This window comes from Xanthomonas sp. NCPPB 2864 (assembly GCF_056675615.1).
Window position 1 is genome coordinate 799,895 of the sequence record NZ_JBWWVS010000001.1, and the last position, 115,343, is coordinate 915,237.

A 115,343-nucleotide genomic window follows, 5' to 3' on the forward strand; every position below is an offset into this window, starting at 1 on the left:
AACCTGCCGTCGCGGCCGCTGTACAACCTCACCGCACTGACGTTGCACGAGTCCTCGCCTGGCCACGCGCTGCAAATGCCGCTGGCGGCAGAGGCACAGGGGCTGCCGGAGTTTCGCCGCTACGCCTACATTTCTGCCTATGGCGAAGGCTGGGCCCTGTATTCGGAGTACCTGGGCCAGGAAATGGGCATGTACGACACGCCCTATGACCGCTTCGGCTATCTCACCTACCAGATGTGGCGCGCCTGCCGCCTGGTGATCGACACCGGCATCCACCACAAGGGCTGGACGCGTGCGCAGGCGCAGGCCTACCTGCGCGACAACACCGCCTTGAGCGAGCACGAAGTCACCACCGAGGTGGACCGCTACATCGCCTGGCCGGGGCAGGCGTTGTCGTATTACCTGGGCGAGCTGAAGATCCTGGAGCTGCGGCGCAAGGCCGAAGCCGCCCTGGGCGAAAAATTCGACCTGCGCCATTTCCACGATGCGGTGCTGCAGACCGGCTCGGTGCCATTGCCGGTGCTGGAGGCGCGCATCGACCGCTTCATCGCCGACGGTGGTGTCTCGCCGTATGCCGCCGAAGATGCTGCCGGGTCGGCGGCAGCAGCGGCCAAGGCCGCTGCCAGCGACTGATCCGGGACATCACCCGCCGACGTTCTTCGCTACACCAACCGCGTATCCACGCTTCGGGGCGACCAATGACCACACACGGTGCGACCACGCAAGGCAAGTTCCACAAGCGACTCAGCCTGACCGACCTGACCTTTATCGGGCTGGGTTCGATCTTCGGCTCGGGCTGGTTGTTCTCGGCCAGCCATGTCTCTTCCATTGCCGGGCCGGCCGGCATCCTGTCGTGGATCCTTGGCGGCATCGCGGTGTTGCTGCTCGGCTTGGTGTATTGCGAACTCGGTGCCGCGCTGCCGCGCGCCGGTGGCGTGGTGCGCTACCCGGAGTATTCGCATGGCGCCTTGCTCGGCTCGTTGACCGGCTTCATCACCCTGATCGCGTTTTCCAGCCTGATCGCGATCGAGGTGGAGGCAGCGCGGCAGTACGCGGCGGCGTGGTTTCCGCTGCTCAACCAACCCGGCGGCAGCCATCCCAGCGTGTGGGGCTGGTTGGTGCAACTGGCCTTGCTGGTGCTGTTCTTCCTGCTCAACTATTTCAGCGTCAAGACCTTTGCGTTGGCCAACAACATCGTCAGCATCTTCAAGTTCCTGGTGCCGATCCTGGTGATCGTGCTGCTGATGAAGCACTTCAATCCGGGCAACCTGAGCGTGCACGGGTTTGCGCCCTCGGGCATGGCCGGGGTGGAAGCGGCGATTTCTGCCGGCGGCATCATCTTTGCCTACCTGGGCCTGACCCCGATCGTGTCGGTGGCCAGCGAGGTGCGCGACCCGCAGCGCAATATTCCGATCGCCCTGATCCTGTCGGTGGCCTTGTCCACGGTGATCTACGTGCTGCTGCAGCTGGCATTCCTTGGCAGCATTCCGGCCGCGCAACTGGCACCGGGCTGGAGCGGCATCGACAAGGTGTTTGCGCTGCCGTATCACGACATCGCGCTGGCGTTGGGGATGGCGTGGCTGGCTGCGCTGGTGATCTGCGATGCGATGGTCTCGCCCAGCGGCACCGGCAACATCTACATGAATGCCACCCCGCGCGTGGTGTACGGCTGGGCGCGCAGCGGCGGGTTCTTGCCGGTGCTGACGCGGGTGGATCCGCAATCGGGCATTCCGCGTCCGGCATTGTGGTTGAGCCTGGGCTTGTCGATCTTCTGGACGCTGCCGTTCCCCTCGTGGGAGACCCTGATCGGCGTGGTGTCGGCGGCCCTGGTGCTGAGCTACGCGGTGGCGCCGGTGACGGTGGCGGCGTTGCGCCGCAGTGCGCCGGACTTGCCGCGGCCGTTTCGCGTCCGTGGCCTTGCCGTGCTGGGGCCGCTGTCGTTCATCGTCGCCGCCTTGATCGTCTACTGGTCGACCTGGCCCACCTTGTCGTGGTTGCTGGGCCTGCAGGTGGTCGCGTTCGTGCTGTATGTGCTGTATCGCCTGCCATCGCGCCAGGGCAGGGCACGCCTGCTGCGCCAGGTGCGCGCATCGCTGTGGTTGATCGTGTTCTTCGTGCTGGTGATGGCAGTGTCCTGGGCCGGCACGTTCGGCGGTCACGGCTGGATCGCGCATCCGTTCGACACCTTGAGCGTGGCGGTAATTGCATTCTTCATCTATCACTGGGGCGCGCGTAGCGGCTTGCGCAGCGATGAGCTGGCGTTGGAGGAGGACGATGGCGAGTGAGCTGCGCCGCAGCGCGGGTGCATCGCGCTGGTTGCGTGGCTGCTTGAACGGGGTGGCTGCGTGCATCGTGTTGCTGTCGACGGCGGCACAGGCCGCGCCCAGTGTGGCCGACTACCATCGCGCGCTGGGCTTGCGCGCGCACTGGAGCACGCTGACCGAGAACGTGGCCTGGCCGGCGCAATGGCAGGACAACGGCACGTTCTATTACCGCAAGACGGTGCCGGGCGGATTCGCCTTCGTCCGTATGGATGTCGCCACGCTGCAGAAAACGCCGGCGTTCGATCAGCTGCGCGTGGCGCAGGCATTGAGTGCAGCGACCGGCACACCCTACACCGCGTTGCAGTTGCCGTTCGAGCGCTTTGCCTATGCGCCGGACGGCGAGCGCAGCGACGGGGCGATTCGCTTCGCGCTTGGCGAAGCGCCCTGGCGTTGCAGCCTGACGGACGACCGCTGCGCCCGCGATGACGCCGCCACGCAGCAGCGTCCACGCGGCTTCGGTGTGGTGCGCGACCCTGCGGTGCCAGCCGACACCACGCCGCGCCGTTCGCCGGATGGCCGCTGGGAAGCGCTCGCCGATGGCTGGAACCTGCTGCTGCGTCGCGTTGCCGATGGCCAGCTGACCCGGCTCAGCGACGATGGCCGCGCAGACGATTATTTCGATCCGGAAAGCATCGCCTGGTCGCCGGACTCGCAGCGGCTGGCGGTGTATCGCGTGCGCCCCGGGTTGGCCCGCCGCGTCACCCGCGTGGAAGCAGCGCCCGCAGGCGGCGGCCAGCCGCGCGTGCATACCCAGTTATATCCCAAGCCCGGCGATGCGGTGGATGTGGAGCGGCCGGTGCTGTTCGCCGTGGACGGCACACGCCGCGAGGTGGACACCGCCCTGTTCGCCAATCCGTATGCGTTGTCGCCGCTGCAGTGGCGTAGCGATGGCCACAGCGTGAGCTTCGACTACGTGCAACGCGGCTTTCAGCGCATGCGGGTGATCGCGGTGGATGCGCAGAGCGGTCGCGCGCACGTGGCGGTCGGCGAGGATGCGCGCACCTTCGTCTACGCCGACCGCAGTTTCCGCCATGACGTGGATGGGCGCGGCGATGATTTGCTGTGGATTTCCGAGCGCGACGGCTGGCGGCACCTGTACCTGGTCGATGGCCGCAGCGGCAGGTTCAAGCGACAGCTCACGCGCGGGCCGTGGATCGTGCGCGATGTGCTGCGCGTGGACGACGCGCAGCGGCGCATCTGGTTCACCGCCAGCGGCATGGATGCGGGCAAGGACCCGTACTACCGGCAGCTGTACAGCGTGGATTTCGACGGCCGCCGGTTGACCCGGCTAACCCACAGCGATGCCGATCATGACGTGGCGATCGCAGACGACGGCCGGCATTACGTCGATGTCTACTCGCGCCCGGATCTGCCGCCGGTGATGGAGCTGCACAGTATCGATGGCCGGCTGCTGCAGCAGGTGGAGCAGGGCAAGATCGACAGGTTGCTGGCCGCCGGCTGGCGCGCGCCGGAGACCTTCGTGGCCAAGGGCCGCGATGGCCGCACCGACATCTGGGGCATGGTGGTGCGCCCACGCGATTACGACCCGCACAAGAAGTATCCGGTGATCGAGAACATCTACGCCGGCCCGCACGACTCCTTCGTGCCGAAGACGTTCTGGCCGTTTGGCTATCACTCCGGTGGCGACAAGCAGATCGGCATGCAGGCGCAGGCGGACCTGGGCTTTATCGTGGTGATGATCGACGGCATGGGTACCGCCAACCGCTCCAAGGCCTTCCATGATGTGGCGTGGAAGAACCTGGGCGATTCCGGCTTTGCCGATCGCATCGCCTGGCACCGTGCGTTGGCGGCCAGGGACCCTTCCTACGACATCGGTCGGGTCGGCATCTATGGCGCCTCGGCCGGCGGGCAGAGCACGCTGGGCGCGCTCGAACGCCATCCGGACTTCTACAAGGTGGGCGTGGCGTTCGCCGGTTGCTACGACAACCGCATGGACAAGATCAGCTGGAACGAGCAGTGGATGGGCTGGCCGGTGGATGCCGGTTATGCGCAGGCCTCGGGCGTGGTCAATGCGGCCAAGTTGCAGGGCGACCTGCTGCTGATCGTCGGCGAGCAGGACAGCAATGTAGACCCGGCCTCCACCGCGCAGGTGGTCGATGCGCTGATCAAGGCCGGCAAGGACTTCGAGCTGCTCAACGTGCCTGGTGGCGAGCATTCGGTAGGCCGCTCCAGCGGGCCGATCGACTATGTGCAGCGTCGCCAGTACGACTTCTTCGTGCGCCATCTGCGCGACGAACCCACGCCGCATTGGAATTCACTACCGTCGGAGGCGCGATGATGCGTTTGCTTGCCCTGAAGATGCCGCGGCCGCGCGGCCGCATCGCAGCCCTGCTGTGGTCGCTGGCGATGTTGGCCGGTTGCGTGCCATCGCTGGCCAGCGCGGAAGAACTGCCGCGCTTCGTTACCCAGAATGGCCGCCATGCGCTGTTCGTCGATGGCGCGCCATACACCGTGCTGGCCGCGCAGCTGCACAATTCCAGCGCCTGGCCGGCGGTGCTGCCCAAGGCGCTGGACGAGGTGGTCGCGCTGCACGCCAACACGGTGGAAGCGCCGGTGTACTGGGAGCAGTTCGAGCCGGCGCCCGGGCGCTTCGATAGCACCAACGTGGATGCCTTGATTGCCGGCGCGCGCAAGCGTGGCCTGCGCGTGGCCCTGCTGTGGTTCGGCAGCTGGAAGAACGGCCAGATGCATTACGTGCCAGAGTGGATCAAGCGCGACGACGCCACCTACCCGCGCATGCGCGATGCCAATGGCGAACCGGTGGATGTGCTGTCGCCGCATGTGGCCGCCAACGTGCAGGCCGATGTGCGTGCGTTCACCGCATTGATGCAGCACCTGCGCAAGGTCGATGGCGACCGCCACACGGTGATCCTGGTACAGGTGGAAAACGAGCCCGGCGCGATCGGCACGGTGCGCGACCATGGCCCGGCCGGCGAGGCGGCGTTCGCGCAACCGGTGCCCGCTGCGATCGCGCAAAAACTGGGCAAGCCGCAAGGCAGCTGGCAGCAGCTATTCGGTGCCGAAGCCGCCGAAGCCTTCAATGCGCATGCGACGGCGGCGTACATCGAACAGGTGGCCGCAGCCGGCAAGCACGTTTATCCGCTGCCGCTCTACGTCAACACCTGGCTGCGCTACAAGGGCAAGCGTTACCCGGGCATGGATTATCCGTCCGGCGGTGCGACAGTGAATGTGTTCGCGCTGTGGCGCGCGGCCACGCCGTCGATCGATTTCATCGGCACCGATATCTACACCAGCGACTACAACGAGTACACCAAGGTCATCGGCCAGTACGCACGGCCGGACAACCCGGCCTGGGTCTCGGAGACCGGCTTCGAGGCGGCCACCGCGCCGTATCTGTTCCATGTGCTGGGGCAGGGCGGGATCGGCTTTTCGGTGTTCGGCATGGATGGCAACCAGGACAGCCAGGCCAACCGCGACGCGATCGCTGCACACGCCGCCAACTTCAAGCTGCTGGCCCCGCTGCAGCGCGTGATCGCCCAGGCCGCCTTCGACGGCCGGCTGCAGGCGGTGGCCGAACAGCCCGGCGCGCCGCAACGCACGCTGCGCTTCGGCGATTGGCAGGCCAAGGTGTCGTTCGGTGCGCCGATGTGGGGCGATGCGCCGGCGATCCTGCCCGGCAACGACGACCACGCCGGCCGGCTGCTGGTGGCGCAGTTGGGGCCGGAGGAGTTCCTGGTCACCGGCATGGCCGCGCGGATTGAATTTTTCCGCGAGGCGGCCGATACCCGTCATGGACAACTGTTGCGGGTGGAGCAGGGGCGGTACGTGGACGGGCGCTGGCAGGTCGAAAGACAACTCAACGGCGACCAGACCGACTACGGCCTCAACTTCGGTCGTGTGGATGCGGCGGGTGAAGTGCCGGTGGTGTTGCGTGTGCGGGTAGGCACCTATTGAGCCTGCGTGAGGCGGCTGGGCAGCCGTGAGGTGGGCGTGATCGGAATCGGTGGGTGGGACACGTCATTGCGGTTCCTGTCAGCTGATTCCACCTCGTGAGACACGCTCGCCACGCGCCTCGGTGGGCGTAGGAAAGACAGCAGTGCGGCGCGACTGCCGGCAACGATTGTGTTGATTGGTTGGCAAACAAACGTCATTGGTTATTTCTCAGTTTCTGCACCGGAGCCATCATGAGCATCAGCAGTATCGCCAGTTCCGGAATGCAGGTCGCCGCACTGCGCCAGCAGGTGGCCGCCAGCAATGTCGCGCGTCAGCCGGTGGACGGCAGTCCGCGTCAGGCCGTTGCAGCCAGCACGCAGCTCAATGGTGGAGTGGCAGCCAGCGTGGTCGACGCCAACGCCGATCCATCGGCACCGGCCACCGATCTGGTCGAAGGCCTCTCGGCACGCAACGATTTTCAGGCCAACGCCACTGCGCTACGGCGCTCCGACGAGATGCTGGGCAGCTTGCTGGATGTGCTGAGCTGAGAGCCTGGATTGACGAAGGCCGGTTGTCGATCTAGTGCATTAGGTGCGCGGCCTTCGCCTTGATGCCGCATCTGGCTGCACCTGAAACCGGATTTGCGTTCTGCATTTCGTGGAGTCAGCGAATTGATGGCTTCTGCTTATGCCGGTATCGATAGACGACTCGATAGTGCGCTTGTCTTGGCTGCGGGCTTTTAGGGCAGTGCGGATAGAGCGCAAGCGTGGAGCAGCTGGTCTGATAGCTGGCCGCAGGGCCGTTGCCCGCCCACCATCGCAGGACACGCCGCAAGTACGTCCGTGTAGGCTCTTACGCGGCATCCATGCCGCGTAAGGTCCCGCGACGGTGGGCAGCCAACGGCCAGTCGAGAGTGTCGGTTTGCAGTGTGCAAGCAATGCATGACGCGCTTCTGATTCGCTAACGTTCATGTGGTTGCGGCCCAAATCAGCAAGCCGATGGAATCCGCGAGATGGGTCGCTTTTCACAACGCTAGCGTAGCCCCGGGTGCGATGTCCTTGCCGATTGCGGGACCGTGCGGCGGCATCAATGCAGCCACCGAGCCCCCACGGGCGGGTTCACAGCGTGTCCGGCGAGCGGCGAGGGCACCGCGCCTTCGACTGACTCGCGTTTGGCCTGGAGCGTCATGCTGACGGCGTTGTACTCACGGCCCGTCACTGCCCAGCACCTGCGCCGCATCCACGATATCCACGCCCTGCAGCTGCCCCAACCAGTTGTCGAACCAGGGCTTGTGCATGGCACCGACCACTGCCAGCACCTTCGCACCGGGTTGTTCGGCAAAGCTGGCACGTACATTGGACACCATGCGCAGGTTGCGGATCTCCCAGCCGGACACGTAGCGATAGCCGTAGCGCTGCGGCGAACCCTCGCTCAGTGCGGCGCGAAAATCCACCGCGATGGCCAGCTGCTGGCTGGCCGGCAGGTTGATCGCGCGATAGAGCTCCAGCAACCTGCCTTGACTTGCCAGCTGGTCCTCGCGCTCACGCATGACGCGCGCCCGCGGTGCGGCCTTGTCCCAGGCGGCCTGGATCGCCTTGCCGTACGCCGCCGGGTCGCCCAGGTCAACGTTGTCGCCGGTGTGATCGTCGGCCGGATGGACGCGCTGCAGGCCAAGGCGTGCCGCCAACCGTGCGGCGATCTGGTAACTCTCGTTGGGGCGCTGTTCCATGCTGCGCAGTCGCGCGACCAGTGCCGCATCCAGGCCATCGCCGCTGCGCTGTTCGGCTGGCGCAAGCTGCAGCCACTGCACCAGCGCAGATGGTGGCTCGCCCGAGGCCAGAAACAGCGCAGCCAGGTGCCGACGCTGTGCCGGTGTGGGCGCACTGGGCAAGCTGCGGAGTGCTGCACGGACCTGGCCGAGAGCGGTGGGAACGTCCAGCCCGGTGGCACGCGCCGCCTCGCTGGTGTCGGGGCAATAGGTCGTGGTGTCCTCGGGCAGATACACCGCCGGATGGCGCCGCATCAGGTCGCAGGTTTCGCCCGCCAGGTCCTCTGTGGTGATGATGGTGGGCGCGTACGCGGCCAGCCGGTCCATCAATGGTTGCAGGCGTGCTGCACCGATATCGCTGCCCTTGGGCAACTGCGACAGATGCACGCTGCCAAGCACCAGCACCTGGGTGCGTGGGGCGGCCATCTCGGCATCCACCTGCGATAGATCCACCTGCGCCTGCGCGATGCAGGGCACGATCAAGGCCAGCAACAGCCAGCGATGCGCCGGACGTTTCAGCCGCCTGGCAGACGCGCTGCCGGCATCGAAAAACCACGCTGCGGCGCGGGCACTGTGCGCAATGCGCGATGGGGATGGCTGCATGACGGTCCTTGTGGGTGGGCTTGGGTTGCGTTGCGGTCTGGCGACGGTGCCGCCTGCGTCTGTGCAGCCAGTGTGGCCGCCACCGCAGATACCGGCGTGGCCAGAAAGTCACGTGGCTAAATGGCAGGGGGGCGGCAACTGGGCGCTGCGCCGTTGCTGCGATGGCAGCGCAGCAACAGCTGCTTGTGTGCGGATTTCCGCATACGTGCCAGACAGCTGCCACAAGACGCAAGCCGCGCTGTCGCGCAGGATGTGGATGAGATCAACCGAGGGCGCGACGATGGACCGCAGAAGCTTTTTGCGTCAGGGCATGGCGGCAACCGCGGCGGTAGGCGCAGGTGCCGCGCTCGCGCTGCCGGGCACGTCGCACACCCCGGCGCCGTTGCCGCCACCGGCGCTGCCGCGTCTTGAGGCGCTGCCGTCGGCCGCGCATGTGGGCAGCAAGCTGTGCAGTTTTGAACACCTGCAGCAGCAGTGGACCGTCTACGAGCACCTCGACAACCCGCAGGGCCAGCTGACGCTGTGGACCGACAGTGGCATGCTGCGCCTGGACAAACGCACCGAGCCGGCCTATCCCGCCGAGGGCAAGCCGTACTTCGGGATGTCGCTGGCCGAGGTGGCGATGGCCGAGGCGGATCTGCTCGCCGACCGCCTGCTGCGCGATGGCGACCCGGACGAGGCGCAGGTGCGCGATGTCGCGCCGCCGCCGGCCTCGCTGCTCGACCCCAAGGACAATGGTGGCCGCTGGCCGTGGACCACCTTCGTCGGCACGCGCGAAAGCCTGGATACCATGCCGATCCTGCCCAACGGCCGCAGCCGCACCTCGCGGCCGGAACACGCCTTCGCCGAGTTGGGCGAAGAGGCGTTGATCAAACGGCGCGAGGAAGGCCTGCTGGGTGGCTGGATGCCGGCGGTACGCAAGGTGATGCGGCGCGAAGGCGGGGCCGATAGCTGGTACGACGTGCTGGTGTTCGCCGATGTGCGTGCCAGCGATCGCTTCGTGGTGCAGACCTGGCATCGCACGATGCAGGTGCGCGGCGGCGAGATCGTCGGCGTGCACTACACCCACAGCTATCCCGCGTTTGCACCGTCGCGCAAGCCGGCCACCGCCGAGCAGTTCTACGCGGGGTTGATCGATTTCGCCGCGTATTGGCAGCAGGCCCTGGACGGCACGGTGCAGGCGCAGCTGCCCGATGCCAGCTGGAACGACATGGCGCAGTTCGCCTTCGCACGCGAGCTGGTGGTGCGCCCCGGTGGCGATTATCCGAAGTACGGCGCGGTGGAGCGCGACTACTACGGCAACGAGTACGACGGTTTCCAGGACACTTTCACCAGCTCGTTCTACGCCAATCTGGAATGGGGTCGCTTTGCGCAGGCCGCTGCGGTACTGGACAACTACTTCGACGACTTCGTGCAGGACGATGGCCTGCCGAACATGCGCGGGCCGGAGGTCGGGCAGTTCGGGCTGACCCTGTCGCTGCTGGCGCGCTATCTGCGCTATACCGGCGATGCGGCGCGGCTGCGCCGCCTGCTGCCCAAGATCGCCGCCACCGCGCAGCTGCTGTGCGAGCTGCACGACCAGGCGCTGGCATTGCCGCGCAGCACGCATGGCCATGGCCTGCTGCACGGCTGGAACGAATCCGATGCCTGCCTGTTTCCGGATCCGTCGCTGTGGTGGAAACCGTATTACGCCAATAGCGCGCTGACGATACGCGGCTGGGAAGACATCGCCCAGGTCTGGAGCACGCTCGGCGGCGATGCCGGTCTGGCCACGCAATGGCAGCATCGCGCCAGGCAGTTGCGCGCGAGGCTGGAGGCCAGCCTGCGTGCCAACGTGCGCCGCGATCTGTCGCCGCCGTATATCGGCCCGTTGCCGGGCACAAAACTCACGTTTCGCCAATCGCTGCTGCAGGAAAAGCCCAGCGAGCAGCAATGGCCGCACCGCGCGTATGCGGAATTGCTGCAGGCCGATGTGCTGCCCGACGACCTGGCCAACCTGGTGATCGATTGCCTGCGCGGCCATGGCGGTACCAGCATCGGCGTGGTGGCCAACATCGCACCACCGGAGCCGGGCAGCCGCGATTTGCTCGGTTTCATTTCCTACGGCTATGCGCAACAGCTGCTGCGGTTGGATCGCATCGAAGAGTATCTGTTGTTCGTCTATGCGCACCGCTACCAGGTGCATACCCGCGGCAGCTGGACCGCCGGCGAGGTCAGCGGCATCACCGGTGGCATGCCGCTGTTCTGCATCCCCGCGCAGATGACCATCCCGTTGCTGCTGCGCTGGATGCTGGTCAGCGACGACAGCGCAGGCGAGCAGTTGTTCCTTGCGCGTGCGCTGCCGCGCGCATGGCTGGGTAGTGGCGCTGCGATCGGCATCACCGCAGCGCCCACACGCTGGGGCAAGCTCACGCTGACCTTGCGCACCGACGTGGCGGCACGCCGCATCGATGCCGAGGTGCAACTGCCGGAACGGCCCCCCAGGCACACCTGGCTGAGCTTGCGCGTGCCCAAGGGTAAGAAGCTCACCCGCGTGCTCGTCGACGGCAAGTCGGCGCGTGCGCAGGGCCCGCATGCCGATCGCGTGGCATTGCCCGGCAGCACAGCGGCGGTGAAGGTGCAGGCCTGGTACGGGTGATGGCCCATTGGCGCGATGACCGTGCCGACCACGACCACACCATCTCCGCGGATAAACGCATGAAGCCACTGCTGCATCACACCCAGACCTCCAGGCGGCATAGCGTCGCAGCATGCTGCCTGAGCATCGCACTCTGGACGCTCTCGGCAAGCGCAGCGGCTGCATCCGTTGCACCCGTAGCAACCACGCCCGTGCCCACGCCCACACCGGCGCAGTACGCGCAGGCGATCGGTCTGGCCGATCACTATGCGTCGCTGGTCGACAGGCAGCCGACGGCGCCGGTATGGATCGATGCAGGGCATTTCGTGTATCGGCGTGGCGTGGCACGTGCCGATCAGGCGCCGGCCATCGAGTACCGCCTGGTGGATGCGGCCAGCGGCCGCAACACGCTGGCCTTCGATCATGCGCGGCTGGCGGCGGCCCTGACCCAGGCCGGTGCGCAAGCCATCGACGCCACGCAACTGCAGCTGGAGGAACTCACCCTGGACCGGCAGCGCCTGGGCTTCCAGCTGGCGAAGCTGGGCTGGCAGTGCGATCTGGCCCGCTATCGCTGCGCGCATGTGCCCGAACGCGACGTGCAGGCCGAGTCGATGGACATGCGCCTGCCGCTCAAGCAGGGCGAGCGGCAGGCCAAGCTATCGCCGGATGGCCGCTGGCGCGCCTGGGTGGAGCAGGCCAATCTGGTGATCGCGCCGGTCGATGGTGGCGAGCGCAGCGTGCTCAGCCGCGATGGCAGTGCCGATGATTACTACGCACTCGACAGCGTGGTGTGGTCGCCGGACTCGCAGCATCTGGCTGCGTATCGGGTCAAGGCGCCGCCGCCGCGCATGGTCTATTACATCGAGTCGGCGCCGGCCGATCAGCTGCAGCCGAAGTTGCACCAGCAGGTCTATCCCAAGCCCGGCGATGTCTTGCCGGTGATGCAGCCGGTGCTGTTCGACATCGCCACGCGCGCCGCGCATCCGGTGGCGATGACGCTGTTGCCCAATGCCTTCAGCCTGAGCGAGATGGTCTGGTGGAAGGACAGCCGCGGGCTCACCTTCGAATACAACGCGCGCGGGCACCAGCTGTATCGGGTCATCGAAGTGGACGCACGCACGGCTGTCGCGCGCACCCTGATCGAAGAGACCTCGCCCACCTTCATCGAATACTCCGAACTCAGCGGAACGCACGAGGACGGCGGCAAGCATGCGCGGCGTGATCTGGCCGACGGCGCGCAGATCCTGTGGGCCTCCGAGCGCGATGGCTGGGAGCACGTGTATCTGTACGACGGCCACAGCGGTACGGTGATCCGCCAGGTCACGCAGGGCGACTGGGTGGTGCGCAAGCTCGACTACCTCGACGAGGGCGCAGGCCAGCTGTATTTCACCGCCTCCGGCATGCAGCCCGGTGAGGACCCGTATTACCGCCATGCCTATCGCATCGGTCTGGACGGCACCGGGCTCACTGCATTGACGCCGGCAGCCGCCGATCACCAGGTGAGTTATTCGCCGGACGGCAAATGGTATCTGGACCTGTACTCGCGCGTGGACCTGGGCCCGGTGCTGGAGCTGCGGCGCAGTGCCGACGGCAGCCTGGCACGCACGGTGGAGCGCACCGACCTGAGCCGTCTGCAGGCTGCCGGCTGGCAGCCACCGTTGCCGTTCCACACCACCGGCCGCGACGGCAAGACCGAGATCTGGGGCGTGATCCAGCGCCCCACGCAAATGCGGCCACAGCAGCGTTACCGCGTGATCGAATACATCTACGCCGGGCCGCAAGGGTCCTTCGTGCCCAAGACGTTCACCACCCGCACATCAGCGCTGACTGCGCTGGGATTTGCGGTCGCGCAGATCGACGGCATGGGCACCAACAATCGCTCGCGCGCCTTCCACGATGTGGCCTGGCGCAACCTCAAGGATGCGGGCCTGCCGGATCGCATCGCCTGGCACAAGGCCGCTGCCGCACAGTACCCGTGGTACGCCATCGACGGCGGCGTCGGTGTATACGGCACCTCGGCCGGTGGCCAGAACGCATTGGGTGCGCTGCTGTTCCATCCGGAATTCTATGTGGCAGGCGTGGCCAATTCCGGTTGCCACGACAACCGCATGGACAAGATCTGGTGGAACGAGCAATGGATGGGCTGGCCGGTCGGGCCGTGGTATGCCGAATCGTCGAACGTGGAAAACGCCGCGCGCCTGCAAGGGCATCTGCTGTTGGTCACTGGCGACATGGACATGAATGTCGATCCGGCCAGCACCTTGCAGGTGGCCGATCGGCTGATCAAGGCAGGCAAGGATTTCGACCTGCTGGTGGTGCCCGGCGGCGATCACGGCGCCGGTGGCGACTACGGCAAGCGCCGCCTGCTGGATTTCTTCCTGCGCTGGATGCAGCAAGTGCCAACGCCGGACTGGAACCACGACCAGCCTGCGACGACGCAGGCGCCGTGATCCGTGAGGCCGGTCTGCCGGCCGACCGTTTGACTGCAGTGCCTAGACCACAGCCGCTGAAACAGGGCGGGCAGGGCAGTGCACGCTGATTGCCGTCACCGCGCTGCTGCATGCATGCGCAGTGCTCGATTTCTAGATCGACTGTCATCGCACATGGTTGCAGGCGATACATCGCCTCGGGTGTCCCGTCCATCGCTTTAGGCTTGGTGCCCAGCTGCAGACGTTGCTGCAGAGTGCAACGTCAAGGCAGGCTGGTTCATTTGCGAACCATGCAGTTTTCCGCACGCGCTGTCGCCAAATGCGACAAGACGTAGCGCGTGCGCACAGGCACATTGTGACCAGCTGATGAAACTGGAGCGCATGGGCGCCTCCGGTGCGGAACCAACACCCTTTTTGACAACACGCGCTGCTGCGTGACCCTGCGTGGTCATGCGCGTCGCAGGTTGTCTGCATGTCTGCAGCACAGCGCTGGCGAGAAGTTTCGCTGCGTGCGCGTCTGCCATCCATCTTGCCCTGCGCTGGTGTCCGCCGGCACGGGTGTGTGTTGCCCATCGTTTGTCTGCCATACGAATCAGGAGCCTTGCATGCCGATGCCGCTGTTGCCTTTCTCCCGGACCTCCGGCACGCCCACGCGCCCGGTGCCGAGCATGCTCAGCGCCGCATTGCTGCTGGCGCTGTCTGCAGGCGTCAGCGCACCGGTGTCTGCGCAGCAGGCCGGCGGCAGTAGTGACGCGCCGCAAACGCTGGACAGCGTGGTCGTCACCGGCTCGCGTCTGCGCCGCGTGGATACCGAAACCGCCAACCCGGTGGTCACGGTCAGCCAGGAACAGATCGCCGCGACCGGCAAGGCCACGGTCGGCGATCTGCTGCAGGAGCTGCCGTCGATCGCCGGCAACGCCACCAATCCGTATACCAACAACGGCGGCGGCACCGGCGCGTCGGCCATTTCGCTGCGTGGTCTGGGCGACAAGCGCACCTTGGTGCTGGTCAACGGTATTCGTCTGGCCTACAACGACGTCAACGCGATTCCGTCCAGCATGATCGAGCGCATCGAAGTGCTCAGCGACGGTGCCTCTGCGGTGTATGGCTCCGACGCTATCGGCGGCGTGGTCAATTTCATCCTGCGCAGCCAGTTCGATGGCGTGCAGTTCAGCAGCGACTTCGGCACCAGCAGCGAAGGCGACGGCAACCGGCGCAACTTCACCCTGACCACCGGCAAGACCTGGGAGCGTGGCAGCCTGATCGGCGGCCTGTCGTACCACAACATCGATCCGGTCTCGGCAGCGGCGCGCGACTATTCCAGGGACGCGCTTGCGTTGACCAACGGGCAACCGGTGAAGCAGGGCTCGTCCGCAACGCCCACCGGCACCGTGAATTTCAACGATGGCTCGGATCAGTCCACGCAGCTTGCGCAAGCCAACGGCTGCGGGCGTGTCACCCTCAACAGCGGCGTGAGCGGTCGCGCCGGCCCGGGCGATTTCCACTGTTACAACGCCAGCGCCGACTCCTACAACTACCAGCCGTTCAACCTGTTGCAGACCCCGCAGAAGCGCACCAATGCGTTTTTGCTGGGCACCTATCGCTTCACCGACAACGTCGAGGGCTACGTCAACACCTGGTTCAGTAAAACCGAATCCGCCTCGATCATTGCGCCGATCCCGATCTTCGCCAACGGCGACAACATCCTGGTGTCGTCGCAGAGTTACTACAACCCGTTCGGCGTGAACTTCGGCACCGATCGCAGCACCGGCACCTCGTACAACGACCTCAACACGCGCGCCACCGTGCTGGGCAATCGCAGCTATCAATACAACACCTACAACTTCCAGATCAGCCCCGGTTTGCGCGGCCGCTTCGGCGACAGTTCCTGGCAGTGGGATGCCACCTTCAACTACGGCAAGGTCAAACAGAAGTCGATCAACAACGGCTTTCTGGACTATGCCGCGTTCAATCAGGCCATTGGCCCCTCGTTCCTGGACAGCGATGGCGTGGTCAAGTGCGGCAGCGCGGGCGCGGCGATCGCCGGCTGCACACCGCTGAACTTCTTCAACCTCAATGACAGCGCCAACCTGTCCGCGCTGCAGGGCATGGTGGTCAACCCCATCGTGACCAGCGTCTACACGGTCAAGCAATTCGAGGCCAATGCCAACGGTTCGCTGTTCGAACTGCCGGCCGGCACGGTCAGCCTGGCGACCGGCGTCTCCTATCGCAAGGAGCGTTCGACCACCGCCTCCGACCCGCTATGGACCGGCGATGAAGACGGCCTGTGCGGAGTGATCGAATTCTGTTCGTCCACCCTGGCCGGCAGTTTCGACGTCAAGGAGGCCTATGCCGAAGCGTTGTTTCCGCTGCTGAAGGATCTGCCCGGCATCAACGCCTTGAACATCACGCTGGGCACGCGCTTTTCCGACTTCAGCTCGGTCGGCAGCAAGACCAACAGCAAGATCTCGCTGGAATATCGCCCGATCGAGAACCTGCTGATCCGCGGCACGGTGTCGGAGGTGTTCCGCGCGCCCAACATCAACGAGCTGTATGCCGGCGTGGCCGGCGATGCGGCCACCGTCAACGACCCATGCAATGGCTACACCGGTGGCAATAGCGTGGCCTGCGCCAATGTGCCCACCGACGGCAGCTACCAGCAATCCGATGGCCAGGTGTCGGGCAAGGTGTCCGGCGCAGCAGTGGCCGGGTACCAGCTCAAGCCGGAAACCGGCAAGTCCTACGACGTGGGGCTGGTGTACGACCCGCAGTGGATCGATGGGCTGTCGCTGAGCGCGGACTGGTGGCGCATCGATCTGGAAGACACCATCACCACGGTGTCGGCGCAGACCGTGCTCAATCAATGCTTCGCCAACCCGGCCAGCTCCTTCTGCGCGTTGATCCATCGCAACGGCAACGGCACCATCAATTACATCGCCGAACCCACCGTCAACCTGGGCAAGCTGTGGGCCAAGGGCATGGACTTCAACCTGACCTACCGCGCGCCGCCCACCGCATGGGGCAATCTCAGCGCCGGGCTCAACGGCACCTATCTCACCCGTTACGACGTGCTGCCCGATACCACCGACCCCAGCTCGGTCACCATCCACAACGTCGGCCGCTACACCCAGGCCTACGGCAATTTCCCGCGCTGGCGTGCGCTGGGCACGGTGAACTGGGCATTGGACGACTGGAGCGCCACCTGGCGCATCCGTTATGTGGGGCACACCGCCATCGGCAATTCGGATCCGGACCAGAGCCTGTCCGCCGATTCCAGCGAGCCGATGGTGGTGCGCAAGATCGGCGCCTACGTCTACAACAACCTGCAGCTGGGCTACAACGTCGAACCGTGGCACACGCGCTTCGAAGTGGGCGTGGACAATATCGCCAACAAACAGCCGCCGTTGTATTACTCCAACAACGTCGGTAACGCCGTTACCGATGTGGCCACCTACGATCTGCTGGGTCGGTTCTACTGGGCGCGTGCCACGGTGAAGTTCTGATCGGGCCGCTGTATCGCGCTGGCGTGCGGCCAGATGCCATCGGTCGCGGGCGTCATGCGTATGCACGCGCGTGTTGGTGCGACTGCGCAGGCGGTTGTTGCAATGGCGCGCGCGGTCTGTGCGCGCCGACAGGAGCTAAGCTGAGCCCATGACCGAGACGTATTCGAGCGAGTTGCCCAACGACCAGGCGCCGAGCCTGTCGCGGCGGCGCTTTCTGGCCTGGAGCAGCCTGGCGGTTGCGGCGGGTTTGCTGCGCTTTCCGGCCCAGGCCAGTGCCGCACGACCCGGCAGCGTGCGCGCCGTGCCGCTGGCGCAGGTGCGGCTCACGCCGTCGTTGTTCCTGGACGCGCTGCACACCAACCGTCGTTACCTGATGCGGCTGGAGCCGGACCGGCTGTTGCACAACTTCGTACTGTACGCCGGCCTCGATCCCAAGGCGCCTGCATACGGCGGCTGGGAGGCGGACACCATCGCCGGGCATACGCTCGGTCACTATCTCAGCGCATTGGCACTGATGCATGCGCAGACCGGCGATGCGCAATGCCGCACGCGCGCCGGGTACCTGGTCGCAGCGCTGGCACGCTGCCAGGCGCATGCAGGCGATGGCTACGTCGCCGGATTCACCCGCAAGAACGCCGTAGGGAAGATCGAAAGCGGGCGCGTGGTGTTCGATGAACTCAGGCGCGGCAAGATCGACCCGGCGCCGTTCTACCTCAACGGCAGCTGGGCACCGCTCTACACCTGGCACAAGTTGTTTGCCGGCCTGCTCGACGTGCATGCGCATTGCGACAACGCGCAGGCGCTGCAGGTGGCGGTAAGCCTGGCCGGCTATCTGCAAGGCATCTTCGCCGCACTCGACGACGCGCAGCTGCAGAAGGTGCTGTCGTGCGAATTCGGTGGCCTCAACGAATCCTTCGTCGAGCTGCATGTGCGGACCGGCGATGCGCAATGGCTGGCACTGGCGCAGCGCCTGCACCATCACGCCGTGCTGGATCCGCTTATCGCCCAACGCGACGAGCTGGTGCACCAGCATTCCAATACCAACATCCCCAAGCTGATCGGCCTGGCACGCGAGTACGAAGTCACTGGCGATGCCGCGTCGGGCGCGGCCGCGCGCTTCTTCTGGCACACCGTCACCGACCACCACACCTACGTGATCGGCGGCAACGGTGACCGCGAGTATTTCCAGCAGCCGGACAGCATCTCGAAGTTTGTCACCGAGCAGACCTGCGAGCACTGCGCCAGCTACAACATGCTCAAGCTCACCCGGCACCTGTACCAATGGGGCCCGCAGGCCGAGTTCTTCGATTACTACGAGCGCACGCTGCTCAACCACGTGTTGGCGCAGCAGCATCCGCGCACCGGCATGTTCACCTACATGACACCGATGCTGGCCGGCGAAGCGCGCGCCTGGTCGTCGCCGTTCGACGATTTCTGGTGCTGCGTCGGCAGCGGCATGGAGGCACATGCCCAGTTCGGCGATTCCATCTACTGGCACGACGGGCAGGGCGTTTACGTCAATCTGTATGTGCCCTCCAGCGTGCGCGATGCTGCCGGGCTGGACATGACCCTGCACAGCACGATGCCGGAGCAGGGCAGCGCCTCGCTACGCATCGACGCCGCGCCGGCCGAGCAACGCACGCTCGCACTGCGCGTGCCTGGTTGGGCGCAGTCGCCGAGGCTGCAGCTTAACGGCCAGCCGGTCGATGCCACAGTCAACGAGGGCTACCTGCGCATCGCCCGCGTCTGGCGCGCCGGCGACACGCTCACGCTGTCGTTCGAGATGCCGCTGCGCCTGGAAGCCACGCCGGACGACCCGGCCTGGGTCTCGGTGCTGCGCGGGCCGCTGGTGCTGGCGGCCGACCTGGGTGCTGCGGCAAAACCCTGGTCGGGCAAGACCCCGGCGTTGATCGGCGGCGATGAGGTCTTGCAGCGCCTGCAGCCGGTGGTGGGCCAGACCGCGTTCGACTACAGCGACGGCAGCCAGCACTGGCGCTTCTCGCCGTTCTACGCGCAGTTCGATCGCCGCAGCGCGCCCTACCTGGAGCATCGCGACGCCGCTGCATGGCAGCAGCATCAAGCCGAGCAGGCCGCAGCAGACGCGAAACAACAGGCATTGGACACGCGCGCACTGGACCGCATTGCCCTGGGCGATGAAGCCTCTGAAAAAGCCCACGGCCTGCACAGCGAAAGCTCCTACGCACTGAGCTACCGCCGCCGTGCCGGCCGCGACGCCCGCACCGGCGGCTTCATCGCCTTCACCCTGCGCAACACCACCCAGGCCAGGATCCTGCGCCTGCGCTACTGGGGCGACGAAACCCGCCGCCGCTTCCGCATCCTCGCCGACGGCGAGCTCATCGCCAACGAACGCCTGGACGGCAACCGCGGCCTGAACTTCGTCGATGTGGATTACGCCTTGCCTGCAGCAGTGGCAGGCCGCGCCACCTTGCAAATCCGCATCGAGCCGGAGACCGGCTATTCGGCAGGGCCAGCGTTCGGGTGCTGGGTGCTGGAGTCGGCGTGAGTGCTGTAGCGAGGGTGTCTCGAAGGAATGACACGCCCTCGCGCGACCTCTGGAGAGCGCATGGCACCACAGAGCGAAGAAACCGCGCCCGCAGCTATACGTAATAACTCAGACATGCAACATCAAGCCCCTCTTCCCACGGGAGAGCAACTGTCTTGATCAACTGGCGGCGGTAGCAGCCAGTTGATCTCGCATCTTGGCGTTGAGGATGACCAGCAACTTGCGCATGGCCGCCACCAGAGCCACCTTGGGGGGCCTTGCCCTTGTGACGCAGCCGTTGATAAAAATCGCGCAGCGGCGGATTGAAGCACACTGCCACTAGGGTGGCCATGTACAGCACCTGGCGGATGCCGGCCCGCCCGCCCCAGATGCGCCGCACCCCGCGCATCGCGCCGCTGTCGCGCGCCAGTGGTGCCACTCCGACCAGCTTGGCGATGGCCTCGACGCTCAGTCGGCCCAGTTCCGGCAGCACCGCCGCCATGTGCGCCAACGCACGCTGGGAATCCGCTGGCTGTGTGACCGGCCCGGCTCTGCATTGTAGAACGCATAGCCCACCGTGCAGCTTGTCGGCGTGCGTGCCTTGCGGGGCAGACGCGGTGACAGATCGTCTAAGGGGTGCCTGGGGCGACGGTCGAAATCCGGGTTGTCCACATCTAACGTGGGCGAGGGCACCAGCCGCATGGGCTGCGGGTCTTTCACCGGCAAGACTGTTTGCTTGGCGGCAGCTGCGCTGCTTGGAATTCGATTTGGGCCGCTTGGCGGTTAGAGACTGCGCCCGGCACATGGCCTCACCTCTGCAAGCACCATGGAGCGACGACGCCCACCAATCTGCACTATCGATACATCTGCCATGACAACGCCTCCTCCGAAGAACAGGCATCGCCGCCCGATGGCGACGAGATGTCGGGAGGTTAGAAATCGCTCATAGCCGGCGGGCGTATTTCTCCCTAGGGAGTGTTGTTTTATCCGCCTCCCGACGCAGGCATCGCATAGGTTTGCGCCTGCGAACAGGCACAAAAACCTACCGGTTTGATGGAGGTGGGTACCGCTACTAGGGACGGTCTGAACAACTAACCAGCATCTTGTAGATTCAATGAGCACCGCCGAGGCGGCGTGCACTGTTGGCGTCTGCGTTGTAATCCATGCGCCTTTTGCTGGCTTATCCTGCCGCAGGGCGGCATTACCCTGGCCGGCAGTAGCTGCCGGCGCACCATCCACAGATTTGAGAGCGCAAACAACGTCAGCACTTGCGCGGCTTTTTTTTGGCCAAGTCGCGATAGCGGACCTTGGTGTAGCCAAACTGGCGCTTGATCACGCCGAACGAATGCCGCACCTTCGCGCGCAAACCGAAGTTGAAGTGTTCCCAACGTTCTTCCCGGGCACGCCCGCGTTTGTTGCTGACGGCCTGAAGTCGCGCGGGCTTGGCGGCAATGAAAAATGCTGCCTCGCAGGTCCGCAGTTCTTCGCGTTTGTCTGTTCCGGTGTAGCCGCTGTCGCCGAACACGCTGTCTTCGTTACTGTGCAACAGCTTGTGCGTCACCGTGACATGGGCAGCATTGGCGGCCGTGCAATGGACGTGGTGCACCAACCCTGAAAACTCATCCACGCCGATGTGCGCCTTCATCCCGAAATACCATTGGTTTCCTTTCTTGGGCTGATGCATCTCAGGGGCGCGCGCATGGTCGGCGTTCCTGGTCGAACTGGTTGCAGTGATCAGCGTCGCATCGACAATCGTACCGGACCGCAGGCTCTGACCCTTGCGCGCCAAATGCGCTTTGACCGCTTCCGGCATCTGCGCAGCAAGGCCATGGGTTTCCAATAGGCGGCGAAAGTTGAGAATCGTTGTATCGGCAGGAACGTTGTCCAAACCACCGAGCTGGGCAAAACGCAGCTAGGTCGGGATTTCATGCAACTCTTCTTACGTTGCCGGATCGCTCAACGCGTAGCCACTGCTGCAGCAAGTGAATCCGCAACATTGTCGCCAGTGCGTACGGCTGCCGACCTGGCCGCCCTGACACCGGATAGTGCGGTTCGACCAGTTCAAGCAATTGCTGCCACGGAACGACTTGATCGATCTCGGCCAGGAATTCTCCTGGCGGGTCTGCTTGCGCTTGCCCAGGCAATCAGCGTCACGGAAACGTCAGTTGCATAGATCACTTCTCAACATGGGGGGCGCTTATCTACGGTGCGTTGTTCAGAGGTTCCTTAGGTGCTCTTAGTCCAGCGCCATGCCGCTGGCAGGCCGCGCCATCCTCGCGCTAGCCGGCAGATGAGTTTGGCGTTAGAACCGTCAACTGTTTGAGTTCGTGTGCTCACATCATCGACTTCACCGGCGCAAAACAGTCGCGCGGCTCATCAATCGAGATGTCACGACTCAACAGATCAGAGCCTTGACTTATTGCCGCATTGCAGCTCTACTGCAGGGGAGGTAGGGCTTGGCGGAGTCAGTTGTCAAGCACATAATCAGCCGCTGCTTCAACGGCTCTTAGCTGAAGCCAAGATGGCAAATCGCTACTAAAGGAATAAGTAGAGATGATGGATTACGCTTCGTTTTCCGTATGCGAGCGCATCGGTGTTCGACATCCTCGACCCGCTAACACGCTACCGCTCATTTTTCAGAGACTAGGCCCTACGCTTTTGGTCGGAGCTGGCCGTACTCACATGCGCCGCGTTAGTCGCGCGTTGAGAGTTGGATTTTCCTGCAAGGGATCATTCGCACATACCGATATCTCCGGGCTTTTTGGCAAGTCAAGTTTTGGCAAGCCATGCTCCGGGGCTGGGCCACCCGCGCGCCAAACGGCTCGGGCCATGCGAAGACGTCCCTAAGCTGCTTCAAAACCTTTCCGTCCCCAAATCAGTTGAGGGCGTCATGTCAGATGACTGGAATGTGCTCGAGAGTAGGCTGCATGTGCCTTATCTCCTAATCCCCAACGTATTTTTGCCCTACGAACTCGTTGAGCTCAATCAACTATTCAATGATTTCGAAATGGTGCCTGGACAAACGTTGGAGCGAGAAGGTTTCTTGGTAGTCGCTGAGCGACGCAAAGTGCTTACGGCCTTTTGGCCCCGTAGTGACTCAAGTCAGTGGATCTACGACAGGATCGACAAGGTCTTCTTTGCGGCAGCCAAACACTGGGGGCTGGACGTCCGCGAGACGACCGAAGAGTTGAAGCTTTGCGAGTATAGGGCTGGTGATCATTTTCAGCAGTGGCACGCGGACTCTGGGCCGGGCTATGCATCGCGCCGGAAGATCAGCATCTCGATCGAACTGTCGGACCCCAATGATTACACCGGTGGGGAGTTCGAGATGTTCCCTGGCATATCGGTTTCGTCCTCCAATGGAAGGCTGGCCGGATCTGCCGTCGTATTTCCTTCGCACCGACACCATCGCGCAAACCCTGTTCAATCGGGTGTGCGACGAGTCCTTATCAACTGGATTAGCGGACCGCCTCTTAGGTAAACGCCATGGAAGAAAATGCTCTGTCTTTCGATATCGTCCTTAAGATCACTGAACGGTGCAATTTAGCGTGTCCTTACTGTTATTACTTCAATCATGAGTACGATGCTACAAAGCGTCCCCCAACCATACGAAACGAGGTCGTAGCCGCACTTCCCGGGTTTCTTCGACGTTCTTACGACGCCTTGAATCTATCTAGGATTAACGTCGTATTTCACGGAGGCGAGCCGCTACTCCTCAAGAAAAAGCGGTTTGTTGAGATATGCGAAACGTTACGGATCGTTGAAGCTGAAAAGAGGTCGATAACGTTTGCGGTTCAGACCAATGGGACGCTGATCGACGAGGAGTGGATTGATATCTTCGAGCGATTTGATGTAAAGGCCGGCATCAGCATCGACGGCGAACGAGAAGCTCACGATCGTAATCGTCCTGATCACCAAGGTCGAGGGAGTTACGACAAAGCGCTAGCGGGGTTGCGTCTGGTGGAGAGCGCACGGAAGGCGGGCCGAGTTTCTCGTTCCGGCATCCTTGCCGTTGTCGATGCGAATGAAGATCTGAGCCGTCTCTTGGATTTTCTAATCGGTGAAATTGGGGCTACTAGCCCAAGTCTTAATTATCCACGAGGGGGGTATGACGAGCCCAGCGCGGTGTCGTGGGGCAAGTCAGTAGAGCGCATTCGGCCTTTGGTGGCTACCTGGCTCGACAAGTATGTGTTTCCAACCCCGTATTTCATTCGCGGGCTGACCGATGTCATCCTTGCCATGTATTCGGATGCTGGTATTGAACGCAACTCAAAGCGTCATGCTACCCAGCATTTCATCGCCACAGTCGCTAGTGATGGGAGTCTCCTCGTAGACGACAATATAATTGCACTTGATAGTGAGTTTGCCGAAACGCACCTCAACATCTTTGATCATAATCTCAGGGACTTGGTCACTAGTGAATTATTCGGGCGGTTGACGAGAGCAATTGATCATGTTCCTGCGAAATGCAGCACGTGTGCTTGGTTCAAATCATGCAGATCGGGCGCCCTCTACAACAGATATTCCAAGGCCGCGCCGTTCGAAAACGAATCGGTTCTATGTGATGTGTTGCAGATGATTCATGAAGAAACGGCCCGGTTTCTTGTTCAGAAGTCCATTGTTTCTCTCGATAAACTGGCTAATCGTCTCGAGTCAGTCCCCCTAACCAGCGCCGAATTTATGGTTAATGTCCTCAAGCAACGCAAGGAAGCACTTCCATGCTGAAGGAGCTATCAAACCCCATGGTCGGTGATTACATGTCGCTCTACGGCTACGTGGCCGACAAATTGTTCTATGCCTTGCTGGATAAGCTCGAAGAGGAAGGGGGCGCGAGAATATCCAAGGGTATAGATCGCCGTCCATTAATGGGTAAGGGGTGGTTGCCGCCGGTTGGCTTCGTCCGACTCTCGTGGCAGGCTGAGCCGATATGGGCGGACATTCAGATGGCCATAATTTCTCACGCCGCCGGACTCATTTCCGAGTTCGATGCGGAACTCCCAAGCGGGAACCAGCCCTTAATGCTCGGTGGGAGGGCGCTGCCGCCTTGTCGTTACAGGATCAAAGCAAGCCCGGACAGTGTGATTGTTAGGTCGAAGGAAAGCGGCGATTTCGTTTTTAGGCGAACTGACCATGGCCATTATCTAATGTCGTCAGGCGATATGGTGGAGTTGCTTGGGTCCTATGCGCTGGTGCACTCGCAAGGAGAGTGGCTCCAATACAAGGAGCCTCTTGAGACAATGTGGCCCCTCACAGAGGACCGCGCCGGCAGCATTGAAGCCGTAGACGGCGTGTTGACGACCCTAAGGGACTCGGTTCCGGAGTACCTCCTGTGGGTCTTACTGCCCATCAAGGAGATAACGCTCCTCCACCCTACCGATCCGCGAAAAACACAGAGCCGTTCATCATCAATTTTTCCGGGAAACATCCAGATTACGGCTCCGAGCACGCTGCCTCGGCTACTAGCGCAACTCGTGCACGAGTGCTCTCACCAGTATTTCCACCTAGGTCAGTGGGTGGGGCCTGTCACCGTCGCCAATGCGCCAACTGCCTATTCGATCCTGAAGAACACGCACCGCCCGCTCGACCGAGTTCTATTAGGCTATCATGCGTTCGCCAATATCTACGCGGCGCTTATGCTCCTTCGAACGCGCACCGGTGACATGCACGGCAGCGTGCTTGATCAGGAGATTGAGCACGCCAAAACCAGTGCGCATCAGCTTGGGTCAGAGCTCGATTCAAGGCTGGAATATCTGACGGAGATTGGCCAGGACCTGTATTTGCCTCTGCGCACGACGGTCTTTGAACTCGAATCAGCGTGAGAACCATGCATCGGCTCCCTGTTCTATATCAAAGCGAAACTGCAGAGTGCGGTCTCGTTTGCCTGGCCATGATCGCGCGCTTCTTTGGAATGCCGATCGATGTCTTTCAGCTCCGTGAGAAGTATCGTGTGTCATTGAAAGGGCTCACACTACGCAGTCTTTTGCAGGTTGCGAAATCAATTGGCATGAATGGCAGGGCGTATCGGTGTTCGGCTGCTCAGTTGAAAGACCTGCGCTTGCCAGTGATGCTGCACTGGGACATGGAACATCTGGTCGTTCTTAAGGCCGTTCGAGGAAAGGTTTTTCGTATCCACGATCCTGCAATTGGCGCTTTATCCCTATCTCTTGAAGAACTAACCGAGAGCTACTCTGGCGTCGCTGTAGAGTTCGATTTGGACCAGACATTCTCTAGTGGGCAGGGGCGTTATACGCCTTTTAGCGTCGTTCGGCACTTGGCCGCTAGCGTCAGATCAGAACTCTTTCGTCTGGTCGCGGTGGGATTGGCGCTAGGCCTAGTTGCCGAATCGCTCGCGCTTGGCATCCCATTCTTGCTGCACAAGACAGTTCTGGATTGGCTGGAGGTCACTTCTGTGAGAGTGCCGGTGGCCATTATCCTGTTGGCGATCTTTGCGTCATTACTAACATTTATGCGCGACCAAGCCGTCCGACGCATGGGTATCGCACTGGGCGCAGGCCTCGCCGATGACATCGTCACCAAGCATCTTGCACTGCCGGTCAACTTCTTTGAAGTACGACAACATGGGCATCTTGTTGAGCGTTATCGCGCGGTTGAGGATCTCGATCAGTTGCTTTGCGGGTCGTTTCCTCTCGCAATCGTGGACGGCGTGCTTGCCACCTTGGCACTCAGCCTACTCGCTGTGGCCTCACCAGCCTGCTGCATCCTCGTTGCCAGCGCTGTAGTGATATATGCAATACTTAGGTTTGGCCTATCTAGTCGCTCACGCACTCTTGAAGCTAGACTCAGCAAGGCGAGAGCTGATGAAAGTGGGCTCATGGTTGAGACTTTGGCGACCGTTCTCTCAACGAAGGCCCACGGACTTGAACAGAAACGACTCGCGGACTGGAGAAAAGCAAGCTCGCGCGTGCGCACCGCCCAGGAGCCGATCGCGACTCAGGACAGTATCTTGAAGGGCGTGCGAATCTTATTGGCCGTTGCAATCGTTCCCATTGCAGCGCTTCAACTAGCTGGTGGGCAGTTTAATCTCATTCTCATCCTTCTTGTAGGAACACTCGGACTTAGCAGAGCCCTTTATACGGTAGATCGTCTGGCAGACGTTGAGCGCGTGACCCAGCGGCTACGAAAATTAGAGGATGTTCTTCGAACAAAGCCGGAAGCGGATCACTTTAGCGCGGATATTGCAGCCCCTACAGGCACGATTACTTGCACAGACCTGAGATTCTCCTATTCAATCCACGATGAGCCCGTACTGAAGTCGGTAACACTCGATATCGCTAGCGGCGACTTCGTAGTAATAACTGGTCAGAACGGAGCGGGGAAGTCAACCTTGGCCAAGTGTCTCAGTGGGTTCTATCAGGCGACAGGTGGGCAGCTGTGGCTAGCTGGGCACCCAGTGAATTCCACGACTCTGCAAGCGCTAAAGCGATACGTTGATCTTGTCATGCAGGATGACAAGCTATTCCTTGGCACAATTATCGAAAACATACTGGGCGCGGAGAGCCTTGACCAAGAACGGCTTGATGCTAGTATTGAAGCTGTTGATCTAAAGCTCGTTCTGAGCGAACTGCCGATGGGACTCAACACCAAGGTGGGCGCTTCCATCTGTCCACTTTCGGTGGGTCAGAGGCAGCGAATCACACTAGCGCGCGCGATCTATCGTAGGCCGTATATTCTCTTTTTGGATGAGGCCACCTGCTTCCTTGATGAAAGCAGCGAGAAACTGGTGCTTTCAAATATCGCGAAGTTGGGCTGCACAACTATTTTAATTACTCACCGACCACACCTCGCCCTAGGTTTTGCCACGCAGCACCTGATTGTAGGCGAAGATGGGGTCAGGTCGGTCCGCGTGCAACTTGCAGAGACGCTTGGTACGCAAAAAAATCTGGACAGTCTTGCGGTGGCAGAACTGGGGCATCAAATCACATGACGTCAAAAATATTTAGCCTGCGAGGCGTCAAAAAGGTCTACCAAACCGAGTCGGTGCTCACGTGGGCGCTGCAGCCCGTCGACTTAGATATCGCCGAAGGTGAGTTTGTGGCGATAATGGGGCCATCAGGATCTGGCAAGACGACGCTCCTGAGCATCCTCGGCCTACTTGAGCCGCCAACATCTGGCCGATTCAAGATCTTGGGCCAGGACATAGCCAAATGTTCCGATAGGGTGCTGAGCCAAATCCGCAGTGAGAGCATTGGATTCGTGTTTCAAAGCTTCAACCTGATTCCCACACTTAGCATAATCGAAAACGTTGAGTTGCCGATGCTCTATCGCCGACTCGAGCATAGTCGCGAGCGCGCCGAGGTCGCCTTGGCTAGGTTTGGCTTACAGGGCAGGTTGATGCATATGCCAAGTCAGCTATCCGGTGGACAGCAGCAGCGAGCCGCTATTGCGCGTGCCATTGCCGGCGAACCCGAGTTAATTCTCTTAGACGAGCTTACTGGAAACCTGGACACGGAGTCCGCCAAAACTGTGATGGAGATAGTGAAACAAATAAATGCCGACGGCACCGCCATAGTCATGGTAACTCATGACCGCGACTGCGCACGTTATGCGCGCCGCACTCTACATATTGTCGATGGCGTAGTGCATGAAGTCCCTGCGACGAAACTATTTAGCGAAGACGAAGCAGGAGCGGGCTTGTGTACAGACACTTTCTGACTTCTGGGCTGAAGCAGATTCTACGGAGCCCTGGCTTGGCGTTGCTTGTGGTGAGTATCGTGGGGCTCGGGATCGGGTTGGCAATGGCAGCTTGGACATCGGTATACATTCTCGCTAAAGATCCGATCCCGGAGAAAAGTGACAGACTTTTTCGTATCCATTTAGATCCACGCCGCGTAATAGGTGAGGAGGTCTCCTCTTATCTAACTCGCTTGGATGCTGAAACCTTACTTCGCGACGGACATGGTGCTCGCCAGACAATGGTGGCTGCTGGCCCATCCATGCTTCGAATTCCGAATAAGGAAGGGGCCGCATCGCATGCAATCTCGAGATATACAACAACTGACTTCTTCTCGATGTTTCTTGTTCCGATCGTACGCGGTCGCGTTTGGACAAGGCAAGAAGAATCGTCCCAAGCGCAGGTTGCATTGATCGACAAGGGCTTGAGCGAGAAGCTCTTTGGCACGCCAGATAGCGTTGGTCGAGACCTTGTAATCGATGGCTTTGTGTTCCGGATTATCGGCATTACCGACTCTTGGCGGCCAATCCCACGATTCTATGATTTATCCGGAGACCACTTCCGCAACCAGGACCAGTTGTTCATTCCATTCACCACTGCGCTGGGCAACCGCCTTAATTTTTCCGGCGAGCTCAGCTGCTGGGCCGATGTTCCGTCATTAGAGGGGGGGGGCGATCCGCGCAGGGCCACAGGAGCACCTTGCAGCTGGGTCGGGTACTGGGTGGAGCTGACATCCCCCAGCGATAGAAATTCGTATCGTGCTTATCTTGACAACTACGCGCGACATCAAAATGCAATTGGTCGATTCTTGGAGCCAGAAAATGTGCGTATGCAGAACGTTCGCGAATGGCTACGTTCACAAAAGATCGTACCGCGCGACGTTTGGATCCAGTCATGGGTCGCGACCGGCCTATTGATTCTAGCCATCGTGAACGCGTCTGGCCTGATCCTTACCATTTTCATGCGCAGACGTCATGAGATTGCGATACGCCGGGCAATAGGTGCCTCGCGTGCCAGCATTTTTGCGCAGTTCATGATCGAGGCGGGTCTGCTCGGCTCCTTAGGCGCTGGCCTAAGCATAATGATTTCGATCTTGGCCCTTTGGATTCTCCGGCAACAGCCATACGCGTATGCAGGGCTAGCGCGGATGAACCTCACGATGTTTGGGACGACGCTGTTAGCAGCGCTCACATCAATGCTTCTTGCCGGCGCGTTTCCAAGTTGGCGCGCGATGCGTGTGCCCCCGGCGACTAGCCTGAAACAAGGTGCGTAAGAACGCCATATGATGGACCAAGTTTTGAAGCCACTGCTGCGCAATCGCGTGATGACCTTCCTGGTTGTACTACAGGGTGCAATAGCATGCGCTATTGTCTGCAATTTATTCTTTCTTGCGGGTCTTCGTTTTGACCGCATTCTCCGTACTAGTGGCGCAATCGAAAACGAGATCGTGTACATACAAGTGCAACGTGCGTCGTCGCAACATCGTACCGTTGACTACCTGGAAAATGAACTTGGCGCACTGCGTCAGCTTCCCGGAGTTAAAGCGGTCTCGTCCGTGAATCAAGTGCTTTATGGAGGTTCCTCCTGGAGCACTTCAATCAATCTGGCGCCACAGCAAGAAGCTGCCAATTTGACGGCGAGTGTCTATACAGGCGACCGCGATTTTATCGAGACTCTGGGATTACGCCTGACACGTGGACGGGCCTTCACTACGGAGGAATATCAGGATTGGGATGACTATGAGGCGAGCGAGAGTTATGCGCCCGCGATAATTGTGTCGTCAGCTGTTGGTGAGAAGCTCTTCGGCGATTCGAATCCAATTGGTCGATCTATATATAGCTGGGGTAATAAGCCATCGCAGATTGTCGGCGTGGTTGACAAGCTCGCGCAACCGAACGATAACGCAGGTAACTCCGACGGTTACGATTACTCCATCATCGTTCCTGTGCGTGTCGATCGAGGCAACTATCTCCTTCGTACCGATTCGTCCAATCGCGGTGAGGTGATGCGCCAAGCTCAAGAGCGCTTGTCGACCCTTGATGGTAGAGGGTCAGCTTTGGGGGCAGCGACGCTGGAGGAACTTCGCCGCTCCTACTATGGCGGCGAGAGAGCGGCGATGTATCTCCTATTGATAGTTCTTATCACGCTTATCTATATCTCGGTTGGTGGGCTTGCAGGACTCCTTGGCCATTGGATTGCCCAACGCGATTCAAGCACTGGTATCCGGCGCGCCTTGGGAGCCACCCGCAAGGACATTGCACGTCATTACCTGTGCGAGACGGCTTTTCTTTCGCTTGTTGGCGCATTGTTCGGAGTTCTTCTCGCGTATGCCTTCAACGCATTGTTGATGACGGCGTATGAACTACCTCGTATGCCGCTGGCCTACGGCGCTATCGGCATGGTTGCACTTATCGTGCTCGCTCAGTTCGCGGCAATTGGTGCCGTGCGACGAGCATGCCAAATTGACCCTGCGTTGTTGGCAAGGTCATTGTAGCGGTACCCTGAAAACCAACTGCCGAAGGAGGCGAACATGAATAAGCTCATTGAAGAGCTTGCTAGGAAGCTCAATCTTGACAATGGATCGGTCGATGCCGGCAAGGCCGCGCAGATCGATAGTCGAATGAACGAAGTGCTGGATCATCATCTCGAACAAATCGCTGCGGCCCACGGCAGCACACACATCGATCATCACTCAAGTTTGATCATCTAGCTAAATGCAATCGGTGATCTCTACATTTCCCGCGTAGAGATCACCACCCCATTGAAAATTGATTCTTCACCCGGGTCCGGGGAAAACGGCGCGGATCTTCAGAAAGAAGTAGGCGTCATCGGGGGAACCATATTTTTTCGACTCCCCGCGGTTCAATACTAGGCTAAATTAGAGGTTTCCGGTTCGTGGTACTGGAGGAACTCGGCGGGCGTCAGCCCGCCAAGGCTGTCGTGAGGTATCTTGGTATGGTAGTCAGCCAACCACTGCTCTGCCTGTTTGCACACTTCTCCCAGATTGTGGAAGACGCGCATATTCAACACGCCGCGTCGGAAGCTGCCATTGAAGCGTTCGATGAAGCCGTTTTGCATCGGCCGTCCTGGCGCGATGAAGTCCAAACGCAATGTTCTTGCGTTCTGCCCATTCCGCTAACGCCAACGTGATGAACTCCGGGCCATTGTCCAGGCGAAGCTTCCCGGATAGCCGCGCCACGCCGCAATTCGTTCCAAGGTGCGGATAACGAGTGTCGCAGGAAAGTTCAGATCAATCTCGATGGCCAATGCCGCACGACTGAAATCGTCGCTCACATTGAATTTACGGAATAGCCGCCCGTCCCAAAGCGCGTCTGACATGAAGTCGATTGACCAGCTGCTATTGATCTGCTCGCAGCCACCAACGGCATCGGGTGTCGGTTTGGTAGACGCTTCTTCCTTCGTCGACGCTGATTGAGCTTCATCAGGCAATATACACGCCAGATACGCTTGTGATTCCAGATCAAACCTCGGCGGCGAATCAGTTGAAATAGCTTGCCGAAGCCGCGTTCGGGAAAACGCTCAGCGAGCTCAACCAACAATGCGATCACTTCCTATCCCGATCTGGTCGACGGCGGTAGCGTGCCGTTGACCGTGAGATCTCAACCACCACACAGGCCCGGCGTTCGCTCCAGCCGCGGCAATCCGGCAACCAGGCTAGAAGCGGGCACTTGTACGCCAAGTCTACAGCATTTTTTTGCGATCAGATCCTTCAACGCATGGTTCTCCATTGCCAGCTCGGCGTACATCCGCTTGAGCTTAGCGTGCTCGGCTTCAACGTCACGGAAATACTGCGAGTCCGACGCTTCCATGCCGCCGTACTTGGACTTCCAGACGTAGTACGTCGCATCGGAACTGCCCAGCTCACTGCAGACTTCCTAGACCTGTCTTCCGGCCTCAAACTGCTTCAGCGCCGTGACGATCTGGTTCTCGGTGAATTTGCTCTTGCGCATCAGTTGTCTCCTTGAGGCTAGTTTGCCCGGAGACCTCTAACAATATCTGGATCAAGCTTACGGACAGGGGACAGGGGTTGAGCCCATTTTTTTCACTAGCCCATAACGCAAAGACCGGCGATTAAGCCGGTCTTTGAAGTAAGAAAATTTGATCAGGCTTACGCCGACAACTCCAACAGCAACTTGTTCAACCGTCGCACATACCCGGCCGGGTCCTTGAGGCTGTCGCCCGCCGCCAGCGCCGCCTGGTCGAACAGCACCCGGCTTAGATCGCCGAAGCGGTCCATGTCGGCTTCCGCATCCAACTTTTCGATCAGCGGGTGGGCCGGGTTGAATTCGAATACCGGCTTGGACTCCGGCACGGCCTGGCCGCTGGCTTCCAGCAGTTGACGCATCTGCAGGCCCAAGTCGCCCTGGCCGATGGCCAGGATTGCCGGGGAATCGGTCAGGCGGTGCGAGACGCGCACTTCGGCCACGTCGTCGCCCAGGGCGGCCTTGATGCGCGAGGCCAGGCCTTCCTTGGATTTGGCGACTTCTTCCTGCGCCTTCTTGTCTTCTTCCGAATCCAGCTTGCCCAGGTCCAGGTCGCCGCGTGCCACATCCACGAACGACTTGCCGTCGAACTCGGTGAGATAGCTCATCAGCCACTCGTCGATGCGGTCGGTGAGCAGCAGCACTTCGATGCCCTTCTTGCGGAAGACCTCCAGGTGCGGGCTGTCCTTGATCTGCGCGTAGCTCTCGCCGGTGAGGTAGTACAGCTTGTCCTGGCCCTCGGCCAGACGACCCACGTAATCGGCCAGGCCCACGCTCTGCGTGCCGGTGGTGTCATGCGTGGAGGAGAAGCGCAGCAGGCCGGCGATCTTCTCGCGGTTGGCGTAATCCTCGGCCGGGCCTTCCTTCAGCGCCTGGCCGAAGTTGCGCCAGAACGTTGCATAGTCGTCCGGCTTGTCCTTGGCCAGCTTCTCCAGCATGTCCAGCGAGCGCTTGGTCAGCGCCGACTTCATCGAGTCGACCACCGGGCCGGACTGCAGGATCTCGCGCGAGACATTGAGCGACAGGTCGGACGAATCCACCACGCCCTTGATGAAACGCAGGTACAGCGGCAGGAACTGCTCGGCCTGGTCCATGATGAAAACGCGCTGCACGTACAGCTTCAGGCCCTTGGCCGAATCGCGGTGATACAGGTCGAACGGGGCGCGGCCGGGCACGAACAGCAGCGAGGTGTACTCCAGCTTGCCTTCGACCTTGTTGTGGCTCCACGCCAGCGGGTTGCCGGCATCATGCGCGACGTGCTTGTAGAACTCCTGATATTCCTCGTCCTTGATCTCGGACTTGGGCCGCGTCCACAGCGCGCTGGCGCGGTTGACCGCTTCCCACTCCGGCTCGGCGGGCGCGTCGGCCTGTTCGCCGTGGTGCTCCTTGCGCATCTCGATCGGCAGGCCGATATGGTCGGAGTATTTCTTGAGGATGCCGCGCAGCGTCCAGCCGTCGGCAAAGCTGTCTTCGCCGTCCTTCAGGTGCAGCACGATGCGGGTGCCGCGCTCGGGCTTGTCGACGCTGGCGACTTCAAACTCGCCTTCGCCACGCGAGGACCAGTGCACGCCCTCGTTGGCGGGCAGGCCGGCGCGACGCGAGTACACGTCGACCTGGTCGGCGACAATGAAGGCACTATAGAAGCCCACGCCGAACTGGCCGATCAGGTTGGCGTCCTTCTTCTGGTCGCCGCTGAGGTGCTTGAGGAAGTCGGCGGTGCCGGACTTGGCGATGGTGCCCAGATGCGAGACCGCATCCTCGCGGCTCATGCCGATGCCGTTGTCGTCGATGGTGACGGTGCGCGCGTCCTTGTCGTAGTCCACGCGGATGCGCAGCTCGCCGCCGCCTTCCAGCAGCTCCGGCTTCACCAGTGCCTCGAAACGCAGCTTGTCGGCGGCGTCGGCGGCATTGGAGACCAGCTCGCGCAGGAAGATTTCCTTGTTTGAGTACAACGAGTGGATCATCAGCTGCAGCAGCTGCTTGACCTCGGTCTGGAAGCCAAGCGTCTGCTTGTCGGTATCAACGGTCATTGGGGTCGTGCTCCATGGTGGCCCAGGCCGCAACGCGGCCGATGGCCTGGGGGATGAGGCCGTGTGGGGATTTTTCAAGGCGGGCGTGCGCCAGATCGCCTGCGTCCATAGCGATCGAGGAGGGCGGTTGCGGCGATCGCGGCGGTATCATGGCCGGCCAACCGTCCTGCCTTGAGCCATGTCGCCATTTGCGCTGCCGTCGTCCTGCACCCGTTCGCCCGCACCCGGCGCGTGGCGATGAGGCGCCCCGCACGGCCGGCGCCACGCGCCGCGGAAGGGCAGGTGCGCATCGTCGGCGGGCGCTGGCGCAACACCAAGCTGGCGGTGCCGGACCTGCCCGGCCTGCGCCCGAGCAGCGACCGCGTCCGCGAGACGGTATTCAACTGGCTGATGCCGCGCCTGCCCGGCGCGCGTGTGCTGGACCTGTTTGCCGGGTCGGGTGCGCTGGGCCTGGAGGCGGTGTCGCGCGGCGCCGCGCACGCGACCCTGATCGAGCGCGACCCTGGCCTGGTGCAGCGCTTGCGCCAGCACGTGACCAGGCTGGATGCGGCCGATCAGGTGCAGGTGCTGCAGGAGGATGCGCTGCGCTGGCTGGAGCGTGCGCCGGTGGCGCAGGCCAGCATCGCGTTCGTCGACCCGCCGTTTGCCGCCGGGCTGTGGCCCAGCGTGCTGGAACGCCTGCCCGCGCACCTGAGCGCCGACGCCTGGCTATACCTGGAAGGCCCGGCCGAGGTCCCGCCGCAGGTGCCGGCCGGCTGGCATCTGCACCGTGAAGGCGCCACCCAGCAGGTGCGCTATGCGCTGTACCGCCGGGCCGCTGCTACACTGAACGGCGATCCGACCCCGGTAGTTTCCGTATGAGCGTGGCCAATAGCCGCACCGCCGTCTATCCCGGTACCTTCGACCCGATCACCAACGGGCATATCGATCTGGTGAACCGCGCCGCGCCGTTGTTCGAGCGCGTGGTGGTCGGCGTGGCCTACAGCCCCTCCAAGGGCCCGGCCCTGCCGCTGGAGCGCCGCGTGGAGCTGGCCCAGGAAGCACTGGCCGCGCACGCCAATGTGGAAGTGCGCGGCTTCGACACGCTGCTGGCCCACTTCGTGCGCGACATGGGCGCCGGCGTGCTGTTGCGCGGCCTGCGCGCGGTGTCCGACTTCGAATACGAGTTCCAGATGGCCAGCATGAACCGCCATCTGATCCCGGAGGTGGAGACGCTGTTCCTCACCCCGGCCGAGCAGTACAGCTTCATCTCGTCCTCGCTGGTGCGCGAAATCGCGCGGCTGGGCGGGGACGTGTCCGGTTTCGTTCCGGCTTCGGTCGTCGAAGCCTTACGGCAGGTGCGCGAGTCCCGCGCGCAGGCCTGATTCTCTAGCAGTCACATCACCACATGCTTTTCAAAGGGAGGAGTTTCATGAAACACACAATGCGCGCGCTGGTGCTCGCTTCGGTCGCCGCTCTGGCCGTCACCGCCTGCAAGAAGGAAGAGCCGGCACCGACCGCCGCCGCCGCTCCGGCTGCGCTGACCGCGCCGGCCAAGGATGACAACGCCGGCTGGAAGAAGTACCTGCAGGAAGTGGTCGGCCAGAACCTGGGCACCACCACCAACAGCCCGTTCCTGTATTACTTGCCGCCGGAGTCCGATGCCGAGTTCGCCGGCAGCTACGAGCGTCAGCTGGAAAGCGTCAAGACCGCACTCGCGCGTGGCGTGCAGCCGGGCAACATGCTGGCCTTCGGTTCGTCCGCCTCGACCAAGATGGCCGACCTGATCGACGCCGCGTTCAAGGACGTGCCGGCCGATTCGATGAAGGGCGTGCGCGTGCTGTTCATCGGCAATGCGGCCGAGAATGCGCGGGTGCAAGGCATCGTCCAGCCCAAGGGCGTGGAATACACCTTCGTTGAAGCCAAGTAATGCCGTACCAGGCCGGAGGCGCGGGAGGGCGCGTCCGGCCGCTGTGCGGGATCGCAGCATGCTGCTGATCCCGCACGCCGTCGGCGCCGGTCCGCTCGGACCGGTTACCGGCCACATGCATGGCGTTGTCTGTGCATCGCGCTACGCCCCGTGCGTCCGCTTCCAGCAGTACGTTGCGTTCCAGCGCCTGGCGTTGCATCGCGCCGCGCCACATCGCATGGTGGTGCCGATATGTCGCTGAAAATCAACGAGCTCTGCGTCAACTGCGATGTCTGCGAGCCGGCGTGCCCGAACCAGGCCATCTCGATGGGCGAAACCATCTACGTGATCGACCCGGCACGTTGCACCGAGTGCGTGGGCCATTTCGACGAAGCGCAATGCGTGGTGGTGTGCCCGGTCGAATGCATCGACCCGGATCCGGCAATACCGGAAACCCACGATCAACTGCTCGCCAAGCTCATGCAGCTGCAGCGCGACCACCCCGAACTGTACGAACAGGAGCCTCCCGCCCCGTGAGCATCTTTTCCCGACGTTTCTCTTCGCGCGGCCTGTTGCTGCTGGCCCTGGTGCTGGCACCGCCGGCCTGGGCTGCCGATGGCGCCAAGCCTGCAGCAGCCACGACCTCGCCGGTGGCGGGGCACCCGCCCGGTGCGGCGATTGCCAGCGGTCATGCGCTGGCCACCGATGCCGGCCTGCAGATCCTGCGCGAGGGCGGCAATGCGTTCGATGCGGCGATCGCGGTGTCGTCCACGCTGGCGGTGGTCGAGCCGATCAGCTCGGGGCTGGGTGGCGGCGGCTTCTTCCTGCTGCACGATGCCAAGACCGGCAAGGACGTGATGCTGGACGCGCGCGAGACCGCGCCCGAGTCAGCCAGCGAGGCGCAATTCCTGGACAAGCAGGGCGCGCTGGACCGCGACCGCTCGGTCAACGGTCCCTGGTCGGCCGGTATTCCCGGGCTGCCAGCAGCATTGGTGGAGCTGGCCACCAAGCACGGCCGGCTGCCGCTGAAGCAGTCGCTGGCGCCGTCGATCCGCATCGCCAGCGAAGGCTTCCCGGTGTATGCGCGCATGGCCAAGGGCTATGCCTCGCGGCGCGAGGTGATGGAGCGTTATCCCGGCACGCGTGAGGTATATCTGCGCGGCGGCAAGCCGATTGCCGAAGGCGACATCTTCAAGCAGCCCGAGCTGGCGCATACCCTGCAGCTGCTCGGCGACAAGGGCTTCGATGGCTTCTACAAGGGCGAAACCGCCAGGAAACTGCTGGCCGGCGTCAAGCAGGCCGGCGGGCAGTGGAAGGCCGCCGAGCTGTCCGGGTACCGGGTCAAGCAGCGCACGCCGATCCAGTTCGATTACCGCGGCTGGAAGATCACCACCGCACCGCCGCCGTCCTCCGGCGGGATCGCACTCGCCGCCATGCTGCAGATCCTGGAAGGCTGGGAACTGGACACGCTCGACGATGCGCACCGTACCCATCTGGTGGTGGAAGCGATGCGCCGGGCCTACCGCGACCGCACCTTCTTCCTGGGCGACCCGGACTTTGTCGCCGTGCCGCAGCGCGTGCTGACCAGCAAGGATTACGCACAAGGCCTGCGCGCCACGATCAACCCGGACAAGGCCACCCCCAGCGACCTGCTGTCGGGCAACCCGACCCCGCTGGAAGACGACGAGACCACGCACTTTTCCATCATCGACGGCGAAGGCAACCGCGTCGGCGCCACCCAGACCGTCAACCTGCTGTACGGCTCGGGCCTGATCCCCAAGGGCACCGGCGTGCTGCTCAACGACGAGATGGACGACTTCGCGCTCAAGCCGGGCACGCCCAATGCCTTCGGCGTGATGGGCTACGCGGCCAACGCCCCCAAGCCGGGCAAGCGCATGCTCAGCTCGATGACGCCGACCTTCATGGAATCGGCCGACAAGGTCGCGGTGATCGGCACGCCGGGTGGCAGCCGCATCATCACCATGGTGCTGCTCGGCATCCTGGGCTACGACGCCGGCCTGGACGCGCAGCAGGTCAGCGCCTTGCCGCGCTATCACCACCAGTGGCTGCCGGACGTGATCGAGGCCGAGAGCAACGCGTTCTCGCCACAGACCGCCAAGGCGCTGCAGGCGATGGGCCACGCGCTCAAGCTGCCGGGCGATACCGCCGAGGGCGGCCGCGGTTCCAGCCACGTCTGGGGCAACCTGCAGACGGTGGAATGGGACAAGCGCAGCAACGTGCTCACCGGCGGGAGCGACCCGCGCAACCCGGTGGGCAAGGCGCAGGTGCAGCTGGAGGCTGCGGCGCGCTGATCGCTGATTGATCGAGATATGCCTGTCCTCGTCGGCGAGGGCAGGCATGGTCGGACGGCAGCGGGTGTTGCCCGTTGCATCTGCCGCGCCGTGCCATGGCATGGCATGGCATGGCCTGCGCGATGACGCGGTCGGCCGCAGGTGCTCGCCACCATCGATGCAGGCACGCGGCCGCAGCGATGCATTTCCACGCGGTTGCCTATGCCAGGATTGGACTTGTCGCCCTGCGCCAATGCAGCGACCATCGCGGCATGAACATTTTCCAGACTCTGCTCACCGGCATGGTGATCGCATCGCCCATCGCCGCTTGCGCGGCCGACACCACCGGCGACAAGACCGCAGCGGCAACGGGCGCTGCCATCCACGTCAATCAGCTCGGCTATCTGCCGAGTTCGGCCAAGCTTGCGGTGCTCGGATTGCCGCAAGGCGCGGCGCCCGCTGCGGACCGTTTCACGGTCGAGGATGCGCAGGGCCGCCAGGTGCTGGAGGGCAAGCTGCAGGCCGCCGCGCTGTGGACGCCGGCCGGCCAGCAGGCGCGGGTGGCGGATTTTTCCAGCCTGCGCGCGCCGGGTACCTACCGATTGAAGATCGAGGGGCAGCCGGCGTCCGATCCGTTCCCGATCGCGGCCAGCGCGTATCGGCCCGTGCTCGACGCATCGCTGAAGGCGTTCTATTTCAATCGCGCCAGTACTGCGCTGCCGGCGCAGTTCGCCGGGCGCTATGCGCGCGCGGCCGGGCATCCGGATACGCAGGTGCGCATCCATCCTTCGGCGGCATCGGCCACGCGCCCGGCCGACAGCGTGATCAGTGCGCCCAAGGGCTGGTACGACGCCGGCGACTACAACAAGTACATCGTCAATTCCGGCATCAGCACCTATACCTTGCTGGCCGCCTATGAGCAGTACCCGGCACTGTTCAAGGCGCAGGCCTTGACCATTCCCGACGACGCGCCCGGCGTGCCCGGCATCCTGCAGGAGACCTGGTGGAATCTGGAATGGATGCTGGCCATGCAGGACCCGGCCGACGGTGGCGTGTACCACAAGCTCACCGACAAGCAGTTCGACGGGTTGGTGATGCCCGCGCAGGCCACGCAACAACGCTATGTAGTGATGAAGGCCACCGCCGCCACGCTGGATTTCGCCGCAGTGATGGCGGCAGCCAGCCGCGTTTATGCGCCGTTCGACAAGCAGTATCCGGGCGCATCGGCGCGCATGTTGAACGCCGCGCGCAGTGCCTGGGCGTGGGCGCAGCAACACCCGGATGTGATCTATCGCCAGCCCGACGACGTGCGCACCGGCGGCTACGACGATGCGCAGGTAGACGACGAATTCGCCTGGGCTGCGGCCGAGCTGTACGTGAGCACGCGCGAGGACGGCTTCTACGACGCAATGATTGCGCGCAACGTACCGGCGAGCGTGCCGGGCTGGAGCAACGTCGGCGGCCTGGCCTGGATGTCGCTGGCCGAACATCGCGACACGCTCACCCCGCATGCCGATCGCGCACGCATCGCGGGTGAGATCACCGGCCTGGCGCAGCGTCTTGCCGATGAGTGGCAGGCCTCGCCCTGGCGTCTGGCGATGACCGACACCGACTTCGTGTGGGGCAGCAATGCGGTGGTGCTCAACCGCGCGATGATGCTGATGCAGGGCTATCGGCTGACCCGGCAGCGGCCGTATCTGGATGCCGCGCAGTCGCAGCTGGATTACATCCTGGGGCGCAATCCGTTGGGCCTGTCGTTCGTCACGGGTGTGGGGCTACGCAGCCCGATGCATATCCACCATCGCCCCTCCGAGGCAGACGGCATCGACGCCCCGGTGCCGGGCTGGCTGGCCGGTGGTCCGCAACCGGGCCAGCAGGACGCCAAGGACTGCAAGGTGGCGTACCCCTCCAAACTGCCGGCGCTGTCGTATCTGGACAACACCTGCAGTTATGCCAGCAACGAGGTGGCGATCAACTGGAATGCGCCGCTGGTGTATGTGAGTGCGGCGATCCAGGCATCGACGCAGTAGGGCGGGCGTTTTTCAACGCGATGCCCGATGCCGCCGCCGTTCCTTCTCCCATCGGGAGAAGGTGGCGCGTAGCGCCGGATAAGGGTGCGCCTCAGGGGAGCTACCAATGCCGGCAATGACAAACGTGTCGCCACGCGCCGTCAGAAGTGACTCACCGACTGCTTCGCTCGACGGACCTTCACCCCAATCCCCACTGCGCGCCCCCGGCCCGCGCTTGCGGCGCAGGCGCTTCAAGGCACGCGCGCCAAGGGCGCGCAAGCGGAGTCTTCTCGCCCCGCAGGCAGAGGGGCTTCAAGCCTCCGCAGCTCACTCCACCCGCGTTCCGAAGATGCGGTCGCCTGCATCACCCAGGCCGGGCAGGATGTAGCCCTTGTCGTTGAGGTGGTCGTCGATCGCGGCGGTGTAGACCTCCACGTCCGGATGCACGGCTTCCAGTGCCTTGAGGCCTTCCGGTGCGGCGACCAGGAAGATGCCCTTGATCCGCCGCGCGCCGGCGCGCTTGAGCATGTCGATGGTGGCGATCAGCGTGCCGCCGGTGGCTAGCATCGGGTCCAGGATCAGTGCATCGCGTTCTTCCAGGCGGCCGGTGAGGCGTTCGAAGTAGGGCACCGGCTGCAGGGTTTCTTCGTCGCGCTGCAGGCCGACCACGCTCACGCGCGCGGCCGGGATCAGCGCCAGCACGCCGGGCAGCATGCCCAACCCTGCGCGCAGGATCGGCACCAGGGTGATTTTTGCGCCGGCAATCCGCTGCACGGTCACCGGGCCGGCCCAGCCGGGTTGCACGTGCGATTCGGTGTCCAGATTGGCGGTGGCCTCGTAGGCCAGCAGGGTGCCCAGCTCGGTGACCAGTTCGCGGAAGCCCTTGGTGCTCAAGGCGGCATCGCGCAGCAGACCGATCTTGTGCTGGACGAGGGGGTGACGCACTTCGACGATTTTCATGGGCAGCGACAGGCGGGAGAGACCCACAGTGTGCCGCAGCCGGCGGCAGCGTCGCCACACATTGCGCGTGATCGCGCTTGCAGATGTCATGTCAGTGAAACGTCGTAGACATAGTGTGCCCACCCATTCTTAACCGATTGGGGAAGCACCCGTGTTGAACAAGACTCCGCTGTGCCTGGCGATCACGCTGACGTTGGCGGCGGCCGCGTGGAGCCCGCTTGCGCAGGCGGCCGAGGGTGCGGCAGCTGCCACCGGTGCATCCGGCGCGGCGGCCATCGATCTGGAGCGCCTGGAAGTGCGCCCGCAGGTGGAATCGCAGGTGCGCGCAGTCGATCTCAAGCGTGGCTCCGATGCGATCCAGGATGCGGTGGCTTCCGATGCGATGGGCCGCTACCCCGACAAGAATGTTGCAGAATCCTTGCAGCGCCTGCCCGGCGTCAGCGTCACCCGCGATCAGGGCGAGGGCCGCTTCGTGGTGATCCGCGGCCTGGATTCGGCGCTCAACAGCGTCACCATCGACGGCATGACCATGGGCACGCCGGAAGACGGCACGCGCTCGGCACCGCTGGACGTGATTCCGTCCGACTCCACCGAACGCCTGAAGGTGGTCAAGTCGCCGACCCCGGACATGCCGGGCGATTCCATCGGCGGTGCGATCCAGGTCGAGTCCACCTCCGCGTTCGATCGCGATGGCCGCACGCTGCGCGGCTCGGTCGAAGGCAGCCACCAGTCGCTGTCGGGCAAGACCAGCCCGAAGGGCGCGTTCAACTACAGCGATATCTTCGACGGCACCTTCGGCGTCGCAGTGGGCGTGAACTACCAGGACCGCGAATTCGAATCCGACAATACCGAGGTGGCCTACGACAGCTTCGACGGCGGTGCGGCCGACGATCTGTTCGCCGGCGAGGTGCAGCGTCGCAAGTACTTCATCGAGCGCACCCGCATGGGCGCCAACCTCAATCTGGACTGGCGCCCGGATGCGGACAACCGCTATTACCTGCGCACGCTGTACAGCCGCTTCGACGATGCCGAAACGCGCCAGCGCACCATCTTCGGCCTGGCCGATGGGCAGGTCAGCGCCAATGGCGATGGCACCTACGAGGTGGCCGACCTGCCGGCCGATGCCATCTCCAAGCGCGTGCGCTATCGCACCAAGAAGGAGGACACCATGGCCTTGAGCGTGGGCGGTGAAAACCGTCTGAGCGCGGCCACGGTGGATTACAAGCTGGGCTACACCAAGACCACCGAGCGCGTGAACGACGAGATGGAAGCGCGCTTCAACTATGACGGCGACGATCTGTCGGCCACGGTCGACCAGAACAGCGGCATTCCGCGCCTTGGCTTTTCCGATAACGGCTGGCAGAGCAACGACGATTTCGTGTTCGACCGCTTCGTGCTTGCGCCCAAGCGGGTGGACGACAGCGAGCGCAGCGCGCAGATCAATGTACGCTTCGACGGCGAGCATTCCAGCCTGAAGATGGGTGTACTCGGCCGCTGGCGCGAGCGCGATGTCAATGTGGACGAAAGCGAGCTGCGTCGCGGGCCGGCGATCGATCTGAGCGACTGGACCACCGCCGCGCCGGAACACCGTGGCGGCACGCTGGGCGAAAGCATCGGCTCGGACGGCATGCGCCGTTACTGGAACACCTCCGGCAATCTGTACAGCGCACGCCCGCAGGATGTCGGCGGCAATCTGCAGACCTCGCTGCAGGACGACTACAAGGCCACCGAAGACGTGTTCGCCACCTATGTGATGGGCACCTGGGACATCGGTGCGCTGCGCGCGATTGCCGGTGTGCGCGTGGAAAACACCCAGTTCGACGCCACCGGCAATCAGGTCGACGTGGCCGAGAACGGCCGCACCGCCACGGTGACGCCGCGCGAAGCCTCCAGCAGCTACACCAATGTGCTGCCTGGCCTGCATCTGCGCTACGACACCGGCAACGACTGGGTACTGCGGTTTGCCGCCAACAAGACCTTGTCGCGGCCTGCGTTCGGTGATGTCTCCCCGCGCGTGAGCATCAATCGCGGCGACAACGAGGTGAACGTCGGCAACCCCGATCTCGATCCGTATCGCTCCACCAACCTGGACCTGTCGTTCGAAAAGTACATCGGCAGCACCGGTCTGATCTCGCTCGGCGTGTTCAACAAGTCGATCGACGACTACATCGTGCAGACCATCAGCACCAACGATGCCGAGTTCCCCGACCTGCAGGTCACGCGCTCGATCAACGGCGACACCGCCAAGGTGCGCGGCGCCGAATTCAACTGGCAGCAGGCGCTGGACTTCCTGCCCGAAGGCTGGAACGGCCTGCTGGTCGGCGCCAGCGCCACCGTGCTGGACAGCGACTTCGATCCCGGCCTGAGCGATCGCGCCGGCGAGGACTTCACCTTGCCGCGCTCGTCCAAGCGCATCTACAGCGGCCACCTGGGCTACGAAAAATATGGCTTCAGTGCGCGGGTTGCGGCGGTGTACCGCAGCGAGTACCTGGACACCATCGGCGAAAGCCGCGCGTACGATATCTATGTCGCCCCGCATACCCAGCTGGATTTCAGCATGAACTACCAATTCAACAGCCACGTCAGCCTGTATCTGGAAGCGCAGAACCTGCTGGACGAACCGCTGGAGCTGTACCAGGGCGTGCCCTCGCGCACGCTGCAGAACGAAGAATACGGCCGCACCTATGCGCTCGGCCTGAAGGTGGCACTGTGATCGCAACGCGCACGCGGCTCCACACACCGTTACTCCACACCACGCTGCTCGCCAGCGCGCTGGCGCTGACCGCCTGCGCCAGCGCACCGGCCGACCGCGAAGCCGACGAGGCATTGCTGAAAGACCCCTTGCTCAGCGAGGCCAAGGTGGCGCACCAGGTGGTGCCGGAGGCCTTCATCACCGCGCTGACCCCGGCCGACAATCTGGATTCGCCGGCCAGCTGGAGTGCGCCCGATGGCCGCCGCTGGTTGATCGCCACCGCCAAGGCCACGCATGCGCTGGTGGTGTTCGATGGCGATAGCGGCAAACGCCTGCGCGTGGTCGGCGGCAAGGGCAAGGCGCTGGGCAAGCTGGATCGCCCGAACGGGATTTCGGTGGTCGACGATCTGGTGTTCGTGGTCGAGCGCGACAATCGCCGCGTGCAGGTGTTTGCGCTGCCCGACTTCAAGCCGCTGACCAGCTTCGGCCAGGACGAACTGCGCGAGCCCTACGGCCTGTGGGTGCGCAAGCACGACGGCGGCTACGAGGTGGTGGTCAGCGACAACTACATGTCGCCGGCCAACAAGGATGTGCCGCCGCCGGTGGCCGAACTCGGTCAACGCTTTCGGCGCTATCAATTGAGCGCTGCGGGGCAGGGCTGGCAGGCGCGCTTGACCCAGAGCTTCGGCGATACCAGCGACGCGGGCGCGATCCGGATCGCCGAGTCGGTGTTCGGCGATGAAGCGCATGCGCGCCTGATGATTGCCGAAGAAGACGTCGCCGTGGGCACGCAGTTGCGCGAATACGGCATGGACGGACGCTACCGCGGCCGCAATGTCGGCAGCGGCCTGTTCAAGGCGCAGGCCGAAGGCATGACGCTGTTTGCGTGCAAGGACGGTAGCGGCTACTGGATCGCCACCGATCAGTTCAAGGACCGCAGCGTGTTCCAGGTATTCGATCGCCAGAGCCTGGCGCATGTCGGTGCCTTCGCTGGCCGGGTGACTGCCAATACCGACGGCGTGTGGCTGGATCAACGCGGCGATGCGCGCTTTCCGGGCGGGGTGTTCTATGCCTTGCACGACGATCAGGCGGTGGCGGCATTCGACTGGCGCGATATCGCGCGCACGCTGCGCCTGAAAGAGTGCGCGCCATGAGCGCGGCACGTGCGGCGCTGTCTGCAGCGCTGTTGCTGGGGGCGATGGCAGGCACGCGGGCGTTTGCCGCCGAGCGCGCCGCCGAACCGAATACCCAGGTGCCGGCGGGTTCCACCCACTATGTTGCCGATGGCTTCCCGGACCGCATCGTCGCCACGCCCGCGCAGGCGGCGGCGACCGGTTTCGCAGTGGCCTGGCGTACCGATGCCAGCGTCGACCAGCCGTGGCTGGAACTGGTGGTTGCCGGCGACTCGCCCGACCTGGGTACGCCGCGCCGCATCCGTGCCAGCACCGCCACGCTGGCCAGCGAAAACGGCAGCTCGCACCACCACCGCGCCGACATCGACGGGCTGAAGCCGGACACGCTGTACGCCTACCGCGTGCAGGGCAACCGTACCTGGGGTGCGTGGAATCATTTCCGCACCGCCGCCAGCCCCGACACACCGCTGACGCTGCTGTACTTCGGCGACACCCAGAACAAGAACCTCAGCCTGGTCTCGCGGGTGATCCGCCAGGCCTGGCGCAGCGCACCGGACGCGCGGCTGGCCCTGTTTGCCGGCGACCTGGTCAGCGGCAAGGACGGCCAGGACGACAACGAATGGGCCGAGTGGTTCGAAGCCGGGCGCTGGTTGCTGGAAGGCACCGCAGTGGCACCGGCGCCGGGCAATCACGAGTATCACGAAGAGGGCGAGGACACCCCGCAGGCCACGCGCACGCTCGGCAACCACTGGCCGGTGACCTTCGCCCTGCCGCGCAACGGGCCGTCGGCCACGGCGCGCACCAGCTACTGGTTCGACTATCAGGGCGTGCGCATCGCCGTGCTGGACGGCACCTCGGTGCTGGATCTGGGCACCGGCCCGGCACAGGCGCAGTGGCTGGACACGGTACTGGCCGACAACCCGCATCCGTGGTCGATCGTGTTGATCCACCAGCCGTTCTTTTCCCCGCGCGCCGATCGCGAGAACCAGAAGCTGGTCGAGCAGGTGCTGCCGGTGATCCGCCGCCACAAGGTCGATCTGGTGCTGCAGGGCCACGACCACACCTACGGCCGGCGCGGCGATGACGCAGGGCAGGCGACGCCGGTGTTCGTGGTCTCGGTGGCCGGGCCCAAGCAGTACCGGCTCTCGGACATGGCGCGCAAGACCATGCGTCCGGTCGGCGAAGACACCCAGCTCTATCAGGTGCTTCGCATCGACAACCAGAAGTTGCGTTACGAGTCGCGCACCGCCACCGGACGTCTCTACGATGCGTTCGAGCTGGAGCGCGGCAGCGATGGCGGCAAGCGGCTGGTGGAGCAGGAAGCCGGGCGCATCGCACCGCGCGATTGCCCGCGCAGCGCAACCCTGAAGGGACGTGCAGACCGGTGCTGGGAGTGAGGCACAGGACAACAGCGTTGCGAGCTCCGCCGTGCGGGATGACGAGGCTGTGAGCGAACTTCGCTTCTGGATTGATGATGCGAATCGGCGGCAGGCGTAACCATTTAAAATTGTGAATTACGTCACACTAATAATGGGACTACTGTTGCGGCTAACCGGAGCTCCATCCGGGTAGCCGCTTTTTGGTGCGGTGCTTCGGTGGAGGTCTGGTTCCCCCAGCCCCGAGAAGCCCCCATGATCCCCCACGTGTTCCATCTCACTGCGCCGACCAAGCACCTGCTTTGGGAAGAGCGCAAGATCCAGGCCCGCCTGCAGCGGCTGTTGCCGGGCTGGACCTGCCATGTCTGGGACGACGCCGACAACTCCGCACTGATGCGGCGCGCGTTCCCGGAATTCGCCGACCGCTACGAGGCGATACGCTTCGGCGTGATGAAGGCCGACATCGCGCGCTGCGCCTATATGCACAGCTACGGTGGCTTCTATTTCGACACCGACTACAAGCTGCTGCGCACGCTTGGCGCGGACGTACTGGCACAGCAATGCGTGCTGCCGATCGAAGAGGGCGCGCCCGGCAACGAGCAGTTCAAGATCGGCAACGCCGTGTTCGGCTCGGAGGCAGGGCATCCGTTCTGGCGCGCCTTCATCGAGCACATCTTCACCACGCATGCGCCCGAGATGCTGGAAGACCACCGGCAGATTCCGATGATCTCCGGCCCGCGCGGGCTGACGCGTTTCTACAACGCGCACGCCGGCGAGTTTGCCGGCATCGTGTTCCCGGCGCGCGATGCGTTCCATCCGGATCGCACCTGGTTCGGGCTCGGCCACCGTGGCGGCACCGTCGCGGTGGGCTCGCACCTGTGCTGGGCGTCCTGGCGCGGCAAGTCGCCACGCCGGGCCGTGACCAATTACCTGCGCCGCAAGCTGAGCGCCGTGCCGATCTGACCAGCCGGGCAGCACATCGCCGCGCGCGACGGCAGGGACGCGCGGTGAGCTTCGGGGCGGCCGCGCACCTGTCCGAGGCGCGCAAGTAATGCCTGCGTCGCCTTGGCTTCAAGCGGCTCGCAAAACCATGGCGCTCACTGATCAGTGAGCGCAGCCGGTACTCGGAATCGGCGTGCACCGCTCGGATACTGCGCACCGTCCACTACCTGCGGACTGCCCGCCATCTTCTGCGGGTGGCTCTCAGGCCGCTTCGGCCTGGGCCTGGCGCGGACCTTCCTTCAGTGCACGCGCGATCAACCCGACCAGCAGATCGAGCTCGTCTTCGTCCATCGCAAAGTGCGGGGTGAAGCGCAGCGAATTCTCGCCGCCATGGATGACGTTGACGCCGCGATGGCGCAGCCACTCTTCGGTGGAACCGGCGCCATAGCACTTGAATTGCGGTGCCAGTTCGCAAGAGAACAGCAAGCCGGTGCCCTGCACCTTGGTGATCAAACCGCCGAGCTCGGACTGCAGTGCCTGCAGCTTGGCGATCGCCTGCGCGCCGCGGGTGCGGATGTTCTCGCGCACCTGCGGGGTGAACAACGCCAGCGTGGCGCAGGCGACATCCAGCGCACGCGGATTGGTGGTCATGGTGTTGCCGTAGGTCCCCTTGCGGTACACCTGCGCGGCGTGTGCGGTCACTGCCAGTACCGACAGCGGGTATTGCGCAGCGTTGAGCGCCTTGGAATAGGTCTCCAGATCCGGCGGGTCGAGCTGCTCGAAGCCGGGGTAATCCACCACCGACAGCACGCCGTGCGCGCGCAGACCGGCCTGGATCGAATCCACCAGCAGCAGGCTGCCATGCAGGCGGGTCAGTTCGCGCGCCGCGGCATAGAACGCGGCCGGCAATGCGCGGCCCGGGTCGCCTTCGCCCATCACCGGCTCCAGGAACACCGCCTCGATAAACCAGTGATTGCGCGCGGCCTCGTCGAAGGCGCGCTGCAGCGCCGCCACGTCGTACGGCGCGATCGCGATCACCGAGTCTTCGTCGCGGTAGCTGGCCAGGTACTTGGTGTAGGTCTTGCGGCTGGAATCGGAATACAGGCCGGGGCGGTCGGTACGGCCATGGAAGCTGCCCTTGACCACCACGCGCTTGATGCTGGCACCAGCATGGCGCGCGCCCGGGTCGGTGTGCAGCTTGGCGTTGGTATCGACGATGCGCGCGGCCAGACCGACCGCTTCGGAGCCGGAGTTGAGACACATGAAGCGTGCGAACGTACAGCCGCCACGGGTATGGCCGATCTCGGCGCGCAGGGCGCGGTCGAGCCGGCGCTGCGCCAGGCTGGGGGTCATCACGTTGGCCATCACCTGCGGACGCGCCATCGCCTCGAGCACCGGCGCGGGGGTATGGCCGAAGCCGAGCATGCCGTAGCCGCCGGCGTCGTACAGCACCGCGCCCTTGAGCGTGATCACCCAGGGACCGCGCGCGGCCAGCGCCACGTACGGGGTCACCGCATCGTCGGCATAGAAATTGATGAAGCCGTCCTGCACCGCACCGATCTGGGCGTCTTCGTCCAGGTCCAGCAGGTCGGCGGCCTCCGCGCGCACCTGCGCGTACTCGGCGGCCGCGGCGTCGATGGCGCGTGCAAGATCCGGGTGGTTGGCGGCCAGACGCTCGATGCTGGCATCGTCCAGGCCATCGGTCAGGCGGCGGCCGGCGTGGGCACGCAGCGGGGCGAGCGGGGCGAGGACGGACATGGCGCATCTCCTGCAAGGTGGCGTTCCCTTCCTATTATCGGCAGAAGATCGGCGTTTGGCAGCGTGAATCCGAGCAAGAAGTCGGGTATTTTCGTCGAATCGACGAACCAATTGGGCAAAAGTGAAAATCACTCCCTCCGACGAACGCCTGCTGTCGCTGCTGCGCGAGGACGCGCGCGCCTCCACCGCGCAGATTGCGCGCCGGCTCGGGCTGTCGCGCACCACCGTGCAGAGCCGGATCGAAAAACTCGAACGCGACGGCGTGATCAGCGGCTACACCGTGCGCACCCACGACGCCTACGAACAGGGCCGCATCCGCGCGCATATCCTGATCACCGTGCTGCCCAAGAAGATGCCGGCCGTGGTCAAGGCGCTGCGCGACATCCCGCAGGTGCGCCTGCTGCACTCGGTCAGCGGCGCCTACGACCTGATCGCCCTGGGCGTGGTCGGCGGCGTCAACGAGATGGACGTGCTCACCGACGCCATCGGCGCGATCGACGGCGTGGAGCGCACGACGACGTCGATCATTTTGTCAACGAAGTTTGAGCGGTGAGAGGCGGGGAATCGGGAGTGGGGAATCGGGAATCGGGAGAGCATGATCCGGTGACCGGAGCCCTTACTGCGCAAAGCGGCCCGCTTTTACGATTCCCGATTCCCGATTCTCCATTCCCGGCCGCAGTTACAATATCCGGCTCCTCAGCCAACACATCCTGCGGCCTTGAAGAAGTCCGATTTCAACTATTCGCTGCCCGACGAGCTGATTGCCCAGGCGCCGTTGGCCGAGCGGGCGGCCAGCCGCTTGCTGGTGGTGCCGCCGTCGCCGCAGGCGCTGGTCGACCGGCAGGTGCGGGATCTGCCCGAGCTGCTGCAGCCGGGCGATCTGCTGATCTTCAACGATACCCGGGTGATCCCGGCGCGCCTGTTCGGGCAGAAGGCCAGTGGCGGGCGGGTGGAAATCCTGATCGAGCGCCTGCTCGGCGAGCGCGAGGCGCGGGTGCAGATCGGCGCCAGCAAGTCGCCCAAGGCCGGCAGTTGGATCGCGCTGGATGCCGGCGGCCAGGCGGAGGTGCTGGGCCGCGACGGCGAGTTCTATCTGCTGCGCTTCGAGATCCCCACACCGCTGGAGCACTGGCTGCTGGAAGCCGGGCGCCTGCCGCTGCCGCCGTACATCCGCCGCGAGCCGGGAGTGGAAGACCGCGAGCGCTACCAGACCGTGTTCGCGCGCGAGGTCGGTGCGGTCGCCGCGCCCACTGCCGGGCTGCATTTCGACGAGGCATTGCTGGCACGCCTGCGCGAGCGCGGGGTCGAGTTCGGCCATGTCACCCTGCATGTGGGCGCCGGCACCTTCCAGCCGGTACGCGTGGATGCGCTCGATCAGCACGTGATGCACACCGAATGGCTCAACGTCGGCGCCGCGCTGGTCGAGCAGGTGCGCCGCACCCGGGCCCGCGGCGGCCGCGTCATCGCGGTGGGAACCACGGTGGTGCGCTCGCTGGAAAGCGCCTGGCGCACCAGCGATGCCGCGCCCGAGGGCGAACTGCTGCCATTTGCCGGCGAAACCCAGATCTTCATCCTGCCCGGCTACCGCATCCGCAGCGTCGACGCGATGGTCACCAACTTCCATCTGCCCGAAAGCACGCTGCTGATGATGGTCTCGGCCTTCGCCGGCCGCGAGCGCATCTTCGCCGCCTATCAACACGCCATCGAACAGCGCTATCGCTTCTTTTCCTACGGCGATGCGATGTTGCTGTGGAGCAGGGATTGGGGAGTCGGGAGTGGGGATTCGTAACAGCACTCCGCTCGCCGCCTTCTCGCTTTTGCCAATCCCGAATCCCCAATTTCCAATCCCGGCCTTTCAATGTCCCGACTCCAGTTCCAGCTCCAAGCCACCGACGGCCATGCCCGGCGTGGGCGTCTGACCTTTCCGCGTGGCACCGTCGAGACGCCGGCGTTCATGCCGGTGGGCACCTATGGCTCGGTCAAGGGCATCCTGCCCGAGCAGATCCGCGCGCTGGGTGCGGAGATCATCCTGGGCAATACCTTCCACCTGTATCTGCGCCCGGGCCTGGATGTGATCGGCGATCACGGCGGCTTGCACGGGTTTGCGCGCTGGGACGGGCCGATCCTCACCGATTCGGGCGGGTTCCAGGTGTTTTCGCTGGCGCATCGCCGCAAGATCACCGAGCAGGGCGTGACCTTCGCCTCGCCCACCGATGGCGCGCGGGTGTTCCTGGGCCCGGAAGAGAGCATGCAGATCCAGAAGGTGCTCGATTCGGACATCGTGATGATCTTCGACGAATGCACGCCGTACCCGGCCACCGAAGAGGTGGCGCGGCGCTCGATGGAGCTGAGCCTGCGCTGGGCGCAGCGCTCGCGGCAGGCGCATGACGGGCTGGGCAACGACGCGGCGCTGTTCGGCATCGTGCAGGGTGGGGTGCATCCGGACCTGCGCAGCCGCTCGCTGGACGGGCTGCAGGGCATCGGGTTCGACGGCTACGCCATCGGCGGGCTGGCGGTGGGCGAGCCGGAGCACGAGCGCAACGCGATGCTGGAACACCTGCATCCGCGCCTGCCGGCCGACCGCCCGCGTTACCTGATGGGGGTGGGCCGGCCGGAGGACCTGGTCGAAGGCGTGGCACGGGGCGTGGACATGTTCGACTGCGTGATGCCCACCCGCAATGCGCGCAACGGGCATTACTTCACCTCCTTCGGCACCGTGCGCATCCGCAACGCCAAGTACGAGCGCGACCTGGACACCATCGAGCCGGGCTGCGGCTGCCATGCCTGCAGCAGCGGCTACACGCGCTCCTACCTGCGCCATCTGGACCGCTGCAACGAGATGCTGGCGCCGATGCTGGGCACCCTGCACAACCTCTGGTACTACGAGAAGTTGATGGCCGACCTGCGTGCGGCGATCGCCTCGGGAACCTTTGCCGAGTTCCGGCGGTCCTTCTATGCGGCACGCGGCGCCATCACGCCGCCGTTGCCGGGGGAAACCAGCTGAGACCGGCCGTCCGCGCCCTTGCGCGGACGGTTTGGAACCTGCATGGCATAATTCCCGGCTGTTCCGCTCCGGCGGTACCTGAATAGCGAGCGGCCGGTTGGCGCGCTGGCACCCAAACTAGGATGCACTGAATGAATCTGCTCGATTTCCTGATCCCCGTCGCCCAGGCGCAGGCCACTGGCGGCGCGCCGGCGCCCGGCCCGATGGGCGGCCTGTCCACCTTCGCGCTGCCGATCATCCTGATCGCGGTCATGTACTTCCTGATGATCCGCCCGCAGATGAAGCGCCAGAAGGAGCACAAGTCGCTGCTGGACAAGCTGGCGCGCGGCGACGAGGTCATCACCTCCGGCGGCGTGGCGGGCGTGATCACCGATATCGGCGACAACTTCATCACCGTGGAAGTGGCCGACAACGTGCGCATCCGCGTACAGAAGAGTGCCGTGGGCCACGTGCTGCCCAAGGGCACGCTGAAGTCTGCCAACTAAGCGGCAACCAACCCGCTGCGCCCACTGTCAGGTGGGCGCAGTCGGTGCCGCGAACCGGCGTTCTCCGCCGCATCCACCTGACGACCGCTGGCGACGTTGTGTTGGCCGCTGGAAGTCGTTCTCACTGCTAGGCGCGTCGCCGGGATGGTGTCGCGCGGGACTGTCGCAATGCTCGAATTTCCTCGCTGGAAGTATTTCCTGATCCTGCTGGTGCTAGCGGTCAGCGCGTTGTACGCGTTGCCCAACATCTACCAGAAGGACCCGTCCGTGCAGATCACCGCCAGCCGCGGCGCCCAGCTCGACGATGCCTTGCGCAGCCGCATCGACGCCGACCTCAAGGCCGCCGGCATCACGCCGAAGGCCGTCACCCGGGAAGGCGACAGCCTGATGGTGCGCCTGCCCAACCTGCAGGCACAGACCCGTGCCAACGACGTGCTGCGCCAGCAACTGGGCGAAAACTACACGGTGGCGCTGAATCTGGCCTCGACCGTGCCGGACTGGCTGGCCAAGCTGGGCGGCCGGCCGATGGTGCTGGGCCTGGACCTGGTCGGCGGCGTGCACTTCGCCATGCAGGTGGACCAGAAGGCCGCGCTGGAAAAGCGCCTGGACGGCTTTGCCGAAGACATCCGCACCACGCTGCGTGACGGCCGTATCGCCTACCGCTCGGTCGAGCGCCGCGGCGACAACAGCATCCAGGTCAGCCTGAGCGAAGGCGCCAGCGTCGACGCAGCGCGTACCGCGCTGGCCAAGTCGCAGCCGACCCTGACCTACGACGTCAGCGGCCAGAACATCTCGGTCAAGGTGCCGGAGGCCGAACTCAAGCAGATCGCCAGCGGCGCGATCGAGCAGAACCTCACCACCTTGCGTAACCGCGTCAACGCGCTGGGCGTGTCCGAACCGACCATCCAGCGCCAGGGCGAGGACCGCATCGTGGTCGAACTGCCCGGCCTGCAGGACACCGCCGAGGCCAAGCGCCTGATCGGCGCCACCGCCTCGCTGGAATTCCGTGCGGTGGTCGAAGGCAATGCCGAAGACGCCGTGCGCAGCGGCAGCATCCCGCCCGAAGCCAAGGTCTACCGCGTACGCGATACCGGTGCGCCGGTGCTGCTCAACAAGCGCGCGCTGGTGACCGGTGACCAGATGGTCAGCGCCAGCGTCAGCACCGACCAGAACGGCATGCCGGCGGTGGCGGTGACGCTCAACAACGTCGCCGGCCAGCGCATGCTGGACTACACCAGCGCCAACGTCGGCAAGCTGATGTCGGTGGTCTACATCGAGCGCATTCCCACCGTCAGCATGGTCGACGGCAAGGAAGTGCGCAGCGTGCGGGTCAAGGAAGAGGCGCTGTCGCCGACCCGCATCGCCGGCGTGTTCGGCAAGAACTTCCAGACCACCGGCCTGGAGAAGGTGGAGGCCGAGAACCTGGCCAAGCTGCTGAAATCCGGTTCGCTGGCCGCACCGATGGATTTTGTCGAGGAATACGTGATCGGCCCGAGTCTGGGCGCGGAGAACGTGGAGCGCGGCGTCACTGCGGTGATCTACTCGTTCCTGTTCACGCTGGTGTTCTTCACCGTCTACTACCGCGTGTTCGGCGCGATCACCTCGGTGGCGCTGTTGTTCAACCTGCTGATCGTGGTGGCGGTGATGTCGCTGTTCGGCGCGACCATGACGCTGCCCGGGTTTGCCGGCCTGGCCTTGTCGGTGGGCCTGTCGGTGGACGCCAATGTGCTGATCAACGAGCGTATCCGCGAGGAGCTGCGACTGGGCGTGCCGGCCAAATCGGCGATTGCCGCCGGTTATGAAAAGGCCGGCGGCACCATCCTGGACGCCAACCTCACCGGTTTGATCGTGGCGGTGGCCTTGTACGCGTTCGGCACCGGCCCGCTGAAGGGCTTCGCGCTGACCATGATGATCGGTATCTTCGCCTCGATGTTCACCGCGATCACCGTGTCGCGTGCGCTGGCGGTGCTGATCTACGGCCGCCGCAAGAAGCTGAAGACCGTCGCCATCTGAGATGCGAGTCCGGCCTTGTCCCTGCAGCGCGCTGCAAGGGGCGGGGGATGAATCCCTTCGCAAGCGCTGCGCATCCTGACGGTGTGCAACGTCTAAACGGAAGATCTTTTCCATGAAATTGTTCCCGCTCCATCTCATTCCCAACGACACCAAGATCGACTTCATGCGCCTGCGCAAGCCGGTGCTGATCCTGATGCTGGTGATCGCGGTGGCCTCGGTCGGCGTCATCGTCGGCAAGGGCTTCAACTACGCATTGGAATTCACCGGCGGCACGCTGGTGCAGACCTCGTTCCAGAAGACCGTGGACGTGGATCAGGTGCGCGAGCAACTGGCCAAGGCCGGCTTCGAGAACGCCCAGGTGCAGAACGCGCGCGGCGGCAACGAAGTGATGATCCGCCTGCAGGCGCGCGAGCAGCACAACAACCGCGACGATGCCGCAACCACCGTCGCCGAAGAAGTGCGCAAGGCGGTCAGCACCGCGCAGAATCCCGCCACCGTGCAGCCGGGCGAGTTCGTCGGCCCGCAGGTCGGCAAGGACCTGGCCTTGAACGGCGTGTACGCTACCGTGTTCATGCTGGTGGGCTTTCTGATCTATATCGCCTTCCGCTTCGAGTGGAAGTTCGCGGTGGTCGCCAGCCTGACCGCTCTGTTCGACCTGCTGGTCACCGTGGCCTTCGTGTCGCTGACCGGCCGCGAGTTCGACCTGACCGTGCTGGCCGGCCTGTTGTCGGTGATGGGCTTTGCGATCAACGACATCATCGTGGTGTTCGACCGCGTGCGCGAAAACTTCCGCGCGTTGCGGGTGGAGCCGCTGGAGGTGCTGAACCGCTCGATCAACCAGACGCTGTCGCGCACGGTGATCACCGCGGTGATGTTCTTCCTGTCGGCGCTGGCCCTGTACATCTACGGCGGCGAGTCGATGGAGGGCCTGGCCGAGACGCACATGATCGGCGCGGTGATCGTGGTGATCTCCTCGGTGATCGTGGCAGTGCCGATGCTGAGCATCGGGCCGTTTGCCGTCACCAAGCAGGATCTGCTGCCCAAGGCCAAGGACGTGGAGGCGCTGGCGCGTCGTCCCTGATTGGTCATCGATCTTCGATCACGAAAAAACCGCGCGCTGCGCGGTTTTTTCGTTTTGGCGCATCAAGCAGGTCAGCGCAGCGCGTCGTAGGAGCGCGCCTGAGCGCGACCGGGCTTTATCGGTAACGCCTCATCGCGCCCAGGTGCGCTCCTACGAAGCAAGGCGAAGTGCGCTGGCTAAACCCGCCGAAACCAGGTCAGCCATGCAGTGCAATGCGTCGTAGGAGCGCGCCAGAGCGCGACCGGGCTTTATCGGGAATGCCTCATCGCGCTCAGGCGCGCTCCTACCGAGCTAGGTGAGTGTGCTGCAACGTCCTGCAACGCACGCACCGATCCTCGCGGACTTACAGATTCCAGTCGATCCGCATGCCTGCAATCAGCGCGTTCTTCAGATCGTTGGTACGGGTCGGTTCGTTGAACTGGTCGGGGTTGATCACGTAATGCAGGTTCGGCGCGATGCGCAGGCGCTTGGTGACCTGGATGCCGTAGCTCAGCTCCATCATGATCTGGTTGTCGGCCGGGGTGCCGGTGCCGCCGGCCGAGGCGCGCGCCAGGCGCAGGTTTTCGATCGCCTCGTCGCTGTACTTCTGCTGGGTGATCACAAACGCAATGTTGTCCTGCGGGCGGCTGGCGAAGGTGCCTTTCTGCACCAGGCCCAGTTGCACGAAGTGGTCCTCGATCGCCTGGCCGCCGGTGCTCTTGAGGATGGCGCCGAACACGGTCAGGCCACGGGCGCCGGACGGATCCGGGTTGGTGACCTGTTGTTCGAAGCGGGCGAACATGCCCGAGCGGCCCTGCTTGTTCTCGTAGCCCAGGCCGCTGAGCACGGCCGGGTTGCCGTTGCGGTCGCGCAGCGGGTCGGTGTAGTCGGAGTTGTCCTGCCAGCCGCCCAGTTCGTACATCGCGGCCATGCTGCCGTCGCCGCCCTTGTTCTTGTAGCCGACCGCGTAAGGCACCACCACGCCGGTGGTGTCGTCGGTGCTCCACTTCAGGCCGTGCTGGCCGTCCTGCGCCTGCACCGGGTTCACCTCGTAGGCGCCCACGTGCACATAGACCTTGGGCGTGACCCAGGCGGTGGCATGCGCGGCCCAGCTGGACACCGGCCAGTAGGTGAAGTTGCTGGTGCGGAACACGAAGGTGGGGTTGCCGCAGGCCGAGTTGCCCTGGAAGTACTGGCACAGGTCCGAGCCGAGGAAGTGGATGTTGGCCACGCTGCGGCCGGCCTCCAGTTCCAGGCGGTCGTCGAACAGTTTCTGCAGCAGGGTGAAGTTGGCCAGCCGCGTGCCCTGGCCACCGTAGATCTCCTGCACCGAGGTGCTGTTGCCGATGCTGCTGTTGGCCAGGTTGGTGCCGTGGCGGTTGGTGACGTACAGCTTGACGGTGGCGCCGCCCCAGCCGAACAGGCGGTCCATGTCGACGTCGGTACCGACCATCAGCTGGCCGGCATAGGCGTCGCCGTTCTTGCGGCCGCCATCGATCATCGAGGCGGCTTCGCCGGTGTAACCCAGCTTGAGCTTGAAGGCATCGGCGGCATCCTGCGCGTGGGCGAGCGGGGTCAGCGCCAGTGCCAGCGACAGGCACAGCAGGCGGGGACGGGCATGGCGGGGGGCGAGGACGGTCATGGCAGGACTCCGAACGAAGGAAGGCGTGGCCGGGTGGCGAACGCGACAGCTAGGGGATGGGCAAGCCGCTGGCCGCGCACGAGGGTGCGCAGCGCAGCGGTGAAACCAGTCAGGGGTGGGGCGGGGCGGCGATCAGGCGTGGCGCATGCGCGGGCGGCAAGCGCCAGTGGCGGGGTGGCCGAAGGTCAGGCGACCACGTCGGCCACCGGCTTCTTGAGCAGGCGCAGTGCCACCGCGGTGACCACCACGCCGACCACCAGGGCCAGCACGTAATTGAGCAGGTGGGTCACCGCGTTGGGGATCAGCAGCACGAAGATGCCGCCGTGCGGTGCCTTCAACTCGGCGCCGGCGGTCATCGAGATCGCGCCGGCCACGGCCGAGCCGATCACCAGCGCCGGAATGGTGCGCAGCGGGTCGCGCGCGGCATACGGGATGGCGCCTTCGGTGACGAAGGCCAGCCCGAGCACGCCGGCGGCCGTGGCCGAGCCGCGCTCTTCCACGGTGAAGCGGTTGCGGAACACCCAGGTGGCCAGCGCGATGCCCAGCGGCGGGGTCATGCCGGCGACCATGGCGGCGGCCATCGGGGTGTAGACCTGGCTGGCGATCAGGCCGGTGGAGAACGCATAGGCGGCCTTGTTGACCGGCCCGCCCATGTCGAAGGCCATCATGCCGCCGAGCAACAGGCCCAGCAGCAACGCGCTGCTGCCCTGCATGCCGCGCAGCCAGGCGGTGAGCCAGGCCAGCAGGTCGGCCACCGGCTGGCCGAACACGTACATCATCGCCAGGCCGACCAGCAGCGTGCCCAGCACCGGCAGGATCAGCACCGGCTTGAGTCCTTCCAGGTTACGCGGCAGGCGGATGTAGCGGTTGAGCGCGGCCACGCCGTAGCCGGCGATGAAGCCGGCAATGATGCCGCCGAGGAAACCAGCATTGAGGTTGGCCGCGACCAGGCCGCCGATCATGCCGGGCGCGATGCCGGGGCGGTCGGCGATGGAGTAGGCGATATAGCCGGCCAGCGCGGGCACCATCAGGGTGAAGCCGGCCTTGGCGCCGATCTGGAACAGCGACCAGGCCAGCGTGCCCTGGTGGGCATCGTCGCCGGCATAGATGCCGCCGAGCGCGAATGCCAGCGCGATCAACAGGCCGCCGGCGGTGACGAAGGGCAGCATGAACGACACGCCGGTCATCAGGTGCTTGTAGGCGCCGGTGCGGCCGTTGCCGGTGTTTTCGGCCTTGGCGGCGCCTGCGACCGGCGCCGCGCCGCCGTGCACGCCGGCTTCGGCCAGCGCTTTCTGGATCAAGGCCGGGCCATCGTTGATGGCCGGCTTGGTGCCGCTCTTGAACAGGCGCTTGCCGCCGAAACGGGCCAGGTCGACTTCGCGATCGGCGGCGATCAGCACCAGGTCGGCGTCGCGGATTTCCGCGTCGGTCAGGGCGTCCTGCGCGCCGACCGAGCCCTGGGTTTCCACGCGGATCTGGTAGCCGAGTTTCTTCGCGGCCTGCTGCAGGCCTTCGGCTGCCATGAAGGTGTGCGCGATGCCGGTGGGGCAGGAGGTGATCGCAACGATGCGCTTGCTGCCGGCGCCCGCGCTGCCTGCGGCAGCCGATGCATTCGTGGCAGCCGGTGCGGCGAGCTGGTTCACCGCGGCGGCCGGGTCGTCCAGTACCGCGCCCAGGCTCAGGCGCAGCAGCTGCGCGTCGCCGAAGCGGGCGGTGTCGGCATCGGCGTCGCCGATCACCAGCACCTGGCTGGCGGCGCTGGCCAGTTCGCCCGGCAATGCGCCGAGCACGCCCTGGTCGCTGCGGATTTCGATCGTCACGCTGCGCCCGGCGGCGGTGGCCGCGCGGCGCAGCGCTTCGGCCGCCAGGACGGCTTCGGTGCTGCGGTCGCCAGCGGCGATGACCACGATGGAAGAGGACATGCAAATCTCCTGCGTTGTTCGGTCGCCGGCAAGCGCCGGCGGGATACGTGGTGTCTTGCGCATAACACCGGCGCGCTGCGCTGGCGCTGCCAGCGTTCGCGCCGGCGGTGGTGCTACGAGAGCGGGTCGATGACGATCTCGCCAGCGAGCTTGCGTACCTGCTGCGGGTTCAGCCGGCGCGCATCGCCGCTTTCCAGCCGGCTGACCGAGAACGCGGTCGCCAGCCGTGCGCAACTTTCCAGATCGGTGGACTCGCCGAGCAGCGCGGCGGCCAGGCCGGCCACCATCGCGTCACCGGCGCCCACGCTGCTGCCCTGCGCCAGGCGCGGCGGACGCGCGATCAGGCGCTGGTCGCGCTGCACGAACAGCGCGCCTTCGGTCCCCATCGAAATGACCACCAGCTGGATGCCGCGCGCGATCAGTTCGTGCGCGGCGGCGCTGAGGGCGGCACGGTCGCTCAGCGGGCGACCGGTCCAGGCTTCCAGCTCGTGGCGGTTCGGCTTGACCGCGTACGGCAGCGCCTGGCGTTCGGCACCAAGCGCGGCCACCAGCGGCGCGCCGCTGGTGTCCAGCAGCACGCGCGCACCGGCGGCGCTGGCCTGGGCCTGCAACTGCGCCCAGCTGTCGTCCGGCAGGCCGGCCGGCAGGCTGCCCGACAGCACCACCGGCAGGCCGGGGCGCAGCAGCGGGGCGAGGTGATCGGCCACGCCCTGCAGGTGCGGCTGGCCCAGGCGCAGCCCGGGCAGGTTGATGTCGGTGGTGTCGTTGCTGCGCGCTTCGACCAGCTTGAGGTTGGTGCGTGTCTCGCCGGCCACGCGCTGGCAGTGATCGGCAATGCCGCGCTCGCGGAACAGCGCCTCGAACACGCCGGCATTGCCGACCCCGAGCACGCCGAGCGCGGCGACCTGGCTGCCCCAGTCGGCCAGACAGGCGGCCACGTTGATGCCCTTGCCGCCGGCATCGTTGCGCACGCTGCTGGCGCGATGCACCGCGCCCGGCTGCAGGCTGTCGAGCTGGATGGTCTGGTCGATCGCCGGGTTCAGCGTCACCGTGATGGCGTGCAGGTTCATGCCTGGCCCTCGCGCTGCGCTTCCAGGGCGCGCACCTGCTCTGCGGTTTCGCAGTTCAGCGCCTGCTCGGCGAGCTGCTGCAGCGTGCTCAGCGCGGTGCCGCGCAGGCGTGCCTTCACCGCCGGGATGTCGTTGGGCGTCATCGACAGTTCCTGCACGCCCAGTCCGGCCAGCAGGCTGGCGCCGAACGGATCGCCGGCCAGGCCACCGCACACGCCGACCCAGCGGTCGTGTTTGCGCGCACCTTCGATCGTGCTGCGGATCATGCGCAGCACCGCCGGGTGCAGGCTGTCGGCTTCGGCGGCCAGCTCCGGGTTCTGGCGGTCGATCGCCAGCACGTACTGGGTCAGGTCGTTGGTGCCGATCGAGAAGAAGTCCGCATGGCGCGCCAGCACGTCGGCCTGCGCGGCGGCGGCGGGTACCTCGATCATGATGCCGATCGGCACCTCGGGCGCGTCGAGTTCGGCGCGGATGCGCGCGCAGATGGCGCGCAGGGTGATCAGCTCCGGCACCGAGGTGATCATCGGGAACATGATCGACAGCCGCGCCCCGTCCTTGGCGGCGCGGTACAGCGCACGCAGCTGCGGTTCGAGCAGGTCCGGGCGACGCAGCAGCAGGCGCGCGCCGCGCACGCCCAGGAACGGGTTTTCCTCGTGCGGCAGCTCCAGATGCGCCACCTGCTTGTCGCCGCCTATATCCAGCGCGCGCACGATCAGCGGGCGGCCATCCAGCGCCTGCGCCATCGCCAGGTAGGTTGCGTGCTGCTCGTCCTCGCTGGGCGTACTGCCGCTTTCCAGGAACAGGAATTCGGTCCGCATCAGGCCGACGCCGTCGGCGCCCTGGGTCAGCGCCATCGCAACCTGGTCGGGCAGGTTGACGTTGGCGCCGATGTCGATGTGGTGGCCGTCGCTGGTTTCGGCTGGCAAGGCGCGCTGCGCGGCTTCGCGCTCGCGGATCGCCTGCTGCTCGGCGATATGCGTGCGCGCCGCATCCAGGTCCAGCTCGGACGGGTTGATGTACAGCCGCCCACTGCTGCCGTCGATGATGGCGGTGACGCCGTCTTCGATATCCATGAGTTGGCCGCCGGCCGCGACCAGCGCCGGCAGTCCGAGCGTGCGCGACAGGATCGCGGTATGCGAGGTCGGCCCGCCTTGCGCGGTGGCCAGACCGAGCACGCGTGCGGTGTCCAGGTTGGCGGTGTCCGACGGCGACAGATCGCCGGCCAGCAGGATGCAGGGCTGCTCGGGCAGGTCGGTCAGGCCGGCGCCGGCGGCAGCCGGGTCGAGCTGGCCCAGCACGCGGCGGCCGACGTCGCGCAGGTCGGCCGCGCGGCCGGCCAGCACCGGGTTGCCGAGTGCGGCCAGGCCCGAGGCGATCTGTTCCACCGCCTGGTGCCAGGACCACGCCACGCCGTGGCCTTCGACCATCAGCTGGCAGGTGCGGGTGATCAGGTCGGTGTCGTTGAGCAGCTCGGCCTGGGCCTTGAAGATCGCCGCGTCCGAGGCGCCGAGCCGGCGCTGGGTGTCGTCCTGGATCGCCGCCAGCTGCTGGCGGGTGCGGGTCAGCGCGTCGTGCAGCAGCGCGCCGCCATCGCCCAGGCCGACCGGTTGATCGGCCACCTCGGTCTGCGCCGCGCGCAGCCGGTGCACGATGCCGATCGCCACGCCCGGGCTGGCGCCGATGCCGACGATGGCCGGCTGCGCCTGCGGCGGCGTCCAGCCGGCCACCGGGGCGGCGCGGCGTTGCGCGGCACGCTCGGCATCGGCCTTTTCCTGCGCGGTCAGGCTGTCCATCACTGCGCGCAGGCGCTTGAGCAGCGCACCCGCATCAGTGCCTTCGGCCGAAACGGTGATGCTGTCGCCGGCACGCAGGCCCAGCTGCAGCAGGCCGACCAGGCTCTTGGCATCGGCGGCCTGGTCGCCGGCGCGCACCTGGGCGCGCGCCGAGAAACCGCGCGCGGTCTCGGCCCAGCGCGTGGCCGGGCGGGCGTGCAGGCCGCTGGGGTAGGCGATGGTCCATTCGAAGGATTCGGCCAGATCGGTGGCCGGCGCGGCGCTGCTGTCGGGTGCGCGGTCGCCGGTCAAGGCCGCCACGATCACGCCGGGGTCATCGGTGGTGAACAGCGCTTCCAGCTGGGCCGGGTCCTGGATCAGGCGGGTCAGCCGGCGCAGCAGGGTGATGTGGGTGTCGGACTGGGCGGCGATGCCGACCACCAGCCGGGTGGTCTGGCCCGGGTTCCACTCCACGCCCTCGGGCAACTGCAGCACGGCGATGCCATCGCGGCGCACCAGGTGGCGGTCTTCGCCGACGCCGTGCGGGATCGCCAAGCCGTGGCCGAGGAAGGTGTTCGCCAGGCCTTCGCGGCGCCGCATGCTGGCGTCGTAGCCCGGCGCCACGCAGCCGGCGGCGACCAGCAACTGGGCGGCCTGCGCGATGGCATCGTCCTTGTCGCGGGCATGCGCACGCAGGCGCACGAGTTCGGGGGTGACGGGGGCGGCTGGCGACGGAGAGGACAAGACGGACTCCGGGGGTGGGGACGGGCTGGGCAGTATAGTGGGAACGTTCCCATGTTCCAGGTCAATGTGCGCTGCACAAAAACGTTGTAGTGCTTTCGGGTTAGCATCGAATCAGAGACGGCGCCTGGCCCCAGGTGCGCAAATGGAGCGGGAACGGTCCCAGTGAGTATCAGCATCAATGACGTGGCCCGGGTGGCCGGGGTTTCCAAATCGACGGTCTCGCGCGCGCTGGGCACCGGCCCGGTCAGCGAGGAAGTACGGGCCAAGGTCGAGGCGGCGGTGCGCCAGACCGGCTACCGGCCCAACTTGATGGCGCGGCGCCTGCGATCCCAGCAGTCCGGCATCCTCGGGGTGATCGTCGCCGACATCCGCAACCCCTACTTCACCGCGCTGATCCGCGCGGTGGAGGAGGTGGCCTACCGCGCCGGCATGCGCGTGACCCTGTGCAATACCGACGAAGATCCCGAGCGCGAGGCGCTGTACCTGCAGTTGATGCAGGAAGAACGCATTACCGGGCTGATCTTTGCGCCGACCCGCAGCACGGTCGGGCGCATGCACGAGCTGGTGCTGGATTATCCGACCGTGCTGGTGGACCGCGCCGGCCCCGGCAGCCGCTACGACAGCGTGGTGCTGGATAACGCTGCGGCCATGGACGAGCTGGTCGCGCACCTGCAGGCGCAGGGCTATCGGCGAATCGGTGGGCTGTTCGGCACCAGTACCACCGCGACCGAGCGCCGCAACGGCTATCTGGCCGCGATGGCGGTGCCGGGGCTGACGCCGGCTTACCGCGAAGTGGCGCCCACCGCCGAAGCGGCGATCGCCGAAGTCGGCCAGTGGCTGGCCGGCGCTGACCGCCCCGACGCCATCGTGACCAGTAACAGCCTGTTGTTGATGGGCGCGCTCAAGGCCGCCCGCACCGCCGGTCTGCGCATCCCCGACGACCTGGCGCTGGCCGGCTTCGACAACGAGCGCTGGACCGACCTGGTCGAGCCGGGCATCACCGTGGTCGAGCAACCGGTCGAGGACATGGGCCGCGCGGCGATGTCGCTGCTGCTCGAGCGTTTGAGCAATCCGCAGCTACCGATCCGCCGCATGGTGATGACCGGCCGCTGCATGGTCCGCGGCTCTACCGGCGCACGCCCGCGCACCTAGCCGCCGGCATCGTAGGCGCGCACCCGGGCGCGACGGGCGTTACCGGTGAGGCCTATCGCGCCCAGGTGCGCTCCTACGACGGCATGGCGGTTGTCGCGGGTCGCGCTGTGCGGGTCCTGTCGAAGCACGCCATGTCACCAATCCCCGCCACTCCGTAGGAGCGCACCCGGGCGCGACGGGCGTTACCGGTGAGCCCTATCGCGCCCAGGTGCGCTCCTACGACGGCATGGCGGTTGTCGCGGATCGCGCTGCGCGGGTCCTGTCGAAGCACGCCATGTCACCAATTCCCGCCACTTCGTAGGAGCGCACCCGAGCGCGACGGGCGTTACCGGTGAGGCCTATCGCGCCCAGGTGCGCTCCTACGACGGCGTGGCGTTCGTTGCGGATCGCGCTGTGCGGGTCCTGCCCAGGCACGCCATGTCACCAATCCCCGCCACTCCGTAGGAGCGCACCCGGGCGCGACGGGCGTTACCGGTGAGGCCCATCGCGCCCGGGTGCGCTCCTACGAGACATGACTGCAGCGCAGCCAAAAAAAAGCCCCGGCACTGCCGGGGCTTTTCGTTCTGCGCCATGTCCGGGATCAGCGATCCGGACGATGCGGGCCCGAGTCGTTCTGCGCGAGCAGGTATTCCTTGGACTGTTCGTCCAGCTTGTCGCCCAGCATGCGGCGCACCACCACGAAGAACAGCGGAATGAAGATCACGCCGAGCACGGTGGCGAACACCATGCCGCCGATCACGCCGGTACCGATGGAGTGACGCGAGTTGGCGCCGGCACCGGTGGAGATGGCCAGCGGCAGCACACCTAGGATGAAGGCGAACGAAGTCATCAGGATCGGGCGGAAGCGCAGATGCGCCGCTTCCAGCGTCGCCTCGCGCAGCGTCTTGCCTGCCGCACGCTGCTCCACCGCGAACTCCACGATCAGGATCGCATTCTTCGCCGCCAGGCCGATCACGGTGATCATGCCGATCTTGAAGTACAGATCGTTCGGCAGACCGCGCAGCATCGAGAAGGTGATCGCACCCAGCACGCCGATCGGCACCACCATCAGCACCGCCACCGGAATCGACCAGCTCTCGTAGAGCGCGGCCAGGCACAGGAACACCACCACCACCGACAACGCCAGCAACAGCGTGGCCGCATTACCGGCAATGATTTCCTGGTACGACATGCCGCTCCAGTCGAAACCGAAGCCCGGCGGCAGGTCGTTGTTGACGATCTCCTCCATCGCGGTCATCGCCTGGCCGGAGCTGCCGCCCGGCGCCGGGTTGCCGACGATATTCACCGCCGAATAGCCGTTGTAGCGGTTCAGTGCCGGCGAGGCGTAGGTCCAGTCGGCCTTGACCACATTGCTCAGCGGAATCATTCCCGGCTGACCATCGGCACCGGTGGCCGTGGCGCTGGGGCTGAAGAAGCTGCGCAGCGACTCCGGGCCGGTACGGAACTGGTCGTCGGCACGGATGTTGACGCGCTTGATGCGGCCTTCGGAAAAGTAGTCGTTGATGTAGACAGGCGCCAGCATCAGCTGGATCGAGCTGTAGACGTCGCTGACGTCCAGGCCCATCGACTGCGCCTGCACACGGTCCACGTGCAACTGCAGCTGCGGCGCGTCTTCCAGGCCATTCGGGCGCACGCCCACCATGGTGTCCTGCTTTTCCGCCGCCTTGCCCAGCACGATGTTGCGCGCCTGGGTCAAAGCTTGCTGGCCTGCGCCGGAGCGGTCCTGCAGCCACATGTCGAAGCCGCCGAACTGGCCCAGGCCCTGCACGGTGGGCAGGTTGACCACGAAGATCTGCGCGCCCTTGATGCCGTAGAAGGCACCGTTGAGCTGCTGGATCAACTGCTCGGCAGTGACGTCACGCTCTTCCCACGGCTTGAGCCGGATGAAGCCCATGCCGACGTTTTCGCCCGAACCCAGGAAGCTGAAGCCGGCGATCTGCAGCATGCCTTCCACGGCCGGCTGCTTCTCCAGCACCGCACGCATCTGCGCGAAGGCCTCGTTGGTGCGGATCTTGGTCGCGCCCGGCGGCAGCTGCACGATGGCCACCGCAAAGCCCTGATCCTCTTCCGGCAGGAAGCTGCCCGGCATGCGGGTGAACAGGAAGCCGCACAGCACCACCAGCACCACGAACACGATCATCCACGGCGGCGAGCGCTTGAGGGTGTGGCCGACCACGCCGACATAGCGATGCGCCAGCTTGTCGTAGTACTTGTCGAAGGTGCGGTAGATCCAGTTCTTCTTGGTCGAATGGGTCGACTTGAGGAACGCGCCGCACAGCGCCGGGGTGAAGCTCAACGCCAGGAACGCGGAGAACCCCATCGACATGGCGATGGTCAGTGCGAACTGCTTGTAGATCGCGCCCGAAGCGCCCGGTTGCAGCGAGGAGGGGATGAACACCGCTGCCAGCACCACGGTGATGGCCACCACCGCGCCGGTGATCTGGGTCATCGCCTTCTGGGTGGCCGCCTTCGGCTCCAGGTGTTCCTCGCTCATGATGCGTTCGACGTTCTCGATCACCACGATCGCGTCGTCGACCACGATGCCGATCGCCAGCACCATCGCAAACAGCGTCAGCTGGTTGATGGTGAAGCCGATCATGTACATGCCGAAGAACGTGCCCAGCAGCGCGACCGGAATCACCAGCGTGGGGATGACGGTGGCGCGGAAGTTCTGCAGGAACAGCAGCATCACCAGGAACACCAGCACGATGGCTTCCACCAGCGTGTGGATCACTTCCTCGATGGAGATGCGCACGAAGGTGGTCGATTCGTACGGCGCAAACCAGGTCACGCCCTGCGGGAAGGTCGGCTGCAGTTCGTCGAGCTTGGCACCGACCGCCTCGGAGACGTTCAGGGCGTTGGCACCCGGCAACAGCTGGATACCGAAGGCGCCGGTGGGCTTGCCGTTGTACTGGGTGTCGAAGCCGTAGTTGCTAGGCCCCACGGTGACCCGTGCGACGTCCTTCAACCGCACCGTGGCGCCGTTGTTGTCGGTGCGCAGGATGATGTTCTCGAACTGGTCCGGCGAGCTGAAGCGGCCCTCGGCCGAGACCGTGGCGGTGAAGCTGATGCCTTCCGGGGTCGGGTCGGCGCCCACCGAACCGGCCGCGAACTGCACGTTCTGGTTGCGCACCGCGGTCAGCACCTGGGTGGCCGACAGGTTGTAGCCCTGCAGCTTCTCCGGGTTCAACCAGATGTTCATCGCGTACTCGGCGCCGAACTGGTTGGTGCTGCCCACGCCGGGCACGCGCGAGATCTGCTCGAGCACGCGCGAGCCGACGATGTCGTTGAGCGCGTCGCGGTTGATCGACGGGTTGTCCGAGCGCAACGCGGCCACCATCAGGAAGCCGGCGTTGGCCTTGGCCACCACCACACCCTGCTGGGTGACTTCCGAGGGCAGGCGCGGCGTGGCCAGCGACACCTTGTTCTGCACCTGCACCTGCGCGATATCCGCGTCGGTGCCGGTTTCGAAGGTCAGCGTGATGGTCACGCGGCCGTTGGCGGCCGAGGACGAGTTGAAGTACAGCAGGTGGTCGATACCGGTGAGCTGCTGCTCGATGACCTGGGTCACCGCTTTTTCGGCGGTATCGGCGCTGGCGCCGGGAAAGTTGGCGGTAACGGTGACCTGCGGCGGGGCGATCGTGGGGTACGACTCGATACCCAGATTCAGGATCGAGATCACGCCCGCAAGCGAGATCAGGATCGCCACCACCCAGGCAAAGACAGGGTGTTCGATGAAAAACTTAGGCATGTCCGGGTTCCGTTACTGCTGCTTGGACTGGGAGTCGGCCGGCTGCGCCGCAGCGTCCGGCTTGGACTGTTCCTGCGCGGCCGGTGCCGCTGCATCGGCCTTGTCGGCCGCCGGTGCGGCCTGCGCGCCGCCGCCCTGGGCAGCGGCGGGAGCCGCGCCCGGTGCGCCGGGCTGGCCGCCCTGCGCCGGCTTGTTCGGATCCCACGGCACGCCCTTGGCCGGCTGGCCTTCCTTCGCCTTCTGCACGCCGTCGACGATCACCTGGTCGCCCGGGGTCACGCCCGCGGTGACGATCCACTGGCCCTTCTGCTGGCCATCGACGGTGAGATTCTTGCGCACCACCTTGCCGTCCTTGCCCAGCACCAGCGCGTAGGCGCCGGTGGCATCGCGCTGCACGGCCTGCTGCGGCACCAGGTAGGCGTTGTTGCGCTGGCCAAGGCTGGCCTTGAAGGTCACGAACGCGCCCGGCAGCAGCGCCTGCTCCGGATTGGGCAGGGTCGCGCGCAGCGACACCGCACCGGTGCTCGGGTCCACCGTCACCGCCGACACATCCAGCGTACCCGGGTGCGGGTACTGCGTGCCGTTGCCCAGTTCCACGTTGATGGTGGACTTGCCATCGCCGCTGAGCTGCACGTTGCCGCTGCTCTGGGCCTGGCGCAGGGCGGCCAGTTCTTCGCTGCTCATCGCAAAGTTCACGTACAGCGGGTCGATCTGGTCGACCGTGGTCAGCAGGGTCGCCTCACCGGCGCCCACCAGCGCACCTTCGGTCACGCGCTGGATGCCGGCGCGGCCGGTGATCGGCGAGGTGACGCTGGCAAAGCCGAGCTGGATGCGGGCGGACTCGACCTGGCCGCGTGCCTGCTGCACGTTGGCGCCGGAGGAGCGCTCGGTGGCTTCGGCATTGTCGATGTCGGCACGCGACACATATTGCTGCGGAGCCAGGCTGCGCGCGCGCTTGGCGGCGACCTGGGCATTAGCATAGGTCGCCTGGGCGGCGGCCAGCTGCCCTTGCGCCTGCAGCAGCGTGGCCTTCAGCGGCGCCGGGTCGATCTCGAACAGCGGCTGGCCTTCCTTGACGTCGGTACCTTCGGTGTACAGGCGCTTGAGCAGCACGCCGTCCACACGCGCGCGCACGTCGGCCGAGCGGAATGCCGACAGCCGGCCGACCAGGTCGCGTTCCAGCGGCAGGGTCTGCGGCTTCATTTCCAGCACCGACACTTCCGGCGGCGGCGGCGCCTGCTGTTGTTCGGGCTTGCTGCAGGCAGCCAGCGCCAGGGTGATGGCACAGGCCAGGCCGAATGTGCGGAGCGGGGCGATCATCAGGAGGAACTCCGTTAGGGTCTTGAAGTGAGAAAGGAAAGCGGGGACAGCGAAGGCGTGGCAGCGACCGCGGCAAATGCGCGCAGGAAGGTGTCGACAGCGAATTGCGCCCACTGCTGCCTGGCGGGAAGGCCGGCGCGGTGGGGAACCTGAAAGCGTTGCCGGTCGAAATCCAGACCGACGATCATGCTCAACAGCAGTTCGGCCATACAGTGCGGATCGTCATGGCGCAGCTGGCCGGCCTGCATCGCCTGCTCGAAGCGCTGCGCCAGGCGCTGCTGCATGCCGACGACCCCGTCCTGGAAGATCTGCTGCGACTGATCGGGGAACCGGTGCGATTCGGCTTCCACCAACCGGCAGGTCTGTAACACATCCGGGCGGTTTAGGCGGTCAAGGTGGGCCAGTGCGAAGGCCAGCAGATCCTCGCGCAACTCGCCCGAGGCGGTGCCTAGCGGCACCGTGGCCAGGTGCACATGGTCCTGGAGCACATCGCGCAGCAGGTTTTCTTTACAACCGTAATAACTATAGAGCGTCTGCTTGGAGCAGCCGGCGCGCTCGGCCACCGCGTCCATGCTCAGCCGCATGCCGCGCTCGGCAAGCAGCGTATGCACAGCCGCATGGATGCGGCGATCGCAGTCCGAGCGCCGGGCAGCACGGTGGGAACGGGGGGTCATGGCGGTAGACTATACCGTCCAGTTTAGTTTTTAAACAGGCTTGACGGTCGCAGTTCTGTCTGCGCAACGCCTTGTGGCCCAAGCGCCCGGCCGGACTTTGCCGGTTGTGGCGGTCTGGCGGGTGGCCATGCAGGTGCCAATCCGGCGCCGCTGCAGGAATGACAGTCGGGTAGTGCTTTTGCGCCGCGCCGGGGGCGGGCGTCCGACCAGGATTTTGCGCTATGCAGCAAGGCGTCTTCATCCGGCGCCGGTACAATTCAGGTTTTCCACCGAGCATCCCAGCGCTCTCATGACAGCCAAGAAAGCTGCTTCGAAATCGTCCACGACGTCGGTCAAACCGGTCGCCGACCATGCCGTCCCCGTGCTTGCCACCGCGCCGCAGGCGGTCACCCTGGAGCCGGTGTTTGCCGCGTTGCGCAAGCGCTACCCGGCCGCCCGCCAGTCCGAGGTGCAGCTGTTCGCCGCCGACTTCTACCGGCGCATGGAAGAGGACGAGTTCCCCAACCACCCGGCCGAACAGTGGGCGGCCCTGGCGGCGGACATGCTGGAATTTGCGCGCACGCGCAAGGCCGGCACGGTCAATGTGCGGGTGTTCAACCCGACCCTGAAGAGCCACGGTTACGAATCGCCGCACACGCTGCTGCAGATCGTCAACGACGACATGCCGTTCCTGGTGGACTCGGTGAGCATGACGCTATCGGACCTGGGCATCGGCGTGCACGTGCTCGGCCACCCGGTGCTGCGCATTGCGCGCGACAAGGCCGGCAAGCTGACCGCGGTGGGCGAGGGCAAGAGCGAGTCGCTGATGGTGCTGGAGATCGACCGCCAGCCCGCCGAGGACATGCCCAAGGTGGAAGCGGCGGTGCGCAAGGTGCTGGGCGAGGTGCGCGCGATCGTGCACGACTGGGCGTCGATGCGCGAAAAAATGGTGATGCTGGCCGACGACCTGGCCACCCGCCGCCTGCCGATGGACGACATCAGCCGCCACGAGGCGCAGGAGTTCCTGCGCTGGGCGGCGGCCGACCATTTCACCTTCTTCGGCTATCGCGAGTACCGCGTGGAGAAGCAGGACGGCCAGGACGTGCTGGCGCCGGTGGAAGAAACCGGCCTGGGCCTGATGCGCGGCCGCGACACCTCACCGGCGCGCCCGGTGACCACGCTGGCGGCGCACGGCCTGAACACCTCGGCCAAGCTCAAGGATGCGCTGATCCTGACCAAGACCAATGCGCGCTCGCGCGTGCATCGGGTCGGCTACATGGATTACATCGGCATCCTGGAATTCGATGCCAAGGGCCGTATCGTCGGCGAGCAGCGTTTCCTGGGCCTGTTCACCTCCAGCGCCTACAACCGCCGCCCGTGGGAAATCCCGCTGGTGCGCCAGCGCCACGAATACGTGATGAGCAAGTCCGGGCTGACCCCGAGCAGCCACAGCGGCAAGGCGTTGCGGCACATTCTCGAGACGCTGCCACGCGAGGAGCTGTTCCAGTCCAACGAGGAAGAGCTGTATCGCACCGCGATCGGCATCCTCGGCCTGCAGGAGCGCGTGCGCAGCCGCATGTTCCTGCGCCGCGACAAGTACAGCCGCTTCATCTCCGCGCTGGTGTACATCCCGCGCGAACGCTTCAACACCGATGTGCGGCTGCGCATCGAAGCCTTGCTCAAGGACGCGCTGCACGGCGAATACATCGATTCCAGCGTGGTGCTGGGCGAGTCGCCGCTGGCGCAGCTGCACCTGATCGTGCGGCCCAAGAGTGGCGAGGCGCTGGAATTCAACACTACCGAACTCGAGGCCCGGCTGGCGCATCTGCTGCGCAACTGGCGCGATGCCCTGCGCGAGGCGCTGGTGGCGCGGCATGGCGAGGTCAATGGCCTGCGCATGGCCGCCAACTTCGGGCGTGCGCTGCCGGCCGGCTACATCGAGGACTCGTCGATCGAATCGGCGGTGTCCGACGTCGAGCATCTGGCCGCACTGGACGGCCCGGACGATCTGCACCTGAGCCTGCAGGAGATCCGTCGCGACGACGGCGTGCGGCTGGACGCCGGCGAGGGCCTGCGCCTGAAGCTGTATCGCCAGCTCGACGACATCCCGTTGTCCGATGCGATGCCGATGATGGAGAACATGGGCCTGCGGGTGATCTCCGAGCGGCCATACCGGCTGCAGGTCGGCGAGACGCCGGTCTACATCCAGGATTTCGAGGTCGAATCGACCTCCGGCAAGATCAACGCAGCCAATGCCGACGCCGGTTTCGGCGAAGCCTTCGAGCGGATCTGGAGCGGCGATGCCGAAAACGACGGCTTCAACCGCCTGATTCTGGCCGCCGGCCTGCACTGGCGCCAGGTCGCGCTGCTGCGCGGCTACTGCAAGTATCTGCTGCAGACCGCTGTGCCGTTTTCGCAGGCCTATGTCGAGGCGACGTTTACCCGTTACCCGCTGCTGGCGCGCCTGCTGGTAGAACTGTTCGAAGCGCGCTTCGATCCGGCCACCGGCAGCGAGACCAAGGCGCAGATCTTTGCCGGGCAGGAACGCCTGCGCGAGGAACTGTCGGTGCTGGCAGGTGACGACGAGGCCACGCTCAAGGCCCTGGAGCCGGTGTTGCAGGCGCGCGGAAGCGACCGCGATGCGCAGCAGGAAGCCACCCGCGCGACGTTGCTGAAGCTGATGGACCGCGTCTCCAGCCTGGACGAGGACCGCATCCTGCGCAGCTTTATCGGTGTGATCGATGCGACGCTGCGCACCAACTATTACCAGACCGACAAGAGCGGCAAGCACGGCCACTGCATCAGCTTCAAGCTGGATTCTTCGATCGTGCCGGACCTGCCCAAGCCGCGCCCATACCGCGAGATCTTCGTCTACAGCCCGCGGGTGGAGGGCGTGCACCTGCGCTTCGGCGCGGTGGCGCGTGGCGGCCTGCGCTGGTCGGACCGGCGCGAGGATTTCCGCACCGAGGTGCTGGGCCTGGTCAAGGCGCAGATGGTCAAGAACACCGTCATCGTGCCGGTCGGGGCCAAGGGCGGTTTCTACGTCAAGCGCTCGCCGGTCGGCGGCGACCGCGATGCGATCCAGGCCGAAGGCATCGCCTGCTACAAGCTGTTCATCCAGAGCCTGCTCGACATCACCGACAACATCGTCGGCGGCAAGATCGTGCCGCCGCCGCAGGTGGTGCGTCACGACCAGGATGATCCGTACCTGGTGGTCGCGGCCGACAAGGGCACCGCCACGTTCTCCGACATCGCCAACGGGCTGGCGCTGGACCACGGCTTCTGGCTGGGCGATGCGTTCGCTTCCGGCGGTTCGGTCGGTTACGACCACAAGGGCATGGGCATCACCGCGCGCGGTGCGTGGGAGTCGGTCAAGCGCCACTTCCGTGCGATGGGGCGCGATTGCCAGAGCCAGGACTTCAGCGTGGTCGGCATCGGCGACATGTCCGGCGACGTGTTCGGCAACGGCATGCTGTTGTCACGGCATATCCGCCTGCTGGCCGCGTTCGATCACCGGCATATCTTCCTGGATCCCAATCCGGATGCCGCTGCCTCGTTCGCCGAGCGCGAGCGCCTGTTCAAGCTGCCGCGTTCCAGCTGGGCCGACTACGAGGCCAAGCTGATCAGCGCCGGCGGCGGCATCTATCCGCGCACGCTCAAGTCCATCGACATCAGCGCGCCGGTGCGCGAGGTCCTGGGCTTGGAATCCGACGTCAAGCAGCTCTCGCCCAACGAGCTGATGAACGCCATCCTCAAGGCGCCGGTGGACCTGTTCTGGAATGGCGGCATCGGCACCTACGTCAAGGCGTCCAGCGAGTCGCACGCCGATGTGGGCGACCGCGCCAACAACGGCCTGCGCGTCAACGGTGGCGAGCTGCGCTGCAAGGTGGTGGGCGAGGGTGGCAACCTGGGCCTGACCCAGCTCGGCCGCATCGAGGCCGCGCAGGCCGGGGTGCTGCTCAACACCGACTTCATCGACAACTCGGCCGGCGTGGACACCTCCGATCACGAGGTGAACATCAAGATCCTGCTCAACGACATGGTGCAGGCCAAGAAGCTCACCTACGACGCGCGCAACACATTGCTCGCTTCGATGACCGACGAAGTGGCCGACCTGGTGTTGTGGGACAACTACCGCCAGAACCAGGCGATCAGCCTGATGGAGCGGATGAGCGTCAAACGTCTCGGCTCCAAGCAGCACTTCATCCGCACGCTGGAACTGCAGGGCCTGCTCGATCGCCAGATCGAGTTCCTGCCGTCCGATGCCGAACTGTCCGCACGCAAGGCGCGCGGGCAGGGCTTGTCGCGCCCGGAGCTGTCGGTGCTGTTGTCGTACTCCAAGCTGGTGGCATTCCAGCAGCTGCTGGAATCGGATATTCCCGAAGACCCGTATCTGTCCAAGGAATTGCAGCGTTACTTCCCGCAGCCGCTGCAGAAAAAGTACGCCGATGCGATGGAGCGTCACCGCCTCAAGCGCGAGATCATCGCCACCGCGGTGACCAACACCACCATCAACCGCATGGGCGCCACCTTCCTGATGCGCATGCAGGAAGACACCGGCCGCAGCATCGCCGAGGTCGCCAAGGCCTACACCATCAGCCGCGAGACGCTGGATGCACGCGCGCTGTGGACGCAGATCGACGCGTTGGACGGCAAGGTGCCCGAGTCGGTGCAGATCGATGCGCTGGAAGTGATCTGGCGGCTGCAGCGCTCGTTCGTGCGTTGGCTGCTGTTGCGTCCGGGCCAGATGCCGGGCATCACCGCGGCGGTGGAGCGTTACCACGGCCCGTTCAACGACATCCGTGTCGCCTCCGGTGTGCTCTCCGATACGCAGCGCCCGCAGTACGAAGCCAGCGTGCAGGAATGGCAGGACAAGGGCCTACCGCCGCAGCTGGCGCAGCAGTTGTCCGAGCTACGCTATCTGGAACCGGCCTTCGACATCATCGAAACCGCACGCACCCGCAAGCTCAAGCCGGTGGACGTGTCCAAGGTGCATTTCCGCCTGGGCGAAGCGCTGCGTTTGCCGTGGTTGTTTGAGCAGATCGACGCGCTGGAGGTCAACGGCCGCTGGCACGCGGTGGCACGTGGTGTGCTGCGCGACGAGCTGGCCGCGCATCAACGCGCACTGGTGGCGCAGGTGCTGACCCTGCCCGGCAGCAGCGCCGAGGACAAGGTGGCCAATTGGCTGGCACGCGACGATTCCAGCCTGCGCTTCACCCTGGCCATGCTCGCCGATGTGGCCGAGCAGAAGACCCTGGACTACCCGACCGTATCGGTCGCAGTGCAGCGTCTCGGGCAACTGGCGGCACACGGCTTGTAAGGACGTGCCAAAGCGCGATGGCGGAGCTGAGAATCCGTCATCGTGCTTCTCTACTAATTGCAATTGCTTCCAGCAAATAGTCTGCCCGTGGGCGTAATGCTGTTCACTTTAAGAAAAAACGGCGCTTTCGTGTCTCAGGGAAGCGCTGTTTTCATTGGGTTTGGCGACGTTATTCAGCCGCAAAACGCTCGACCAAGCGCTTAAGTGAACAGAATTATGCCCGTGAGCGGCCTTTTTATCGTGTTTCAACGTTCACCAATTCACCATTAGAAAAGCGTTGTCGGAAGATTGTTTTATAAGTGCTATATATCGCCTATAAATATGTTTAAAATGTAAAAAACAATATTTTAATATATGGTAATGTATAAGATCATTGTTCATATCCTGTTAATTTATCCGGGCAATACTTGAGTAGTGGCAAAAGACATTCATGGAGAATTTATGCAATGTATATCCGCATTCGCTGCTAAGTTGTTATTTCTCACGTCTATTGCTTTCCCACTAGTAGGTTTCGGTCAGGAAAATCGTGCCCGAACATCGATAACCAGCGAAACTACTTATGCAGCAGGTTCGCGTGAAGCAAAACAGATTGCGCAGTGGCTATCAGCAGCACCGGGGGCGGGGACGTCGTTTGATTCAAATGTTACGTTTTCCGGAAACATCACAGTACGCCTTTCAAGCACCGATAGCGGCGCAATTCGCCCACTTCAAGAGGCTCCACCTGTCCCACTTCCGGCAGGCGGTTCTAATGGTCAAACATTCGGAGTGTCGAGCTGCGGGGGCGGTATTGCTAGAACGTGGACATATACGTGGCAGTCGGGTCCTAATGGCAGCGGTGGCGGCTGGGTACTGACCTCCTACACGTACAATCGAACAAGAAGTTGTGGCGTAGGTGGAGCTTGAGGTCGACGGTTGACTGGTAACGTTTAAAAATAATCCACCGAAGGTGGATTATTTTTGGCTTGAAGCGATGCAAAGAAGTTGATTTCTGTTTTTCAGATTTTCTGTCGCCGTTCCGATTTTCTGTCGCATTTTTCTCGGGTGTACGCTTTATTATTTATTGATCTTCACCACTACCTTGCCCTTGGCACGGCCCTGCGCAAGATACTCGAGCGCTTCCTTGGCTTGCTCGAACGCAAACACCTTGTCGATGACCGGGAGAATGCGTTCGGCTTCGAGCAATTCGCCGATTTTGGCCAGCTGCGTGCCATTGGGGCGTACGAACAGGAACGAGTAGGCGACGTTGTGCTTGTTCGCTAGACGGATGATCTTGCGGCTCATCATGGCGAAGACGAATTGCAGCACGACATTCAACCGGCGTGCGCGGGCAAAGGCTGCATCCAGCGGCCCGACCAGCGACACGATCCTGCCGCCGGGTTTGAGGATGGCGAGCGATTTTTCGATCGTATCGCCCCGCATCGTGCCAAGCGCGATGTCGTAGCCGCGCAGCACGGTCTCGAAGTCCTGTTGCCTGTAGTCGACCACCTCGTCTGCGCCAAGGCTGTTCACCAGCGCGACGTTGCCGGTGCTGGTGGTGGTGCCGACGGTGGCGCCGAGGTGTTTTGCCAGCTGGATTGCGATGGTGCCGATACCGCCGGAACCGGCAGGAATGAACACTTTCTGGCCGGGCTGCAGGTCGGCACGTTCCTTCAGGGCCTGCCAGGACGTGAGCGCGACCATCGGCAGCGATGCCGCCTGCATAAAATCCAGATTGGCCGGCTTCAGCGCTGCGGCGCTTTCCGGTACCGCGACATACTCGGCGATGGTGCCGCGGCCAAGATCGAACACGCTGGCAAAAATCGCATCGCCCCGCTTGAAGCGGGTGACGCGGCTGCCGACATCGATGACGATCCCGGCCACGTCGCTGCCCAGCGTGGCGGGCAGCTCGAACTTCACCACGGGTTTGAAGATGCCGGTGGGAATCATGTTGTCGATCGGGTTCACGCCAGCGGCGTGCACCTCGACCAGCAGTTCGTCGGGCTGCAGCGTCGGGCGGGCGCGCTCGCTGAAGCCGATGTCGGGAGATTTGCCATAGCGTTTGAAGGTGAGTGCTTTCATCTGGTTCGGGTCCACTGCTGTCGTTGTCTGGATGCGTGGCCGGGCGCGATGCGATCCCCGGCCGCCTTCACCTGTGCGCTGGCAACTGCGTGCCTGCCGCCTGATCGCCATGTGGGCGGTTTGCATCGACGCATCCATGCAGCAGCGCGAATGCGCGACACATCAGCGCAGGCCCGCAGCGCTCACCGTGGCAAGCGCTGCGGGCGGTTGCGCCGCCGGGCCGGTCAGGCCGCCGGCTGATAGCGCTCGGCGGCGGTGGCCTGGCGGATGTCAGACAGCAGCCCCTGGCGCGCGCCATCCAGTGCGTCCCAACGTTCGGCCACGTGCAGCGGCGGGATGGTGACCAGTTCGCGGCGATCGAAGCCGACCAGCGCGGCATCGACCAGTTCGCCCACGTCCATCAGATCGCTGAGCGTGTTGACGTCGATACCGGCACGCCCCCAGATCTCGGTGCGCGTACCGGCCGGCAGCACGGCTTGCACATAGACGCCCTTGGGGCCCAGCTCCAGGTGCAGCCCCTGCGACAGGAACAGCACGAAGGCCTTGGTGGCGCCATAGACGCTCATGCCGAATTCGGGAGCGAAGCCCACCACCGAACCAAGATTGACGATCGCGCCGCTGCCGGACTGCGCAAAGCGCGGCGCAACCGCGGCAGACAGACGCGTCAACGCGGTGACATTGAGCGCCAGCAGACGGTCGATTGCCTCGGCGTTCTGCTGCAGGATGCCGCCGGACTGCGCCATGCCGGCGTTGTTGATCAGGATGCCGATCTGCGCGTCGTCGCGCAGGCGGGCTTCCACTGCGGTCAGGTCGGTGGGCTGGGTCAGGTCGGCCTGCAGCACGTCGACGTTGACGCCATGTGCAGCGTGCAGACGCGCCGCCAGCGCATCCAGACGGGCCTTGTCGCGTGCGACCAGCACCAGGTTGTGGCCGCGTTGCGCAAAGCGCTCGGCGTAGATGGCGCCGATACCGGTGGAGGCGCCAGTGATGAGGACAGCGGGAAGTGTGGACATACAGGATTCCTTGATGACAGTGGATGAAAGACGCCAGGCGAGACAGCCTCAGCCGGCGAGGGACGGGTAGTCGATATAACCTTCGGCACCACCGCCGTAGAGCGTGGCCGGGTTCAACGGCGCCAGCGCTGCGCCGGTATGCAGACGTTCGACAAGATCGGGGTTGCTGATGAACGGGCGGCCGAAGGCCACCAGGTCGACGTTGCCTGCGCGCAACTGGGCGTTGGCCAGTTCCAGGTCGTAGCCGTTGTTGGCCAGATAGGTACGGGTGAACTTGCTGCGCAGCGCGGCATAGTCGAACGGGGCCGCATCGCGCGGGCCGCCGGTCGCACCTTCGACCACGTGCAGGTAGACGATGCCCAGCGCATCGAGCTGTTCGGCGATGTAGTCGTATTGCGGCTGCGGATCACTGCCGGAAATACCGCTTGCTGGCGACACCGGCGAGATGCGCACGCCGGTGCGATCGGCGCCGATCTGCTTGCTCACTGCAGCGACCACCTCCAGCAACAGGCGCGCGCGGTTTTCGATCGAGCCGCCGTAGGCATCGGTGCGCTGGTTGGCGCCGTCCTTGATGAACTGCTCCAGCAGGTAGCCGTTGGCGCCGTGGATTTCGACGCCATCGAAGCCGGCGGCAATCGCATTGGCCGCTGCCTGACGGAAGTCGTCGACGATGCCCGGTAGTTCATGCAGCGCAAGCGCGCGTGGTTCGGAGACATCGGCAAAGCCGTTGTTGACGAACACCTTGGTCGCCGCGCGGATCGCCGACGGCGCGACCGGTGCGGCGCCGCCCGGCTGCAGGTCGACATGCGACACCCGGCCCACATGCCACAGCTGCACGAAGATGCGCCCGCCCTTGGCATGCACGGCGTCGGTGACCGCACGCCAGCCGGCGATCTGCTCGGGCGTGTACAGGCCGGGGGTGTCCTGATAGCCCTGGGCCTGCGGCGAGATCTGGGTGGCCTCGGTGATCAGCAGGCCGGCCGAGGCGCGCTGGGCGTAGTAGGTGGCCGCCAGTGCGCTCGGCACCAGGCCAGCGCCCGCACGGTTGCGGGTCAGCGGGGCCATCACGATGCGGTTGGCCAGGGTCAGCGCGCCCAGTGCGTAGGGTTCGAACAGCGAAGGGTGGGTCATTGGCGGTGCTCGGAATCAGTGGTTGACAAAGATTACGATCAAAATCTAAAGTGTCAACACTTTGATGACGGATGACATCAAAGTAAGCTGTCGCTCTCACCAGTCCCGCACAAGCATGGAGTGTCCCAACGATGAAAGTGACCAAGGCACAGGCGCAGGCAAACCGGGCGCACGTCGTCGAGACGGCCTCGGTGCTGTTTCGCGAGCGCGGTTACGAAGGGATCGGCATCGCCGATCTGATGGCCGCTGCAGGGTTCACCCACGGCGGCTTCTACAAGCAGTTCCGCTCCAAGGCGGATCTGATGGCCGAATCGGCGGCCTGCGGGCTGGCCAACATCGCCGCGCAGACCGAGCACGTGGACAAGGCGGATTTCGTGAACTTCTATCTGTCGCGCGGACATCGCGACAGCCTTGCCACCGGCTGCACGATGGCGGCGCTGGGCGCCGATGCCGCGCGCCAGCCGGAGGAAGTGCGCGAGGCGTTCGCCGCCGGGGTCGAAAACCTGTTGGCCTCGCTCGACCGCAGCGGCGCTGCGCCCGGCACTGCCGAGGCAGCAGCGGAGCGCGCCAGCAACCTGGACATGATGGCGCACGCCATCGGCGCCATCGTGCTATCGCGGTCGTGCCCGAACGATTCGCCACTGGCCGACGAAATCATCGCGGTGTGTCGCGACCAGATCCTGTCGTCGTTGCAGGCATCCAACTAACCGACAGGCGTGCATCCGCCACACACGTTGTCGAGCTTTCACCGGTAGGACTGCGTTTTTAGCCAAGCCATCGCTTCCCAGTCGCGGCGTGATCGTCAATCGACTGCCGCCCTGTCACTCACTGCACTCAAGGAAATCCAATGACAAGCAAACCCCCTGTTGCGCTGGTGACCGGCGCCTCCTCCGGCATCGGCGAAGCAACTGCCAACGCGCTGGCTGCCGCCGGTTATACGGTGTACGGCACCAGCCGTCGCGGCGCGCAGTCCGGGCAGCGCGCCTTTACGCTGCTGGCGCTGGATGTGACCAGCGACGAATCGGTCGACGCCGCGATCCAGGAGCTCCTGCGACGGGAAGGGCGCATCGACCTGCTGGTCAATAACGCCGGTTTCGGTGTGTCTCCCGCCGCTGCGGAGGAAAGCTCGATCGAGCAGGCCAAGGCCATCCTCGACACCAACTTCCTCGGTGTCGTGCGCATGACGCGCGCAGTGGTGCCGCACATGCGCCGCCAGAGCAGTGGCCGCATCATCAACATCGGCTCGATCATCGGGCTGGTGCCCACGCCGTATGCGGCGCTGTACGCGGCCAGCAAGCACGCGGTGGAGGGTTACTCCGAAGCGGTGGACCACGAGCTGCGCAGCTACGGAATCCGGGTCACGGTAATCGAGCCGGCCTATACCAGGACCCAGTTCGAAGCGAACACTCTCGCCCCGGATGCGCCACTGGAAAACTACCGTCAGGTGCGTACCCAGGTCGGCCAAGTGGTGGCGCAGGCAATGGCAAGCGCAGACGAGCCCTCTGTCGTCGCCGACGTGGTGGTGAAGGCGGCGCGCGCGCAGCAGCCCAAGGTGCGCTACACCGCGGGCAAGATCGCCGGACAGCTGCAGTTCCTGCGGCGGTTTGCGCCGGCGGGTGTGTTCCAGGCGTTGATTCGCAAGAACCTGCAGCTCGATGCGAAGACGCCACCCGAGACCACGACGCCATCCCACGCCGGATAAGCCCGGCCGACAAACCACTGCAAGTGCCGGCCCTGGCGGTGAGCGCAACAGGTTTCAGCTGCGCCACGCCGGGTTGCACTGCTGCACAAACGAGCCGCAGCGACTGCAGTGTGCATGCCGTTACCGATGCTTCGGTGGTGACGCGGTCGCTCGCGGTCTTGACCCCAACAGGAGAAGGCAATGACCTTCGATGCAGTGCTTGCCGCTCAGACCAGCGAGCCGGTGGTTACCAGGCTGGTCCGGTTCAACGAAGACGCGTTTATGCCGGGCGAGGTGAGGGTTGCTGTCGAGTATTCGACCGGCAACGACCACCACGCGATGATGGTGAGCGGAGGTGGCCCGACCATTCGCCATCTTCCACTGATTGCTGGCGTCGATCTTGCCGGTGTGGTCGAAGCGTCCCGCGATGCCGGCAGTGCGGTTGCAGACCGGGTGCTGACCAGCGGCCGGGGATTGCATCAGCCCCACTTTAGCGGCAACGCGCGGAAGGTGCAGGGGCGCACGGTCGTGGAGGTGAACGCATGAGCGCGCTGACTGCATCGCGCGCATTTCGCTACCTGGCCACGCTGTCGGCGTTGTCGTTCTTCGCGTTGGGCGCTGCCTGGCTGCTGGCGCCTGCGGCCATGCTGGCCAATTGGGGCGTGGCCTTCGACAGCGACGCGCTGGGCGTGCTCGGCCGACGCGCCGCACCGCTGTATGCGGCCATCGGCGTCATGCTGCTGCTGGTGCGAACGGCGCCACCGTCGCCAGGGCGCCGTGCGGTGGTTGCGGGCTTTGTCACCGCGTGCCTGTTGTTGGCAGTGCTGGGCGTGGCGGAGTGGGTGGCCGGGCATGTCAACGCCGGCATCTTCGCGGCAGTCGCGATCGAGATCGGCTTTCCGCTGGCGTTCCTGCTGGTGACGCGTGCCGAGGCCGCGTCGCGGCAAAACGACAAGGCGCGATGATGGCAGGCATGGCGGCACCTGTGGGGTGCTGTCATGCGAGTTGGCGGACATGACACGTTGCAAGACTGGTCAACCAAGCAGTGCGAGCAGTTGGCAACTGGATGAGGATGTCGCATGGAAACCACAGTTGCCGGGGCGGTGCACGCCGATTCCAGTCACGGCTATGTAGCTGTGCCGGCTACGCAGCCTTGCGGTCAGCCGCTCGAAGCCCGGTGCCCGCTCATTTCCTGCCCGGCATCCTTGTCGAAACGCACATGCCACCAGGTGGCGCTGAGCGAAATCAGGCTGACCACGCAGAACGCCAGCGAAAAATCGCGTTGCGCCGGTTGGGTGTGATCGCCGGCCAGCATCGCCAGCTTGAGGATCATCGCGCCGGCGCATACGCCCACCGAGAGCATCAGTTGCTGCAAGGTGGTGTACAGGCTGCTGGCGCGGCTCATGCGCGATGCGGGCACGTTTTCGTAGGCGATGGTGTTGTAGGCGGCGAACTGGAACGACATGAACGCGCCGCAGCACAGCAGCAGGCCGAACATCAGCGCCGGTGGCCAGTCGGGCCGGAACAACGCACATACCATGTAGCCCAGGCTGGCGAGCACGCCGTTGCCGATCAGGCTGTTGCGATAGCCGAAGCGGCGCAGCAACTGCGGGGTGATGCTGCGCATCAGCAGTGCACCGAGCGCGGTGGCCAGGATCAGGCGCCCGCTGTGTGCAGCACTCATGCCGAAGCCGATCTGGAACAGCAGCGGCAGCAGGAATGGATGCGCGCCCTGGGTAATGCGCATCAGCGCACCGCCGATCACCGACAAGCGGAACGAATCGATCCGCAGCAGGCTCAGGTCCAGCAGCGGAGCGGGGTGGTGGCGTGCATGCCACAGATACCCCAGCGCAGCGCTGCCGCCGATGGCCAGCAGCCAGCTCGCGGTACCGATGCCGTCCTGCTGGCTGACCATTTCCAGGCCGAACAACAGGCAGCCCAACGCGGTGCCGCACAGCACGAAACCGCGCAGGTCGAAACGTGCCGGCGCCGATTCGGTGGGAATTTCCGGGATGAAACGGCGCACCAGCAAAAAGCCGGCAATGCCGATCGGCACGTTGATGTAGAAGATCCAGCGCCAGTCCAGATACGAGACGAAAAATCCGCCCAGCGGCGGGCCCAGCATCGGGCCGATGAAGGCCGGCACCAGCGTCCAGGCCATGGCCGACACCAGGTGACGGCGCTCCACCGTGCGCAGCAGGATCAGCCGGCCGAGCGGGGCCATCATCGCGCCGCCGGCGCCTTGCAGCACGCGCGCGGCGACCATGGTGGGCAGGCTGTCGGCCAGCGAACACAGGATCGAGCCGCCGACGAACACCCAGATCGATGCGCCGAACACGCGGCGCAGGCCGAAGCGGTCAGCGATTGCGCCGCTGGCCGGAATCAGCACCGCCAGCGCCAGCAGATAGCTGGTCATGGCGATGCTCATCGCCGGCGCGGCAACGCCGAAATCGCGCGCCAGGGTCGGCAGCGCGGTCGCCAGCACGGTGGCGTCCATCTGCTCCATGAAGATGGCGCAGGCCAGGATCAGCGAGATGATGCGGTAATCGGGATAACGCGGCGGCGTGACGCCGGCCTCGGACACGCTGGAGGACATCGGACTCTCGGTTGCGGGGCCGCATCGGTGGCGCGCAGATGGCGATCGGACCGGCCCGCGTCGCACGGTGTTGTGCGGCGCAACATGGCTATTGTCCGCCCGTGCGAAGCGGTGTTCAAGCACGCGCCAGGCAACACTGCGTACGCATCACAGGGCCGATAACACCACCAGCCCACCTGAGAGAGCCGTACGACCCGCAAGACGGGCGCGAATGCCTTGTGCCAACTCACCCGATCGGCCCAGAAACTGATCAGCCCGTCCCGCGCTCCCCGCTCTTCGATTCCCGATTCCCGATTCCCCAATCCCCAATCCCAATTCCCGATTCCCGATTCCCGGCTCTTCAGGTCCCCGGCGCCGCGCTATCCCAGGCATCCATGATCTGCAGGACCTGCGGCAACGCCTCGCGAAATTGCTGCACCAGGCGCGGTTCCAGTTGCTTGCCTGCCATGCTGTCGAGCTTGCGCATCGCATCGTCCACCGTCCACGGCGCCTTGTAGGCGCGCCGCCCGCACAGCGCGTCGAACACGTCGGCCACCGCCACGATGCGCGCCGATTCGGGAATGGCCTCGCCGGCCAGGCCGTTGGGATAGCCGCTGCCGTCCCAGCATTCGTGGTGATGCAGCGCGATTTCCGCAGCCAGCTGAAACACCGGCCCGCGCCCGTGCCGCAGCAGGTCGTGGCCGACCTGCGGGTGCTGGCGCACCACGGTGCGTTCGTGTTCGTCCAATGCACCGGGCTTGTGCAGGATGTTGCCGGGCACCGCGATCTTGCCGGCGTCGTGTAGGGGCGCGGCATCCTGCAGCAGCTGCGCCCGTTGCGCCGGCCAGCCGACCTGCTCGGCCAGCACCTGCGCATAGGCGGCCATGCGCCAGATATGCGCGCCGGTGTCGGCATCCTGGCCTTGCCCGGCGGTACCGAGCAGATGGATCGCATCGCGATAGTGCTGCGCCAGGCGCGCGCTTTCGGCCAGCTTCAACTGGGTGGCGATGCGCGCCTTGAGCAGGGCGGGCGAGTAGGGCTTGCTGACGTAATCGGCCGCGCCCGCTTCCAGTCCGGTACGTTCGTCGTGCTCGCTGCTGCGCGAGGTCACGAACAGGATCGGGATGGCCGTGCTGGCGGGCTGCTGCTTGAGCGTGCGCGCCACCGCATAGCCGTCCATGTCGGGCAGCTCGACATCCAGCAGGATCAACGCCGGCGTGTGGCGGAGCACCGCCTCCAGCGCTTCGCCGCCGGACTTGGCGAACACCAGCGGAAAATCGTCGCGCAGCAGCTGGCGCAGGGTGGCCAGGTTGCTGGATTCATCGTCGACACACAGCAGGGGACGATGCGGCATGGAGGCTCCTTGCCACCGGCGTGGTGAGCGGTCAGCGCAGGTGAGTGGCTTGCCAGTCGCGCAAGGTGGCCTCGGCGCGACGGAAGTCGAAATCTTCCACCGCACGCTGCAGTGCTTCCTGCAGGTTGCGCGGCAGATGCGGCGCGCAGATCAGCAGCGCGTGGTCGATCCTGTCGGCATCGTCGCTGCCCAGGGCCGCTTCCAGGATCTGCACGCTGTCCGCGTCCAGCGCGGCATCGTCATCGCCTGCTTCGGCGTCGCTGTCGCCGTGTTGCAGGAAGGCATGGATCGCCGCGGCGGTACGCTGCATGGTGTCCTTGAGTGCGAGCAGTGCCGAGGTGATGTCGTGGCCCTGCTCGATGCGGGTTTCCAGGTCGCTGGCGGCACCGGCCAGGGCCGGCAATGCCAGCGACCCGGCCGCGCCGCGCAGCTTGTGCGCCAGCGCACCGATCGCCGGCAGCTCGTTGCGGCGCAGATGTTCGGCTGCGGCCTCGGCCGGGTCGGGGTTGTCGCGCAGCAGTTTGAGCAGATAGCGCTCGTACGGTTCGCGCTCGCGCCACAGGCTGCGTGCACGCGCCGCATCCAGCACCTCCGGGTCGGCGTGTTCCCACTCGGGGCCGCCCTGCACAGCGGCCTCGTGCGGCAGCGACGGGATGCGCCGTATACCCGGCTGCAGGAAGTGGCGGATGGCGGTGACCAGTTCCTCCACATTGAACGGCTTGGCGATGAAACCGTTCATGCCGGCCTCCAGCGCTTTCTCCTGTTGCGGGCGAAAGGCGCCGGCAGTCAGCGCGATCACCGGCAGGCTGGCCAGCGCGGGGATCTGCCGCAGCCGCCGCGTGGCTTCATAGCCATCGACCACCGGCATCTGCACGTCCATCAACACCAGCTGGAACAACTCCGGCGCACGCCGCAGCGTGTTGATGGCCTGTTCGCCGTCGTGGGCGACCGTGACCATGGCGCCTTCGCCTTCGAGAATGCGCTGCGCCACTTCGCAGTTGATTTCGCTGTCGTCCACCAGCAGCAGATGCGCGCCTTCCAGCCGACGCGCCACGAAGGTGGGCGCCACCGGCCGCGCGCCGGGGCGTTCGTGGACCAGTTGCTCCACCAGCCGGTGCAGCGCCGCGCTGGTCACCGGCTTGGTCATCACCGCATCCAGGTCCTGTTGCTCGGGATGCTGCTCCAGCAGCCGGCGCTCGTAGGCGGTGACCATGACGATCACCGGATGCGGGCCGGGCACGGCGCGTGCGCGGATCTGCCGCGCGATCGCCACGCCGTCGATATCGGGCATGCGCCAGTCGAGCAGGAAGATGTCGTAGGGCTCGCTGGCCTGCTCGATCGCCTGCAGGGCGGCCTGGCCGCTGGCGACCGCGTCCACGCGCCAGCCGAGTTCGCTGGCGATGCGCACCAGGTTGTTGAGTGCCGCATCGTGGTCGTCGGCGATCAACACCCGCGGCATCGCTTCCGGCGGCAGCGCCGGCAGGTCGCGCTGCGCCAGCGGCGGGGCGGATTTTTCCAGCGTCACCACGAAGTAGAACTCGCTGCCGCGGCCGGGCACGCTTTCCACTTCCAGCTCGCCGCCCATCAATTCGATCAGGCGCCGGCTGATGGTCAGGCCCAGGCCGCTGCCGCCGTAGCGCCGGCTGGTGGAGGTGTCGGCCTGCAGGAACGGCGAGAAGATCAGGCTCTGCTTTTCCTTGGAAATGCCGATGCCGGTGTCGCGCACCGAGAACAGCAGCTTGAGCTTGTTCGGATCGCCGCTGGGGAAACGCCGTACCGACAGCACCACTTCGCCCTGCTCGGTGAACTTGATCGCGTTGCCAACCAGGTTGACCAGTACCTGGTTGATGCGCAGCGCATCGCCGAGCAACCAGCGGCAGTCGCGCGGCAGTGGCTCGACGATCATCTCCACCGGTTTGGTGCTGAGCGAGGAACGCATCAGGTCGGCGATGTTGTCGAACAGTTGATTGAGGTCGAACGGTGCGCGTTCCAGATCGATGCGCCCGGCCTCGATCTTGGAGAAGTCCAGGATGTCGTTGATGATCTCCAGCAGCGAGCGCGCGGAGCGGTCGATCTTGGTCACCATGTCCTGCGCCGCACCGGGCAGTTCGCTGCGCTGGAGCAGGTACAGCATGCCCAGGATCGCGTTCATCGGCGTGCGGATCTCGTGACTCATGTTGGCCAGGAAATCGGACTTGGACTGGTTGGCGCTCTTGGCCGCATCCATCGCCAGGCGCAGTTGTTTCTCGTGCAGTTTCTGCTCGGTCAGGTCCACCGCCATGCCCAGGTAACCGATCACCTGGTCGTTATCGTCGCGCAGGGTGCTCAGGGTCAGCAGCACCGGCAGGCGGCGGCCTTCGTGGCTGACGTAGGTCCATTCGCTGGTGTCGCTGCGGCCCAGGCTGGTCAGCGCGGCGATTGCCTCCAGCGTATGCGCCACCGGCGCGCCGGTCTGCTCGGAGAGCAGGTGCGCGCGCTGCTGCAGTTCTTCCTGCTCGATGAACTGGCCGGCCTTGCGGCGGCCGATCACCTCGTCGGCGTTGTAGCCCAGCAGTTTTTCCGCGGCGCGATTGAACAGCGTGACAAAGCCGCCGGAGTCGGTGGCGATGATGGCAAAGCCGGCGTGTGCCAGGATCGCCCGGTGCAGCGCGGAGAACTTCATCAATTCGCTGGTGCGTTCGGCGACCTGGTGTTCGAGCGATGCATTCAGGTCGACGATGCGCTGATGCGAACGCACCCGTTCGGAGATGTCGCGGAAGAAATGCGAGTGCCCGCTCAGGGTGGCATCGCGTTCGATGATCGGGGCCTTGCTGGCCAGCACATGGACCAGATGCCCATCGCGATGGCGCATGCTCAGCGCCGCCGAGGTATCGACCGAATGGTGCTCGTCGGCGTGCTCGATGTCGGGGATCGCATATGGCTGCGGCGACAGCAGCATCGTCAGGTTCTGGCCGATCGCCTCGTCCGCGCTGTAGCCGAACATCGCTTCGGCAGCGGGATTCCAGTGGGTGATGTGTCCGTCCGGGGTTTCGGCAACGATGGCCTCGCTGGAATGGCTGACCAGTGCCGCCAGCTCCATCTGTTTGCGCAGCACTTCCTCGCGCCGCAGGCCGTTGCTGAAATACAGCACCAGCAATGCCGCCAGCAGCACCGACACGCCCAGCACCAGGCCGCCGGTCAGCCATGGCGAGGTCTGGTTGAGCGAGGCCAGGAAGCTGGCGGTGGGGTGGGCGGTGATGATCCAGGTGCGGCCGTAGATCTGCAGCTGCTGGATCACCGGCGGGCGACGCGCGCTGTCGCTGGACGGCGTGCCGCTGCGAAAGAAGTTGTGGGTGGGCTCGTTGCGGTCGGACAGATCCAGCGCCACGTCGTCACGCTCGCCCAGGGTGCTTTCCACCATCTGTTCGACGCTGAAGGGCGCGTAGACCCAGCCGCTGGTCGCGGACATGCGCTGTTGCGGCGTCTGCAGCGGCATGCCCTCGCGATAGACCGCCAGCAGCACCAGGAACCCGCTCTCGCTGGGAATGCGATAACCGGACAGCGAGATCGGCGAGGTCATGATCGGCACGCCGCTGCGTGCGGCCTGCAGTGCCGCCGCGCGTCGACGCGGATCGGAGGCGATGTCCAGACCGATCGGACGGTTGCCCGAGGACTCCGGTTCGAAATACAGCACGATGTAACGCTCGCCGTCCCAGGGCGCCAGCGGCCGGCGCTTGATGTCCGGTGCACCGTCCGCGCGCGCGGCCTGCAGGAAGGCCTCTTCGTCGGCGGGCGCAACGCGATGGATGTAGCCGTAACCCAGTACGCCGGGGAACTCGCGCGTGTAATCGCGCGAGCGGCTGTACAAGGTGAAGCGGTCGCGACTGATGACATCCTTGCCGGCGCCGATCAAGGCACCGCGTGCGCCGCGCAACCCGTGTTCGAAGGTATACATGCGCTCGCTGATGTTGCGCGTCAGCGTGCGCACGACATAGTTGAAACGCTGCTCGCGCTCGAGCTCGTTATGTCGCTGTAGCGACAGGCCGGCGAGAATGGCGGCAATCAGACCTGTGGCGAGAATCAGCAGGGCACCGATCGATGCGCGGCGCCCGTATTTTCTGCGCAGATCCCAGCGGCCATTCGGCATTTCTGTTCCTTTGCCTTGCCTGTTGCGTGCCCGGTGTGCTGGCCGACGGCGAGGTCGGTCTCGTGGTGGCGCCTGACGATCATCAGAACCCGTGCAAACTCCCCGGCGTCCGCACGTGCTTCCGGTGGGCGATCAACGTCATTGCCAATGCATCAGAACGCCAGCCAGATCGATAATGCGTGAAGGGCAAGCCCGATCAGTCCGCCCACCAACGTTCCATTGAACCGAATGTATTGCAGATCGCGTCCGACACCCAATTCCAATTGTTCGACGAGGTGACGTTCGTCCCAACTTTTCATCGTCGACGCGATATGGTCGGTCACCGATGCGCGCAGACGCGTGGTGAGTTTGTCGGCGGCCTGCAACATGTGCTGGTTGAGCGCTTCGCGCAGCGAGGGATCCTGCGACAAGGCCTGGCCGAGCGATTGCATGGAGCGCTCCATGTGCGCGGCCATCGACGATTCTTCACGCGCCAGGTCGTTGCGCAGTGCATCGCGGATCTCGCCCCACAGGCCTTGCACGTAGTCCTGCAAGGCCGGATGTTCGATCACGCGTTGCTTGAGCTCCTCCACGCGCTCGGCCATTGCCGGCTCGTCGCGCAGGCGCGCGATGTAGCGTTGCAGCCACGCTTCGTAGTCGAGCCTGATCGGGTGCTCGGGGGTCTTCAGGATGTCCTGCAACTCCTCGATCGCCGCCCGCGCCATGCGGTCGGCCAGACTGTCGCCGATCTCCTCGATCGGCTTGACCCAGTTCACCGTGCCGACCAGCTTGGGCCACTCGCGCCGCGCGTAGCGCACGATCAAGGCCGAGGCGCGCGTCTTGACCTGCTCCTGATCCAGCCACTCGCCCAGGCGCAGCAGCACCTCGTCCAGCAATTTCTGATGCCGGCCGTCGGTGGTGAGCAGTGCCATCACATCGCCGACGGTGGCGGCGGCATTCCATTTGCGCAGACGGTCGACCACGAAGCGCTGGATCGCGCGGCGCACCGCGGCCTCGTCCAGCAGTTCCAGCGCCTGCAGCATCCAGCTGCGCGCCATCTGCGCGAGCATGCGCGCCTGTTCGGGTTTGGCCAGCCATTCGCCGAGGCGGCTGGCCGGGTCGAACACGCGCAGTTTGTCCATCAACGCCTCGGGGGCGAGGAACTGGTCGCGCACGAATACCGCCAGGCCGTCGGCCAGACGGTCCTTGCCGCGCGGCAGGATGGCGGTGTGCGGAATCGGCAGGCCCATCGGCCGCCGGAACAAGGCCACTACCGCGAACCAGTCGGCCAGTGCGCCGACCGTGGCCGCTTCGCAGAAGGCCGAGACCCAGGCCCAGACGCCTTGTTCGCCCATCAGGTGGCTGACGACGAAGCCGGCGAACATGGCCAGCAGCAGGGCCACCGCCAACAGCTTCATGCGCTGCAGCTGGGCACGACGGGGATCGACGGGGCGGGGAGTGCTAACGCTTGGTTCCATCTGCGCAGTGTACCCAGTCGCCGGAGCACGGCATGTCCACAGCCGGGCGTGACGGCGCGGTAGGAGCGCGCCTGAGCGCGACGGCGTTACCGGGAACGCCATGTCGCGCCCGGGTGCGCTCCTACGGGTGTTTGCGGCGATCGCGGTAGCAGCTGACCGGTTCTGTAGGAGCGCGCCTGAGCGCGATGGGGTTACCGGGAAGGCCATGTCGCGCCCGGGTGCGCTCCTACGGGTGGTTGTAGCGATCGCGGTAGTAGCCGATCGGTCCTGTAGGAGCGCGCCTGAGCGCGACGGCGTTACCGGGAACGCCATGTCGCGCCCGGGTGCGCTCCTACGGGTGGTTGTAGCGATCGCGGTAGTAGCCGATCGGTTTGTAGGAGCGCGCCTGAGCGCGATGGGGTTACCGGGAAGGCCAGGTCGCACCCGGGTGCGCTCCTACGGTGATGCACCGTCCGGCACTTAGCCGCGCAGGCGCTCCAGCTGCGATTGCAGCGCGGTCACCTTGGCCTGCAGCGCGGCGTTTTCGTTTTCCAGTTCGCTGACGCGGCGTTGCAGGGCTTTCATGTCGCGGCGTTCGGCTTCGCCGCCTTCAGCCTCGTCGGGCTTGGGTTTGCGCTTGGCGTCGCGTACGCGCTTGGCAGCCTGTTTGAGCTCGGCCTTGCCGGCCTGCGCGGCGGCGCGCTGTTCGTCCTCGGACAAGGTGGCCACGGCAGCGGCGGCGCTGATCGAAATCTCGCCGGCCTTGACCGCCTGCACCACTTCCGGGGCGGCCTGCTTGTGGATGCGCTCGATCATCACCACCTGGTTGTTGCTCAGGCGGGCCTCGCGCGCCAGCTCGGCGCGGCTGACCGGAGTGGAGGTCTCTTCCCACGGCGGGCTGTCGCTGTCCGCGGCCACCGGCGTGGCGTCGTGGTCGATGCCGGTGGCCGGCTGCTCAATGTCGGCAACCGCCGGCGCTTCGGCAGCGGCGTCGGCGTCGCGCTGGCTGCGCTGGCGCGCGGCCAGGATCTCGCGCTTGCGCAGTGCCAGCACGCCGCGCTGGAAGTCCGATACGCTGCGCCGGCCCAGGTGCTGCTCGATCATCCACAGCTGCACGTCCTGCATCGACTGGAAGCGCGGGTTCTGCACGGTCTGGAACGGCAGGTCGTGCTTCTGGCAGATGCCGTAGCGGTTGTGGCCATCCACCAGCACGTCGCCCCACAGCACCAGCGCATCGCGGCAGCCCTCGGCCAGCAGGCTGCGTTCCAGCGCCTCGTGCTCGTCGGGCGTCAGCGGGTCGATGTAGGCCTTGAGTTCTTCTTTGACAACGATGTTCATGCGGCAACTGCGGGGAAGTGCGGGCCCGGCATTGTAGTGAGCCTGCCCCGGCTTTGCGCGCTTGACCGCGCTGCGTGCGGGCGTTACGCGCGGGCGCCTGTGCCCTGGTCGTCAGGCAGTGCTGAGCAGGATATTCCCCAGCGTTTCGACCATCTGCCCGATCTGTTCGGGGGTGACGATCAGCGGTGGTGACAGCGCGATGACATCGCCGGTGACGCGCACCAGCAGGCCGCCGTCGTGGAAGCAACGCTCGAACACCTCGTAGCCGCGTGCGCCCGGCGCGCCGTCACGTGGCGCCAGCTCGATCGCGCCGATCAGGCCGATGTTGCGGATGTCGATGACGTGCGGCAGCCCGCGCAGGCTGTGCAGTGCGTCTTCCCATTGCGGGCCCAGCGTGATCGCGCGGTCGAACAGGTGTTCTTCGGCGTAGGTGTCCAGCGTGGCGATCGCCGCGGCGCAGGCCAGCGGATGGCCGGAATAGGTGTAGCCGTGGAAGAGCTCGATCGCGTTCTGCGGCCCCTGCATGAAGGCCGCATGGATCGCATCGGCCACCAGGACCGCGCCCATCGGCACGCTGCCGCTGGTCAGCCCCTTGGCGGCGGTGATCAGGTCGGGCGTGACGCCGAAGCGTTGCGCCGCGAACGCCTCGCCGACCCGGCCGAAGCCGGTGATGACCTCGTCGAACACCAGCACGATGCCGTGGCGGTCGCAGATGGCGCGCAGCCGCTGCAGATAGCCTTCCGGCGGCAGGATCACCCCGGCCGAGCCGGATACCGGCTCGACGAAGACCGCCGCAATGGTCGAGGCGTCGTGCAGGGTGATCAGGCGTTCCAGATCGTCGGCCAGCTCGGCGCCGTGCGCCGGCAGCCCGCGCGCGTAGGCATTGCGTTGCAGATCCAGCGTATGCCGCAGATGGTCGGTGCCGGCCAGCAGGGGGCCGAACCATTTGCGGTTGTTGGGCAGCCCGCCGATCGACATGCCGCCGAAGCCGACCCCGTGATAGGCCTTCTCGCGCCCGATGAAGCGGGTGCGCTGGCCCTCGCCGCGCAGGCGGTGGTAGGCCAGCACGATCTTCATCGCGCTATCGACTGCCTCCGAGCCGGAGTTGGTGAAGAACACATGGCCCAGGCCGGGCGGTGCGATCGCGGCCAGCCGCTGCGCCAGCACGAACGGCAGCGGTGAACCCATCTGGAAGGTCGGCGCGAAATCCAGCGTGCCGGCCTGCTCACGGATCGCCGCCACGATGCGCTCGCGGGCGTGGCCGGCATTGCAGCACCAAAGCCCGGCGGTGCCGTCCAGGATCTGGCGGCCGTCGACATCGCGGTAGTACATGCCGGCAGCGGAGGCCAGCAAGCGCGGGCGCGCCTTGAACTGGCGGTTGGCGGTGAACGGCATCCAGAACGCGTCCAGGTGCGCCGGTGCCTGCAGCGCGTGCGCGCCATCGCGCGGAGGGTGGTCGTGCATGGCGGACTCCGTCGCTGGGAAGCGTCCGACTGTACGGCCACCGCGCGTCGGCCGTCACCCCGGCCGAGCGCGACGGCGAGCACGATTTGCGGACCCGCATGCGCCGATCCGCATGGACTAGTCAATTAGTCGCAACGTCGGCCGCTAAGCTGTGGGAACGCCTTGTGGCGCAGGCCATGACGGGTTTTTGACTGGCTGCGGGGCGTGCCAAAGCATTGCAAAGATTCAACGATCGCCGATGATGCGCCAGACGAGTGCCAGTTGGGCCTGGTAGTCGCCGCTGCCCTTATCGCAACACGTCAATCGATCGCAGCCATCAATCGTTTTCGGAACCACTGACACCGCCTGCATGCAGCCATCCTGTCGGGCGCTCCGGACACACTTCATCGCACTTTTTTAGGGGAACGGGAATGACACAAGGGTCCACCGTGGCGAGCGCCAACGGCGCAGACGCCGGCCTGCTGTCCAAGGAGCGCATCGTTGCGCGTCCGGGCTTCAATCGTTGGTTGGTACCGCCGGCGGCATTGGCGATCCACCTGTGTATCGGCATGGCCTATGGCTTCAGCGTGTTCTGGTTGCCGCTGTCCAAGGCGCTGGGCATCACCGAGGCGATCGCGTGCCCAGCCGACATGGGCCTGTTCGCGCGCATGGTCGCCACCACCTGCGACTGGAAGATCAGCGAGCTGCAGTGGATGTACACGCTGTTCTTTGTGCTGCTGGGCTGCTCGGCGGCGATCTGGGGCGGCTGGCTGGAACGTGCCGGCCCGCGCAAGGCCGGTGTGGTCTCGGCGCTGTGCTGGTGCGGTGGCCTGGTGATTTCGGCAGCCGGCATCCACTTCCATCAGATCTGGATGCTGTGGCTGGGCTCGGGCGTGATCGGCGGCATTGGTCTGGGCCTGGGCTACATCTCGCCGGTGTCGACGCTGATCAAGTGGTTCCCAGACCGTCGCGGCATGGCGACCGGCATGGCGATCATGGGCTTCGGTGGCGGCGCGATGATCGGCAGCCCGCTGGCCGATGCGCTGATGCGTCACTTCGCCACGCCGACCTCGGTGGGCGTACTGGAAACCTTCCTGGTAATGGCGGCGCTGTACTTCGTCTTCATGATGGCCGGCGCGTTCGGCTACCGCGTGCCGCCGAGCGGCTGGACCCCCGCCGGCTGGACCGCGCCGGTGGCCAGCAACAACGCCATGATCACTGCCAACCACGTGCACGTGAGCAAGGTCTGGGGCATCCCGCAGTTCTGGCTGCTGTGGGGCGTGCTGTGCCTGAACGTGTCGGCCGGCATCGGCGTGATCGGCATGTCCTCGCCGATGCTGCAGGAAGTGTTCGGCGGCCGGTTGATCGGGGTGGATGTCGGCTTCGGCAGCCTGGATACGGCGCAGCTGGCCAGCATCGCGGCCATCGCGGCCGGCTTCACCGGCCTGCTCAGCCTGTTCAACATCGGCGGGCGCTTCTTCTGGGCCAGCATGTCCGACAAGCTCGGCCGCAAGAACACCTACACGCTGTTCTTCGTGCTGGGCATCTGCCTGTACGCGGCTGCGCCGTCGGCCGGCGGTGTGGGCGGCATTGCGCTGTTTGCGGGCATCTTCTGCATCATCCTGTCGATGTACGGCGGCGGCTTTGCCACCATCCCGGCATACCTGGCCGACCTGTTCGGCACCCAGATGGTCGGCGCCATCCACGGCCGCCTGCTGACCGCCTGGGCCACCGCCGGCATCCTCGGTCCGGTGGTGGTCGGCTACATGCGCGAGTACCAGCTGGCCCACGGCAGCCCGCCGTCACAGGTCTACAACACCACCATGTACATCCTCGCCGGCATGTTGGTGCTCGGTCTGATCTGCAACCTGTTGGTGCGCCCGGTGGCCGCGCGTCATTTCATGACGCCGGAAGAACTGGCGCGCGAGAAGCAGCTGGCGCACGAGAAGGTGGACCGCAGCGGCAAGGCGGTGCTGCCGCCGGAGCAGATGGCGCGCATCGGGCATGGCGGCAACCCCGCCCTGGTCGCGCTGGCCTGGCTGGCGGTGGGCGTGCCGATGTCCTGGGGCATCTGGGTCACGCTGCAGAAAGCCTTCGTGCTGTTTCATTGAGATGAGATGACACTTCCGTCTTCCCGTTCCGTGCGCGCCGGCAGTGTGGTGCGCACGGTTGTCCGCCATCGCGGCGGCCGCAACGCCACGGTGCAGGACATGGTGGCGGCCGAAATGCCGGTCGCCTTCCACTACAACGGCGTGCCGTTCGCGGTGATGATGGCCACGCCGGAAGACCTGGAGGATTTCGCATTCGGGTTCTCGCTGAGCGAGGGCATCGTCGACCAGCCGCAGGATCTGCGGGTGGTGGCGGTGGAGACGTTTCTGGAAGGCGCTTCGCTGCAGATCGAGATCCCGCCCGAACGTGCCGCTGCGCTGGACCGGCGACGGCGCAATCTGGATGGCCGCAGCGGTTGCGGGGTGTGCGGCAACGAATCGATCGAGACGGTGCTGCGTGTGCCGCCGCTGCTGCAATCGGCGTTGCAGATCGATGCGCAGGCCTTGGCGCGTGCGCTGGAAGCGCTGCACGCGCAGCAGCCGATCGCCGCACAGACCGGCGCGGTGCATGCCGCCGGTTGGGCCGATGTGCACGGTGTGGTGCGCTACGTGCGCGAAGACGTCGGCCGGCATAACGCGCTCGACAAGTTGATCGGTGCGCTGGCGCGGGAGCGCGTCGATGCATCGCAAGGGTTTGCGGTGGTCACCAGCCGCGCCAGTTACGAAATGGCCATGAAAGCCGCGCAGGCCCGGATCCCGCTGCTCGCAGCGATTTCGGCACCGACCGCGCTGGCGATCAGCCTGGCCGACAGTGCGGGACTGACCCTGATCGGGTTTGCCCGCGATCACGATTGTGTCGTTTACAGCCATCCGCAGCGCCTGAATCTGGGCGTTGGCGTGGGAGAGCCCGCATGAGCAAGAAGACCATCCAGCAATACGACAATCCCGCCGGCGGCTGGGGCGCATTGCGCTCGGTTGCCAAGCACCTGATGGAACAGGACATCGCGGTGCAGGGCGCCAAGACGCTGCTGCACGCCAACCAGCCGGACGGTTTCGACTGCCCCGGCTGCGCCTGGCCCGACCGCGATCACACCTCCACCTTCGAGTTCTGCGAGAACGGCGCCAAGGCCGTCGCGGCAGAGTCCACGGCGCGCCGCGCCGGGCCGGAGCTGTTCGCCTCGCACAGCGTCAGCCTGCTGTCGCAGTACAGCGACTACTGGCTGGAAGGGCAGGGCCGGCTGACCCAGCCGATGCGTTACGACGCGGTCACCGATCATTACGTGCCGGTGAGCTGGGACGAGGCGTTTGCGCAGATCGCCGGGCACCTCAACGGGCTGGCATCGCCGGACGAGGCGATCTTCTACACCTCCGGGCGCACCAGCAACGAAGCGGCCTTCCTGTATCAGTTGTTCGTGCGCGAGTTCGGCACCAACAATTTCCCCGACTGCTCCAACATGTGCCACGAGCCGTCCGGCACCGCGCTGCGTTCGCAGATCGGCGTGGGCAAGGGCACGGTGTCGCTGCACGATTTCGAACTGGCCGATGCGATCTTCATCTTCGGGCAGAATCCGGGCACCAATCACCCGCGCATGCTCGGCGAGTTGCGTCAGGCCTCCAAGCGCGGCGCGGCGATTGCGGCATTCAATCCGTTGCGCGAGCGCGGGCTGGAGAAGTTCGCCGACCCGCAGGACAAGCTGGAGATGCTGCACAACGGCTCCACCCGCATCGCCTCGGATTATTTCCAGCTCAAGATCGGCGGCGATCTGGCCGCGGTCAAGGGCATCATCAAGCACGTGCTCGAGCGCGACGCACAAGCCCAGCGCGACGGCACGCCAAGGCTGCTGGATCTGGAATTCATCGACGCCCACACCGCCAACTTCGACGCTTTCGCTGCCGAGGTGCATGGCGAATCCTGGGACACCATTGTCGAAGAGTCCGGGCTGGACGAAGCGGCGCTGCGCAAGGCCGGCGAACTCTATCTCAATGCCGAGCGCGTGATCGCCTGCTGGGGCATGGGCATCACCCAGCACAAGCATTCGGTGGCCACCATCCACATGATCACCAACCTGCTGTTGCTGCGCGGCCATCTGGGCCGGCCGGGCGCGGGCGTGTGCCCGGTGCGCGGACACAGCAACGTGCAGGGCGACCGCACGATGATGATCTACGAAAAACCGCCGGCCGCGTTTCTGGACAAGTTGCAGACGCTGTTCGGGTTCGCGCCACCGCGCGAAGACGGCTTCGACACCGTCGGTGCGATCGAGGCGATGCTGGACGGGCGCGGCAAGGTGTTCTTCGCGATGGGCGGCAACTTTGCCGCTGCCACGCCGGATACCGACGCCACGCATCGCGCGCTGCGCAATTGCGAATTGACCGTGCATGTCACCACCAAGCTCAATCGCAGCCACCTGGTGCATGGGCGCGATGCGCTGATCCTGCCATGCCTGGGCCGTACCGAAATCGACATCCAGGACGCCGGCTCGCAAGGCGTGACGGTGGAAGATTCGATGAGCATGGTGCACCTGTCGGCCGGCATCAATCCGCCGGCCTCGCCGGAGCTGTTGTCCGAGCCGGCGATCGTGGCGCGGCTGGCCGAGGCGACGCTGGGTGCGCGCAGCGCGATCCGCTGGCGTTGGCTGGTGGGCGACTACGACCGCATTCGCGACCTGATTGCCCAGGTGTTCCCCGATTTTGCCGATTTCAACCAGCGCGTGCGGGTGCCGGGCGGCTTCCGCCTGTCCAACACCGCGCGCGATCGCCAGTGGGTGACGCCCGAGAAGCGCGCGGTGTTCAAGCCGCACGCGGTGCCGACCGACAACCCGATTCATCGCGCACGCCGCAGCCACACCGAGCAGATGGTGTTTACGCTGGCCACCACGCGCTCGCACGATCAATACAACACCACCATCTACGGGCTGGACGATCGCTACCGCGGCGTGTTCGGCGAGCGTCGCGTGCTCTTCATCAATGGCGCGGATATCGCCGCGTTGAACATGAAGGCCGGCGACTGGGTGGACCTGGAGAGCCTGTGCGAGGACGGTGTGCACCGCGAGGCGCGCCGCTTCCTGCTGGTGGACTACAACATTCCGCGCGGCTGCCTGGCGGCGTATTACCCGGAAACCAACGCGCTGGTGCCGCTGTCCAGCTTTGCCGACGAAGCGCGCACGCCCACCTCCAAGTCGATTCCGGTGATCGTGCTGCCGCACCGCGCCGAAACCGCCGATGCGGCGCCGCGCGACATCGGAGCGGTGCTTGTCCGCTGATCCGCAGCTCACCGCGCTGCTGCTTGCCGCATTGGCCGACACGCCCGAGGGCGTGTCGCTGGCGCGCCTGTGCAAGCAACTGGGCGTGCGCATGAGCGTGCTGCTGCGCACCCTGGCGTGGTTGGGTAACGCCAGTCTGGATGGTCAACCCGGTCCGGGCTGGATCCAGCTGGAAGACCGCGGCGAGCGCCAATTCGCGGTGCTGACGGATCTCGGTTTGGCAGCGCATGCGCAACGTGCAATGACGCAAACGCAGCAGGGCGACTGAGCAACTTGCTGGTACCTCCCGGCTGAGGAAAGCGGGTGACTGAAGCATCTTCACTTGCACGGGAAGCTTGATCAGATGCAACCTGATCCGAACAACGCAGTCCATGCTTTGCTTGCAACCAAACACACCGACCATCTTGACTGGTCCTTGTCCGCTCACCGTCGCGGGACCTTACGCGGCATGGATGCCGCGTAAGAGCCTACAGGGACGTACTTGCGGCGTGTCTTGCGATGGTGGGCGGGCAAGGGCGCTGCAGCAAAGTCGCAGACCCGACGCTCTGCAAGCGATCTATCAGCACTATCCGACCACTCCAAGACCCACCGAGCTCTTCAATCGTAGCGCCGTTGTGGATGCAGTCGAAGATTTGGGTCAAAAGCCCGGTTGATCGAGCGCGCGGTGCCCTCACCGCTTGCGGGACACGCCGTGAATCCATCCGTGGAGGCTCCTCGGCGGCATCCATGCCGCCGAGGGTCCCGCAACCGGCAAGGACACCGCACCAGAGAGTTGGTCGGCTGCTTTCCTCAAAGCTTATTTCTCGGCTTGCGGTGGGAAGATGAGACGTTTGTAAGTCGCGTGTTGAAAGCCTGCCGGTTGCTCGGCCTGCATCGGGAGCTGATCGGGTGCAAGGTGATACGAACAACGCGCATCAAACACTGCTCTTACCGCGCACACCGACCATCTTGACTGGTCGTTGTCCGCTCACCGTCGCGGGACCTTACGCGGCATGGATGCCGCGTAAGAGCCTACATGGACGTACTTGCGGCGTGTCCTGCGATGGTGGGCGGGCAAGGACCCTGCAACCAAGCCGCAGATCATCCGCTCTAAAAAACATCTATCAACACTGTCCGAAGGCTCCAAAGCAACCGAGATTCCGAAAGACATGAGGCTGCCACTACCCGCAAAGGCAGGCAGTCACGGCTGTAACTTTTTGCAAGCAGGTTGGTCTGCGCAAACCGTTGCTGCAATCTGCCAGAATCGGCTGACTTGTCTTGTCTGGATGCCGATCAACGATGACTGCTGCTGCGCCGCTTGCTGCTCCCATCAATTCGCCCGCGCGCGTGCTGTTCGCCAGTCTGATCGGCACCACCATCGAGTTTTTCGATTTCTATATCTACGCCACCGCTGCGGTGCTGGTGTTCCCGACGCTGTTCTTTCCGGCGGGCGATGGCAGTGCGGCGATGCTGCAGTCGCTGGCGACGTTTGCGGTGGCCTTTATCGCACGGCCGGTGGGCTCGGCAGTGTTCGGCCATTTCGGCGACCGGATCGGGCGCAAGGCCACGTTGGTGGCGGCGCTGCTGACGATGGGCCTGTCCACCGTGGCGATCGGCTTGCTGCCCAGCTACGCGCAGGTCGGCGTGTTCGCACCTGCGTTGCTGGCGCTGTGCCGCTTTGGCCAGGGCCTGGGGCTGGGCGGCGAGTGGGGCGGGGCCGTGCTGCTTGCCACCGAAAATGCGCCGCCCGGCAAGCGCGTGTGGTACGGCATGTTTCCGCAGCTGGGTGCGCCGCTCGGCTTTCTGCTGTCCACCGGCACCTTTCTCGGCATGGGCGCGGTGCTCGACGATGCGCAGTTCATGCAATGGGGCTGGCGGGTGCCGTTTCTGGCCAGCGCATTGCTGGTGCTGACCGGCCTGTGGGTGCGCCTGAGCATCACCGAGACGCCGGACTTCCAGAAGACCCTGGAGCACAAGACGCGCGTGCGCCTGCCCTTGGGTACGGTGATCTCGCAGCACTGGCCGGCGCTGATCATCGGCACGCTGGGCGCATTCGCCACCTTCGTGCTGTTCTATCTGATGACGGTGTTTGCGCTGGGCTACGGGACCAAGACCCTGGGCTACGACAAGGAGCAATTCCTGCTGTTGCAGATGGCCGGGATCGTGTTTTTCGCGATCGGCATCCCGCTGTCGGCCAGGTTCGGCGACCGGCATGGCGCGCCGCTGGCGATGATGCTGGCCAGTGTGGCGATCATCGCGTTCGGGTTGGCGTTCGCGCCACTGTTCCAGGCCAATCACCCGTTGCAGGTACTCGCGTTCCTTGCACTGGGCTTCTTCTTCATGGGCCTGACCTACGGCCCCTGCGGCACGCTGCTGGCCGAGCTGTATCCCACCGAGGTGCGCTACACCGGAGCCTCGCTGTCGTTCAACCTGGCCAGCATCCTGGGGGCGGCACCGGCGCCGTACGTGGCCACGCAACTGGCCGCACGCTATGGCGTGCAGGCGGTCGGGCAGTATCTGGGCGCCGCGGCGGTGCTGAGCCTGCTGGCGTTGATCGTGGCCCGCAGATCGCGTCGCCCGGTTGGCGTTTGAAGACGTACGCGGGGCGGCGTCATCGGTGAGGCGGATTGCGCCCAGGTGCAGAGTGGTCGCTAGCGGAACAGGCGCTTGAGTGTGCGTCCAAGCCAGCTGCCGTGCTGGTGGCTGCGCGCGAACTGGTCCAGATGTGCGATCACCTGCGGCGCATAGGCCTGGTCGTCGCCGCGGATATGGTTGAACAACCAGCGCGAGAGCATGCTGCGGAGTTCGTCGCAGACGTCTTCGCCGGCCTGGAACCGCAGCCGGTACTCGCCGACACGTTTGCCGAAGACCTCGTGCACGCGCTTGTGCGCCAGGCTGAAGGGGTAGCCGGCTTCCTCCATCAGTTCTTCCTCGAAGGCAAAATGCGACAGCGTGTAGTCGATCAATTCGTCGATCACCTCGGCCACTGCCAGGCGTTGCAGGCTGGCGTGCGCGGCATGCAGCTGATTGATCATTTCCACGATACGCCGGTGTTGGTGATCGATGACCTCGATCCCGGTGTTGAGGTCGTCCTGCCAGACCAGCAAAGCCATCGTTCGCCCTTGTTCCATACGATGAGGGCACGATAGGCGCGCGTGATCGCCAACGCCTTGATCTGGATCAAATAAGGTCACGGCGCGCGGGCGGCGTGCGTGCTGCGGGGCGATTCTATGTTGCCGGCGATACCGCCGGATCGGGCGCGCCGCCGGCCGTGCAGCGCACGAACCTGCGCCGCTCAGCTGGCCAGGCGCACCTGGTTGCGGCCGCCGGCCTTGGCCAGATAGAGGTACTTGTCCGCTTCGCCCAGCAGATGGTGCAGCGACTGGCCGTCTTCGGTAGCGATGCAGACACCGATGCTCACCGTCATGCTGAGGGTTTCGTCGCCGATCCGCACGCGCAGTGCGCTGATGCGTTCGCGCAGGGTTTCGAAGTAGCTGGTGGCGTTGGCGGCATCCAGCCCCGGTACCAGCAGGCAGAATTCTTCGCCGCCGAAACGCGCTACCAGATCCTGCGGCCGCGCATGACTGGAGACCGACGCGGCCACCGCGCGTAGCGCCTGGTCGCCGGCTTCGTGGCCCCAGGTGTCGTTGATGTGCTTGAAGTGGTCGATGTCCAGCATCGCCGCGGTGACCGTCTGCTCCTGCGACAGCAGGGTGGGGATTACCCGCTGGCTTTGTTCCAGGAAATAGCGCCGGTTGGGCAGGCCGGTGAGGAAGTCGCGGGTGGCCAGGTCCTGCAGCGTGCCGATCAGTTCCAGCTGGTCCACGTTCTGCGACACGCGGCAGAAGAACTCTTCGCGCGAGAACGGCTTGCGCAGGAAATCGTTGGCACCGTTCTTCAGGAAACGCGGGATCAGCGACGAGTCGTTATTGCCGGAGATGCCGATCACCGCGACCTTGTCGCGCGAACGGATCGCACGCAGCCGGCGGGTGAATTCCACCCCTTCCATGCCGGGCATTTCCTGGTCGACGATGGTCAGGCGGATGCCGGGGTCGCGCTCGATCGCCTGCAGGCCGGCCGCACCGTCGGCTGCCAGCACCACGCGGTAGCCGTACATCGACAGCAACGCGGCCGCATAGGTCCGTGCGGACAGGGAATCGTCCACCACCAGCGCGGCGATGCGGCGATTGCGCTCCAGGCGTTGCACCAGCCAGGCCAGATATTCGATGCTGCCGGGCGCGTTCTTGAGTACGTAATCGATGATCTGCTGCTGCAGCACGCGCTGGCGCAGATCCTCGTCATAGACGCCGCTGACCACCACCGTGGGCAGCTTGCGCGAGAGGAAGAATTCCACGACCTTGTCGCGGTCGCCATCCACCAATACCAGGCCGGTCAGGACCAGAAACCAGCCGTCTTCTTCGTCCAGTACACGGGCAGCTTCCGCCAGCGTCGACACGACCGTGACCGGCAGCTCCACACGTTGCTCGATGGCTTCGCGCAGCATGCTAGTGAAAGTGCGCGAGTTCTCCACCAGCAACACGCGTTGCGGCAGGACTGCGCTTTCACTATTGCGATGTAGGGTACCTGGGGACATCGGCTGGCCGTGCGGATCGAACCGTCATACCAGCTAACGGCCCTGCTCGCCAAAACTTGAGCGCCGCGTCTCAAAGTGCCCAAGACGGTGCCCTGTTCACCACAACGCATCGCGCAGCCGGTACCAACTCATCGCCGCCACCAGCAGCGGCGTGCGCAGCAGGCGCCCCCCGGGGAAGGGCCGATGCGGAATGCGTGCGAACACGTCCAGCCGTCGGCTCTGGCCGGCGATGGCCTCGGCGATGACCTGGCCGGCCAGGCCGGTGGCGGCGACGCCATGCCCGGAGAATCCCTGCGCGAAATACACGTTGGGCCCCAGCCGGCCCCAGTGCGGGGCGCGGTTGCGCGAGATGTCCACGTAGCCGCCCCACAGCGTTTGCAGCGGCACGTCGCGCAGTTGCGGGAAGACCGTGTGCATGCGCCGGGTCATCAACCGATCCAGGCCGTGCGGCGGGCGCGAGGAGTAGCTGGCGCGTCCGCCGAACAGCAGCCGGTGGTCGGCGCTGAGCCGGTAGTAGTCCAGCGCCCAGTTGGTGTCGGCGACCGCCATGTCGTTGGCGATCAGCGCGCGTGCACGGGCCTGGCCCAGCGGCGGCGTCGCACCGACATAGGTGCCGACCGGCATGATGCGGCGCTCCAGCGCCGTGGAAATGCCCTGCAGCAGGGCATTGCCGGCGATCACGCCGAACTCGGCGCTGACGCTGCCCTGGTCGGTCTGCATGGTCACGCGCGTGCCGTGCTCTAGCCGCAAGACGGGCGAGGCCTCGTGGATGCGCACGCCGGCCGCCAGCGCTGCGCGCGCCAGGCCCAGCGCATAGGCCAGCGGATGCAGATGGCCGCTGGCCGGATCGAACATCGCGCCCAGGTAGAGCGGGCTGTCCAGCACCTGCCGCGTACGCGCGCGGTCCCACCATTCCAGCGGGTAGTCGTAGCGCTCGGCCATGCGCACGATGCCGTGCTGCAAGGCCTGCACCTGGCGCGGCTTCAGCGGCACATGGGCGTGGCCGTCGCGCCAGTCGCAGGCGATGGCGTGGCGGTCGATGCGCGCGCGCAGCAGGCGCATGCCGTCGCGCGAGAAATCGAACAGCAGCCGCGCGTCGGCATCGCCGACCAGCGCTTCCAGGGTTTCCTGCTCGCAGCCGTAGCCGACGATGGCCTGGCCGCCGTTGCGCCCGGAGGCGCCCCAGCCGATGCGCCTGGCTTCCAGCACGATGACCTTGTAGCCGGCCTCGGCCAGGGCGAGCGCGGCGGTGAGGCCGGTGTAGCCGGCGCCGAGGATGCAGACATCGGCACGTTGCACGCCCTGCAGGCATGGCTGCTCCGGCAAGACCGGCGCGCTGCGGGCGTACCAGCTGTCGGGATAGCCGTTACCCGGCGGATCGGCAGGCGGCAGCGTTGTGGCCGGGCCGTCCATCAGACGATCCGGAGGTACCGGGCGTAATCCAGATCCGGCACCTGCGCCTGGTAGTCGAGCAGCTCGCGCTGTTTCTGCTGGCCGAATACGTGCTGGAACTGGCTGCCGAACTGCGCGCCGACAAAGTCGCTGGCGCCGAATGCATCCACCGCGGCTTGCCAGGTGCGCGGCCGAAAGACCGCTTGCGCATAGGCATTGCCGGTGACTGGCGCGCTGGGCTCGCCGGGATGTTGCAGGCCGTCCAGCATGGCCGCCAGCACGGCGGCGGCAGCCAGGTACGGGTTGGCATCGGCGCCGGCGATGCGATGCTCGATGCGGGTGTTGCGTGCATCGCTATGCGGGATGCGCAGCGCCACGGTGCGGTTGTTGAAGCCCCAGCTCGCATCCAGCGGCACGAAGGCATTGCTGACGAACCTGCGGTAACTGTTGGCGTGCGGCGCGAACATCAGCAGCGAGGCATCGGCGTGCCGCTGCAGGCCGGCGATGGCATGGCGCAGGCAGTCGGCGGGTACATCGACGTTGCCGGCAAACACGTTGTGCCCGTCGACGTCGAGCAGGCTCACGTGCAGGTGCAGGCCGCTGCCGGCCTGGCCGGGAAACGGCTTGGCCATGAAGCTGGCGAGCTTGCCCTGCTGTTGCGCAATCGCCTTGATGGTGCGCTTGAGCAGGATCGCCTCGTCGCAGGCGGCTACCGCATCGGCGCGATGCTGCAGGTTGATTTCGAACTGGCCGGGTGCGTACTCGGCCACGGCGGTGTCGGCCGGGATGCCTTGCTGGCGACAGGCGTCAGCCACCGCGTCGGTGAAGCTGCGCTGGTCGTCCAGGTCCTGCAAGGAATACACCTGGGTGCTGTCGCTGCGCACACCGGTCTGCGGGTCGCGCGGCGTCTGCGGGCGTCCTTGCGCATCGGGCACCGCATCGAACAGATAGAACTCCAGTTCCACCGCAATGACCGGGGTCAGGCCGAGCGCAGCAAAACCGTGCAGCACGCGCTGCAAGACCGCGCGCGGTGCGACCTCGAACACGCTGCCGTCCGGCTGATGCATTGCCAGCAGCAGCTGCGCCATCGGCCGCGGTGCCCACGGCACCGGGCGCAGCGAGCCGGCGATGGGCCGGCAGATGCGATCGGCATCGCCGATGGCGTAGCCCAGCCCGGTTTCCTCGACGGTATTGCCGGTGATGTCGGTAGCGATCAGCGACATCGGCAGGCACACGCCATCGCGATAGACCTTGCTAAGGACCTCGGCTGTCACACGCTTGCCACGCAGCACGCCATTGGTATCGGGCAATAGCAGATCGACCGCTTCGCAGCCATCGATCCGCGCCAGCGTGGCGGCATCGGTGGCGGGCAAGTACGCGACGGAGTTCTCGGAAACCATGGGCACCACCTGCGAGGTCGCCGCTCAGACTAGCAAAGCGCATGTGATCGTTCGCAACTGTGCGCGTGTGGAACCCTGGCAATGCAGGTGGCCGCACGGTAAGTTCGCAGGCATCGGCAACGCAGCCCATCAACCCGTGGCGACCACGCGCTGACAAGTCGTCGCAGTCGGAGCGATGCAGGTGATGCGCAAGCCGCCAGCTGCGCGCCACATGTGCCCTGTACAGTGCCAGCGCCTGCCTGGTGGCGAGCGCCGACGTGATGCAGCCGCGTTCAACCGGGAGATCCGCATGGCTGTCGTTCCACTGGTCGGGTTGCCGACCGATCGCATCCAGCAAGGGCCGCATCCGTTTCTGGCCACCGGCGAGAAGTACATCCGCGCGGTGGTGGACGCAGCCGGAGCCATGCCGGTGCTGTTGCCGAGCCTGCAGCCCACGCTGGATGCGCGCGCGTGGCTGGATCGCCTGGATGGCCTGTTGCTGACCGGTGCGGTCAGCAATGTCGAACCGCATCACTACAGCGACGAGCCGAGCTGGGAGGGCAATCCGCACGACCCGGCGCGCGATGCCACCAGCCTGGGGCTGATCCCGCAGGCACTGGCGCGCGGCCTGCCGGTGCTGGCGATCTGCCGCGGGCTGCAGGAGGTCAACGTGGCGCTGGGCGGGCGCCTGCATCAACGCGTGCATGACGTGCCCGGCCTGCTTGATCACCGCGAAGACCGCGCCATGCCGCTGGACACGCAGTACGGCCCGGCGCATCCGGTGCAGCTGCATCCCGGCGGCCTGCTGGCCGGCATGAGCGGCAGCGCGCAGGTCGCGGTGAACTCGCTGCACGGGCAGGGCATTGCACGCCTGGCCGACGGCCTGCTGATCGAGGCGACCGCGCCGGATGGCCTGATCGAAGCCTTTCGCGGCCCCGGGCCGGGCTTTCTGCTCGCAGTGCAGTGGCATCCGGAGTGGCGTGTCACACAGCATCCGTTCTACCGTGCCATCTTCCAGGCCTTCGGCGAGGCCTGTCGCCAATACGCCGCTCGACGCGGCCAGTGAGGTTGCATGTCGATCCGCACCCGTTCGCGCACATCCACGCCCAAGCAGCCCGAGAGCGCGCTGCGCCGCTGGCTCAAGGACCGCCACATCACCGAGGTCGAGTGCCTGGTGCCGGACATCACCGGCAACGCACGTGGCAAGATCATTCCGGCGGACAAGTTTTCGCACGACTACGGCACCCGGCTGCCGGAAGGCATCTTCGCGACCACCGTCACCGGCGATTTCCCGGACGATTACTACGAGCTGACCTCGCCATCGGATTCGGACATGCATCTGCGCCCGGATGCATCCACCGTGCGCATGGTGCCGTGGGCGGCCGATCCCACCGCGCAGGTCATCCACGATTGCTACACCAAGGACGGCCAGCCGCATGAGCTTGCCCCGCGCAATGTGCTGCGGCGCGTGCTGGACGCCTATGCCGAAGCCAAGCTGCAACCGGTGGTGGCGCCGGAGCTGGAATTCTTCCTGGTGCAGAAGAACACCGACCCGGACTTTCCGTTGTTGCCGCCGGCCGGGCGCTCGGGTCGGCCGGAGACCGCGCGGCAGTCGTATTCGATCGATGCGGTCAACGAGTTCGACCCCATCCTGGACCTGATGTACGACTATTGCGATGCGATGGAACTGGACGTGGATACGCTGATCCACGAATCCGGCGCCGCGCAGCTGGAGGTCAACTTCACCCACGCCGATGCACTCTCGCGCGCCGATCAGGTGTTCCTGTTCAAGCGCACCATGCGCGAGGCCGCGTTGCGGCATGGCGTGTATGCGACGTTTCTGGCCAAGCCGATGGAGACCGAGCCGGGCAGTGCGATGCATATCCATCAGAGCCTGCTGCATGCCGGCACCGGCAAGAACGTGTTCAGCGGCAAACGCGACGGCGGCTTCAGCGACACCTTCGCGCACTATCTTGGTGGCCTGCAGAAATACATTCCGATGGCGATGGGGCTGCTGGCGCCCAACGTCAATTCCTACCGGCGGCTGATGTTCGGCGAGGTGTCGCCGAGCAATGTGCTGTGGGGCTTCGACAATCGCACCTGCGGGCTGCGGGTGCCGATCGATGTGCCGCAGAACATGCGGGTGGAAAGCCGCTTTGCCGGCTCCGACGCCAATCCGTACTTGGCGATGGCGGCGACCCTGGCCTGCGGGTTGCTCGGCATCCGCGAAAAGCTCGAACCGACCGCGCCGATCAGCAGCAACGGCAAAGAGCAGGGCTACGATCTGCCGCGCTCGCTGGGCGAGGCGCTGGACGGTCTGGAGGGCTGCGAGGCCTTGCAGGAGATGCTGGGGCGGCGCTTTGTGCGCGCCTACATCTCGGTCAAGCGCAAGGAGTACGAGACGTTCTTCCGCGTGATCAGTTCGTGGGAGCGGGAGTTCCTGTTGTTGAATGTGTGAAGCGTCTGCGCTCGGCGCAGCGTGCCGCGCCGCTCCCGTCTCCCCTCGGGAGAAGGTGCCCGAAGGGCGGATGAGGGCAGGTCGTCTGGCCATGGTCCAGGCCCACGTGCACAGCAGGCGTCCGATGCGTTTTGCCCCAGCTGCCTTTCGTAACGCCACTGCATTCGCGCCACTGGCGTGAGCCACCTTCCGGAGCAAGCCGTGCACCCCACTGTGTTGGAAACCTTGCAGCAACTCGATGCCGCCCATCACCTGCATCCGTTCAACGACAACGCGGCACTGGCCGAAAAGGGTACGCGCATCCTGACCCGCGGCGAGGGCGTGTATGTCTGGGACGCGCAGGGCAACAAGTTGCTGGATGCGTTCGGCGGCTTGTGGTGCGTGAATGTCGGCTACGGGCGCAAGGAGCTGGCACAGGCGGCGGCGCGGCAGATGGAACAGCTGGCGTACTACAACAGCTTTTTCCAGTGCACCACCGAGCCCACCATCCATCTGGCCGCCAAGCTGGCGGAGCTGACGCCGGGCGATCTGAACCATGCGTTCTTCGCCAATTCCGGGTCGGAGGCCAACGACACCATCCTGCGGCTGGTGCGGCATTTCTGGGCGGTGCAGGGGCAGCCGGAAAAACGCATCTTCATCGGCCGTCATGACGGCTATCACGGCACCACCATGGCCGGCGCCAGCCTGGGCGGCATGCGCGGCATGCACAGGCAGGGTGGCCTGCCGATTCCGGATATCCACCACATCGCGCCGCCGTATCACTTCGGCGACGGCGGGGAGATGGATCCAGAGGAGTATGGCTTGCTGGCGGCCAAGCGCCTGGAAGACAAGATTCTGCAACTCGGCCCAGAGAACGTGGCGGCCTTCATCGGTGAACCGATCATGGGTGCGATCGGGGTGTACATCCCGCCGCGCAGCTACTGGCCGGAAATCGAGCGCATCTGCAAGCGCTACGACGTGTTGCTGGTGGCCGACGAGGTGATCTGCGGGTTCGGGCGTACCGGTGCCTGGTTCGGTGCGGATTATTTCGGCTTCCAGCCCGACGTGATGACGCTGGCCAAGGGCATCACCTCCGGCTATATCCCGTTGGCGGCGGCGATGTTCAACGATCGCGTGGCCGGCGTGCTCAAGGCGCAGGGCGGCGAGCTCGCGCACGGCGGCACCTATGCGGGGCATCCGGTCTGCGCGGCGGTGGCGCTGGAGAACCTGCGCCTGCTGCAGGACGAAGGCATCGTGGACACTGCGCGTACCCGGATCGCGCCGTATCTGGCACAACGCTGGGCCGAGCTGGGCGAGCACCGGCTGGTCGGCGAGGCGCGTATCGCCGGCCTGGTCGGGGCACTGGAACTGGTGCCGGACAAACGCCGGCGCGGGGTCTATTTCCCCGAACGCGGTCGGGTCGGTGCGCTGTGCCGCGATTTCGCGCTGCGGCGCGGGCTGATCCTGCGTGCCACCTACGATGCGATGCTGCTGTCGCCGCCGTTGATCATCACCTGCGAACAGGTCGATGCGCTGTTCGACAAGGCCTGGGCGGCGCTGGACGATACTGCGCAGGCGCTGGGCATCGGTGCCGCCTAAGCCGGCCGGCGCACGTCAAGCTTTGCCGGTCGCGCACACCCGCCAGGGCGGCCGGCAGAGGCGCTTGCGGCACCGGCCGCGCCGGCCAGCGGGTGCGTACGGTTGGTTTCCGCCACGCCGCGCTGTGCAAACACAACCACCGTGGGTAGGCTGGTCCTTCGACCGGCCGCATCTTGGCCTGCCCTGATCGTGCTGCCCTGGAGACCCGCATGACGCTGCGACTGCTCGCCCTGACGCTGTCCACCACCTTGCTGGCCGCCTGCGGTGGCAGCAATGCACCCGGCGGTGCCGAGGCGCGTGCCAAGGTGCTCAACGTCTACAACTACTCGGACTACATCGCCGAAGACACCATTCCCGCGTTCGAGAAGAGCACCGGCATCAAGGTCACCTACGACGTGTTCGACAGCGACGAGATGGTGGAAACCAAGCTGCTCGCCGGTGGCAGCGATTACGACGTGGTGGTGCCCACGCTGAACTTCTTCGGCCGGCAGATCCAGGCCGGCGTGTTCCTGCCGCTGGACAAGGCCAAGATCCCCAATCTGGCCAATCTGGACCCGGACATCATGCGGCGCATTGCCGCGCAGGACCCGGGCAACGCCTATGGCGTGCCGTACATGATCGGCACCACCGGCATCGGCTACAACGTGGACAAGCTCAAGGCGATCTTCGGCAACACCGAGGTCGCCAACAGCTGGGACCTGGTGTTCAAGCCGGAAAACCTGTCCAGGTTGAAGGACTGCGGCGTGACCCTGCTGGACACGCCCTCGGACCTGATTCCGATCGCGCTCAATTACCTGGGCCTGGATCCGCACAGCAGCGTGCCGGCCGAGATCGAGCAGGCTGCCGCGCTGATCAAGACGATCCGCCCGTACGTGCAGAACTTTCATTCCAGCCAGTACGTGAGCTCGCTGGCCAATGGCAACACCTGCCTGGCGGTGGGCTGGTCGGGCGACATCATCCAGGCGCGCGACCGCGCGGTGGAAGCCGGCAACGGCATCAAGGTGGCCTATGCGATCCCTAAGGAAGGCGCGCCGCAGTGGTTCGACATGCTGGCCATTCCCAAGGACGCCAAGCACCCCGACAATGCCTACGCCTTCATCAATTATCTGTTGAAACCGGATGTGGCCGCGGCCAACAGCAACTTCATCCACTACGCCAACCCGGTGCGCACCGCCACGCCGCTGGTGGACGCGGCGATCCGCAACGACCCCACCATCTACCCGCCGCCAGAGGTGACCGCCAAGATGTTCACCTATGCGATCAATCCGCCGGAGGTGGACCGGCTGTATACGCGGCTGTGGACCGAGATCAAGACCGGTCGCTGACCGCCGCAGTCGCTCCTCCAGTTTTGTAAGAGCGCTTGCCAGGCGTGCGCCTGCAAGTCCGAGCGCGCGCTGACTGCGGTCGTCACGCAATCTGTACCGGGCGGTTCAAATAATTGTATGGTTGCGCCGCCTTCGCCGGACCGCTGATGCGGTACGTCGTCGCGCGCGCCTCGCCCACGACACAGGACGCCTCACCTTGAGCAACCACGACCAGCAGTCCAACGACGGCCAGCCTTCGGGCACGGATGCGCAAGGCACCGGCGCGCACAACGAGCAGGAGCCGCCCAAGCCCTCGCCGTTGAAGAATCCTAAGGTCAAATGGACGCTGATCGTGGTCGGGGTGCTGGTGGTGGTGCTGCTGGTGATCTGGCTGGCCTATTACCTGATCAAGGGCCGCTACATGCAGGACACCAACAATGCCTACCTGCAGGCCGACTCGGTGGCCGTGGCGCCGCGGGTCAGCGGCTACGTGACCAAAGTGATGGTGGACGACAACCAGATCGTGGAAGCCGGCCAGCCGCTGCTGCAGATCGACGACCGCACCTACCAGGCGACCCTGCAGCAGGCCGAAGCCGCGATCGCCGCGCGCCAGGCCGATATCGCCGCAGCCACCGCCAATGTGTCCGGGCAGGAGTCGGCGCTGGTGCAGGCGCGTAGCCAGGTCACCTCGGCAGCGGCAAGCCTGAGCTTCGCCCAAGCCGAAGTGAAGCGCTTCGCCCCGTTGGCCGCCTCCGGCGCCGACACCCACGAGCACCAGGAAAGCCTGCAGCACGAGCTGCAACGTGCACGCGCCCAGTACCAGGCCGCGCAGGCGCAGGCCAAGGGCGCGCAGAGCCAGATCCTGGCCAGCAACGCGCAGCTGGAGCAGGCCCAGGCCGGTCTCAAGCAGGCCAGCGCCGATGCCGACCAGGCCCGCGTGGCGGTGGAAGACACCTTGCTGACCAGCCGCATCCACGGCCGCGTCGGCGACAAGACCGTGCAGGTCGGCCAGTTCCTCGGGGCCGGCACCCGCACCATGACCATCGTGCCGCAGGAATCGCTGTACCTGATCGCCAATTTCAAGGAAACCCAGGTCGGCCTGATGCGTCCCGGCCAGCCGGCCGAGATCGAGGTCGATGCCTTGTCGGGCGTCAAGCTGCACGGCAAGGTCGAGAGCCTGTCGCCGGGCACCGGCTCGCAGTTCGCGTTGCTGCCGCCGGAAAATGCCACCGGCAACTTCACCAAGGTGGTGCAGCGCGTGCCGGTGCGCATCCGCGTGCTGGCCGGCGACGAGGCGCGCAAGGTGCTGGTGCCGGGCATGTCGGTCGAGGTCACTGTGGACACGCGCTCGGCCAAGGACGCCAAGCAACGGGCCGAGGAGGAATCCGATCGCGTGCAGGCGCAGGAGCGCGCGCGATGAATGCAACGGCAGCCACCGGCCCGCGTGCCGGCGGCAGCGCGCAACGCGAGAAGGCCGAGCCGGGCGCCTGGCTGGCGGTGCTGGCCGGCACCATCGGCTCGTTCATGGCGACGCTGGACATCTCCATCGTCAACGCGGCGCTGCCCACCATCCAGGGCGAGGTCGGCGCCAGCGGCACCGAAGGCACCTGGATCTCCACCGCGTACCTGGTTGCCGAGATCATCATGATCCCGCTGACCGGCTGGTTCGTGCGCACGCTGGGCCTGCGCAACTTCCTGCTGATCTGCGCACTGATGTTCACCGCGTTTTCGGTGGTGTGCGGGTTGTCGACCTCGTTGACGATGATGATCATCGGCCGCGTGGGGCAGGGCCTGGCCGGCGGTGCGCTGATTCCGACCGCGCTGACCATCGTTGCGACCCGGCTGCCGCCGAGCCAACAAACGATGGGCACCGCGCTGTTCGGCATGACCGTGATCATGGGCCCGGTGATCGGCCCGCTGCTCGGCGGCTGGCTCACCGAGAACGTCAGCTGGCACTACGCCTTCTTCATCAACGTGCCGATCTGCGTCGGCCTGGTGGCCTTGCTGCTGCTTGGCCTCAAGCATGAAAAAGGCGACTGGGCCGGCCTGCTCAATGCCGACTGGCTGGGCATCTACGGCCTGACCGCCGGCCTGGGCGGGCTCACCGTGGTGCTGGAAGAGGGCCAGCGCGAGCGCTGGTTCGAATCCAGCGAGATCAACGCGCTGAGCGTGATCGCGCTCAGCGGATTCGCTGCACTGGTCGTGGGCCAGTTCCGCAAGCGGCCGCCGGTGATCCACCTGTCGCTGCTGCTGCACCGCAGTTTCGGCGCGGTGTTCGTCATGATCATGGCGGTGGGCATGATCCTGTTCGGCGTCATGTACATGATTCCGCAGTTCCTGGCGGTGATCTCCGGCTACAACACCGAGCAGGCCGGCTACGTGCTGCTGCTGTCGGGCCTGCCGACCGTGCTGTTGATGCCGATGATGCCCAAGCTGCTGGAGGTGGTGGACGTGCGCATCCTGGTGATCGCCGGGCTGATCTGCTTTGCCGCGGCCTGCTTCGCCAATCTGTCGCTGACCGCCGACACCGTGGGCATGCATTTTGTCGCTGGCCAGTTGTTGCAGGGCTGCGGCCTGGCGCTGGCGATGATGTCGTTGAACCAGGCGGCCATTTCGTCTGTGCCGCCCGAACTGGCCGGCGATGCGTCCGGCCTGTTCAACGCCGGCCGCAACCTGGGCGGCTCGGTGGGGCTTGCGCTGATCTCCACCTTCCAGGAGCGCCGCATGACCTTCCATACCGAAACCATCGGCAGCGCGATCACCGCCAATTCCTCGCGCGCGCAGGACTTTCTTTCCGGGCTGACTGCGCAGATGCAGGGCAGCGCCGGCGGCGAGGCGGCCATTCGCTCGGTCGCGCAGCTGGCGCGCCTGGTGCAGCAGCAGGCCCTGGTGATGACCTATAGCGATCTGTTCTGGATCTTCGGCGTGATCGTGGTCTGCACGATTCCGCTGGCCTTTTTGCTCAAGCCGTTACCCAAGGGGGCGCACCTTGCAATGCACTGATTCCATGCGCCTGATCCGCATGCCCCTGGCTGCGGCGTTGAGCGTGGTTTTGCTCGGCGGCTGCATGCTTGGCCCCAACTACACCAAGCCCCCGGCAGTGGCCGACACGGCGGTGCAGGCGCCGGCCCTGCATCGCGCCGCTGGCGCCGACGTGGTCGCTGCCGCGCCGTTGAATCATTGGTGGGAGCAGCTGCAGGACCCGACCCTCACCCAACTGGTCACCCAGGCCCTGGCCGACAGTCCCAACCTGCGTGCGGCGCAGGCGCGGCTGCGTGCCAACCGTGCACTGGCCAGCCAGCGCCGTGCCGAACGTCTGCCCAAGCTCAACGCCAGCGCGGTGTATGCGTATGCCGAGCCGCCGCAGACCATCGTCGATACGCTGGGCGGCTTGCAGAGCGGCCAGAACGGCCAGCCACCGGCACAGGGTAGCGAGGCGCTGGATCTGGAAAAGACCCAGATCTACAGCGCCGGTTTCGACGCCAGCTGGGAGCTGGATTTCTTCGGCCGCCGCCGTCGCGCCGCCGAAGGCGCGCTGGCGCAGGCGCAGGCCTCGGAAGCCGAGCTGGCCGATGCGCAGGTGCAGCTGGCAGCCGAAGTGGGGCAGGTGTACCTGAACTACCGCGGCTTGCAGGCGCGGCTGGCGATCGCCGATGCGAACCTGGACAAGATCGGGCAGACCCTGCGCTTGACCCAGCAGCGCCGCGAGCGCGGCGCGGCCTCGGACCTGCAGGTCGAACAGATCGCCACGCAAGTGCAGCAGCAACAGGCGCAGCGCCTGCCGTTGGAGATGCAATCGCAGGAAGCGCTGGACCAGCTGGCGCTGATGGTGGGGCGCGAGCCCGGCGCGC

The 115,343-nt window shown here is 65.2% G+C and carries 76 protein-coding genes and 4 pseudogenes (2 of these 80 running past the window's edge); 52 read left to right on the forward strand and 28 right to left on the reverse strand.

Annotated features, from left to right (window positions below; translation table 11 throughout):
* From AC1KVE_RS03385 to AC1KVE_RS03405, 5 genes are all read left to right on the forward strand, one after another.
* A protein-coding gene (locus AC1KVE_RS03385; RefSeq protein WP_481091912.1) for a DUF885 domain-containing protein crosses the window boundary here: on the forward strand, positions 1–633 show its 3' portion. It extends 1,239 nt beyond the left edge of the window; 633 of the gene's 1,872 nt are visible here — the last part of the coding sequence; the start codon falls outside the window, past its left edge; the stop codon is at positions 631–633.
* A gap of 65 nt (positions 634–698) precedes the next feature.
* Positions 699–2,285: an APC family permease gene (locus tag AC1KVE_RS03390; RefSeq protein ID WP_047128891.1), complete on the forward strand. Its 1,587-nt coding sequence runs from the start codon at positions 699–701 to the stop codon at positions 2,283–2,285.
* Complete coding sequence (locus AC1KVE_RS03395) at positions 2,275–4,623, forward strand: S9 family peptidase (protein WP_481091911.1); 2,349 nt, start codon at positions 2,275–2,277, stop codon at positions 4,621–4,623. Before AC1KVE_RS03390 ends, AC1KVE_RS03395 begins: the two co-directional genes overlap by 11 nt.
* A complete protein-coding gene (locus AC1KVE_RS03400; RefSeq protein ID WP_481091910.1) occupies positions 4,620–6,260 on the forward strand; it encodes a DUF5597 domain-containing protein in 1,641 nt (546 codons plus the stop codon). Before AC1KVE_RS03395 ends, AC1KVE_RS03400 begins: the two co-directional genes overlap by 4 nt.
* Positions 6,261–6,490: 230 nt before the next feature.
* Positions 6,491–6,787, forward strand: coding sequence for a flagellar basal body rod protein FlgC (locus AC1KVE_RS03405; protein WP_024940013.1), 297 nt, complete (start codon positions 6,491–6,493; stop codon positions 6,785–6,787).
* 656 nt (positions 6,788–7,443) lie between these two features.
* Here the strand turns inward: AC1KVE_RS03405 and AC1KVE_RS03410 are convergent.
* Positions 7,444–8,610: a DUF5694 domain-containing protein gene (locus AC1KVE_RS03410; protein ID WP_481091909.1), complete on the reverse strand. Its 1,167-nt coding sequence runs from the start codon at positions 8,608–8,610 to the stop codon at positions 7,444–7,446.
* 280 nt (positions 8,611–8,890) lie between these two features.
* Here AC1KVE_RS03410 and AC1KVE_RS03415 point away from each other — a divergent pair, with 280 nt between their 5' ends.
* The 4 genes from AC1KVE_RS03415 (at position 8,891) to AC1KVE_RS03430 (ending at position 19,683) form a co-directional block, all read left to right on the forward strand.
* Entirely contained in the window at positions 8,891–11,248 is a 2,358-nt protein-coding gene (locus AC1KVE_RS03415; RefSeq protein ID WP_481091908.1) for a glucosidase family protein, read from the forward strand.
* Positions 11,249–11,307: 59 nt separating this feature from the next.
* Positions 11,308–13,677, forward strand: coding sequence for a S9 family peptidase (locus AC1KVE_RS03420; RefSeq protein WP_481091907.1), 2,370 nt, complete (start codon positions 11,308–11,310; stop codon positions 13,675–13,677).
* Positions 13,678–14,261: 584 nt separating this feature from the next.
* Complete coding sequence (locus AC1KVE_RS03425) at positions 14,262–17,159, forward strand: TonB-dependent receptor domain-containing protein (protein ID WP_481091906.1); 2,898 nt, start codon at positions 14,262–14,264, stop codon at positions 17,157–17,159.
* A 148-nt stretch (positions 17,160–17,307) separates the two neighbouring features.
* Entirely contained in the window at positions 17,308–19,683 is a 2,376-nt protein-coding gene (locus AC1KVE_RS03430; protein ID WP_184456218.1) for a beta-L-arabinofuranosidase domain-containing protein, read from the forward strand.
* A 159-nt stretch (positions 19,684–19,842) separates the two neighbouring features.
* On the opposite strand, the pseudogene AC1KVE_RS03435 reads toward AC1KVE_RS03430, so the two are convergent.
* The 3 pseudogenes from AC1KVE_RS03435 to AC1KVE_RS03445 form a co-directional block, all read right to left on the reverse strand.
* A pseudogene (locus AC1KVE_RS03435) lies at positions 19,843–20,170 on the reverse strand (transposase); the annotation flags it as partial.
* Positions 20,167–20,467, reverse strand: a pseudogene (locus AC1KVE_RS03440) (SymE family type I addiction module toxin); the annotation flags it as partial. The pseudogenes AC1KVE_RS03440 and AC1KVE_RS03435, both read right to left, overlap by 4 nt.
* Positions 20,468–20,870: 403 nt before the next feature.
* Positions 20,871–21,833 (reverse strand): annotated as a pseudogene (locus tag AC1KVE_RS03445) (IS5 family transposase); the annotation flags it as partial.
* Positions 21,834–22,552: 719 nt separating this feature from the next.
* Between AC1KVE_RS03445 and AC1KVE_RS03450 the strand changes: the two are divergent.
* From AC1KVE_RS03450 to AC1KVE_RS03485, 8 genes are read left to right on the forward strand one after another with little or no spacing between them, the layout of a single operon-like run.
* The gene (locus AC1KVE_RS03450; RefSeq protein ID WP_184456214.1) at positions 22,553–23,143 is read left to right on the forward strand and encodes a 2OG-Fe(II) oxygenase; all 591 of its coding nucleotides are present in this window, start codon (positions 22,553–22,555) and stop codon (positions 23,141–23,143) included.
* A gap of 5 nt (positions 23,144–23,148) precedes the next feature.
* Positions 23,149–24,387 (forward strand): radical SAM protein, encoded by a 1,239-nt coding sequence (locus AC1KVE_RS03455; RefSeq protein ID WP_184456213.1) that lies wholly within the window; start codon positions 23,149–23,151, stop codon positions 24,385–24,387.
* Positions 24,381–25,481, forward strand: a complete 1,101-nt coding sequence (locus tag AC1KVE_RS03460; protein WP_184456211.1) for an aKG-HExxH-type peptide beta-hydroxylase — start codon at positions 24,381–24,383, stop codon at positions 25,479–25,481. Before AC1KVE_RS03455 ends, AC1KVE_RS03460 begins: the two co-directional genes overlap by 7 nt.
* A 5-nt stretch (positions 25,482–25,486) precedes the next feature.
* On the forward strand, positions 25,487–27,607 hold the full coding sequence (locus tag AC1KVE_RS03465; protein WP_267477612.1) for a peptidase domain-containing ABC transporter: 2,121 nt from the start codon (positions 25,487–25,489) through the stop codon (positions 27,605–27,607).
* Complete coding sequence (locus AC1KVE_RS03470) at positions 27,604–28,335, forward strand: ABC transporter ATP-binding protein (RefSeq protein WP_481091905.1); 732 nt, start codon at positions 27,604–27,606, stop codon at positions 28,333–28,335. The genes AC1KVE_RS03465 and AC1KVE_RS03470 overlap by 4 nt, the downstream gene beginning before the upstream one ends.
* Positions 28,336–28,370: 35 nt before the next feature.
* Complete coding sequence (locus tag AC1KVE_RS03475; protein WP_184456205.1) at positions 28,371–29,627, forward strand: ABC transporter permease; 1,257 nt, start codon at positions 28,371–28,373, stop codon at positions 29,625–29,627.
* Between the two features lie 9 nt (positions 29,628–29,636).
* A complete protein-coding gene (locus AC1KVE_RS03480) occupies positions 29,637–30,848 on the forward strand; it encodes an ABC transporter permease (RefSeq protein ID WP_481093054.1) in 1,212 nt (403 codons plus the stop codon).
* 36 nt (positions 30,849–30,884) lie between these two features.
* Positions 30,885–31,064 (forward strand): hypothetical protein, encoded by a 180-nt coding sequence (locus AC1KVE_RS03485; RefSeq protein ID WP_184456200.1) that lies wholly within the window; start codon positions 30,885–30,887, stop codon positions 31,062–31,064.
* A 158-nt stretch (positions 31,065–31,222) separates the two neighbouring features.
* Here the strand turns inward: AC1KVE_RS03485 and AC1KVE_RS03490 are convergent.
* Both AC1KVE_RS03490 and htpG read right to left on the reverse strand, forming a co-directional pair.
* Positions 31,223–32,325, reverse strand: a pseudogene (locus tag AC1KVE_RS03490) (IS3 family transposase).
* A gap of 158 nt (positions 32,326–32,483) precedes the next feature.
* Positions 32,484–34,388: a molecular chaperone HtpG gene (gene htpG, locus AC1KVE_RS03495; protein WP_184456198.1), complete on the reverse strand. Its 1,905-nt coding sequence runs from the start codon at positions 34,386–34,388 to the stop codon at positions 32,484–32,486.
* Positions 34,389–34,559: 171 nt separating this feature from the next.
* Here htpG and rsmD point away from each other — a divergent pair, with 171 nt between their 5' ends.
* From rsmD to AC1KVE_RS03530, 7 genes are all read left to right on the forward strand, one after another.
* Positions 34,560–35,249 (forward strand): 16S rRNA (guanine(966)-N(2))-methyltransferase RsmD, encoded by a 690-nt coding sequence (gene rsmD / locus AC1KVE_RS03500; protein WP_481091904.1) that lies wholly within the window; start codon positions 34,560–34,562, stop codon positions 35,247–35,249.
* Positions 35,246–35,752 carry a pantetheine-phosphate adenylyltransferase gene (coaD, locus tag AC1KVE_RS03505; RefSeq protein WP_016903280.1) on the forward strand — a complete coding sequence of 169 codons (507 nt, stop codon included), beginning with the start codon at positions 35,246–35,248 and terminating at the stop codon, positions 35,750–35,752. Before rsmD ends, coaD begins: the two co-directional genes overlap by 4 nt.
* A 47-nt stretch (positions 35,753–35,799) precedes the next feature.
* On the forward strand, positions 35,800–36,297 hold the full coding sequence (locus AC1KVE_RS03510; RefSeq protein ID WP_039516474.1) for a hypothetical protein: 498 nt from the start codon (positions 35,800–35,802) through the stop codon (positions 36,295–36,297).
* Between the two features lie 58 nt (positions 36,298–36,355).
* Positions 36,356–36,538, forward strand: a complete 183-nt coding sequence (locus tag AC1KVE_RS03515; protein ID WP_184431395.1) for a hypothetical protein — start codon at positions 36,356–36,358, stop codon at positions 36,536–36,538.
* A complete protein-coding gene (locus AC1KVE_RS03520; protein WP_003489796.1) occupies positions 36,529–36,813 on the forward strand; it encodes a YfhL family 4Fe-4S dicluster ferredoxin in 285 nt (94 codons plus the stop codon). Before AC1KVE_RS03515 ends, AC1KVE_RS03520 begins: the two co-directional genes overlap by 10 nt.
* Positions 36,810–38,588: a gamma-glutamyltransferase gene (gene ggt / locus AC1KVE_RS03525; protein WP_154832202.1), complete on the forward strand. Its 1,779-nt coding sequence runs from the start codon at positions 36,810–36,812 to the stop codon at positions 38,586–38,588. The genes AC1KVE_RS03520 and ggt overlap by 4 nt, the downstream gene beginning before the upstream one ends.
* Before the next feature lie 251 nt (positions 38,589–38,839).
* Positions 38,840–40,597 carry a glycoside hydrolase family 9 protein gene (locus AC1KVE_RS03530; protein ID WP_046345976.1) on the forward strand — a complete coding sequence of 586 codons (1,758 nt, stop codon included), beginning with the start codon at positions 38,840–38,842 and terminating at the stop codon, positions 40,595–40,597.
* Positions 40,598–40,903: 306 nt separating this feature from the next.
* On the opposite strand, the gene upp is transcribed toward AC1KVE_RS03530, so the two are convergent.
* Positions 40,904–41,536, reverse strand: coding sequence for a uracil phosphoribosyltransferase (upp, locus tag AC1KVE_RS03535; RefSeq protein ID WP_024940024.1), 633 nt, complete (start codon positions 41,534–41,536; stop codon positions 40,904–40,906).
* Positions 41,537–41,687: 151 nt separating this feature from the next.
* On the opposite strand from upp, the gene AC1KVE_RS03540 reads away from it, so the two are divergent.
* The 4 genes from AC1KVE_RS03540 (at position 41,688) to AC1KVE_RS03555 (ending at position 47,700) form a co-directional block, all read left to right on the forward strand.
* Entirely contained in the window at positions 41,688–44,249 is a 2,562-nt protein-coding gene (locus AC1KVE_RS03540; RefSeq protein ID WP_435012156.1) for a TonB-dependent receptor, read from the forward strand.
* The gene (locus AC1KVE_RS03545) at positions 44,246–45,382 is read left to right on the forward strand and encodes a phytase (protein WP_481091903.1); all 1,137 of its coding nucleotides are present in this window, start codon (positions 44,246–44,248) and stop codon (positions 45,380–45,382) included. The genes AC1KVE_RS03540 and AC1KVE_RS03545 overlap by 4 nt, the downstream gene beginning before the upstream one ends.
* Positions 45,379–46,758 (forward strand): purple acid phosphatase family protein, encoded by a 1,380-nt coding sequence (locus AC1KVE_RS03550; RefSeq protein ID WP_481091902.1) that lies wholly within the window; start codon positions 45,379–45,381, stop codon positions 46,756–46,758. The genes AC1KVE_RS03545 and AC1KVE_RS03550 overlap by 4 nt, the downstream gene beginning before the upstream one ends.
* Before the next feature lie 234 nt (positions 46,759–46,992).
* Complete coding sequence (locus tag AC1KVE_RS03555) at positions 46,993–47,700, forward strand: glycosyltransferase family 32 protein (protein ID WP_104607926.1); 708 nt, start codon at positions 46,993–46,995, stop codon at positions 47,698–47,700.
* 240 nt (positions 47,701–47,940) lie between these two features.
* On the opposite strand, the gene AC1KVE_RS03560 is transcribed toward AC1KVE_RS03555, so the two are convergent.
* Positions 47,941–49,437, reverse strand: coding sequence for an aminotransferase class III-fold pyridoxal phosphate-dependent enzyme (locus tag AC1KVE_RS03560; RefSeq protein WP_481091901.1), 1,497 nt, complete (start codon positions 49,435–49,437; stop codon positions 47,941–47,943).
* A gap of 121 nt (positions 49,438–49,558) precedes the next feature.
* Between AC1KVE_RS03560 and AC1KVE_RS03565 the strand changes: the two genes are divergently transcribed.
* The 6 genes from AC1KVE_RS03565 to secF all read left to right on the forward strand — a co-directional run bounded on the left by AC1KVE_RS03565 (position 49,559) and on the right by secF (position 56,020).
* A complete protein-coding gene (locus AC1KVE_RS03565; RefSeq protein ID WP_016903291.1) occupies positions 49,559–49,990 on the forward strand; it encodes an Lrp/AsnC family transcriptional regulator in 432 nt (143 codons plus the stop codon).
* A 165-nt stretch (positions 49,991–50,155) separates the two neighbouring features.
* Positions 50,156–51,226 (forward strand): tRNA preQ1(34) S-adenosylmethionine ribosyltransferase-isomerase QueA, encoded by a 1,071-nt coding sequence (gene queA / locus AC1KVE_RS03570; RefSeq protein WP_154832196.1) that lies wholly within the window; start codon positions 50,156–50,158, stop codon positions 51,224–51,226.
* 69 nt (positions 51,227–51,295) lie between these two features.
* A complete protein-coding gene (tgt, locus tag AC1KVE_RS03575) occupies positions 51,296–52,441 on the forward strand; it encodes a tRNA guanosine(34) transglycosylase Tgt (protein WP_016903293.1) in 1,146 nt (381 codons plus the stop codon).
* Between the two features lie 131 nt (positions 52,442–52,572).
* Positions 52,573–52,926 (forward strand): preprotein translocase subunit YajC, encoded by a 354-nt coding sequence (gene yajC / locus AC1KVE_RS03580; protein WP_016903294.1) that lies wholly within the window; start codon positions 52,573–52,575, stop codon positions 52,924–52,926.
* Positions 52,927–53,094: 168 nt separating this feature from the next.
* Entirely contained in the window at positions 53,095–54,939 is a 1,845-nt protein-coding gene (secD, locus tag AC1KVE_RS03585) for a protein translocase subunit SecD (RefSeq protein ID WP_039516458.1), read from the forward strand.
* A gap of 112 nt (positions 54,940–55,051) precedes the next feature.
* Positions 55,052–56,020, forward strand: coding sequence for a protein translocase subunit SecF (gene secF, locus AC1KVE_RS03590; RefSeq protein WP_016903296.1), 969 nt, complete (start codon positions 55,052–55,054; stop codon positions 56,018–56,020).
* A 343-nt stretch (positions 56,021–56,363) separates the two neighbouring features.
* On the opposite strand, the gene AC1KVE_RS03595 is transcribed toward secF, so the two are convergent.
* The 4 genes from AC1KVE_RS03595 to ptsP form a co-directional block, all read right to left on the reverse strand.
* The gene (locus tag AC1KVE_RS03595) at positions 56,364–57,641 is read right to left on the reverse strand and encodes a carbohydrate porin (RefSeq protein ID WP_016904598.1); all 1,278 of its coding nucleotides are present in this window, start codon (positions 57,639–57,641) and stop codon (positions 56,364–56,366) included.
* A 185-nt stretch (positions 57,642–57,826) separates the two neighbouring features.
* Positions 57,827–59,563: a PTS fructose transporter subunit IIC gene (locus AC1KVE_RS03600; protein ID WP_184625209.1), complete on the reverse strand. Its 1,737-nt coding sequence runs from the start codon at positions 59,561–59,563 to the stop codon at positions 57,827–57,829.
* Positions 59,564–59,676: 113 nt separating this feature from the next.
* Positions 59,677–60,633 (reverse strand): 1-phosphofructokinase, encoded by a 957-nt coding sequence (pfkB, locus tag AC1KVE_RS03605; RefSeq protein ID WP_126966033.1) that lies wholly within the window; start codon positions 60,631–60,633, stop codon positions 59,677–59,679.
* The gene (gene ptsP, locus AC1KVE_RS03610; protein ID WP_481091900.1) at positions 60,630–63,149 is read right to left on the reverse strand and encodes a phosphoenolpyruvate--protein phosphotransferase; all 2,520 of its coding nucleotides are present in this window, start codon (positions 63,147–63,149) and stop codon (positions 60,630–60,632) included. The genes pfkB and ptsP overlap by 4 nt, the downstream gene beginning before the upstream one ends.
* A 162-nt stretch (positions 63,150–63,311) precedes the next feature.
* Here ptsP and AC1KVE_RS03615 point away from each other — a divergent pair, with 162 nt between their 5' ends.
* Positions 63,312–64,301, forward strand: a complete 990-nt coding sequence (locus AC1KVE_RS03615; RefSeq protein ID WP_184456178.1) for a LacI family DNA-binding transcriptional regulator — start codon at positions 63,312–63,314, stop codon at positions 64,299–64,301.
* 580 nt (positions 64,302–64,881) lie between these two features.
* Here the strand turns inward: AC1KVE_RS03615 and AC1KVE_RS03620 are convergent.
* The 3 genes from AC1KVE_RS03620 to AC1KVE_RS03630 are packed head-to-tail and all read right to left on the reverse strand — an operon-like array spanning position 64,882 to position 70,046.
* A complete protein-coding gene (locus AC1KVE_RS03620) occupies positions 64,882–68,052 on the reverse strand; it encodes a multidrug efflux RND transporter permease subunit (RefSeq protein WP_065031636.1) in 3,171 nt (1,056 codons plus the stop codon).
* Positions 68,053–68,064: 12 nt separating this feature from the next.
* Complete coding sequence (locus tag AC1KVE_RS03625; protein ID WP_046343141.1) at positions 68,065–69,372, reverse strand: efflux RND transporter periplasmic adaptor subunit; 1,308 nt, start codon at positions 69,370–69,372, stop codon at positions 68,065–68,067.
* Between the two features lie 14 nt (positions 69,373–69,386).
* Positions 69,387–70,046 carry a TetR/AcrR family transcriptional regulator gene (locus AC1KVE_RS03630; RefSeq protein WP_024940186.1) on the reverse strand — a complete coding sequence of 220 codons (660 nt, stop codon included), beginning with the start codon at positions 70,044–70,046 and terminating at the stop codon, positions 69,387–69,389.
* 289 nt (positions 70,047–70,335) lie between these two features.
* Between AC1KVE_RS03630 and AC1KVE_RS03635 the strand changes: the two genes are divergently transcribed.
* Positions 70,336–75,345: an NAD-glutamate dehydrogenase gene (locus AC1KVE_RS03635; RefSeq protein WP_481091899.1), complete on the forward strand. Its 5,010-nt coding sequence runs from the start codon at positions 70,336–70,338 to the stop codon at positions 75,343–75,345.
* A 1,053-nt stretch (positions 75,346–76,398) separates the two neighbouring features.
* On the opposite strand, the gene AC1KVE_RS03640 is transcribed toward AC1KVE_RS03635, so the two are convergent.
* From AC1KVE_RS03640 to AC1KVE_RS03650, 3 genes are all read right to left on the reverse strand, one after another.
* Entirely contained in the window at positions 76,399–77,529 is a 1,131-nt protein-coding gene (locus tag AC1KVE_RS03640; protein ID WP_481091898.1) for an NADP-dependent oxidoreductase, read from the reverse strand.
* 98 nt (positions 77,530–77,627) lie between these two features.
* Entirely contained in the window at positions 77,628–78,416 is a 789-nt protein-coding gene (locus AC1KVE_RS03645; RefSeq protein WP_228910874.1) for an SDR family NAD(P)-dependent oxidoreductase, read from the reverse strand.
* Between the two features lie 48 nt (positions 78,417–78,464).
* The gene (locus tag AC1KVE_RS03650; RefSeq protein WP_228910876.1) at positions 78,465–79,547 is read right to left on the reverse strand and encodes an alkene reductase; all 1,083 of its coding nucleotides are present in this window, start codon (positions 79,545–79,547) and stop codon (positions 78,465–78,467) included.
* A gap of 131 nt (positions 79,548–79,678) precedes the next feature.
* On the opposite strand from AC1KVE_RS03650, the gene AC1KVE_RS03655 reads away from it, so the two are divergent.
* The 4 genes from AC1KVE_RS03655 to AC1KVE_RS03670 all read left to right on the forward strand — a co-directional run bounded on the left by AC1KVE_RS03655 (position 79,679) and on the right by AC1KVE_RS03670 (position 82,193).
* Positions 79,679–80,254, forward strand: coding sequence for a TetR/AcrR family transcriptional regulator (locus tag AC1KVE_RS03655; protein ID WP_016904436.1), 576 nt, complete (start codon positions 79,679–79,681; stop codon positions 80,252–80,254).
* Between the two features lie 140 nt (positions 80,255–80,394).
* The gene (locus AC1KVE_RS03660; protein WP_184625194.1) at positions 80,395–81,249 is read left to right on the forward strand and encodes an oxidoreductase; all 855 of its coding nucleotides are present in this window, start codon (positions 80,395–80,397) and stop codon (positions 81,247–81,249) included.
* A 180-nt stretch (positions 81,250–81,429) separates the two neighbouring features.
* Positions 81,430–81,774 (forward strand): alcohol dehydrogenase catalytic domain-containing protein, encoded by a 345-nt coding sequence (locus AC1KVE_RS03665; protein WP_481091897.1) that lies wholly within the window; start codon positions 81,430–81,432, stop codon positions 81,772–81,774.
* Positions 81,771–82,193 (forward strand): hypothetical protein, encoded by a 423-nt coding sequence (locus tag AC1KVE_RS03670; protein ID WP_102256713.1) that lies wholly within the window; start codon positions 81,771–81,773, stop codon positions 82,191–82,193. Before AC1KVE_RS03665 ends, AC1KVE_RS03670 begins: the two co-directional genes overlap by 4 nt.
* A gap of 194 nt (positions 82,194–82,387) precedes the next feature.
* Here the strand turns inward: AC1KVE_RS03670 and AC1KVE_RS03675 are convergent, their stop codons facing one another.
* The 6 genes from AC1KVE_RS03675 to aptA form a co-directional block, all read right to left on the reverse strand.
* Entirely contained in the window at positions 82,388–83,824 is a 1,437-nt protein-coding gene (locus AC1KVE_RS03675) for a DHA2 family efflux MFS transporter permease subunit (RefSeq protein WP_054593009.1), read from the reverse strand.
* 340 nt (positions 83,825–84,164) lie between these two features.
* Positions 84,165–85,157 carry an HD-GYP domain-containing protein gene (locus AC1KVE_RS03680; RefSeq protein ID WP_046343123.1) on the reverse strand — a complete coding sequence of 331 codons (993 nt, stop codon included), beginning with the start codon at positions 85,155–85,157 and terminating at the stop codon, positions 84,165–84,167.
* Between the two features lie 31 nt (positions 85,158–85,188).
* Positions 85,189–89,283: a CHASE domain-containing hybrid sensor histidine kinase/response regulator gene (locus tag AC1KVE_RS03685; RefSeq protein ID WP_481091896.1), complete on the reverse strand. Its 4,095-nt coding sequence runs from the start codon at positions 89,281–89,283 to the stop codon at positions 85,189–85,191.
* 152 nt (positions 89,284–89,435) lie between these two features.
* The gene (locus AC1KVE_RS03690) at positions 89,436–90,740 is read right to left on the reverse strand and encodes a DUF445 domain-containing protein (protein WP_024940197.1); all 1,305 of its coding nucleotides are present in this window, start codon (positions 90,738–90,740) and stop codon (positions 89,436–89,438) included.
* Between the two features lie 459 nt (positions 90,741–91,199).
* Complete coding sequence (locus AC1KVE_RS03695) at positions 91,200–92,057, reverse strand: plasmid replication/partition related protein (RefSeq protein WP_481091895.1); 858 nt, start codon at positions 92,055–92,057, stop codon at positions 91,200–91,202.
* Positions 92,058–92,168: 111 nt separating this feature from the next.
* Entirely contained in the window at positions 92,169–93,521 is a 1,353-nt protein-coding gene (aptA, locus tag AC1KVE_RS03700; RefSeq protein ID WP_481091894.1) for an omega-aminotransferase AptA, read from the reverse strand.
* Between the two features lie 410 nt (positions 93,522–93,931).
* On the opposite strand from aptA, the gene AC1KVE_RS03705 reads away from it, so the two are divergent.
* From AC1KVE_RS03705 to AC1KVE_RS03725, 5 genes are all read left to right on the forward strand, one after another.
* Positions 93,932–95,611 (forward strand): OFA family MFS transporter, encoded by a 1,680-nt coding sequence (locus AC1KVE_RS03705; RefSeq protein ID WP_047125188.1) that lies wholly within the window; start codon positions 93,932–93,934, stop codon positions 95,609–95,611.
* A gap of 6 nt (positions 95,612–95,617) precedes the next feature.
* Positions 95,618–96,463 (forward strand): formate dehydrogenase accessory sulfurtransferase FdhD, encoded by an 846-nt coding sequence (gene fdhD, locus AC1KVE_RS03710; RefSeq protein ID WP_228910884.1) that lies wholly within the window; start codon positions 95,618–95,620, stop codon positions 96,461–96,463.
* The gene (locus tag AC1KVE_RS03715; protein WP_228910886.1) at positions 96,460–98,808 is read left to right on the forward strand and encodes an FdhF/YdeP family oxidoreductase; all 2,349 of its coding nucleotides are present in this window, start codon (positions 96,460–96,462) and stop codon (positions 98,806–98,808) included. The genes fdhD and AC1KVE_RS03715 overlap by 4 nt, the downstream gene beginning before the upstream one ends.
* Positions 98,798–99,076: a hypothetical protein gene (locus AC1KVE_RS03720; RefSeq protein ID WP_065031620.1), complete on the forward strand. Its 279-nt coding sequence runs from the start codon at positions 98,798–98,800 to the stop codon at positions 99,074–99,076. Before AC1KVE_RS03715 ends, AC1KVE_RS03720 begins: the two co-directional genes overlap by 11 nt.
* A 1,010-nt stretch (positions 99,077–100,086) precedes the next feature.
* A complete protein-coding gene (locus tag AC1KVE_RS03725) occupies positions 100,087–101,379 on the forward strand; it encodes an MFS transporter (RefSeq protein ID WP_481091893.1) in 1,293 nt (430 codons plus the stop codon).
* 59 nt (positions 101,380–101,438) lie between these two features.
* Here the strand turns inward: AC1KVE_RS03725 and AC1KVE_RS03730 are convergent, their stop codons facing one another.
* From AC1KVE_RS03730 to AC1KVE_RS03745, 4 genes are all read right to left on the reverse strand, one after another.
* A complete protein-coding gene (locus AC1KVE_RS03730) occupies positions 101,439–101,900 on the reverse strand; it encodes a bacteriohemerythrin (protein ID WP_102584758.1) in 462 nt (153 codons plus the stop codon).
* Between the two features lie 182 nt (positions 101,901–102,082).
* Positions 102,083–103,381, reverse strand: a complete 1,299-nt coding sequence (locus AC1KVE_RS03735) for a diguanylate cyclase (protein ID WP_024940515.1) — start codon at positions 103,379–103,381, stop codon at positions 102,083–102,085.
* 96 nt (positions 103,382–103,477) lie between these two features.
* Positions 103,478–104,794: an NAD(P)/FAD-dependent oxidoreductase gene (locus AC1KVE_RS03740; protein ID WP_481091892.1), complete on the reverse strand. Its 1,317-nt coding sequence runs from the start codon at positions 104,792–104,794 to the stop codon at positions 103,478–103,480.
* Positions 104,794–106,173, reverse strand: a complete 1,380-nt coding sequence (locus AC1KVE_RS03745; RefSeq protein WP_481091891.1) for a glutamine synthetase family protein — start codon at positions 106,171–106,173, stop codon at positions 104,794–104,796. Before AC1KVE_RS03745 ends, AC1KVE_RS03740 begins: the two co-directional genes overlap by 1 nt.
* Before the next feature lie 289 nt (positions 106,174–106,462).
* Between AC1KVE_RS03745 and AC1KVE_RS03750 the strand changes: the two genes are divergently transcribed.
* The 7 genes from AC1KVE_RS03750 to AC1KVE_RS03780 form a co-directional block, all read left to right on the forward strand.
* On the forward strand, positions 106,463–107,218 hold the full coding sequence (locus AC1KVE_RS03750; protein ID WP_167764113.1) for a gamma-glutamyl-gamma-aminobutyrate hydrolase family protein: 756 nt from the start codon (positions 106,463–106,465) through the stop codon (positions 107,216–107,218).
* A gap of 6 nt (positions 107,219–107,224) precedes the next feature.
* Positions 107,225–108,610 carry a glutamine synthetase family protein gene (locus tag AC1KVE_RS03755; protein WP_065031616.1) on the forward strand — a complete coding sequence of 462 codons (1,386 nt, stop codon included), beginning with the start codon at positions 107,225–107,227 and terminating at the stop codon, positions 108,608–108,610.
* A 201-nt stretch (positions 108,611–108,811) separates the two neighbouring features.
* A complete protein-coding gene (locus AC1KVE_RS03760) occupies positions 108,812–110,188 on the forward strand; it encodes an aspartate aminotransferase family protein (RefSeq protein ID WP_102251950.1) in 1,377 nt (458 codons plus the stop codon).
* 209 nt (positions 110,189–110,397) lie between these two features.
* Positions 110,398–111,513: a polyamine ABC transporter substrate-binding protein gene (locus tag AC1KVE_RS03765; protein ID WP_024940509.1), complete on the forward strand. Its 1,116-nt coding sequence runs from the start codon at positions 110,398–110,400 to the stop codon at positions 111,511–111,513.
* Between the two features lie 196 nt (positions 111,514–111,709).
* Positions 111,710–112,912, forward strand: coding sequence for an HlyD family secretion protein (locus tag AC1KVE_RS03770; protein WP_434982343.1), 1,203 nt, complete (start codon positions 111,710–111,712; stop codon positions 112,910–112,912).
* Complete coding sequence (locus tag AC1KVE_RS03775) at positions 112,909–114,495, forward strand: MDR family MFS transporter (RefSeq protein WP_024940507.1); 1,587 nt, start codon at positions 112,909–112,911, stop codon at positions 114,493–114,495. The genes AC1KVE_RS03770 and AC1KVE_RS03775 overlap by 4 nt, the downstream gene beginning before the upstream one ends.
* 4 nt (positions 114,496–114,499) lie before the next feature.
* On the forward strand, positions 114,500–115,343 hold the 5' portion of the coding sequence (locus AC1KVE_RS03780) for an efflux transporter outer membrane subunit (RefSeq protein ID WP_481091890.1). It continues 647 nt past the right edge of the window; only the first 844 of its 1,491 coding nucleotides appear in the window; it begins with the start codon at positions 114,500–114,502; its stop codon lies off the right edge, out of view.

Excerpts from the sequence above, each read along its gene's own strand:
- AC1KVE_RS03400 (WP_481091910.1), top strand. The coding sequence starts at position 4,620 with ATGATGCGTTTGCTTGCCCTGAAGATGCCGCGGCCGCGCGGCCGCATC.
- AC1KVE_RS03630 (WP_024940186.1), bottom strand. The coding sequence starts at position 70,046 with ATGACCCCCCGTTCCCACCGTGCTGCCCGGCGCTCGGACTGCGATCGC.
- AC1KVE_RS03425 (WP_481091906.1), top strand. The coding sequence starts at position 14,262 with ATGCCGATGCCGCTGTTGCCTTTCTCCCGGACCTCCGGCACGCCCACG.
- AC1KVE_RS03685 (WP_481091896.1), bottom strand. The coding sequence starts at position 89,283 with ATGCCGAATGGCCGCTGGGATCTGCGCAGAAAATACGGGCGCCGCGCA.
- AC1KVE_RS03670 (WP_102256713.1), top strand. The coding sequence starts at position 81,771 with ATGAGCGCGCTGACTGCATCGCGCGCATTTCGCTACCTGGCCACGCTG.
- AC1KVE_RS03595 (WP_016904598.1), bottom strand. The coding sequence starts at position 57,641 with ATGACCGTCCTCGCCCCCCGCCATGCCCGTCCCCGCCTGCTGTGCCTG.
- secD (WP_039516458.1), top strand. The coding sequence starts at position 53,095 with ATGCTCGAATTTCCTCGCTGGAAGTATTTCCTGATCCTGCTGGTGCTA.
- tgt (WP_016903293.1), top strand. The coding sequence starts at position 51,296 with ATGTCCCGACTCCAGTTCCAGCTCCAAGCCACCGACGGCCATGCCCGG.
- AC1KVE_RS03420 (WP_481091907.1), top strand. The coding sequence starts at position 11,308 with ATGAAGCCACTGCTGCATCACACCCAGACCTCCAGGCGGCATAGCGTC.
- AC1KVE_RS03775 (WP_024940507.1), top strand. The coding sequence starts at position 112,909 with ATGAATGCAACGGCAGCCACCGGCCCGCGTGCCGGCGGCAGCGCGCAA.
- AC1KVE_RS03695 (WP_481091895.1), bottom strand. The coding sequence starts at position 92,057 with ATGAACATCGTTGTCAAAGAAGAACTCAAGGCCTACATCGACCCGCTG.
- AC1KVE_RS03410 (WP_481091909.1), bottom strand. The coding sequence starts at position 8,610 with ATGCAGCCATCCCCATCGCGCATTGCGCACAGTGCCCGCGCCGCAGCG.
- aptA (WP_481091894.1), bottom strand. The coding sequence starts at position 93,521 with ATGCACGACCACCCTCCGCGCGATGGCGCGCACGCGCTGCAGGCACCG.
- AC1KVE_RS03660 (WP_184625194.1), top strand. The coding sequence starts at position 80,395 with ATGACAAGCAAACCCCCTGTTGCGCTGGTGACCGGCGCCTCCTCCGGC.
- AC1KVE_RS03450 (WP_184456214.1), top strand. The coding sequence starts at position 22,553 with ATGTCAGATGACTGGAATGTGCTCGAGAGTAGGCTGCATGTGCCTTAT.
- AC1KVE_RS03740 (WP_481091892.1), bottom strand. The coding sequence starts at position 104,794 with ATGGACGGCCCGGCCACAACGCTGCCGCCTGCCGATCCGCCGGGTAAC.
- AC1KVE_RS03485 (WP_184456200.1), top strand. The coding sequence starts at position 30,885 with ATGAATAAGCTCATTGAAGAGCTTGCTAGGAAGCTCAATCTTGACAAT.
- AC1KVE_RS03390 (WP_047128891.1), top strand. The coding sequence starts at position 699 with ATGACCACACACGGTGCGACCACGCAAGGCAAGTTCCACAAGCGACTC.
- AC1KVE_RS03530 (WP_046345976.1), top strand. The coding sequence starts at position 38,840 with ATGAACATTTTCCAGACTCTGCTCACCGGCATGGTGATCGCATCGCCC.
- AC1KVE_RS03460 (WP_184456211.1), top strand. The coding sequence starts at position 24,381 with ATGCTGAAGGAGCTATCAAACCCCATGGTCGGTGATTACATGTCGCTC.
- AC1KVE_RS03405 (WP_024940013.1), top strand. The coding sequence starts at position 6,491 with ATGAGCATCAGCAGTATCGCCAGTTCCGGAATGCAGGTCGCCGCACTG.
- AC1KVE_RS03395 (WP_481091911.1), top strand. The coding sequence starts at position 2,275 with ATGGCGAGTGAGCTGCGCCGCAGCGCGGGTGCATCGCGCTGGTTGCGT.
- AC1KVE_RS03725 (WP_481091893.1), top strand. The coding sequence starts at position 100,087 with ATGACTGCTGCTGCGCCGCTTGCTGCTCCCATCAATTCGCCCGCGCGC.
- AC1KVE_RS03470 (WP_481091905.1), top strand. The coding sequence starts at position 27,604 with ATGACGTCAAAAATATTTAGCCTGCGAGGCGTCAAAAAGGTCTACCAA.
- AC1KVE_RS03510 (WP_039516474.1), top strand. The coding sequence starts at position 35,800 with ATGAAACACACAATGCGCGCGCTGGTGCTCGCTTCGGTCGCCGCTCTG.
- AC1KVE_RS03415 (WP_481091908.1), top strand. The coding sequence starts at position 8,891 with ATGGACCGCAGAAGCTTTTTGCGTCAGGGCATGGCGGCAACCGCGGCG.
- AC1KVE_RS03620 (WP_065031636.1), bottom strand. The coding sequence starts at position 68,052 with ATGCCTAAGTTTTTCATCGAACACCCTGTCTTTGCCTGGGTGGTGGCG.
- pfkB (WP_126966033.1), bottom strand. The coding sequence starts at position 60,633 with ATGAACCTGCACGCCATCACGGTGACGCTGAACCCGGCGATCGACCAG.
- AC1KVE_RS03520 (WP_003489796.1), top strand. The coding sequence starts at position 36,529 with ATGTCGCTGAAAATCAACGAGCTCTGCGTCAACTGCGATGTCTGCGAG.
- AC1KVE_RS03650 (WP_228910876.1), bottom strand. The coding sequence starts at position 79,547 with ATGACCCACCCTTCGCTGTTCGAACCCTACGCACTGGGCGCGCTGACC.
- AC1KVE_RS03600 (WP_184625209.1), bottom strand. The coding sequence starts at position 59,563 with ATGTCCTCTTCCATCGTGGTCATCGCCGCTGGCGACCGCAGCACCGAA.
- AC1KVE_RS03730 (WP_102584758.1), bottom strand. The coding sequence starts at position 101,900 with ATGGCTTTGCTGGTCTGGCAGGACGACCTCAACACCGGGATCGAGGTC.
- AC1KVE_RS03480 (WP_481093054.1), top strand. The coding sequence starts at position 29,637 with ATGATGGACCAAGTTTTGAAGCCACTGCTGCGCAATCGCGTGATGACC.
- AC1KVE_RS03430 (WP_184456218.1), top strand. The coding sequence starts at position 17,308 with ATGACCGAGACGTATTCGAGCGAGTTGCCCAACGACCAGGCGCCGAGC.
- upp (WP_024940024.1), bottom strand. The coding sequence starts at position 41,536 with ATGAAAATCGTCGAAGTGCGTCACCCCCTCGTCCAGCACAAGATCGGT.
- AC1KVE_RS03455 (WP_184456213.1), top strand. The coding sequence starts at position 23,149 with ATGGAAGAAAATGCTCTGTCTTTCGATATCGTCCTTAAGATCACTGAA.
- fdhD (WP_228910884.1), top strand. The coding sequence starts at position 95,618 with ATGACACTTCCGTCTTCCCGTTCCGTGCGCGCCGGCAGTGTGGTGCGC.
- AC1KVE_RS03625 (WP_046343141.1), bottom strand. The coding sequence starts at position 69,372 with ATGATCGCCCCGCTCCGCACATTCGGCCTGGCCTGTGCCATCACCCTG.
- yajC (WP_016903294.1), top strand. The coding sequence starts at position 52,573 with ATGAATCTGCTCGATTTCCTGATCCCCGTCGCCCAGGCGCAGGCCACT.
- htpG (WP_184456198.1), bottom strand. The coding sequence starts at position 34,388 with ATGACCGTTGATACCGACAAGCAGACGCTTGGCTTCCAGACCGAGGTC.
- AC1KVE_RS03635 (WP_481091899.1), top strand. The coding sequence starts at position 70,336 with ATGACAGCCAAGAAAGCTGCTTCGAAATCGTCCACGACGTCGGTCAAA.
- AC1KVE_RS03755 (WP_065031616.1), top strand. The coding sequence starts at position 107,225 with ATGTCGATCCGCACCCGTTCGCGCACATCCACGCCCAAGCAGCCCGAG.
- AC1KVE_RS03560 (WP_481091901.1), bottom strand. The coding sequence starts at position 49,437 with ATGTCCGTCCTCGCCCCGCTCGCCCCGCTGCGTGCCCACGCCGGCCGC.
- AC1KVE_RS03515 (WP_184431395.1), top strand. The coding sequence starts at position 36,356 with ATGCTGCTGATCCCGCACGCCGTCGGCGCCGGTCCGCTCGGACCGGTT.
- AC1KVE_RS03680 (WP_046343123.1), bottom strand. The coding sequence starts at position 85,157 with ATGCCGCATCGTCCCCTGCTGTGTGTCGACGATGAATCCAGCAACCTG.
- AC1KVE_RS03550 (WP_481091902.1), top strand. The coding sequence starts at position 45,379 with ATGAGCGCGGCACGTGCGGCGCTGTCTGCAGCGCTGTTGCTGGGGGCG.
- AC1KVE_RS03705 (WP_047125188.1), top strand. The coding sequence starts at position 93,932 with ATGACACAAGGGTCCACCGTGGCGAGCGCCAACGGCGCAGACGCCGGC.
- AC1KVE_RS03690 (WP_024940197.1), bottom strand. The coding sequence starts at position 90,740 with ATGGAACCAAGCGTTAGCACTCCCCGCCCCGTCGATCCCCGTCGTGCC.
- AC1KVE_RS03555 (WP_104607926.1), top strand. The coding sequence starts at position 46,993 with ATGATCCCCCACGTGTTCCATCTCACTGCGCCGACCAAGCACCTGCTT.
- AC1KVE_RS03645 (WP_228910874.1), bottom strand. The coding sequence starts at position 78,416 with ATGTCCACACTTCCCGCTGTCCTCATCACTGGCGCCTCCACCGGTATC.
- AC1KVE_RS03745 (WP_481091891.1), bottom strand. The coding sequence starts at position 106,173 with ATGGTTTCCGAGAACTCCGTCGCGTACTTGCCCGCCACCGATGCCGCC.
- AC1KVE_RS03750 (WP_167764113.1), top strand. The coding sequence starts at position 106,463 with ATGGCTGTCGTTCCACTGGTCGGGTTGCCGACCGATCGCATCCAGCAA.
- secF (WP_016903296.1), top strand. The coding sequence starts at position 55,052 with ATGAAATTGTTCCCGCTCCATCTCATTCCCAACGACACCAAGATCGAC.
- AC1KVE_RS03735 (WP_024940515.1), bottom strand. The coding sequence starts at position 103,381 with ATGTCCCCAGGTACCCTACATCGCAATAGTGAAAGCGCAGTCCTGCCG.
- AC1KVE_RS03675 (WP_054593009.1), bottom strand. The coding sequence starts at position 83,824 with ATGTCCTCCAGCGTGTCCGAGGCCGGCGTCACGCCGCCGCGTTATCCC.
- coaD (WP_016903280.1), top strand. The coding sequence starts at position 35,246 with ATGAGCGTGGCCAATAGCCGCACCGCCGTCTATCCCGGTACCTTCGAC.
- AC1KVE_RS03765 (WP_024940509.1), top strand. The coding sequence starts at position 110,398 with ATGACGCTGCGACTGCTCGCCCTGACGCTGTCCACCACCTTGCTGGCC.
- AC1KVE_RS03655 (WP_016904436.1), top strand. The coding sequence starts at position 79,679 with ATGAAAGTGACCAAGGCACAGGCGCAGGCAAACCGGGCGCACGTCGTC.
- AC1KVE_RS03715 (WP_228910886.1), top strand. The coding sequence starts at position 96,460 with ATGAGCAAGAAGACCATCCAGCAATACGACAATCCCGCCGGCGGCTGG.
- AC1KVE_RS03465 (WP_267477612.1), top strand. The coding sequence starts at position 25,487 with ATGCATCGGCTCCCTGTTCTATATCAAAGCGAAACTGCAGAGTGCGGT.
- AC1KVE_RS03665 (WP_481091897.1), top strand. The coding sequence starts at position 81,430 with ATGACCTTCGATGCAGTGCTTGCCGCTCAGACCAGCGAGCCGGTGGTT.
- AC1KVE_RS03640 (WP_481091898.1), bottom strand. The coding sequence starts at position 77,529 with ATGCAAACCGCCCACATGGCGATCAGGCGGCAGGCACGCAGTTGCCAG.